We start from the raw sequence: 115,343 nt of genomic DNA on the forward strand, positions 1-115,343 counted from the left end.
GGTACATATGGTACTGCCAGCAACTGCAACACGCAGTTTGCCTATTCTCCCTACATAAACATGGCTACCTACGGTGGTGTTTTTGCTCCTTCGCAAGACCTGATAGGTGCTTTTGAAACAGGGGACTTAAGGAGAAAAGAAACAATTATGCTTCCGGGAGATGTATATCCTAACATCACAACTGCAGATGGGCCGGGGCTTGTGGTGCCGGATGATATTGACCCTCAAAATGCAGGTGCCGGGATTAAAAAATATGTAGTTGGCAAAGTGAGTGATATAGCAGGGCCTACAGATAACTGGGGCATGATGGAAAACAACACCTACTTTATGCGCTATGCAGAATTATTACTGATACACGCAGAATCTATACTTGGTAATGCAGGAAGCACATCTGATGCTGCTGCACTAAATTCTTACAATATGGTGCGCAACCGTGCCGGGCTTCCTTCAGTAGCATCATTCACCTTTGAGGACCTGCTGCATGAACGAAGGGTTGAACTTGCATTTGAAGGTGACTACTGGTATGACTTGGGCAGGATTCCACTATCAATGGCAGTAAATATCATTTCGGCACAAAACAGGGGCGATGAGGAAAACGCACAGTATGTAACACCGCCTTCGGGAGATTTCTTTAAGCTGCCGTATCCTGCAACCGAAGTGAGTAAAAACCCATTGCTTACACAGCCACCTGTGCCTTATAATTTTAACTAATTAAAAAATTGTACTGATATGAAAATTTTAAAACTAAAACACATATGGGGTATGGTTGCCATAATGGCAATAACCATGTTTGCCTCATGCAGTGATGATGACGGCAGTTCAAAAAGCACATCAGCGCCCGTTATTGAAAGCGTGGCTCCGGCTGAGGATGAAGACCTTGTGCCTGTTGAAGTAGGCTTTGCTAATAATATGTATGTAATAAGGGGGCGTGGATTCAGCACACTTCAAAAAGTGTATTTTAATGAAACCGACACATATTTCAACCCTACTATGGTAACGGAAACTACCATTTTTGTTACCATTGATGAAGATACTCCTTATGCAGACAGCACCAATGAACTAAAGATTGTTACACAATATGGTACAGCAGTTGTTCCGTTTGTTGTTGCACCACCTGCCCCGCAGCTTCAAAGCTTCCAGCCGGTAAATGCAAACGCGGGCGAACAGATAACACTTTACGGTAAATTCTTTTTAGACCCAACGGTAACTATTGGCGGGGTTGAAGCAGAAATAGTATCAAACACGTTAACTGAAATTGTAGCTATAGTACCACCTGACTCACACAACAAGAGAGTTACGGTTACAACCATATCAGGAGAGTCAGAATGGAATACCGCTATTGGTACAGCTATTTATGATGATGCCTTTTACTCTCCCTGGACTATTGAGGAGTGGAATGAGCATGAATATATAACCAACCGTGCGCAGGCTTACCAAGGCACTACTTTTATTAAAAAAGAAATGGATGGATGGGGTAACATACAAGGCAACTGGGGATGGGATGAAAATATTTCACAATATACCGGAATCCGCTTTTCAGTACGTTCAGATGACCCTGGAAAACTTGAGCTGATTTTTAATGGTGACTGGACTGATAATGTAGCCCGCCAGTTTAACACTACTACCGAATGGAAAGAGCACCGCTTTACCTGGGCTCAGCTTGGAGGTATGCCGCAGGCTTTACAAAACATTACATTTAAAGAGTTTACAGGAGCTACTCATAACTATTATTTTGACAACATAGGCTATACAATAGACTAGCTATTTTTAATTACAAATATTCCCCGGCCATAACCGGGGAATGTTTTAAATAATCATCCTCGTATTAAAAATGAAAATTATTTCCTCCATATTCTTCCTTATAATAAGTATAACAGCCTATAGCCAGGGGAATGTTTACAAGCAACAGGCCACAAAATGGGAAGGCCTTGCCATGACTCCGCCCATGGGCTGGAACTCCTGGAACACTTTTGAAACCAAAATAGATGAAGAACTGGTAAAACAAACCGCAGATATTATGGTTTCAACAGGGATGAAGGATGCCGGCTATACCTATATAGTGCTGGACGACGGCTGGATGACAAAGGAAAGGGATGCCAATGGCAACCTTGTGCCTGACCCTGAAAAATTCCCCGGCGGTATGAAGGCTCTGGTTGATTATGTACATTCTAAAGGGCTTAAGTTCGGGCTGTATAACTGTGCCGGTACAAAAACCTGTGCCGGTTATCCCGGAACAAGGGGTTTTGAGTACCAGGATGCGCGGTTTTATGCATCTTTAGGTATCGACTTTTTAAAATATGACTGGTGTAATACTGAGGGAATAAATGCTAAAGAGGCCTATACCACAATGAGCAATGCCTTAAAAACAGCAGGAAAGCCAATACTTTTCAGCTTATGTGAGTGGGGCGACAATCAACCTTGGGAATGGGGCGAACCAGTGGGGAATATGTGGAGGATATCAGGAGATATTTATCCTTGTTTCGACTGCGAATATAAGCACCCTGAAAACTGGTCGTCATGGGGTTTCATGAAGATTATAGATATGCGCAAGGGTATTCGTAAATACTCAGGCCCTGACCATTGGAATGATTTTGATATGCTGGAAGTAGGAAATGGCATGACTTACAATGAGGACAAAGCCCATTTTTCCATGTGGTGCATGGTGGCTTCGCCCCTTATAGCAGGGAATGACTTCCGGAGCATGAGTAAAGAAACCCTTGCTATACTCACCAACAAAGAAATGATAGCCATTAACCAGGACAAATTAGGCATACAGGGATTTCGCCATAGTGATGAAAATAAACTTGAAGTATGGGCAAAACCTCTTGAAAATGGTGATTGGGTTATAACTTTTTTAAACCGCAGTGAAGAAAAAAAACAGATTGACTTCGACTGGCAAAAACATAATATAAAGGACGAAATAAATAATATTGAAACTAAATTTAATACTGTTACCTACGCTGTTAAAGATATATGGAACAAAAAGCAACTGGCGTCAACCAAAAAAGCATTTAAGGCAGCAATAGCACCTCATGAAGTTATAGTATTAAAGCTAACCAAAAACAAATAGAAATGCGCAAAAACATCCTATTGCTGGCAGCAATAATTTTAATGGCCAACATAGCTGTTGCACAGCCTGTAAAAGATTATGGGCAGCTAAGTGTAAAAGGCACACAGCTTGTTGATAAAAATGGTAACCATATTATATTACGGGGCATGAGCTTTGGCTGGCATAACTTTTGGTCCAGGTTTTATAACAAGGAAGCCGTTATGTGGCTAAAAAAGGACTGGAATGTAAATATAGTGCGTGCAGCAATGGGTGTTGATGCTGACAAAAACTGCTATATAGAAAGCCCTGAATATTCTAAACAGAAAATAAAAGCTGTTGTTGATGGTGCCATTGCTGCAGGAATTTATGTGATTATCGACTGGCACAGCCATAACATCCATTTAAAGGAAGCTAAAGAGTTTTTTAATGAAATGTCTGCTGCCTATGGCAAATACCCTAATGTAATTTATGAGGTATTTAATGAGCCTGATGATGAAAGCTGGGAGGAAGTTAAAGCCTATAGCGAAGAAGTTATAAAGGTAATACGTAAAAACGACCCGGATAATATTATATTGGTTGGCTGCCCGCACTGGGACCAGGATATTAACCTGCCCGCCGCCGACCCTATAAAAGGCTATAAAAATTTAATGTACACAGTACATTTTTATGCCGCTACACACAAGCAGGAACTGCGTGACCGCACTGATGCTGCCATTAAAAAAGGTTTACCGGTATTTATATCAGAATGTGCAGGTATGGAAGCTACAGGCGACGGACCGCTTGACCTGGCTGAATGGCAGAAATGGATTGACTGGATGGAAGCAAAAGGACTTAGCTGGATAACATGGTCTATAGCAGATAAGGATGAAACCTGCAGTGTATTAAAAAAGCAGGCAGCATCTACAGGAGGATGGCAAAAAGAAGATTTAAAAGAAAGCGGAATACGCACACGTGAATATTTAAGGCAATTAAATCCTTAAAGGACGAAGGATACATATACAGTTGAGTTAGTTTTGTGATTTAGGTTAAGCCTCCTGCCCTGCAGGGGGCTTATTTATTATAAAACACAAGCTGCCCCTGAAGGCAGCTAGCACATCTATAAAAAATAATATTATTTAGTTGGAGTTAAAAGAAGGCGGGATTGTTGTTGTAAGACTTTAACAAATTAACGAGGTTCTTAGGGGTAAAAATAGCTTGGGGACTAATAAACTCCTGAAAACACTAAATCCCGCCTATCTTTTCATTTTTAGAGGGCTCTTCTTTTTACTTAATTGGAGGTTGGTTTGTTTTTATGAAGAACGTAATAGCATTATTGTGATACAAAGATGAGCAATAATCCACTACGCATATAGGTAGAAATTACCTGTTTTTAAAAAACAGGTAATTATACGCTATAAATAAATTGTGCTTTTTTAATTGATAACAGGCAGTTCATCTACACGCATAATGCCATTTTGTATGGCATATATAACAAGCCCTGCTATATTTTTAGCCCCCGTTTTGGCAAACAGGCTGTTTTTGTGCCCTTCGGCAGTGCGTTGGGTAATAAAAAGCTCCTCTCCTATTTCTTTAGCGGTTTTTTGCTGGCATATCAGTTTTAAAACCTCTATTTCACGCTCGGATAAATCAGATTCCTCGTTTAAAGATGGTTTTGGTGACTTCCCCGAAATCTGTCCCCGTATTATATCAAGCTGGTCTTCCTTAAAATAAAATCCAAATTTATTTACGGCCTGTATTACATTTACCAGCTCTGACGGCATAACCCCTTTAGGCAGGAAAGCAGAAACCCCTGTTTTAAGCATAAAGCCTGTAAACATTTTCTGATAATGGGATGATACCACAATAACTTTAATTTCAGGATACTGTGCTTTCAGCTTTTGGGTAACTTCTATACCATCCATACCCTCCATTTTCAGGTCCAGCAATAAAACCTGCGGTTTTACGGCTGCTGTTTCAAGTTTTTTAAAAAGTTCATGTCCGCTTTGCGCTGTTATAACCACATTAATATCGCTCCTGGTTTGCAGGTAATCGTGTAAAAGGCCTACAATAAGTGCATCATCATCGGTTATTGCTACCTGTATAATTTCCATAAGCTTTAAATTGAAGTTCCTGAAAAAATTGCTGTTGTTCCTTTGCCTATCCCCGATTTTATTTTGTACCGGGCATTAATGTACTGTGCCCTTAACTCCAGGTTATGCATACCAAGCCCTTGTGCCAGCTTAGCTGTATCAAAACCACGGCCATTATCTTTAACACAAAGGGTAAAACTATTTTCGGTATGCCGTAAATATACTGTAACTACTGTAGCCTGTGCATGTTTAATTATATTATTTAATAATTCCTGTACAAGGCGTACTACCTGTATTTTAACATGTGGCTCCGGGTTAGATGCAGTACGCACATCGCTATGCAATATAATCTCCATTCTTGCCCTCCACGGATCCAGCAGATTATCAATCAACTCCTCAATAGAAGTAAACTCCAGCAGCGGTGGTGTAAGGTCATGCGATATACGCCTTGCTTCGGTAATGCTTTCCTCCAGCATTTTATCAAGGTCTTCCGTTTTCCCTACCTGGTTTTTCAGGCGCACAACCGTTAATTTGCCAATAAGCCCGTCATGCAGGTCGGCCGCTATGCGTGTCCGCTCCTTCTCTTGGGCCTGGAGGCTGGTTTCCAGTAGTTTTTTTTGATGTTCAATCTGCATTTGCGCCTCACGAAGGTTGGCCTCAGAAATCCGTTTATAACCCAGATGAATAATTTTTACCACAAAAAATACCAGCGTAAAAATAAGTAGTAAAATAATTGCAATCCATAATGCTATAATTTTGGGGTCCTGCCATTTCTCCATAAAACCTCATGCTGATTTATATACCAAAAGTAAAACTTTAATTAAAATATGCATAAAAAAACAGCCTGATTAAATCAGGCTGTATTACTTATTCTCTTACTATTCTGTATTATCAAAAAAGTTAAATAAATATAAAAGATAGATATCATTAAAATATTAGCACTCCAAAAATAGAATTTAACTCCTGTCGATTCATTTATAAGAAAATTAAATGGTAAAAAAATAATAGTATTTAAGGTAAAGAATATTAATATTACCGCATTTAATTTAAAATATTTCCAATGATTATTTTTTGTTTTATTTATACTTTCAAGGAAATATGAAAATGCTAAAAGGATTATTATAAAATTATCTACAACTTTTGAATACGGCTGAAAGGATTTTACATTTGTTTCGGAAACTATATAGTTAACAATCTCATAAAATATATAACAAGCTCCAACTAAACTTAAATTCGAAAGTAATTTGCTTTTATTAATTAGCATGTATTTATAATAAAAAAAAGTAATTAATAACAGTTCAACTAAACTATAAATTAAAAGAACTATGTGATTATTACCATATAATTTTAAAACCTTACTAATTATATCTATCAGTAGCATTACCATTAGATATAGTAATATCGCTTTATGAAGTTTGTCTAATCTTTTAATATTAAACAAACCAATAAATAAACTAATCAATAATATGATAAAAGGTATTTTAACTATTAAGTTTATAAAAGTCATTTACGCACTTGTAAGGCTTAATAAGAAAAATTTATCCACTGAAGAAGCTGCCGCGCCAAAAGGAGGAACTGGTTCTGAATAATCATTATAAGATGTTATTAACTCAAAATCTTTATTCACAACAATAAGGTCGGCACTGTATGGATTATACTGCTGGCCATTAGCACGTAAGCCTAATGTTACCTGTGCATCATGCGATTCAAAATCTCCTACATGAATTTTAAAAGCCACGAATATACCATCTTCGGTCTTTACCTGTCCATGTGTCCATTCCTGGTAATGTGTCCTCCACCTTTCAATTCTTTCAGTAGCTTCCTTATCATCAATCTTTCCCGAGCCTACTGTCCAGAAAACAGAACATTCTGTTACATGTAAATTATAATCTTCCGCATGTTCAGGTGTATCAAATTCTGCCGGAATCATAAAAAATTTAAATTCACCGTAGTTTGTAAGTGCAGGATAAGCATGGAGATTTTTCTTTGATAGCGGATGAATCTCATCTATATCATAAAAAAAACAGTTTCCCTGCTCAAAGCAGGCAATTAACTTAGAGGCATCGCCACGCATGTCTTCCCAGTTTTGAAGTCCAGTAATAATTTCTTCCTTTGTCATAATCTTTACGGTTAATTGGTTAATATTTGTATTTGTTATTTAACAAATTTAACAGATTTAGCAACGTAAATTCCGACAGTGGGAATAAAAAAATATTAACATTTTAAATATTCTCAGTAATGATATGGAATTTAAACCCTTACAGCAGCTATAATGAAAAAGTCAATATTTATTGGTAAAAGCTATTGTAGTTTTAAATAAAGGTTATATATTTGCAATCGAAACATCGCGGGATAGAGCAGTAGGTAGCTCGTCGGGCTCATAACCCGAAGGTCACTGGTTCGAGTCCAGTTCCCGCTACTAAGTAAAAGCCACTTTTAGGAGTGGCTTTTTTATTTATTCCTGTTTATCTTTACCCTAAACTCATACTTATGGCTTTTTATATTGCAGTTGGGGTATTTGCGATTGTAGGCATTTATATTTTTATAAGTACAAAACGCAGGCCAGTGGGCACTTTTCCAAAAGAATGGCAACCGCTGTTGACAAAAAATGTGGCCTACTACCGAAACCTGGCACCTGGCAGGCAGGCTGCTTTCAGGAAAAGGATGATGCAATTTTTAAGCGAAGTATATATTGACGGCGTTGGCACTACAGTTACAGACCTTGACAGGATACTTATTGCAGCAAGCGCAGTTATACCCGTTTTCGGATTTAAAGAGTGGCATTATTATAACCTAAGCGGTGTATTGTTATATCCTGACCACTTTAATGAAGAACTTGAATTTGCCGATAATTTTAATGACAGGAATATTGGCGGCCTTATTGGCACAGGGCGTTTTGAAAAACAAATGGTACTGTCGCGCAAAGCACTTTATTATGGCTTTAAAAATAAAACAGACAAAAGCAATACCGGAATTCATGAGTTTGTACACCTTATAGACAAGATGGACGATATAACGGACGGAATACCCGAACACATTATGCAACAGGAATATGTTGTGCCCTGGCTCGACCTTATTCACCGGGAAATGGAAGCTATAAATGAAGATGAATCAGACATACGCAAATATGGCGCAACCAACCGCGCCGAGTTTTTTGCAGTAGCTTCTGAATATTTTTTTGAACGACCAGCATTGCTAAAAAGAAAACATCCTGAATTATATGCCATGCTTACTACTTTTTTTAAACAAAAGCCGAAAGCGGTCAAGTAACCGTACCCGGTGCTTTAATCCCATATAATTTCCTCCGAAGTGTCATGGTACACTTTACCGTTGGATTTTTCAACTTCAATTGTAAATCTGTGCGTTTTATTAACCTGCGGCCTTGCCTTTAAATACATATAATGATAAACATCTGAAGGCTGAAATTCTGATAAATACCCTTTAACATATATGTATTCGCCTGTACCTGTGCTTTTAGTGTGAGCCGTTACAGATATAAGGTCATTTAATTCAGTTCCTGCAGGATGTGCCTCATCAAAATCCTTATTACTGGTAACAGATATTCTTTGTAATGGATACTTAGCGCCGTCATACCCTTTATCACAATCAAAAGCATACGCATTATTTGCAAAGTGTTTTAACGTGAATGTATCAGCAGTATAACGCATGCCTTCGTAAGTATAGCCAAATCCCAGGCTGTCTGACAGTGCCACTATAGGGTTATGTATTTTAACCTCAATACCGGTATAATCGTAATATCGGTACTGATCACAATTAAAGCAGCTTACAAACCCCATAAGGTTAAGGGAAAAAAAAGCAATCATTATTTTCTTTTTCATCTTTTTCATTTTTTGGTATAGTACATCATTAATATTTCATAGCGTAGGATATTGTATCATATCAATATTATAAAAAATAAACACAGGTATAACAAAATGCATATCTTATAATAAAGCCTTAACTTTGCGTTTTAATTCACATTAAATTTATGGCACATAAAGCAGGCTTTGTAAATATTATAGGTAACCCAAACGTAGGGAAAAGCACACTTATGAATGCTTTCGTGGGTGAACGCCTTTCTATTATTACAAGTAAGGCACAAACAACGCGCCACCGCATACTGGGCATAGTAAATGGTGAGGATTTTCAGGTAGTGCTATCTGATACGCCGGGTATTATTAAGCCCGCTTATGAGCTGCAATCCTCCATGATGGATTTTGTAAAATCAGCTTTTGAGGATGCCGATATACTTATTTACATGGTAGAAACCGGGGAAAAGGAATTAAAGGATGAAGCCTTTTTCAATAAAATAATACATGCAAAAACACCTGTACTTTTACTGCTCAATAAAATAGATAAAAGCACCCAGGAACAGCTTGAGGAACAAGTGGATTTATGGAAGGAAAAAGTGCCCAACGCTGAAATATATCCTATTTCTGCATTAGAAAATTTTAATGTTCAAACAGTTTTTGCGCGGATTCTGGAATTACTCCCGGAGTCGCCGCCATATTACCCAAAGGATGCCTTAACGGATAAACCTGAACGTTTTTTTGTTAATGAAACCATCCGTGAAAAAATACTGCTTAACTATGATAAGGAAATTCCATATGCGGTTGAAGTTGAAACCGAGGAGTTTCTGGAAGATGAAGATATCATCCGTATAAGGGCAGTAATAATGGTAGAACGCGATACGCAGAAAGGTATTATTATAGGCCACAAAGGTGCTGCCATAAAAAAAGTAGGCATACAGGCGCGAGAAGACCTTGAAAAATTCTTCGGAAAAAAAATACATATCGAAATGTTTGTAAAGGTGAATAAAAACTGGCGCAGCAATTCCTACCAGTTACGCAAATTTGGGTACAACCAAAAGTAAAAGCCGTGGTAAAGCATTAAAAATGCATATAGCAACTGCTTTATTACTATAAACTAATGGCTATTGCCTTATGGCTAATTATTTATAATGCTTACTTTTGCAAAAAATTAAAATTAAGAAATGAACAATATAGTAGCCATTGTAGGACGCCCGAATGTGGGAAAATCCACTTTTTTTAACAGGCTGATACAGCGGAGGGAAGCTATTGTAGATTCTGTAAGCGGGGTAACGCGCGACAGGAATTATGGCAAGAGCGAATGGAACGGGAAGCAGTTTTCGGTTATTGATACCGGCGGGTACATAAAAGGCTCTGATGATATTTTTGAGGCTGAAATACGCAGGCAGGTTGAGCTTGCTATTGATGAGGCCGATGTTATTGTATTTGTGGTAGATGTTGAGGAAGGCATTACCCCAATGGATGAAGAAGTGGCAAAATTGCTGCGCAAGGTTACCAAACCGGTTTTACTTGCCGTTAATAAGGTTGATAATGCCATGAGGGAAAAAGATGCCGTAGAGTTTTATAACCTCGGCCTTGGCGACTATTATACCTTTGCCGGCATGAGCGGCTCAGGCACAGGGGAATTGCTGGACGCTTTGGTAGAATTGCTTCCCAATGCGCAGGAAACACAAACCGAGGAGGAATTGCCACGCTTTGCAGTAGTAGGACGCCCCAATGCCGGAAAATCATCATTTATTAATGCACTTATAGGCGAAGACCGCTTTGTGGTAACTGATATAGCCGGAACCACACGGGATGCCATAGACACTACTTACAACAGGTTTGGTTTTGAATTTAAGCTGGTAGATACTGCGGGCATACGCCGCAAGGCAAAAGTAAAGGAAGACCTTGAATTTTACTCGGTTATGCGTTCGGTAAGGGCTATTGAACATAGCGATATATGCTTGCTTGTAATTGATGCCACGCGTGGGTTTGAAGGCCAGGATCAAAGTATTTTCTGGCTTGCCGAAAAAAACAGGAAAGGTATAGTAATACTTGTTAATAAATGGGACCTTGTAGAAAAAGATACCATGACTACCCGTGATTATGAGAGGAAGATAAGGGAAGAAATAGCCCCGTTTACCGATGTGCCCATCCTTTTCATTTCGGCACTAACAAAACAGCGTTTATTAAAAGCGCTTGAAACCGCAGTACAGGTTTTTGAAAACAGGAAGCAGCGTGTAGCCACATCAAAATTCAATGAGTTGATGCTGCCTATTATAGAGCATAACCCACCGCCTGCGTTAAAAGGAAAATATATAAAAATAAAATTCTGCATGCAGTTGCCTACACCTACCCCACAGTTTGTGTTTTTCTGCAACCTGCCCCAGTATGTAAAAGACCCTTATAAAAGATTTATAGAAAATAAACTTCGCGAAAACTATGATTTCAGCGGTGTACCTATAGATATCTATTTCAGGCAAAAATAAATTTAAAGGAAGCTTTTACAGCTTCCTTTTTTATTAAATTAAATAATTTTCAGTTAACGCCGTTGCCACACCTTTATAATTCATTTTTCACCCAATATTTTATAAAAAGTAATAATAATTAATTTTTGTTTGCCATTTAAATACTAAAATAGTTAATTCGCTGTTTTTATACCGAATAACCTTACTAACCAACTATTACATGCACAAACAATTTTTTTACCTGCTATTATTACTATGTTCTGCCCCTTTATTTAGCCAAACCTATAATCTTAAAGGGAAGATTACCGACACAGAGGATTTTGCACTGGAATCAGCTACAGTTTATCTTACTGCTGTAAAAGACTCAGCGGTTATAGATTACACCATTACTGATAAAAATGGTAACTGGGAATTGAAAACACGCAAAAATGACGATGCTGTTTTCCTTAAAATATCTTATGTGGGGCTTGCTAACTACAAACAAAAACTGGAAGCCATTAATGCCGACAGGGATTTTGGCACTATTAAATTACAGGATCGCTCTACAGAGTTGAATGAAGTAATTATTGAAGGAGAGGTACCTCCAATACGAATTAAATCAGACACATTGGAGTTTAATGCATCATCGTTTAAAGTGCGCCCGGACGCCAATGTTGAAAGCCTTTTAAAGCAACTTCCCGGGGTTGATATTGATGCTGACGGCAAAATTACTGTAAACGGAAAGGAAGTTAACCAGATACTGGTAAACGGGAAGCCGTTTTTTGATAAGGACGGTAAAATTGCCATACAAAACCTGCCTGCCGAATTGATTAATAAAGTCCAGGTAACCGATACCAAAACTAAAAAAGAAGAGCTTGCAGGCGATAAGGCAAGCGGCAACAATGCAAGTATAAACCTTACCATTGATGAAGACAAGAACAAAGGTTTTTTTGGGCGTGTTATGGGCGGATACGGAAGTGATGAACGCTATGAAAGCAGTGCTATGGTAAATTACTTTAATGGCAAGCGGAAAATAAGCCTCCTGGCGTCATCAAACAATATTAATTCTACCGGGTTTTCAATGAACGAAATTTTTGACAGTATGGGTGGCGGCCGCAATATGTCGGTTTGGACTAACGGAAATGGCAGTTTCGGTATTAACGGTATGCGTTTTGGCGGTGGAGATGGTATTACACAATCTAATATTGTTGGTTTAAACTATTCTGATGAGTGGGTTGAAAATCTTGAATCCAACTTCAGTTACTTTTATACATCTTCGGATACGGAAAATGAAAACCGCACACGCCGCAGGACATTTCTTCCTGCCCAGGCAGGGGATGCGCCGGAACTGGAACGCTCGCTCCTTACAGAATCAACTTCTACTACCAATGATGAAAAATATGCGCATAATATCAGCTCAGAATTTGAATTTGAGGTAGACTCAACCTCTAACATTTATTTTACCCCCAAGTTTACAAAAGCCAACTCTAAAGTGAGCCGCAGGGAAACCCAGTTTACCTGGAACCAGGATGATACCCTTTTAAATGAGAGTTCAGGATATGGCTATAATGAAAATGACAACAGCAGTTTTAGCTCTGATTTTAATTATTATAAATCATTTAAAAAGAAAGGAAGGGCTATAAGCCTTGACTTTGAAAATGAAAACAGGCTGGATGAAAGCCAAAACCTTAACAATTCCACCACTTTATTTTATGAGGATATAGATGATGACGGTGTAGTCGATGTTACGGAGGATACACGTAACCAAACCATATACAACAGGCAGACAAGTGACAGGTATGAAGCAAGGCTTGAATATACAGAACCAATATCGGACAGTTTGCGGGTTAAGGCAGGTGTTATATATACCTGGCAAAAAGAAATGGAAAACCGCCAGGGCTTTGACTTTAATGAAGTAACAGGCAGGTATTCCTCACCTGTTGATGAGCTTACCAATTACCTTACCTCAAATACCAATACGGTAATACCTATGGCCGGGTTTAACATACGTAAAAGCAAAATGAATATTAATTTGATGGCCGGTACGCTAATTTCAAAGTTCGATAACTTTTCCAGCTACCTTGGCGAGGATTACAAACTGGTTAAAAATTACACCCTGCCTTACGCCAACGGATATATGAGCTATAGCTTTACTAAAACCAGATCATTTTGGGGCAGCTATAATTATGAAACCAATTTCCCGCAGGCAAGGCAGATACTCCCTGTGCTGGATGTAAGCAACCAGTTGTACACTTATATTGGTAATCCTGACCTTTCACCCAACAAATCGCACTCCGTTTATTTAAGCTTCCGCGATTTTGATTTTGCTACACGCACCGGTTATAATTTTTATGCAGGAGGTAATATTTATGACAGCCGTATTACACAGGTATCTGAAATAAACAATAGCGGTAAATGGACAACTACATACCGCAATGTTTCAGGCACCTATTCAGGATGGGCCGGCTTTTCATGGAATAAATCAATTAAGCGTGAGGCACACTCATTCAGGTTGAACTTAGGCATGAGTACAGGTTTTGATTTTGAAAAAGGCTTTACCAATGGCCAGATGTATGAAGGACGCTCTTACAGGCTTTCACCAAGGGCCAGCCTAACTTATGATTATGGTGAACTGTTAAGCATTAACCCTTCCTACAACCTTACCTATAACCAAACCAATTACGACAACTTTACGGTTGACTCCCAAAGTAATGTAGTACACAGGGTTAACCTGCAAACCACAAGCTACTGGCCTAAGCACGTAGTATTTGGCAATGACTTTGGCTATACATACAATTCCAACCTTTCCAATGGTTTCAGGAAAGATTTCTTCCTGTGGAATACAAGTTTGGGTTATAACTTTTATAACGACAGGCTGTTGTTTAAAGTAAAGGTATATGATGTGCTGAACCAGAACATTGGTACATCAAGGACAATTTCAGCATCTTCCATAACAGATGAGCAGAATATAGTGCTTAAGCGTTATGTAATGTTTTCACTTACCTTTAAGCTTGACAAGTTTGGCGGTAAGAAAAAAGAAGGAGGATCCACTTTCTTTATATTTTAGCAATAAAAAAGGGCTGCAATTGCAGCCCTTTTTTATTTTCTTAATCTACTATTTACCATCCTCCTGATGCACCGCCTCCGCCAAAGCCGCCCCCACCGAAGCCGCCACTAAAACCGCCACCGCCAAAGCCACCGCCGGAACTGCTGCCAAAGCTACCGCCACTACGCCCAAGGCTGCCGAGTATCAGTACATCCGAAAGTGTAGAGCCGTATCTTCTGCCCCCGCCCCCGCCTCCCTTTCGGGAAATCATGGCGATAATGATTATAAAAATTATAATAAACAGGAATATAGCACCAAAGGCAATTTTATCACTTTTTTCATCGGCTATATATTCACCACTCATTACCTTAAATATGGCGTTAGTACCCTCATCTATACCTGCATAAAAATCACCGTTTTTAAACTCAGGCAGTATTACATCTTCAATAATGCGCTTGCTCATTGCATCAGTAAGCAGGTGTTCCGTCCCATAACCTGAAGCAATGGCAACCTTCCTGTCATCTTTAGCTATAAGCAATAATATACCGTTATCCTTGTCTTTTTGGCCTATTCCCCATTTATGGGCAAGGTCAACCTTATACCTGTCAATATATTCACCACCTGTAGTAGGCACCACCACCACTACAATCTGGGTTGAAGTGGTGTCGGCATAATTTATCAGCTTCTGTTCTATCTCGCGCTTTTGTGCTTCTTCCAGTAAGGTAGTACCTATCTCATAATAGCTGGTTTCCAGTGATGGTTTTTCAGGCACATCCTGCGCTGAAACCTTTACTACAAAAGCCAGCAAAAAAACTAGCAGGTAATATTTTATATATGTATTTAATTGTTTCATTTAACTTTTTGAAATTTCATTCGGCAGTTCGTTTGTATCATCATGAGTATAAGGAAAATATTGTTTAAGGCGTTCTCCTGCTCTCAAAATACCTTCTACCAAACCGTTTTTAAACTGCTGCTGTTTAAACCTTTCTATTACCACATCTTTGGTACAGTCCCAAAAATCATCTTCTACCACTTTGTCAATACCCTCATCCCCTATAATCGCAAAAGTATGGTCCTGTACGCCTACATAAAACAATACGCCATTTCGTGCGGCTGTTTCCTGCATGCCTAAAAGCTGAAAAACCTCCTGTGCCCTTTCAAGCGGAGGTTTTTCTGTATGGTTTTCAATATGCACCCTTATTTCACCCGAAGTATCCTTCTCGGCAGCAGCTATGGCATTCACTACTTCCTGTTCTTCGGCTGGCGTTAAAAATTCTTTAGCTGAATGCATAATTATTTAAAATCAAATTGTACATCCGGTGCATTTTCTGCACCCTCATCGGCTTTAAACCTTGCCATGTCCTCAAAACCGAACATACTGGCAAAAATTACTGTAGGAAACCTGTGTTTCTTAATATCATAAACATTTACTGCTTCATTATAACGATCCCTTGCCACATTAATCCTGTTCTCTGTTCCTTCAAGCTGCGATTGTAACTGCTGGAAGTTGGCATTAGCTTTTAGATCAGGATAACGCTCTACCGTTACCAATAGCCTTGATAGTGCACCTGAAACATTATTTTGTGCCTGCTGGAACTGGGCAAGCTGCTCCGGTGTTATGTTGGCTGGGTCTATGTTAACCGAAGTTGCTTTGGAGCGGGCCTCAATTACATCTGTAAGCGTACCCCTTTCAAAATCGGCGGCTCCCTGCACCGTTTTTACAAGGTTACCTATAAGGTCGTTCCTGCGCTGGTAGCTGCTCTCCACATTAGACCATGCTGTTTTTGCATCGGCCCTTACTGTCACCAGTCCGTTATAAGAAGAAATAGACCAGATAGCAAGTATCACAATAATAACTACGGGAATAATCCACTTTTTCATATTTGCTTGTTTTAAAGTTGGTTTTTAATATTATTCAAAGCTTCTTTTACAGCTTCTAATTTACGAATTATCTCAAATTTATCCAGTGTTTTTTTAGTGCCTTCCTTAAGGTGCACTTTTGCCCCCTCCAGTGTAAAACCACGCTCTTTCACCAGGTGGTATATAAGCTGCAGGTTTTTAACATCTTCGGGCGTAAACATACGGTTGCCCTTCGCATTTTTCTTTGGCTTAAGTATATCGAATTCCTTATCCCAAAAGCGGATGAGCGACGCATTTACATTAAATGCCCTGGCTAGCTCGCCAATACTGTAATATCTCTTTTCAGGCAGGTTTAGGTGCATTAGTCAAGCGATTGGTTTTCCTGGTTAGCTAATTTAGAAATTAAAATGTATTCCTTGGCAGAAATATTTCCGTAATAGAAGTTTATAGGGTTTATAACCTGCCCGCCTTTGTGCACTTCATAGTGAAGGTGCGGCGCCTCGCTCCTGCCGGTGCTGCCCACATAGCCTATAACATCACCACGTTTTACCCTTTGCCCTGCCCTTGCCTTATATTTGCTAAGGTGCGCATAAAGCGTTTCGTAGCCATAGCCGTGCTTTATAACAATATGGTTGCCGTAACCTGATGCCCTGTTATCGGCACGGGTAACAACGCCATCACCGGTGGCATAAACCGGTGTTCCTGTTTTTGCAGAAAAATCCATACCGGCATGAAATTTACGTATTTTGGTAAACGGGTCGCTACGATAGCCAAAGCCCGAAGCCATATGCCTTAAATCTTCATTTTTTACAGGCTGTATGGCAGGTATTGCACTAAGCAGTTTTTCCTTGTCCTTTGCCAGCTTTGCAATTTCATCAAGCGATTTTGACTGCACAACAAGCTCCTTTTGTATAACATCCAGCCTTTTAGTGGTATTAATTACAAGCTGCGAATTATTGAACCCTTCCAGGTCTTTATAGCGGTTTACACCCCCAAAGCCAGCCTTGCGCTGCTCCTCGGGTATGGGCGATGTATTAAAGTAAACACGGTACAGGTTGTTATCGCGCTCTGCAATATTTGCCAGCACCTCATCCACCTGGTCCATTTTGCGGTTTAATATCTCGTAACGTAGTTTAAGGTTTTCTATCTCCCTTGCCTGCAGCTTGTCTTTTGGTGTTTCAAAAAAAGGAACGTTAAGCAAAAGCACAAAACACAGGAAGCCAAAAAGGCCCGAAGAAGCCAAAAATAAAAGGACAACACCTAATTTCCTGCCTTTTTTTGGTTTTATCCGGCGGTATGCTAAGTTTTCTGAGTCGTAATAATATTTTACCTTCGACATGTTTCTAAATTATTCTATTTTTGCACCTTACATTAAAAGCCTGCAAAGCCTGAAAACTGATAACGCACAAATGTAATAAATGTTGCGGTTTTATTAACAGCAAGGCTTGCAGAGTTTAAAAATATTAATCCGAAAAACAATTTTCATACCATATGAAATCCCGTGATATAAGAAAGCAGTTTTTAGATTTCTTTGAAAGCAAAGGGCACCTTATTGTGCCTTCTGCCCCAATTGTAACAAAGGACGACCCTACGCTGATGTTCAATAATTCGGGTATGGCGCAGTTCAAGGAATTTTTCCTTGGCAACGCCACGCCAAAAAGCAGCCGTATAGCTGATACGCAAAAATGCCTTAGGGTTTCGGGAAAGCATAACGACCTGGAAGATGTGGGCTTTGACACTTACCACCACACCATGTTTGAAATGCTGGGCAACTGGAGCTTTGGCGATTACTTTAAAAAAGAAGCCATAAACTGGGCATGGGAACTACTTACCGAAGTATATAAAATACCGAAAGATATTTTATACGTTACTGTATTTGAAGGAAGCAAGGAAGAAAATGTACCTTTTGACCAGGAGGCTTATGATATATGGAAGGCGCTTGTACCTGAAGACCGGATTTTATTAGGGAACAAAAAGGATAACTTTTGGGAAATGGGCGACCAGGGGCCATGCGGGCCATGCTCTGAAATTCATGTGGATATCCGTTCGGCTGAAGAAAAACAGCAGGTAGCCGGCAGGGAACTGGTAAATAATGACCACCCGCAGGTAGTGGAGATATGGAACAACGTATTTATGGAGTTTAACCGTAAAGCAGATGGCTCCCTTGAAAAATTACCAGCGCGCCATGTTGATACAGGTATGGGCTTTGAACGGCTTTGCATGGTATTGCAGGGCACACAAAGTAATTATGACACTGATGTGTTTACCCCTTTGATTGAAAAGATAGAGAACCTTACGGGTAAAAAATATACTAAAAAAGCAGCAAACGAAGAAGAAGAAAAAACCAACATTGCCATTCGTGTAATTGCCGACCACGTTCGTGCGGTAGCCTTTGCCATAGCCGATGGCCAGTTGCCAGGCAATACCGGCGCCGGTTATGTTATCCGCAGGATATTAAGGCGCGCCATACGTTACGGGTTTACTTTCCTTGATAAAAAAGAGCCGTTTATTAACGACCTTGTTGCTATTTTAAGCGCACAAATGGGTGAATTTTTCCCAGAAATAAAATCTCAGGAAAATTTGGTTACCAACGTTATTAAGGAAGAAGAGGCTTCTTTCCTGCGCACTTTGGATCAGGGCTTGCAATTGCTGGAAAATGTGGTGACAGAAACAAAAGGAAAAGAAGTTTCAGGGGCTAAAGCATTTGAACTTTATGATACTTTTGGTTTCCCTAAAGACCTTACAGCCCTTATACTTAAGGAAAAAGGCATGTATTACAACGAGGCTGAATTTGATACTGAACTGCAAAAACAAAAAGACCGCAGCCGAGCTGCAGGTGAGGTTGCAACCGACGACTGGAACATATTGGTAGAAGGTAATACTGAAACTTTTGTTGGGTATGACCAGCTTGAAAGTGAAGTTAAAGTTACCCGTTACCGCAAAGTAAATTCTAAAAAAGATGGTACTTTATATCAAATTGTTTTAGATAAAACACCTTTTTATCCCGAAGGCGGCGGACAGGTTGGCGACAAGGGCAGCCTGGTTTCTGCAAATGAAACCATTGAAATTACAGATACCAAAAAGGAAAACAACCTCATCCTGCATATCGCAAAAAAACTGCCTGAAAACATAGCATCAACATTTACAGCAAAAGTAAATGCTACATTAAGGGCAGAATCTGAAAGCAACCACAGTGCTACCCACCTGCTTCACCAGGCGTTGCGCAGCATATTGGGGACGCACGTGGAGCAAAAAGGTTCATTGGTTAGCCCGGGTTACCTGCGGTTCGATTTTTCGCATTTTTCCAAAGTAACAGATGAGGATCTTAAACATGTAGAGAATTTTGTAAACGCAAGGATACAAGAGCATATTCCCCTTACGGAAAAGAGGGATATACCCTTTAAACAGGCTGTTGAAGAGGGTGCCATGGCATTATTCGGTGAAAAATATGGTGATAATGTAAGAGCTATAAAGTTTGGCGAAAGTATAGAGCTTTGCGGCGGTACACATGTAAAGAATACTGCCGATATATGGTATTTTAAAATTGTGAGTGAAAGCGCTGTTGCTGCCGGAATTCGCCGTATTGAAGCCATAACAGGGAATGCTGTTAAGGATTATTTCAATAATCAGGAAAAGGCTCTTGACGAAATAAAAGCAGCTCTTAAAAATCCGCAGGATACACTAAAGGCTGTTGCATCTTTACAGGATGAGAACACCAAACTTAAAAAGCAGCTGGAGGCACTGCTTAAAGACAAGGCAAAAAACCTTAAAGGTGAACTTGCCAATGAAATTGAGGAAATAAACGGTATAAAATTTATTGCTAAACAGGTTGACCTTGATGCAAACGGGGCTAAAGACCTTGCTTATGAATTAGGGACTATCGGCAACAACCTTTTTATATTACTTGCAACAGCAGCGGATGACAAGCCAATGCTAACCTGCTATATATCAAAAGAACTTGTAGCAGAAAAAGGGCTTAATGCCGGGCAGGTGGTGCGCGAGCTGGGTAAATACATACAGGGCGGCGGCGGCGGCCAGCCATTTTTTGCAACAGCAGGAGGTAAAAACCCAAATGGTATTACAGATGCCCTTAATGCTGCAAAAGATTTTATAAAATAATGCAATTCAGGACCCAAATACCTATACCCGTTAACAGTAATCTGATTGATTACAACAGCAGTATAGTGTCTTTGGGTTCTTGCTTTGCTGTCAATATAGGGCAAAAACTTGATTATTTTAAATTCAGGAATACTGTAAACCCTTTTGGGATACTGTTCCATCCGGCTGCTATTGAGAAGTTTATCTGTTTTGCTGTGGACAATAAACAGTTTACAGAAGCAGATATATTTTTCCATAATGAGCGCTGGCACAGTTTCGATGCACATTCTGACCTTAGCCATACGGAAAAAGGGGTATTACTTAAAAGGCTTAACGATGCTGTTAAAATATCCTCCACTAAACTTGCAGAAGCCACACACATAATAATAACATTAGGTACAGCCTGGGTGTACAGGAAAATTGAAAGCAACATGATTGTAGCCAATTGCCATAAAGTACCCCAAAAAAAATTTATAAAAGAGCTGTTACCTGCCAGCCTGATAAAAGAAAGCCTGCAAAACAGCATAGCATTGCTTAAAAGCCTCAATAAGAATAGTAATATAACCTTTACCGTTTCACCTGTTCGCCATATAAAAGATGGCTTCATTGAAAACCAATGGAGTAAATCAAACCTTATAACTGCACTACATGAAACTTTAAAGGAAAACAGCAACTGCAGTTATTTTCCTTCCTATGAAATAATGATGGATGAATTAAGGGATTACCGCTTTTATGCAGAAGACATGATACATCCCAACAAAACAGCTATTGACTATATATGGGAGCGTTTTACACAAGCTGCCATAGCACCTCAGGCTTACCAAACCATGAAACAGGCCGATACTATACAAAAAGGTTTGCAGCACCGCCCTTTTAACCCTGATTCGGCTGGCCATGCAGAATTTATGGCAAAAATCAATACCGAAATAGCTGCCATTAAGGATAAATATCCTCATATCACTTTTTAAAATAGGGCAAATGCCCTATTGTTTACACCTTTATTATGTTGCAGTTTTGACACGTAAACTTAAAACTCAACACTATGAAAACATTTACCAGACTTTCTTATTTACTGTTTTTATCTATCTCACTTTGTTTTGTATCATGCAGCGGTGATGATGACAATGGCTCTGCCGGTGGTGGCAGCGGCGAATATGTAAAGGCCAAAGTAGATGGGAAAAACTTCTCTTCTTCTACTTCTTATGACCTTGTGGCAGCTTCACGCCCCACATCCAATGCCATGGCTATACAGGGCAGTAATAATGAAGGGCATGCCATACAGATAACACTGTTTGCTTTTGACGGCGAAGGCACATATAATGTTGGCGACCAGCTTATAGGGCAGGCACTTTACACCAAAGCAAGTACAACTTCTTTAATCTCTTATTCTTCAGCCGCAGGCGGAGGCGCAAACGGCGAGGTTACTATAACCTACATTGACGATGAAAAAGTAGAGGGTACATTTAGCTTTAAAGGAAGAAAAGCTGAAGAAGGTGCTACAGAAATGGTGGAAGTAACGAACGGGAAATTCAGGGCTAAATTTCAATAACGGGAAATAGTCAGTTTTCTCAGTATTTTTTGGTTGTGCCCTGCCTTTATTATAAAGCGCAGGGCAATTTTATATTATTAAAATACTAAACATAGTACATACTATACTATTTAAAATAAGGGGTTTACTCAAAAACCAACCTATTATTGCAAAGATAATTTTTAAGAGAACCCCTTGGCAGTTATCATAGTGATTTCTCTTTTTCAAAAATAAGTTCAAGGCCGCCATCAATTAAATGGGCTATTTTAGGCCTTTTATCTTTCACTTTATCCAGATGCAGCAATACTTTTTGCAGGAAATCCTTTTTATTCAGGTTGTTCAGCAGTTCAGCTATTTCAATACTCAGCAGCCAGTCATTAGGATGTTTTTCTTCAAGTACTGAAAATATATCGGCCAGTGTTTCCGCAGCTTTTTTACCATTCCTTATATCACGCACGCTTTGATATAAATTTTCCAGTTCTTCCCTTTCAGGTGATTTCTTTGCCTTAATGGTTTTGCTGGAAGGCACATGGCTTATAAGGTTGAAACTGTTTACATCTGCCGGGCCGGAAAATGCTGAAATAATTTTCTTTCCCACTGCCATATCATAAATACCCCATTCCGGACGGAACAATTCCTGATTTTTATAAGTTACCGTACAGTCTTTAAAGCTAATAAGTATTATTTTTCCCTGCAGGTTCCTTGTACCCGTTATTATTTCACCCGATACCTTAACGCCGCCTTCAAATTCAAGTGTTACCCTTTTTCCTTCATAAATATCATAAGCCTTCAGGTCGCGGGGGCTCATATCCTCAATAGCAAGGTTAATACCTTTTAATTTACCCACAGGGCTTCCAAAACCTTCAGCATGATAAGCTGTCCCGTGGCCCACGAGTTCTTTTTCCCTGTACGCCAAAGCCGTTTTACCTGTAGCCTGGATATATACAGGCTTACCGTCTTCCTCAATAACATTGGTAAACACACCGGAAATTTGCAACCCCGTGCTTAACTCTATAGTTCCTAAAGCTTTAGACTCTATAAGCTTCTGAACTCCTGAAAGCCCTCCCGTGCGGAGTGCCATTTTATTGGCAAACTCCTCAAGCACAAGGCTTAAATGTGCAAAATTTGGTGTTACATATAATTGCGGCTGTGGCTTTGTTATGTCAAAACTCTGGTAGGCCGCATTAATATCATAAGGCAGTTTCTTTACATTATCCGTCATGCACCAGGCACTTTCACCAATAGAAGAAAGCAATCCTGCACCATATATTTTAGGGTTTTCAGGCGTGCCTATAAGTCCATATTCCACAGTCCACCAGTGCAGGTTACGTATAAGTGCCATTTCCGAAGGTTCCACTGCTTCATTCTGCAACTCCTCAACACGTTTTTCTGCGGCATCAATCTCATCCTGTGGTGTCCCTTCTGCTTCCTTAAGTATGGAAAGCAGCCTAATGGCTTCATATATTTCATAATCCCTTGCAGATGAAATAGCCTTGCAGCCTATTTCGCCAAACCTCCTTAAATATTCGGCATATTCCGGGTTGGCAATTATGGGGGCATGCCCTGCCCCTTCGTGTATAATATCGGGTGCAGGTGTATATTCTATATGCTCAAGCTGTCTTATATCTGAAGCTATAACCAGTACATTATACGCCTGGAACTCCATAAAGGCATTTGGCGGAATAAAGCCATCTACAGCTACCGCAGCCCAGCCGATTTCCTTCAGTATACGGTTCATGCCATACATACTGGGAATGCTGTCAACTTCTATACCTGTTTTCTTAAGCCCTTCGAGGTATGAACTGTGCGCTACCCTGCTAAGGTAGTCAACATTTTTCCGCATAACATAACGCCATACCGCCTGGTTTATAGGAGTATACTCCTCATAGTCCTGCGGTTTTATAAACTGTTTTAAATGCTCAGGGAGCCTGTCTATTAACGGGTTGCTTTCAAATGCTGCGTCCATAAATTAAAATATATTACAGAACTGTAAATTTAAGGATTTCTCATAAATTTATTGTATTAAATAAAAATTATGCCTTATTATTTATCAGGAAAAACTATAATTTAAAAAATAGTCAGTAATTGCCGAAACAGTTACTGACTGATAAGGAATAAGAAAATATATAAATGTTATTCTGAACAAAGGCTAAGAATACTTCGGTTTTAATCCAAGGCTCCCTACTTTATTCCGAATAACATTCAGGCTGAATTATTTTATTTTTTTTGCGGAGGGAATTGCGCAATTATTTTTTCTACAAATTCATTAATACGCTCTTGCTTTTCTTCACGGTCCATTGTAAGTACGCCCGTACCCACTCCCTGCCAAACCAGCTCTTTTTTATTGGCATCAACCATATCAATATACAAGGTACCTTCAGGATAGGAATTTACAGAAGTATAGTTACCTCCCCAAAATCCGGGGCCCCAACCCCAGCCCCAGCCATAACCCCAGCCGTTGTAAAACTGGTTTACATCAACCTGTTTGCTGGTGCGGGTAAAAATATTTATCAGTAAGTCGGGCTTTTCACTTTTCACAAAGCCCTTTTTCTGCATTTCAGCATCAACAGCCCTTAATATCCTTTTTTTATCAAGGTCAGATATTTCTGCCCTGTCCACCCCCTCTTTAAAGAAGGCATAAGTTTTATAGCCACTGAAATCAGCGGCATCATCATAGTCAGATGCAACCCTTATGGAGCTGCAAGAGGCTATAACGGATGTAATAAATAATAACGATAGCAATTTTATTGTTTTCATAATCCGAAAGGTTAATAGTTTACAGTAAGATACTGTACTGATAACCTTATGCAGACTATCAATCCAGTAATGCGTCGTCAACCATATTAGGAAGGGTAACTTTCAGTAACGGCTGGCTTTCCATAGCACGCTTAATGGCAAAAACAGCTTCATTGTTCCTTGCCCAGCTCCTTCTGGCAATACCATTATTTACATCCCAGAAAAGCATTGATTGTAAGCGCCTTGACGCATCTTCTGAACCATCAAGAACCATACCAAATCCGCCATTGATTACCTCTCCCCAGCCCACGCCGCCGCCGTTATGTATGCTAACCCATGTAGCACCCCTAAAGCTGTCGCCTATAACATTATGTATAGCCATATCGGCTGTAAAACGGGAACCGTCATATATATTTGATGTTTCCCTGTAAGGCGAATCAGTACCAGAAACATCGTGGTGGTCACGCCCTAAAATTACCGGGCCAATTTCTCCTTTGGCAATAGCATTGTTAAACGCCTGTGCTATGGCAATCCTGCCCTCGGCATCCGCATATAATATGCGTGCTTGCGAGCCTACAACCAGTTTATTTTCCTGCGCGCCTTTTATCCACTTTATATTATCCTCCATCTGCTGCTTAATTTCAGCAGGGGCACTTTTAGCCATATCCTCTAAAACGCCAGATGCAATCGCGTCTGTTTTTTCAAGGTCTTCAGGACTGCCCGAAGCACAAACCCAACGAAAAGGGCCAAAGCCATAATCAAAGCACATAGGGCCCATTATGTCCTGCACATAACTGGGATACCTGAAGTTAATACCGTCCGCTGCCATTATATCTGCCCCGGCCCTTGAAGCCTCCAGCAGGAACGCGTTGCCATAATCAAAAAAATAAGTCCCTTTTGCTGTATGGCTGTTTATAGCATCGGCCTGCCTGCGCAGTGATTCCTGCACTTTCTCCTTAAATCCTTCAGGGTTAGCAGCCATCATTTTGTTGGCTTCCTCAAAAGAAAGCCCTACAGGATAGTATCCTCCAGCCCAGGGGTTGTGCAGGGATGTCTGGTCGCTGCCCAAATCAACATAAATATCCTCGGTATTAAATTTTTCCCACACATCCACCACGTTACCCTGATAGGCAATGCTTACCACTTCTTTATTTTGCTTTGCCCTTTTAACACGCTGCACCAACTCATCAAGACTGGTAATAACTTCATCTACCCAGCCCTGCGAATGGCGTGTATTTACTGCTTTAGGGTTAACCTCTGCACATACCGTAATACAGCCTGCAATATTTCCTGCCTTGGGCTGAGCGCCGCTCATACCACCAAGCCCGGAGGTAACAAATAATTTTCCTTCAAGCCTTTCCCCATTTTTGGAAATTTTCCTGCCGCCGTTAAGCACAGTAATTGTTGTGCCATGCACTATGCCCTGAGGGCCTATATACATATAGCTTCCTGCCGTCATTTGCCCGTATTGTGTAACACCCAGGGCGTTAAATTTTTCCCAGTCATCAGGCTTTGAATAGTTAGGTATCATCATGCCGTTGGTTACCACTACCCTTGGCGCATCCTTATGCGAAGGGAACAGCCCCATAGGATGGCCGCTGTACATTACAAGCGTCTGCTCATCCGTCATTTCACTCAGGTATTTCATGGTAAGGCGGTATTGTGCCCAGTTTTGAAATACCGCGCCATTGCCGCCATAGGTTATCAATTCGTGCGGGTGCTGTGCCACAGCATAATCAAGGTTATTCTGTATCATGAGCATTATAGCCTTAGACTGCTCTGACTTTCCGGGATATTCTGATACCGGCCTGGCATACATTTTATAATCCGGTCTTAGCCTGTACATATAAATACGCCCATAGGTTTCCAGTTCGTGCTTAAACTCCTCAATAAGTTCTTTGTGGTGCTTTGGCTCAAAATAGCGCAAAGCATTACGAAGGGCTAACTTTTTTTCCTCGTCCGTTAATATTTCCTTTCGCTTTGGTGCGTGGTTTATCTCCGGTTCAAAGGGTTTTGGCTGTGGCAGAATTGCCGGTATCCCTTCCTGTATCTGCTCTTTAAATGTCATAGTTTAAATTGGTTTTAAGCCTACGCTGATAAACTTGTAAAGCAGCTTATCCATACGATGCTTCTATTTCTTAAATTCGCCTGTTTTTTTATCATAGCCATAAGGGCAGTGACGGCAGCCGCTCTTGCAGCAGTAACCGCGCTTTAAATGGTATTTTTCTGTAAACACCTTGTACCCTTCCGGCGAAAGGTAATAATCTTCGCCTTCGGTTAATTTATCAGGTTTTTGGCCATACATGCCAACAAATTTATGAACTTTACATTTAATGATAATAATTGCAAATAAATATTTAATCCCGAGAGGTTATACTGCCATTGCTATTTATCCTTTTATCATTTTACGTAAAAAGGAATATTTAGGTAATACGGTTCTTATTAACCATGAAAAAATACACCTGCACCAGCAGGCAGAGCTACTATGGCTTTTTTTCTTTATATGGTATGTACTGGAATTCCTTATACGCTTTATTGCCCTTTGCAACCGAAAGACTGCCTATAAAAATATTTGCTTTGAAAAAGAAGCTTATGCAATGGAGCAAAACTTAGAATATTTAAAAGCCAGAAAGATGTTCAGTTTTTTAAAATTTTTATAAGCTGCATGCAAGGCAAATCCTGTTTTAGTAAAGCCTGTTTCTGCATTAAATAATTTATTAATTTTACAATGTTTGCCCTTCACCATCCCGCTTTGAGTACAATTTACAATTACAAAATTTATACTTCCGCTTCACACTTACCTTTAGAGTGGGATATACTGGCAGAAAATAATATTTTCCTTTCAAAAAGTTACCTGGCAGTGCTGGAAGAGGCACCACCGGAAAACATGCAATGCCATTTTATCGGCCTGTACTGCAACGGCAAACTATGTGGTATTGCAGTTTCACAATATATCGACCTTAGCAGTATAGCAACTTTTAAAGACCGTAAAAAAAGGTTTTGCATTAAAGATTACTTTTTCAAAAAATTTTCTTCCCACACGCTTATTATTGGCAATAATACCCTTACGGGGCAAAACGCCTATTTATTTGGTGAAAATTTACCGGAAAGGCAAGGGCTTGCACTGCTGCTCAAAGCCATTCACAAATTAAAAGAGCAATATAAAGATAAAGGCATTGCCATTAACCTGCTGGCAATAAAAGATTTTAATGACAGTGAATGGCCCTGCTTTGAAAAAGCAGGATATAAAAGGTATTATAAATTCAGCACCCAGCCTAATATGATTTTCAACATCAGGAAGCATTGGAGCAGCCTGGAGGATTATATTACAGACCTGAATACCAAATACCGCACCCAATATAACCGGGCACGTAAAAAAGCAGCAGGTATAACAAAACGCAAGTTTACGGAAAATGATATTAATGAAAATGCACAACGCATTTCCGAACTTTATACTACAGTGGCAAACCGCGCTTCCTTTAATACCTTTTTCCTGCCGGCAAACCATTTTTATACCTTAAAGCAAAAGCTGGGAGATAATTTCAGGTTTTATGGTTATTTTTTGGATGACAGGCTGGTAGGCTTCAGCACACTTATAAAAAACGGTCACAATATGGACACCTATTTTTTAGGCTATGATGAAAAAATACAAAAGGAAAACCTGTTATACCTTAATATGCTTTATGATATGGCAGCCTATGCCATAAAAAAAGATTACAGGCACATAATATTTGCCCGCTCTGCAATGGAAATAAAAAGCTCTGTTGGTGCTGAGGCCGAAAAAGTTTATGGGCTGATAAAGCATACCAACCCTCTGATAAATTTATTTATTGGTAAACTTTTCAGGTATTTTGACCCTGAAATACAGTGGAAGCCACGCAGCCCTTTTAAATAGTTACGGTACTGCCACCTTCATCTGCCTGTGCAGTATTTTAATATCAAGCCTGCTTTCTTCCCCGCAAAATTCTCCATCTACCTGAAAACTTACGGGTACATTGGTGGTAATAACAGCCTCTTTAGCCGATATTATCTCTACATCGTCATTTTTATCTACCGGTATATTGCCTGAAAGTATTTTACCCAATATTATAATATCAAGATTTTTAAGTATCACTATTTCAAACTTGCCATCATCCATTTTACCTATAGGGTTTATGGTTACACCGGTGCCATATTTATTAGTATTGGCAATAACCACCATCCTGGCCTTACATTCTGATACAATATCACCTGCATCTACTTTAACCTGAAAAGGCTCATCAAGGTCGGTCAGGGTATTGATTATCTGTAGGGCATAGCCCAGTTTACCGCGCACGCTGCCACTTTCATAATTCCTTATCAGTTCTGCATTAAGGCCAATATCACTAAGGTGCAGGCTACGTTTGCCGTTTATGCTTATCATGTCCATTTCCATGGCTTTGCCGTGAAAAGCTATAGCAATGTTTTCCTCAAGGCTTTTAGGCAGATTAAGGTCAACCGAAAGCCCGTTTGCAGAGCCGGCAGGGAGTACACCTATTATTACATCATGGTCTTCTACCGCTTCTGCAACCATTTTAATAGTACCGTCGCCACCTGCCACCAGTATGCGTGATGGTTTATGTTCTTTATATGCCGATTTTATTTTTTCCTGGTCATCTTTTCCTGTAGTTTCATATTCCACGAGCTCCACCCCGGCTTCAGTGGCAAAATCCTTTACTTCACCCACCATATCCGATTTATCATTACCCCCTGAAATTGGGTTTATTACAAGCAGGAATTTTTCCTTTACATCCATATTTAATTTTTTGATTAAAAATAATTAAATTGTAGTGATAAACTTTACGGCAAAAACAAAATTAATGAAGCCAATATTAAAATTATACCGCGGTTATGCAAACGAACAGGAATTAATAGTTTTTGGACACGTTTTCCGCCCCAATACTGCCAACAGTTATGAGTTTGAAAAGAAGCGGTTTAAAAATGCCCGTTCGATTATAAAAATGTTCCGGGTAAAAACAATTGCCAATGCAGATGTTTACCTTGAACATAACGGAAAGAAAATACATACCAAAGCCCTTAATGACGGTTATTTTAAATTTTGCATACCGTTAAAGGAAGAATTAGGCTATGGCTGGACAGATTATTATGTAAGCACTTATTACCAGGGAGAGGAAATAAGGGAGAAAGGCACATATATAAAACCCTATGAGGGAAACCTGGGCTTTATATCGGATATTGACGACACATTCCTTATATCGCACACCCGAAATGCTTTTAAAAAGCTTTACATTCTTTTATGGAAAAATATAAACGACCGCAAAATATTTGAAGGTGTTGTGCCGCATTATCAGGCACTAAGCACGGCAGGGCGGAACAATAAAGATGAAAAGAATGCTTTTTTTTATGTTTCCAGCAGTGAATGGAACCTGTACAGTTTTATTGTAAAGTTCACCAAAATACATGAGCTGCCGCGTGCAGTAATGCTGTTAAAGGACATAAAAACAAGCCTCATGGATTTTTTTGTAACCGGCAGGGGCAACCATAACCATAAGTTTGATAAAATAAAACACATACTGGAGTTTTACCCACATTTAAAATATACGCTTTTGGGGGATGACTCCCAGCACGACCCCTTTTTATACGAAAGTGTGTGCAAAATATTTCCACTAACGGTTAAGGCTGTGTATATAAGGCAAACAGGAAGCAGTAAAAAACCTAAAGCGGCTGCGGTACTAAAAAATATTGAAAGTATGGGAGTAGCAGTATGCTACTTTAAAGACAGTAATGAAGCTATTGAGCACTCCAAAAAAATAGGGCTTATTTCTTAAAGTTTAGTTATTTATGTAAGAGTTTGCTGTTTAAATAATTAATTTTAAGATAACAACCTAAAACACAGAAATATGAAAAAGATTGTAATGATGGCGTGCGTGGCAGCTTTAGCCTGCTTTGCATCGTGCAGGGATAAACAGGAACCGGTTCCACCAACGCCGCCACCGGCTGAAAATCCGTCAGCTGACCCGGCCCCGGCACCTAAAGTTAAAACAACCACTACCACAACTACTGTTGAAGAAGAAAAGGATGGCACATCAATAAGCATAGGCAATGACGGTGTTGATGTAAATAGTAAAAATGGGGATGATGAGAAAAAGTTCAGGATTTCCAAAAAGAAATCAGAAGTTGAGATAAAGACTACTGAATAAAAAAATACCGCAGAAGCGGTATTTTTTTATTGTGCATTTTCCATTTCTTCCTGTACCTGCTCCCACTCTTCCATCAGCCCATCCAGTTCTTTCTTCTTATTTTCGTAGGCCGAAAAAAATGCGGCATCTGCCATAAGTTTTTCATAGTCTGTAGCCAGCCGTTTATCATCATGCTGAATATCATTTTCAAGCTGCTGTATTTGCCCTTCAATTTTATTAAGCCTGTTTTGCAGGGTTTTATTTTTTTTCTGGTCCTGGTAAGAAACCTGTTTTGTTTCTTTGGGCGTTTCCTTAACCACATCCCTCTTTTCTACCTCGCGCATATTCTGCAGGTTTCGCTGTTCAAGGTAAAAGTTGATGTCTCCAAGGTATTCCCTTATCTTGTGGTCTTTAAATTCATAAATTATGTTAGCCATCCCCTGCAGGAAGTCCCTGTCGTGAGATACAAGCAATAATGTGCCTTCAAACTTCTGAAGGGCTGCTTTCAGCACGTTTTTAGATTTTATATCCAGGTGGTTGGTAGGCTCGTCCATAACAAGCACATTTATTGGCTGTAAAAGAAGTTTACAGAGTGCAAGCCTGTTCCTTTCACCTCCCGAAAGCACTTTTACTTTTTTCTCCACATCATCGCCCCGAAAAAGAAAGGCACCCAGCATATCCCGCACTTTTGAGCGGTTAGTATCATTGGCTGCATTTTCCATTGTTTCCAGTGATGTTATCTCGCCATCAAGATATTCTGCCTGGTTTTGGGCAAAATAGCCCAGTTGCACATTATGCCCCAGCTTTATGGTACCCTCATAATTTATATCCTTAGTAATAGCTTTTATAAGTGTAGATTTACCCTGCCCGTTTTGCCCCACAAATGCAATTTTACTACCTCTCTCAATTAAAAGGCTGATGTCTTTTAAAACGGTTTTCTCACCATATTTTTTGGTTACATGCTCAGCTTCCACAACCACACGCCCCGGCGTTACCGAAACAGGAAAAGCTATACTCATTACCGAATTGTCGTCTTCATCAACTTCAATACGTTCTATTTTGTCCAGCTTTTTTATCAGCGATTGTGCCATAGAGGCTTTTGAGGCTTTAGCCCTGAACTTTTCTATCAGCTTTTCAGTCTGCTCTATCTTTTTCTCCTGGTTCTTCTGGGTGGCAAGCTGCTTTTCCCTTATTTCATGCCTTAAATCCAGGTACTGAGTATAAGGCTTATTAAAATCATAAATCTTACCCAGGGATATTTCTATTGTCCTGTTGGTTACATTATCAAGAAACATTTTATCGTGCGATACTATAACCACAACTCCCGGATAATTTCTTAAAAACTGTTCCAGCCAAATAATACTTTCAATATCAAGGTGATTGGTAGGCTCATCCAGCAGCAGTACATCGTTTGACTGTAAAAGTAACTTGGCAAGCTCGATACGCATGCGCCAGCCACCCGAAAATGTATCGGTAAGCTTATCAAAATCTTCCCGCTTAAAACCAAGCCCCAGAAGGATTTTCTCAGTTTCGCCAACATAATTATATCCACCCAAAATTTCATAATGGTGTGTTATATCACTCAGATCTTCAATCAGTTTACTATAGGCTTCGCTTTCATAATCGGTTCGGGTAGAAAGCTGGTGGTTTATTTCTTCAATTTTGCCTTCCGCTTTCTTTATTTCACTAAATGCCTGATAGGCTTCTTCTAATACAGTCCTTCCCTTTATAAAATCGATATCCTGTTTAAGGAAACCGATTTTCACCTCTTTTTCTGTAGCGATAACACCCGAATCGGGCGACAGCTCTCCCGAAAGTATTTTGAGCATGGTAGATTTACCTGCACCATTTTTTCCTACAAGCCCTACCCTGTCGCCGGCTCCCAAACGAAAGGTTACTTCCTCAAACAGATAAGTACCTCCAAAGGAAACGGATAAATTATGAATATTAAGCATTATTTTATTTCTTTAATAAGTCGTAAATTTGATGTGCACCAAATTTTTATGCAAATGTTAAAAAAAGGATCCAAACTATATAGTATTTTAACAGGAACCTGCCCCCGTTGCAATCAGGAGAGCATGTATATTGACAAAAACCCTTATCACCTTAGCAAGGTTTATAAAATGCATGAAAATTGCAGCCACTGCGGACTGCATTATAAAATTGAGCCTTCCTTTTTTTATGGTGCCATGTATGTTAGCTATGCACTTGGTGTGGCATTTAGTGTGGCAGCGTTTATAATATCATATGTTTTTATAAAAACAGATTTAAAAACATCTTTCTTTGCCATTATTGGCACCCTTGTTGTTTTTATGCCGATAATCATGAGGCTTTCCCGAAATATCTGGATTAACTTTTTTATCAGCTACCGTAAAGACTGGGATAAACTGCCTAAACCTTAAAGCGCGTAAAGTTAACTGCCTTAGGTATTTCTTTGCCTTCTACAACCGATTCATATAATAGTTTAGCCATATATGGGCCGAGCATAACTCCGCGCGTACCTAAACCGTTTAGCAGGTGAAGCCTTTTATGCTTTACATGAGTTCCTATAAGCGGCTTCCTGTCCTTAACCGTTGGCCGAACCTCTGCAAGGTGGCCGATAATTTCATAACTGCAAGTTATAATTTCCTCCAGCTTTTCCTTTAATTCCTTTTTACCCTGTTCGGTAGGAAAAACTGTTTTATCATCCCACTCATAAGTTGCACCAACCTTATAAATATTATTGCCTACAGGCAGTATAAAAATACCTGCATTAACCGCAACATCCAGTTTAAGTTCAGGAGCTTTAATTATTAGCAGCTCTCCTTTGGTACCATCTAAAGGAAGGTTGGCAAAATAGGGGTTTGCATGCAGGCCAAAACCCTCGGCAAAAATTATGTGGGAAGCTTTTATGCCTTTATAAGACACAAAATCATCTCCAAACTGTAGTGCTTTATAGTCAAAAGTTTCATTTTTAAGGCAGCCATTAGCATCAAGATGGTTTTGATAGGCATTGATAAAAGCCATAGTATCCATATATCCTGTACCGGCAACCCTGCCAAAACCAAAAGGGGATGTAAGCCCTGTATATTTTGTATGAATGACTTCTGTTATCAAAAAAGGGCTAAGCGCCGGTTTATCAGCAGCTTCAAACCAGGTGTTCTGCTCCTCAATTGTAGCGAAACGCCTGTAAATTGGTAACTGATGCATAAAAACAGTGTCCAGCCTTTTTTCAATAGCATCATAAAAAGGCAGCATATATTCCCGGTGCAAAGCAGCATCGGCTGGAAGGCTGAAACGCTTTAAAATTACAGGATTGTAAAGCCCGGCTGCAACTCCTGTAGCGTTGTGCGATGTATCGCTGATAAGCGTAAATGTTTTTCCATGCAAAAAGGCAGTTTCGGCAAAACATAAACCTGCAAGCCCGCCACCAACAATAATAAAATCTTTCATGCGGCAAAAATAAAAAACTCTTACCGTAAGGGTAAGAGTTTTTATAATTTATAAGGTTACATAACTAGTAATTCCACATGTCCTGCTCAAAATTACGTATTTTGTCTTTAATACGTTCAGCCTCTAAAAGCTGCATTTGTGCATTTTCTTTCATGTAGTCTTCAATAAGCCTGTCACCATAAACGTTATCTTCTTTTACAATAACAGCACTAAAACGCCTTGAATTCAGCAAATGGTCAAATGATATTGGTGCAGAAGAATTTCTTTCATTGAAAGCCTTTGCATTATGCAAAACATCCCTTGCTGCCGGGAAATATACCCAGAACAACTCGATAGGCTCTGCATCGGCACCCATCCTCATTTTAGTAAGCGCATCTACAGCCATAGGGCAAATTCCCTGTATCCTGTATTTAAGCTCACCCTGCCTTTTATCAAAATACCATGTTCCCACAATTTTATATTTGGAAACATCGGCAGCTGTTACTTCCGAAGTAGTATAATGCTCATCGGTTAATACACCGCTGGCTTTTAATTCACTCTCGGTTTTACCAGGATTTTGGTTCATAACGGTTGTACCGTAATCATTAAGTTCCCTGTAATTAAATGTTTGGGAAATATCCTCAGAACCAATTTTGGTAGTAAAATAAGAGTCACTGTAAACTTCGGTTATCTCGCCGTTTTTAATTGCGTTAGTTAAAACGCTGAATAGCGATCTTCTTCCATCACCAAGGTTATCTTCAATAGGGAAGTACATAGGAAAGTTTATCCTTTGGTCAAGGTCAATAACCTCCCATATCCTTTTTGAAAATAATATATCCCTGTCACCCACATAACCATATGGCAGCGGATTGTCGTTATCAGACATTTCCTGCTCAAGGGTTTTTTTACCTATTTCATCCGGTGTTTTGGCATTAAGCAGGTTAGACTGTGCAAAAGATGGAACCATCCCTGCCATAATTAAAGCCGCAACTAATAAATTTCTGCTATTCATATTTACTTTTTAACTATAAAAGAAAAACGCTCTTTTAATTTGATTATTGTACCTCCCAGCTAAATGAAGATGAAGGCTTAACAATATAATTTACACCAGTGATGTTAGATTTAATGTTTGTTATAACAATCATATCACCCCTTGAAGCTTTAGATATAGCCTGACGGGCTTTTTCATTAAACCTGTTACCTTCACATATTATACCAGGGTTACCAGGAACATAAACCTCAAATGATTTTACTGTTGTACTGATATCGAATACGAAATCAGGGAATTCAATATTTACAGTAGAAGACATAAGGTCGTTTTTGTTACCTTTTCCAGAACCTGACATACCCCTAAGTGTAGGTGAAGGCCTTGGAATTTCCCTGATGTTAAATGTTTTCTTGTCAACAACAGTTTTACCATCAGGTAATTTACCTGTTACAGTAACTACTGCAGAAGTACCCGGAACAGATGTAACATTCCAGTTATACTGACCTTGTTTAGAACCTTTACGCAGTCCTGGTGCAGAAGCTGTAACATCGCTGTCAGCAATACCAGCAAATGAAATAGTCATAGGGTTTTCAACACCACGATAAACTGAGTTCATTTTATCAGCAGAGATTGTAGCTGACTGAGGCCTTGGAACTACTACATAAGTACCTTCAAAATCCAACGGAACTTTTTTACCGTCCTCAAGGAAGTTAAATTTACCTTTAATTGTCTGTTCACCTACAGAACCAGCATTAAGCTCAATAATAGCCTGTCCTGTAGCAGGATCAATTTTACCAGGCCCTTCAAAAGAAACTGGTTTTGTATTCTCGTCATACCTACCTAGTACAACTTTACCTGTAACTTTTTCACCCTGGAAATAAGCATTTTTATCAAGTACAACAATGGCTTTATATTTATTCATTGAAGTAGCTTCAATAGCCGCTTTACCAAGAGCAAGGTTATATACGTTAGCCTCAATTACCTTAACGTTGTTCTGCATGGCAGTTAATTTTGTTAAAGAAGCAATTGAAGGGAAACCTTTAAAATGATAATCAAGGTATTGTTTCTTTACACCTTCACTATCAACAACATCTGAAGTATTGAATTTATTATCAAGCTCTTTAATGATAGCAATGTATTTCACATCTTTACCTATCGCAGCTTTCATGTCACTTTTATACTTCTCAATGGTAGCGATAATTTCTTTTCCTTTTGGAGAATATCCATCACCTTCAAACCACTTTTCATCAATCATATCACCTTTATCCATTTCTTCATAAGGAAGTTTTCCTTCCTCTCTTTCAATGTCTTTGGTAATATCATTTTTTAAAGTACCAAGGTATGCATAAAACTGATCTGAAATACCTTTGATTTGTTGAGAAAGATTTTTTGCTGCCTCAAAAGATTGATTCTCTGAAGCCTTTGCTACAAGTGCTTCATATAAAGCATTATTATTTTTTATTGCTTCTGTATTAGCAGATTCAAACTGCTCGTTCATCAGTCCAAAAGCGGATAGTACCTCCTTGGACATGTTAAGGGCCAACATGGCGATGAAAACCAGATACATCAGGTTAATCATCTTTTGCCTTGGGGTTAATTTTCCTCCTGCCATTTTCTAATTAGTTCTTTCTTTGTTTTTTAAATTCGGATTATACACTAATTAGGCTCTGTTTCCCATTGCAGAAAGCATACCGCCGTAAACGTTGTTTAGTGAAGCTATATTTTTAGTCATTGCAGCCATTTCAGTCTGTAGCTTAGCAGCATTTTCAGCTATTTCCCTGTTAGCTTCAGCATTGCGTGAAGCACTTTCAAGCTGTACTTTGTATAAGCTGTTTAAAGACTCCATTTGTGCAGCAGCCATAGACATTTCCTCGCTGTACTTTTTCTGAGAAGCTATAGAATCAACTGTTGGAGAAATACCTTTAGCGGCAGATTCAAAGTTCCTGATGCTGTTACCAAGGCTTGACATAAGCTCTCCGTCTATCTTAGCCTCTTTTAAAAGGTTATCAAGTTTTTGGGAAAGAAGGCCTTGTGCTTCAGCAGGATTTTCTTTTTTATCTTTTCTTTTAGCCTCTCCACCTGCTAATTCAGGATATACAAGAGACCAGTCTAATTCTTTCTCCACCGGGTCAAAAGCTGAAAGTCCGAAAATAAGGGCTTCTGTGCTCAAACCAACAATCAACATCAAACTTGCACCTGGCCAGTGCATAAGTTTAAACAACGCTCCGATGATTACAACCGCTGCCCCCATACCATAGGCAAAATTCATAACTTTTTTAGGTAGTGCCATAATAAAAATAATTTTTAGTTTTTAGTTAAGTTAATTTAAATATTCAAAAATTGGTTTTGTTTTTTATTGGTTAGTACCTGTGTTTTGGGTACCCATATAGTTTTGTACTGTCCTGAAGCCTATATAACTCCTTGCAGAATCTGCATACTCCCAATCCCTTGTACTTGTCTGGATTAAGTAAGCAACATCTTTCCATGAACCGCCACGCGTAACTTTCCTTTTATTAGACTGGTCAGGCACGTTAGGATTCATTGTTGAAACGTATTCATAAGCTGCGGCATCATAAGAAGAGTCTGTCCACTCAGCAACGTTGCCCGCCATGTTATAAAGATTGTACCCGTTAGGCTCGAAAGATTTGGCCTCTACAGTATAAAGTGCACCATCGGCAGCATAATCTCCCCTGTTAGGCTTAAAGTTAGCAAGGAAACAACCCCTGTCATTCTTGGTAAAGAAGTTACCCCAAGGATAAGTTGCAGATTGTACTCCTCCCCTTGCAGCATATTCCCATTCAGCTTCGGTAGGAAGGCGGAAAGAGTTTACCTGCAGCCTGCCTTTTCTTTTTTGGTAAGCATTTTTATACAATGTCCTCCATGCGCAAAACGCCTTAGCCTGTTGCCATGTAACACCCACTACAGGATATTCGCCATAAGCATCATGCCAAAAATAATCGTTATGCATTGGCTCATTGTAAGAATAATTAAAGTCTTTAATCCACACAGTACTGTCTGGATAAACAGGCACATTTTCTTTTTTCAGGTATTTACTCCTTTTAGACCTTGTGTCTTTAGATTTATCTTTAGCAGCAGCCTGGATATCCATCCATGAATAACGGAAAACAAGTTTTGAAACGTCAATAGTCCTTAACCCGTTATATGACTCAGAAGCCGGCAAATACATAGAATCCATAACTTCCACATAGTACTCATCCGGGTATTCCTGCGGATCTTTTATAAGTTTAGCCTTTTTATTAAGCTTTCTTCCTGCATAAATATCGTCATCATCAATACCAAGGCTGTAATAGTTATCATACATATATTTATCATACGGAGACTGCTCTTCGCCTTCACCCGCCTGGTCTAAAAACGCATACTCACCTATACCGCCACTTCCCGGTTTTTGCCCCTGTTCATCAGCAAATATAGCAAGCCTTGTCCTGATTGTTGAATCCTGAACCCACTGCACGAACTGTCGGTACTCACTATTAGTAATTTCTGTTTCATCCATATAAAATGAAGTAACAGTTACTGTTTTGGTAGGAGCATCCTGAACGTTTGCCAAATCATCATCAGACTTACCCATGATGAAAGCTCCTCCGGGAACTAAAGTCATCCCGTAAGGCTTTTCAGGCCTCCATTTCTTTCCTCTGACACCTACCAGTTCCCCCCGGTCACTGGATCCACAGCTGATTAAAAATGATAAAGTTGCTGTTAATGCTATGAACTTCTTCATATAAATTTGGGTTATTAGTGTAATTCTATTTTTTAAGGGCGTAAACCTATTTATTTATTTTTAAAAAAACAATTTTTTTAATAAAAAAACCTGAACAAAAAGAAAGTGCTTAAAAACACTGTTAGTAATGCACATTTATCTAACAAATACTTTACATTATGTTTTTTCTTTGTGCTTTCCACCATCTTTCAGGATGTTCATTATTACATGCGCCAAGATAATCTTCATAAGTACATGGTAATAACGTGTTTCTTTTAAGTTTATTATTACCTCCTGATATAAAAGGTATTTCTATCCACCATCTTTCTGTGCGGTCGCTTTTGTAAAACACCATTTCCTCTTCATCTTCCATCGGCACTATATACCGTAGGTATTGTTCTTTGCTGCCAAAAGGGTATTCATTGGAACGGTAATGCACACCTTCAATAAAATACCATATTATCTGGGCAATCAAAACAGACTCCTGCCTTGAATTATTGTGGTTAAAAATGCCGAAAGACGTAACTTTATCACTTATACCGGCATAGCGCGCTAAAGTACAAATTTCTTTGCCATTAAAACCATTCGGTATAAAATTAACAAAGTTGCCTGAATCGCTTGATTTAACCGATGTCATATCTATACTGACAAGGTCGGCATCCCTGAAAACGGGCTCTGCAATGGCTGGGTTATTACACACCTCTCCTAACCTGTAGGCATCAAAATATAATTTTTCAATAAGGTCAATCTCCTCCTGCGCATTATAATAGGTATGGTAACCTATATTACTATAATTAAAAAGGTTATTAGGCTCATCCACAATTATTTTTGTGAGGTATGACTGGGCAGAAATATTTTCATTTTCCTTTCCAAAATCAAATTTACTGTCAACAGAAACGAGGTTTACCATTTGTTCAAGCTGGTCATACCCTCTGTAAGCAGCATAGGTTAAATCCTGAGAGCCACCTATTATTATAGGTATTACTTTATTTTTTACCAGCTCTCCCACAATAGACTTTACAGCATAGTAAGTATCACTGGTATCATTCCCGGGTGCTATGTTGCCCAAATCAGCAATCATTCTTTCCCAGTTGCCGGGATAGAGGCTGTACAACTGTTTTCTTATATGATTAAGGTTAACATGCTCTTTTCTTTCATCCAACCCCCTGTTCTCTAAAACGCCGATTATTGCAACGGATATTTGCTCTATATCCGGAAAATGCCCTTGGGTATAAAACGTAACTTTCCTGCCTAAGGCCTGGCCTGAAAGCCCATCAATAAATTCCTGCATTTCAGCATCAAGAGGTTCTAAAAAATCAAAGCCCATATATTATTTCTTTTTTGCTGTTGCTTTTTTCGGGGCAGCCTTTTTTGCTGTTTTCTTTGCGGGCGCTTTTTCAGCTATCATTTCTTTTACCCTGTCAAGTGTAAGTTTCGCAGCATCCACTTCTTTGCCTAGTTCTATTTTTATTTTTCCTTTCAGTATAACCGAACGGCCCCAGCGGGCTTTTTCTACCTTTATACCTTCTTCCTCCCAGTTATGTATAACCTTTTCACTTTCTTTTTTAAGTTTATCTTCTATAAGCTCAGCTATATCAGCCTGTGAAAGTGCATCAAAATTATATTTTTTGTTCACATTTATAAACATGCCGTTCCATTTTATAAATGGCCCGAAACGCCCTACGCCTTTTTGCACAGGCTCATTTTTATAGGTACCGATTGGTGCGTCTGCCTGCAGCTTTTCCTCAACAAGCTGTTTAGCCCTCTCCGGTGTAACATCAAGCGGGTCTTCGCCCTTGGGCAGTGATATAAATGTTTTGCCGAAACGTACATAAGGCCCAAAGCGGCCATTATTTACCTCCAGTTCTTCTCCTTTATATACACCAAGGCTTTTAGGAAGCTGAAATAAAACCAAAGCTTCATCCAGAGTTATAGTACCTATATTCTGTTCCGGCAGCAGGCTTGCAAATTGTTTTTCATCATCTTCTGCATCACCTATTTGTGCCATAGGCCCAAACTTGCCTAAACGCACGCTCACCGGCTTGCCTGTTTTCGGGTCGGTTCCTAAAATCCTTTCACCTGATTCCCTGTCCGCATTCTTTTCAACATCTTTAACCGTAGGGTGAAAATGACTGTAAAAGTCCTCCATCATTTTAGTCCAGTCCTCATTACCGGAAGCGATTTCATCAAAATCCTGCTCTACTTTGGCAGTAAAGTTATAGTCCAGTATTGTTTCAAAATGATTTACTAAAAAATCATTTACTATCATTCCTATATCTGTTGGCACCAGTTTGCCTTTATCCGAACCTGTTACTTCTGTAAGCTCCTGCGCGGTGATATTACTTGCCTTTAAAGTAAGCTGGTGATACTTTCTTTCCTGCCCTTCAAAGCTGCCTTTCTCCACATAATTCCTGCTTATAATGGTAGAAATGGTAGGCGCATAGGTGGAGGGGCGGCCTATACCCAGCTCTTCAAGTTTTTTAACAAGTGACGCTTCCGTATATCTTGCCGGCGGCCTTGAAAAGCGTTCGGTAGCGGTAATATAGTTATTAATCAATTTTTCATTCACCCTTAAGGCAGGCAGCATACCTTCCTGCTCTACATCCTCCTCGTCATTCCCTTCAAGGTACACTTTTAAAAAGCCTTCAAATTTTAAAACCTCGCCCGAAGCTGTAAATGTTTCTTTATGGCTGTTGGCCTCAATCTTAACATTAGTGCGCTCCAACTCAGCATCGCTCATTTGCGAGGCCAGTGTCCTTTTCCATATCAGGTCATACAGCCTTGCCTGGTCACGGTCAATATTTACGCTGTGGCGTGTCATGTCGGTGGGGCGTATTGCCTCGTGTGCTTCCTGCGCACCTTTGCTTTTTGTAGCATAGTTGCGCGGCTTGCTGTATTCTTTACCGTATGAATTTATAATTTCAGCTTCGGCTGCCAGCATGGCCTCCTGCGAAAGGTTAACACTGTCAGTCCTCATATAGGTAATAAGCCCTGCCTCATAAAGGCGCTGGGCAAGCATCATGGTAACGCCTACAGGAAAATAAAGTTTCCTGGCGGCTTCCTGCTGTAATGTTGAAGTGGTGAAGGGTGCCGCTGCCGATTTTTTGGCAGGCTTTGTTTCCAAATCCGACACCTTATATATAGTACCTATATTTTGGTTTAAAAAATCCTGTGCCTGCTCCTTTGTAGAAAAGTTTTTGGGCAGCTTAGCTTTAAATGTCTTTCCTGCCTCGTTGGCAAATTCAGCACTTACAGAATAAGTAGCCTCCGATTTGAAATTTTGTATTTCGCGCTCGCGTTCTACTATAAGCCTCACAGAAACCGACTGTACACGTCCTGCTGAAAGGCCGCTTTTAACTTTTTTCCATAACACCGGAGAAAGTTCATACCCAACAAGCCTGTCTAAAACCCGGCGGGCCTGTTGTGCATTAACAAGGTTATAATTTATGCTTCTGGGGTTTTCAATGGCTTTTTGAATAGCCGTTTTTGTAATTTCATGAAAAACAATACGTTTGGTTTTTGCATTATCCAGTTTAAGTTCTTCCGCCAGGTGCCAGGCTATGGCTTCTCCCTCGCGGTCTTCATCACTTGCCAGCCAAACTGTATCGGCAGATTTAGAAAGATCCCTGAGTTTTTTAACCAAAGTCCTTTTATCGGCAGAGACTTCATATTTTGGCCTGAAACCATTTTCCACATCCACCCCTATTTCTTTAGAAGGAAGGTCGGCTATATGCCCGTAACTGGATTCAACCTGAAAGTCTTTTCCTAAAAATTTCTCTATGGTTTTTGCCTTGGCAGGCGACTCAACAATCACTAAATTCTTTGCCATCATACGTTTCTTTGGTCGCAAAAGTATAGGATTTTTTTAATATTTGGTTTTGCAGCATTTAAAAATCAGGTTTTTTTGCACAACATTAACCTTTAAAACACACTGTTGCTTGCAGGGATTTTATTATATTTAGAATTCTAAATCTTTATAAGTACTAAACATATGAGAAATTTAGAAATAAAATTACTGTTGCCATACAACTGGTACCATGCCCGCCGCATAAAAATATATGACAGTAACAAAAAATTGCTTGCAAAAATTGCGCACTGCGAACATCTGTCAGTACAACTGGATGACGAATGTGACAGCGTTATTATCCGTATTGATTTTATTAAATCTGTGATACAGGTACCCAAAGGTGAAAATGACTTATTTTTGGCTGTGTTTATGGATTTTCGTGATAAATTTCCTCATAAATATTTTGACATATTAAAAAGAAACTGTGTAACAGGACGTTTTATGGGTGCAGAACAGTTCGACAATTTCAATATTTCATTCTACACTAACAATATTGAGTACCTGCCCGTTTCAAAAGTTGACAATCCATCAGTATTTTTAGGATTGCTTATATCTGCCTCCCTAGTCATAACTTCAATAATACAGCAAAGCAACCCGCACCAGCACCTTATATTTTTCATTGGTGCTGTCAGCATTATATCTTTATCTATGCTACAAGCAGAAAGAAACAAGATACGGTTATACGATTATAAAAGCCGTATTATTGCTACAGCCCTTTTATTTGTGCTTGCCTTCCTATTTCTATCCCCGTCATTTGCAATAAATATGTTTTTCTTTATCATAATCACACTATATATATTACGTGTAATTGCGAATTTAAAGACATTAAAAACCGCATAAACAAATATGCCAACTTGTCATATTTCTCAAATTAAATAGTATCTTTGCCAATTCAAAAAAGCACTACAGCTGTTGAATTATGAAAAAGGTAATTGAAGAAAACAAGCAGGGCCAAAGCCTTGTTTTAGAGCAGAAAGAAGGAAATACAAAAAAACTTTTTATAGAAAGCTATGGCTGCCAGATGAATTTTTCTGACAGCGAAATTGTAGCTTCCATACTTGCCAACCAGGGCTTTAATACTACCCAGAATATTGAGGAAGCCGACCTTGTACTGGTTAACACATGCTCTATACGTGATAAAGCCGAGCAAACTGTACGCAAAAGGCTCGAGCAATATAATAGCATTAAAAAAATTAACCCCGGCATGAAGGTGGGGGTACTTGGCTGTATGGCCGAACGCCTGAAAAGCAAATTTCTTGAAGAGGAAAAAATTGTGGATATGGTTGTAGGCCCTGATGCCTATAAAGATATACCCAACCTGTTGAAAGAAGTTGATGAAGGCCGGGATGCGGTTAATGTTATCCTATCCAAAGACGAAACGTATGGCGATGTAGCACCTGTGCGTTTAAACAGTAATGGTGTTACCGCTTTTGTATCTATAACACGCGGCTGCGACAATATGTGTACTTTTTGCGTGGTACCTTTTACCCGTGGGCGGGAAAGAAGCCGCGAGCCACAAAGTATAATGGAAGAAATTAAGCAGCTTTGGGATAATGGCTATAAAGAAGTTACCCTTTTAGGCCAAAATGTTGACAGCTACCTTTGGTATGGCGGCGGGCTTAAAAAGGATTATGAAAAAGCATCGGAAATGCAGAAAGCCACTGCGGTAGATTTTGCACAGCTACTGGATATGGCAGCTACGGCATTCCCAAAAATGCGTTTTCGTTTCAGCACTTCCAATCCGCAGGATATGCACCTTTCGGTTATAGAAGTTATGGCCAAACACCATAATATATGTAAATATATACACCTGCCGGTACAATCGGGCAGCACCCGCATATTAAAAGAAATGAACCGCCAGCACACCCGTGAGGAATATATGGAGCTGGTTGATAACATATACCGCATAATACCTGAAATATCATTATCGCAGGATATGATAACAGGCTTTCCTTCGGAAACTGAAGAAGACCATAAAGACACGCTTTCACTTATGGAATATGTAAAATATGATTTCGGTTATATGTTCGCCTATTCCGAAAGGCCGGGCACGCTTGCCGCTCGCAAAATGGAAGATGATGTGCCGGAGGAGGTTAAAAAACGCAGGCTGCAGGAGGTGGTTGACCTTCAGCAGAAAATGGCATGGGAGCGCACACGCCGCTTTTTAGGCCAGGTAGTGGAAGTATTGATAGAAAAAGAATCCAAACGCAGCAATGCACACTGGAGCGGGCGCAACTCCCAAAACACTACAGTGGTTTTCCCTAAAGGTGATTATAAAAAAGGGGAATTTGTAAACGTAAAAATAACTGACTGTACATCGGCAACACTTATTGGTGAAGCTGTGGGGTATAGTGATATGAACTAACTTTTAATAGTATGGCACGTAAAAGGCGTTTCCCAGGAGTACCTACATTTGATAAATTAATTATTCCAACTTTACAAGCTCTTCAGAATTTAGGTGGTTCAGGAACTATTGAAGAAATAAATTCAGAAGTATACGAAATAACGAAATTACCAGAAGAGATATTACAAATACCTCATAAAGAAAATGGCAATATTAGTAAAATTGATTATCGATTAGCATGGAGTAGAACATACCTAAAAAAATATGGTCTTTTAGAAAATTCTTCTCGGGGTGTTTGGGCACTTTTAAAACCTGATATTAATATATTAGATATTAACCCAGAAGAAATAAAAAATTCAGTTCGCAAACAAGCAATCCCAAACGAAGTTAAAAATTTATTAAAATCTAAAAACCATGTTGAAGATGAAGTTGAAGATGAAGTTGAAGAGACTGAAGAGTGGAAAGAAAAATTATTAAACATATTATATAATATCTCTCCATCTGCATTTGAGAGACTATCCCAAAGGATACTACGAGAAAGTGGATTTTTCCAGGTAGAAGTAACTGGAAAATCCGGCGATGGTGGTATTGACGGAAAAGGTATTGTAAGAGTAAGTGGTCTTTTAAGTTTTCATGTTATTTTTCAATGCAAAAGATATAAGGGCTCAATTAATCCAAGTCAAATAAGAGACTTTAGAGGAGCAATGCAAGGAAGAGCCGATAAAGGTTTATTTATCACAACTGGAAATTTCACACGTGAAGCGCTTAAAGAAGCTACCAGAGATGGTGCTCCTCCAATAGATTTAGTTGAAGGAGACCTATTATGTGAAAAATTAAAGGAATTGAATTTAGGAGTTACAACAAAAATTGTAGAATCCATAGAAATTAATAAAGATTGGTTTTTAAATCTTTAAAGAAAAATGCATGGAAAGTGTACAAGCCATAAAACAACGTTTCGAAATTATAGGAAATGACCCTAAGCTGAACCGTGCCATTGAAAAGGCGATACAGGTGGCTCCTACCGATATTTCGGTTTTGGTTACAGGGGAAAGCGGTGTAGGTAAGGAAAGTATCCCTAAAATTATACATGCCCTTTCGCACCGCAAGCATGGCAAATACATAGCCGTAAACTGTGGTGCAATACCTGAAGGCACTATTGATAGTGAACTTTTCGGGCATGAAAAAGGAGCTTTTACAGGGGCTACATCTACCCGGGAGGGTTATTTTGAAGTAGCCGATGGCGGTACCATTTTCCTTGATGAAGTAGGTGAATTGCCTTTAACCACACAGGTAAGGCTTTTAAGGGTGCTTGAAAACGGCGAGTTTATAAAAGTGGGGTCCAGCCAGGTACAAAAAACAAATGTGCGCATAGTGGCTGCTACCAACGTAAATATGTTTGACGCAATTGAGAAGGGTAAATTTCGTGAAGACCTGTATTACAGGCTAAGCACTGTAGAAATTATGCTTCCGCCATTACGTGAAAGAAAAGATGATATACACCTGCTGTTCCGTAAATTCTCATCAGATTTTGCACATAAATATAAAATGCCGCCTATAAAACTTGATGACGATGCAGTACAGCTACTGCTTAAGTATCGGTGGAGTGGCAATATAAGGCAATTGCGTAATATTGCGGAGCAAATTTCGGTTTTGGAAACCAATCGCAATATATCATTTACCGCACTCCGCTCCTATTTACCGGAAGAAGGCAGCAACCTTCCGGCAGTTGTTAAGGACAAAAAGCCTGAAAGTGATTTCAGCAATGAAAGGGAAATACTGTATAAAATCCTTTTTGATATGCGCAGCGACCTTAACGACCTGAAAAAGCTGACAATGGAACTTATGCAGAACGGCAACACTAATAAGGTGCAGGAATCCAACAAAAGCCTTATCCAGCGCATTTACGGCAATCCTGATGAAGCCGGCAGAGGGTTTGAGGAAAGGCAGCATACTGAAATGCTTGCACCACCTCAGCCTGTGGTTCGGCAGGAACAACCGGTTCTAAGCCATGATGACGAAGATGAAGACGACGGGCATTACCTTTTTGCCGAAACGGTGGAGGAAGAGGAAAACCTCAGGCTGGACGAAAAGGAAATTGAGATGATTAAAAAAGCCCTGGAACGCAATAAAGGAAAACGCAAAGCCGCCGCTGATGAACTGGGAATATCAGAAAGGACTTTATATAGAAAAATTAAGCAATATGACCTTTAATAAAGGTATTACAATGAAGATATTTAAATTAGCATTGGTGGCAACTGTGGCTTTTATGCTCAACAGTTGCAGTATATATAATTTTACAGGCACAGGGAAAATAGATGCCGAAACTTTTCAGGTAAATTTTTTCCAGAACAATGCTGATATTGTTGAGCCCGGTATAGAAAGGACTTTTACCATAAGGCTGCAGGAACTTATACAGAACCAAACCAACCTGAGCCTTACCAATACTAACGGCGATTTGGTTTATGAAGGTGAAATTGTGGAATACAGGGTAACCCCTATGACAGCAACTGCCGACCAGAGGGCCGCACAAAACAGGTTTACCATAGCTGTAAATGTAAGGTTTACCAATAAAAATAAAGAAGCTGATAATTTTGAAAAGCGTTTTAGCTTTTACCATGATTTTGAAGGCAACGGACTTCCTACAGGGCAAATACTATCCACCGCACTTGAGGAAATATTTGAGCGTATAACACAGGATATATTTAATGAGTCGCTTGCTAAGTGGTAAACCATAAAATAAATAGTATTGAACACTAAAGATTATACATACCTGCTTAACAAGCCCTACTCGTTAACCGAAAGGCAGTCATTGGAACTGGAAGGCATACTTTCAGAATTTCCATACCTGCAAAGTGCACGTGCCATTCGTTTAAAAGGGCTTTATAACCAGGACAGCTTTCGTTATAACCTTGAATTAAAAAAAACTGCCGCTTATACTACCGACCGTACCATCCTGTTTGACTTTATAACGTCTGAACAGTTTATAAGTATCCAAAAAGACTTTTTTGAAGAAAAAGAAAAATCACTAAGCCTTATTAATGTTACTGACAGTGAAATTATAAAGCCTGAGCCACAGCCTGCCGCAAGCAAACTTGAAGAGTCTATAAAGCTTTCTATAAAAGAAGCTGACAGTAATGAAAAAGCAGTTACTGCTAAGGAAGAAGAAAGGGAGGCAAGCCTGGCAGAAGAAACGGCACAAAAGCTGGGAACCGGGAAGCCTTTACAGTTCAGTAAAAATGAAAAACATTCATTTGCCGAATGGCTACAGCTATCAAAGCTTACACCTGTTGAGCGTAACAGCGAGCCCGAAAAGCCTAATCCAATTGACAGGAAAATGGAACTGATTGACAGGTTTATAGAAATAAACCCTAAAATAGTACCCGATAAAAATACCCCGGTTACGCCGGTAAACATTAATAAAAATAATGAGGACACCTCATTCCTTATGACAGAAACACTGGCAAAGGTTTACCTGGAACAAAGAAAATATCAGAAAGCGATACAGGCTTATGAAATATTAATTTTGAAATATCCGGAAAAAAGTGTTTTCTTTGCAGACCGTATTTCAGATATAAAAATTTTACAACAAAATAATAATTAAACAAATGGGTCAATTTACAATATTTCTGGTACTTATAACAATAGTTAGCTTTTTACTGGTTGTGGTAATAATGGTACAAAACCCTAAAGGAGGCGGATTATCATCTACACTTGGCGGTTCCCAAATGATGGGCGGCGTGCAAAAAACAACCGACTTTCTTGATAAAAGTACCTGGACTCTTGCTGCTATATTAATGGCATTAATATTATTGTCAACCCTTAGCTTTTCAAATAAGCTTGGTACTGATGACCAAAAACTGATTGATGAGTCTGCCGCGCCTGCCGCTACAACACCGGCACCAAGCACACCTGCGCAGCCGGCTACACAAACGCCTGCTCCTGCACAGGAAGAACAGCCACAAAATTAATTTTTACAATAAATATATAAAATGCCAGCCTGTCAGTTGCTGGCATTTTTTATTGGTAAAAATTGTCAGTTTTTTTAATTGGCATAATTTCTGAAAAAAGTGAGGTGTCTAAATTTATAATTTATAACAATAAATAAAAAAGTACTATGGCTTTAAACATTAAACCGCTTTCAAACCGCGTTCTGGTAGAACCGGTTGCTGCAGAAACACAAACTGCTTCCGGAATTTTTATTCCTGATACTGCTAAGGAAAAACCACAAAAAGGTATAGTGGTAGCCGTGGGTAACGGTAGTAAAGATTATGAAATGACCGTTAAAGTGGGCGACACTGTTTTATATGGCAAGTATGCAGGAACAGAATTAAAATTTGAGGGTAAGGATTACCTGATAATGAAAGAAGACGAAATTTTCGCAGTACTGTAATTTGAGTTTAATTATTAAATCCTAAATTAAAATACAATGGCTAAAGAAATAAAATTTGATATTGAAGCACGCGATGGTTTAAAGCGCGGTGTAGATGCATTGGCAAATGCTGTAAAAGTAACCCTGGGGCCTAAAGGGCGTAATGTTATCATCAGCAAATCGTTTGGTGCGCCAACCGTAACTAAAGACGGTGTATCTGTTGCAAAAGAAGTAGAGCTTGAAGATGCACTTGAAAACATGGGTGCACAAATGGTGAAAGAAGTAGCCAGCAAAACCAACGACCTTGCAGGCGATGGTACAACTACTGCAACAGTGCTTGCACAGGCAATAGTGAAAGAAGGACTTAAAAACGTTGCTGCCGGAGCTAACCCAATGGATTTAAAAAGAGGTATAGATAAAGCTGTTGAAGCTATTATTAACGACCTTGCCAAACAAACTAAAGAAGTGGGTACTGCTACCGAAAAAATTAAGCAGGTTGCTTCTATCTCTGCCAATAATGATGATGCTATAGGAGAACTTATTGCAACCGCATTTGATAAAGTAGGCAAAGAAGGTGTTATAACTGTTGAAGAAGCCAAAGGAACAGATACCTATGTTGATGTTGTGGAAGGTATGCAGTTTGACAGAGGCTACCTATCGGCTTACTTTGTAACCAACTCAGAAAAAATGGAAGCTGAACTTGAAAGGCCCTACATTTTACTATATGACAAAAAAGTATCTTCAATGAAAGACCTGCTTCCGGTTCTTGAGCCGGTAGCGCAATCCGGCAAGCCATTATTAATAATTGCTGAAGATGTGGATGGTGAAGCACTTGCCACCCTTGTAGTTAATAAATTAAGGGGTGCACTTAAAATTGCTGCTGTTAAAGCTCCTGGCTTTGGCGACAGGAGAAAAGCGCTTCTTGAAGATATTGCTGTGCTTACAGGTGGTACTGTAATTGCCGAAGAGCAGGGATACACGCTTGAAAATGCTACGCTTGATATGCTGGGTACCTGCGAAAAAGTAACTATTGATAAAGATAATACTACAATAGTAAACGGTGCGGGCAGCGAAGAAAACATTAAAGCGCGTGTTAACCAGATTAAAGCGCAGATTGAGTCAACAACTTCTGACTATGACAGGGAAAAACTACAGGAGCGCCTTGCCAAGCTTGCAGGTGGTGTAGCCGTACTTTATGTGGGCGCAGCTTCTGAAGTTGAAATGAAAGAGAAAAAAGACCGCGTGGATGATGCACTACACGCTACAAGGGCGGCAGTTGAAGAAGGTATTGTTGCCGGTGGTGGTGTTGCATTACTAAGGTCGAAAAAAGCACTGGCCGACATTAAAACTGAAAATGCTGATGAAGCTACCGGTGTGGCTATAGTATCGCGCGCAATTGAATCTCCATTACGCACAATTGTTGAAAACGCAGGCCTTGAAGGCAGTGTGGTTGTAGCAAAGGTTGCCGATGGCAAAGACGATTTTGGTTACAATGCAAAAACAGATGAATATGTGGATATGCTTTCAGCAGGTATTATAGACCCTAAAAAAGTAACACGTGTAGCTCTTGAAAACGCTGCATCTGTTGCAGGTATGATACTTACTACAGAGTGTGCTTTGATTGATATTAAAGAAGACAGCCCTGCAGGCGGAATGCCAATGGGTGGCGGAATGCCTGGCATGATGTAATATCAAACTGATATAAAGAAAAGGAGCGTTATAAACGCTCCTTTTTTATGCTCGATTATCAAAGACCAAAAGCAAATAAAAAACCGCATATTAAATATGCGGTTTTTTTTATTAAGATTCGGTATTGCCTTTCGGCTCATTACCATCTTTTCTATTATCATGCCTTGGCGGCCTTTGTCCATCCCTTGGCGGACGGTTGCCCCTGTCCTCTCTCGGAGGGCGGTTCTCATCCCTCGGAGGTCGGTTTTCGTCCCTTGGCGGGCGTGGCAGCAAAGCTTTCCTTGACACTTTCTCCTTGCGTGTTTTAGGATCTACACCAATATATTTTACATCAAATACATCTCCTAAATTCACTACATCCGAAACGTTTTCAGTACGCTCCCATGCAAGTTCAGAAACATGCAGCAATACTTCGTTGCCGGGTGCTTTTACATATTCAACAACAGCACCAAAGTCAAGCATTTTTATTACTTTAACGCTATAGGTTTCACCTACTACCGGCTTAAATATAATGGAGTCAATTTTATTAAGTACAGCCTGCATTCCTTCAGGGCTTGTACCCAATATCTCAACTTCACCCATATTATCAACCTCGTTAATAACTATTGTGGTACCTGTAGCTTTTTGCAGTTCCTGTATAACTTTACCACCGGGGCCAATAAGTGCACCAATATAATCACCCGGTATGGTAACTTTAACCATTTTAGGCGCATGGCGTTTTACTTCTTGCCTTGGCTGTGCAATTACCTCGGTAAGTTTGCCCAGTATATGAAGGCGGCCTTCGCGTGCCTGCTCAAGCGCCTTTTCCATTATCTCATAGTTAAGGCCCTCAATTTTAATATCCATCTGGCAGGCAGTAATACCATCTTCAGTACCTGTAACTTTAAAGTCCATATCACCCAGGTGGTCTTCATCACCTAAAATATCAGATAATACAGCCCATCTGCCTGTCTTATCATCAGATATAAGCCCCATGGCTATACCTGAAACCGGCTTAATCATTTGTATACCCGCATCCATAAGTGCAAGTGTACCTGCACAAACAGTAGCCATAGATGATGAACCGTTAGATTCCAGTACTTCTGAAACAATACGCACTGTATATGGCGTTTCGGCTGGTATCATGTTTTTAAGTGCACGTTGTGCAAGATTACCATGCCCTACTTCGCGCCTTGAAGTTCCCCTTAACGGTTTTGCTTCACCGGTAGAGAACGGTGGGAAATTGTAGTGAAGGTAAAACTTCTCTTCTCCCTGTTCAGATGGAAGGTCGATTACATTGGCCTCGCGGGAAGTACCTAAAGTAACCGTAGCCAAAGCCTGGGTTTCACCCCTTGTAAATAGTGCCGACCCATGTGTTGAAGGAAGGTAATCAACCTCACACCAAATCGGGCGTATCTCATTTGTTTTCCTGCCGTCAAGGCGGATGCCCAAATCAAGTATTACATTCCTTACCGCCTCTTTTTGCGATTTGTAAAGGTATTTATTGATTAAGTCGCCGTTTTCAAGCAGTTCTTCCTCGGTAAAAGCAGCAAGTACTTCTTCTTTTACCAAAGAGAATTTTTCTGAACGCTCATGTTTTGCAGAGCTTTCTTTTGCAATGGCAAAATACTTGTCATAAGAAAGTTCATAAACTTTTGCGCTTATGGCTTCATCCTGCCTTTCTTCTTCATAAGTCCTTATTTCCTTGCCTATGGCAGACCTAAGTTTTTCCTGTGCAGCTATCTGGGCTTTAATGGCATCGTGGGCAAATTTAATAGCCTCAACCATTTCCTTTTCAGATATCTCCTTCATTTCACCCTCTACCATTGCAATAGAGTCGCTGGAAGCTCCAATCATCATATCTATATCCGATTCTGCTAATTGCTCCCTGCTTGGGTTGATGATAAGCTGCCCGTTTACCCTGCCCACACGCACTTCAGATATCAGTGTATGGAAAGGCACGTCAGACACTGCAAGCGCAGCCGAAGCGGCAAGACCTGCAAGTGCATCAGGCATAATACTTTCATCATGCGACATTAACTGTATCATTACCTGTGTTTCGGCATGGTAGTCGTCCGGGAAAAGCGGGCGAAGCACGCGGTCAACCAAACGCATGGTTAATATCTCGCTGTCGCTTGGCCTTGCCTCACGCTTAAAAAAGCCTCCGGGAAAACGGCCTGCTGCTGCAAACTTTTCGCGGTAATCTACTGTTAATGGTAAAAAGTCAATGCCGGGAGCGGCAGTTTTGGCAGATACCACTGTAGCAAGCAGCATGGCATCGCCCATACGCACTACTACAGAGCCATCTGCCTGTTTTGCCAGTTTCCCGGTTTCAATTGAGATGGTTCGCCCATCTCCGAGATCAATGATCTCCCTTGTAACGTTAGGAATCATAAAATCCAATCTTTTGATTAAACAATGGGTTCATTAAGTTAGTTGTGTTGTTGTAGTTGTTGTTGTGTAGTCAATAAACCCAATGAAAAACCAAAACTTTTTTTAACTGCAATACTGCAAATCCTTAAAACAAAAAGAGGCGCGCGGGCACCTCTTTTCATCTCGATTATTTTCTGATGTTCAATTCTTTTATAATCTCACGATACCTGTTGATATCTTTTTTCTTCAAGTAGTCAAGAAGGCTCCTCCTTTTACCTACCAGCTTTACAAGTGAGCGCTCTGTGTTATAATCATGACGATTTTTTTTAAGGTGCCCTGTAAGGTGGTTAATCCTGAATGTGAATAAAGCAATCTGGCCTTCTGCAGAACCTGTGTTGTTTGCAGTACCGCCGTGCTTAGCGAAAATTTCCTGTTTAACTTCTTTAGTCAAGTACATGCCAATATTATTTAAATAATTTTTATGTATAATCAGGTCTTTCCTGATTGGGTGCAAAGGTAATTAAATTTTCTGTTCCTGCAAGCAGTAAAATTACAAAGTTAAAACAGCTTGGCCACTTCAGCATTCACAAACTCTAAAAAGCGTTCATCCTGCTCGGTAAAGGCATCAATTACATTAGAATCTATATCTATCTGCCCCACATTTTTACCCTCTACAAAAAGCGGCACAACAATTTCCGATTTAACGCTTATGCTGCATGCTATATAATTATCCTGGGCAGTTACATCGGGCACTACAAAATTTTGATTGGAAACTGCTACCTGTCCGCATATGCCTTTGCCAAACGGTATAACGGTATGGTCGGTAGGCTCACCTGCATAAGGGCCAAGCACCAGTTCCTCCTTATCGCCATTCCTGAAATAAAACCCTACCCAGTCATAATAATCTATATTATCCTTAAGCAGGTGGCATAATTGTAAAAGTTTCTCGTCCCTAAGAGTATTGTCGTGATGAAGTATATCGGTTACTTTAGGCTTTAATTCTTCAAATGTCATGGTTAACGAATTGTTTACGCAAAAGTATTTATAAAGGCTGTTTGATTTTACATATTTTTGTTAAAAATACATTACCCTATGAGTGTATTAAAAAACAATAAACCTTTTTTTTTATTTCTGCTGAAATTTGGCATAAGCTATTTTGTGCTCGGTGTTATATACTGGCTTTACCTTTCACAATATAATGCCAGTCAGTTTGAAACAGATGGCATAACTACTATAGTGACCAAACAAGCAAGAGATGTATTGTTATGGACAGGGCATGATGCTTCTATAGAACCACATACTTCCGAAGCCTCTTACCGCCTGTTACTGGATGGCGACAGTAAAGTGCGTATTGTAGAAGGCTGTAATGCCATAAGCGTAATGATATTGTTTACAGCATTCATTATTGCTTTTTCATCTGCTTTAAAAAGGACACTACTATATATAATAAGCGGCATTATAATATTATATGTACTTAATATAATACGAATAGCCCTGCTGGTGCTTGGTTTTAATTATTACCCCGAACAGAAGGAACTACTGCATGACATAGTTTTCCCCTTGTTTATATATGGTGTGGTATTTGTGCTTTGGGTGGCATGGGTAATGAAATTTTCAGCGAATGGCAAAAGGAATAAAAATTAGTGCAATAGGCGTTGCCGGCATATTACTGCTGTTTATACTGTTGGTATCAGTACGTTTTTTTGAAAGCAGGCTTTTTTATGACCCGCTGATTGAATTTTTTAAAAATGAAAACAAAGTTTTACCTGATTATGACACTATAAAGCTTTTACTAAACCTTGCAATGCGTTACTTGCTTAATACACTTATTTCTATAGGTATAATATACCTTATATTTAAGGACAGGGCAATAATAAAACTTACAACACTATTATATGCATTATTTTTTATACTGCTGATTTCTGCATTTTCTATCATCATAAGTTCCGAGAAGGTTAACCTTTTACTGTTGTTCTACATCAGGAGATTTATTATCCATCCTATATTCCTGTTACTTTTTATTCCGGCTTTTTACTATCAAAAAACTGCCCGTATAAAAGAAAATTAGTAATTTTACACCGCAAATGAAACCTAATAAGCACATAGGCATACTCTTAGCTTTCCTTATATTGTTCTGCAATACCGGGATGGCACTTAATGTGCATTATTGCCACGGCGAAGTATCGTCAGTTTCGTTTTCCTATAAGTTACAGGATCCCTGCAACACCATACACGAAAAGCAGGAGGAAAAAACATGCTGCGCCGCGGCAGGAGAAAGCCATAAAAAATGCTGTGATAACGACATAGTTAAACTTCAGGACAATACTGATAATATAATAGTAAAATCCCTGCAGCTTGACCTTAGTGCCTTTTGCGCCGCAACAGAATGGAATCCGGTAGCTTTTTATACGGAACATGCAATAGTAAAAAAGGACTTCCCTTCTTTTTACTGCGAATCAAATGCGCCGCCTTTATTTAAACTTTACTGCAAGTATATTTTTTACGCCTAAAAATTTTAATGAATTATTTATCCCTCACTCAGTGAGGATTAATTGATAATTAACATTAAAATATATTTATGCGTAATTTATTTTTTATAATGTTCCTGTTTGCTGTAACAGCAATACAGGCACAAACAACCATAAGCGGCAAAGTGCTGGATGAGCAAAACCTGCCGCTTCCGGGGGCAAACGTATGGTGGCTGAATACTACCGTTGCTACTGCCACTGATGCCGAAGGCACATTTACCCTGCCCCTTACAAACAAAAGCAACAAACTACTGATAAGTTATATTGGGTATGTTACCGACACCCTTACGGTTGACAGCCCAAAATATATAACCCGCACTTTAAAGCCCTCTTCAGGCAACGAGCTAAATGAAGTCGTGCTGGACAAAACCCGTAAAAGCCTTGAACGCTCAAGAGTGCAGGCCACGAACACTTCTACCATGAGCAGTAAAGAACTGCTTAAGGCTGCCTGCTGCAATATTGCGGAAAGCTTTGAAACCAATCCGTCTATAGACGTTAACTTTTCGGATGCACTAACCGGTAACCGCCAGATAAAAATGCTTGGGCTGACTAGCCCTTACCTGCTAATTGCCGAAGAAAATATCCCGGCAGTGAGGGGAGCTTCCCAGGCTTACGGACTTTCTTTTGTGCCCGGCACCTGGGTGGAAAGCATACAGATTACCAAAGGCGCAGGCCCGGTTATCAATGGTTATGAAAGTATTTCGGGCCAGATTAATTATGAACTTATAAAGCCTGTGGATGATATTCCCTTTTTCCTTAACCTTTACGGCTCTACGGGAAGCAGGTTTGAAGCAAATGCACATGTAAACAGGAAGTTTTCAGACAAATGGAGTTCAACACTTTTCCTGCATACCAACACCCGCGTCGCCAAGAATGATATGAATGATGACGGTTTTCTTGACAATCCGCTAGCAAAGCAGATAAATGTTATGAACCGCTGGCAATATAATGATGCCGAAAAAGGCTGGGTTAGTTTTTTAAATTTCCGCTATATGAGGGATGAAAAACAAACCGGCGAAATTGATTTTGACCCCGATACCGATAAGCTTACCACTAACCACTGGGGGTCAGAGATAAATACCGACAAAGCCGACATTTCAGGTAAACTGGGTTATGTATTTCCCGATATGCCTTTTCAAAGCATAGGTGTACAGGCGGCCTTCAACTGGCACAACCAGGAGTCTTATTTTGGGCTGACTACTTATGATATAGAGCAGAAAAGCTTTTATTCCAACATTATATTCAGTTCAATAATAAACAACACACTGAATAAGTTTTCTACCGGGCTGAATTTTACTTATGATAATTATGGCGAATTTATAAACACTGCCGATTACAGCAGGACAGATAACTCCGTTGGCGCTTTTTTTGAATATACTTATGACAATGCCGATGATTTTAGTGTAGTAGCCGGTGGGCGTTTTGATGTGCACAACCGTTTAGGTGCATTTTTTACACCGCGTGTCCATTTAAGGTATAACCCCTGGAGGGAGGCTACCTTTAGGGCATCGGCAGGCAGGGGAAAAAGGGCTGCAAATATTTTTGCTGAAAATCAGTCGTTATTTGGTAGCTCTCGTGTTATGAGCATTTTAAATTCAGGAGGCAAAATATATGGGCTTGACCCTGAGATTGCCTGGAACTACGGGGTGAGTTTTATACAAGGCTTCCCCCTTTTCGGAAAAAATGCTGAGTTTGTTGTTGATTATTACCGTACTGATTTCCAGAATCAGGCAGTGGTAGACTTATATGCATCGCCGCAGGAAGTATTATTTTATAACCTTGACGGTAAATCGTATGCCAACAGCCTGCAACTGGAACTTAACTATGAAATAACACATCACTTTAATATAAGGACGGCATATAAGTATTATGATATAAAAACAGATTACTTTTCCGGTACTATTGAAAGGCCGTTACAGGCAAAACACCGTTTTTTTACAAACCTTGCTTATGAAACCCATGTTAAGGAAGGAGGCAGGCAATGGAAGTTTGACTTTACTTACAACTGGATGGGCAAACAAAGGCTCCCATATACAGGCAGCAACCCGGCTGAAGAAAGGTTTGACAATTATTCACCTTCATTCTCGTTAATGAATGCACAGGTAACACATAGTTTTTCAAGTGTATTTGAGGTGTATATAGGTGGCGAAAACATAGGGAACTACCAGCAGAAAAAGGCTATTTTAGGCAGTAACGACCCTTTTGGCCCATATTTTGACACCTCTATTATATATGCCCCTGTTTTCGGGCAGATGTATTATGCAGGATTACGTTTTAAAATAAAATAATTTAAACCATGAAAAAATTTGTTTTAGTATTGCTTGTAATGCTTACAGGCATAGCCGTACAGGCACAGGAAAAAAAGAGTAAAAATGCCAAATATGATATTGAGGTAAAAGGTAACTGCGACCTATGCAAAAAACGTATAGAAAAAGCTGCCTATAGCGTAAAAGGGGTTAAATCAGCAGCATGGCATGAGGACCATCAGGATTTACATCTTATTATTGATGAAAATAAATGCAGTATTGATGATGTACATAAGGCTGTTGCCAAAACCGGTCATGATACCAATAAAATTAAGGCTGCAGATGGCGATTATGCCAACCTGCACCATTGCTGCCAGTATGAGCGCAATGAATAAAAAAAACGGCAGCCATAAAGCTGCCGTTTTTTAAACTAAATACATATATTTGCGCGATTTAAATCAAATTTCAATTAATCAATTTTTTACAACAAACATGAAAAAAATCGCAAAAATTTGTACAGTAGCTTTCGCGGCTTCTATGCTTTTAACATAATGCTATACTTACACTACTGTAGTAGGTAAAGGCGCACAGGGAAACAGTAAGGTTACAAAATGGAATCATTATGTAATTTACGGATTAGCTCCTGTGGGTGTATCTGATGCTAAACAAATGGCTGACGGAGCAACTGATTATACTGTAACAACCAAACACAGCTTTATTAACGGGCTTATTGCCGGCATAACATTTGGAATTTATACACCAACTGTTACAACTGTTACTAAATAGTTTTTAAAAAAGCGGGAAATTAAATTTCCCGCTTAAATATACCTTATCTTGAAAAAAATATTATTACTAATAATTTCTGTTATAACATTTGTTTTAATAATAGATATAATATCCAAACTTATTACTGACGCAGACAGATTAACAGAATACGGATGGGGCTATCTCATAGGAAAAATAATTCTGGCGGTTATTTTTATATTTCTTTCTTTTTTTCTTTTCAGGAACATTTATAAAGCCAGGGCACAAAAGAATAATCATTAATGTATTGCCTAGTAAAAACCCTGCCTATAAATACTTTAACCCCCTGAAAAATAATACTAAAAAAATTTACTTCCACTTGTGTAACTTTTTCCTCATTCATTACGTATAATAACCTGAATACTTAATTCAGTAAGGTTTTACATGAGACAATTAAAAATTACAAAGCAGGTAACCAACAGGGAAACTGCTTCACTGGACAAATACCTCCAGGAGATAGGAAAAGTAGATTTGATTACTGCGGATGAGGAGGTAGAGTTAGCACAACGTATAAAAGCCGGAGACCAAAGGGCACTTGAAAAACTTACAAAAGCCAATCTTCGTTTTGTGGTTTCTGTGGCAAAACAATACCAAAACCAGGGTTTAACATTACCTGACCTTATTAATGAAGGTAACCTTGGCCTTATTAAAGCAGCACAGCGTTTTGATGAAACGCGTGGTTTTAAATTTATATCTTATGCCGTATGGTGGATCCGCCAGTCTATATTACAGGCTTTGGCAGAGCAATCGCGTATAGTGCGCCTTCCGCTTAATAAAATCGGCTCTATAAACAAGATAAATAAAATGTATGCTTTGCTTGAGCAAAGCAATGAGCGTGCCCCTTCTGCGGAGGAAATAGCCAAAGAACTGGACATGACCGTTAATGATGTTAAGGAGAGCATGAAAAATTCAGGGCGCCACCTTTCTATGGATGCGCCGCTTGTGGAAGGTGAGGATTCTAACCTGTATGACGTATTACGTTCAGGCGAGTCCCCTAACCCTGACAGAGAGCTTATTCATGAATCGCTTCGCACTGAAATTGAAAGGGCACTGGAAACGCTTACGCCTCGTGAGGCCGATGTTGTGCGCCTTTATTTTGGTTTAGGAGACCAGCACCCAATGACGCTTGAGGAAATAGGCGAAACTTTTGACCTTACCCGCGAGCGTGTGCGCCAAATTAAAGAAAAGGCTATCAGGAGGTTAAAACATACTTCAAGAAGCAAGATTCTTAAAACATATCTTGGGTAATACTGTAAGGCAAAAAAATCCCGTCAAAATTTTATTTTTTAGCTAAAATTTGTATTTTGGCGGAATAATTCTGATTCTTACCGATAAAATATAAAGGCACTAACAGTTAATAACTGTTCGTTTTTTGATTGATGATTGAACTCCGGCTGATTACCGGAGTTTTTCATTTATATACCTTTCCATTTTATCATTTAACTCAACTAATTAATATGGGAAATCTTACAATATAACGCATATTTTATGCCAAAATTATATTTAACAGAAAAAATCCTGTAAAACCCTGATTCCATACCTTCTTATTTTTGCTTGTAACATAGGTGGTATAAAGCTATCTTTGCACAAATAACACACAACTACATGAAAAATACACTTATAGCACCATCGGTATTATCGGCAGATTTTGCCAACCTGCAACGCGACATTGAAATGATAAACAACAGTGAAGCCGATTGGTTTCATATTGATATTATGGATGGTGTTTTTGTACCTAATATTTCCTTTGGCATGCCTGTGCTTGAAGCCATTGCACGCCACGCAAAAAAAACACTTGATGTGCACCTGATGATTGTTGAGCCGGACAGGTATATTAAAACATTTGCTGATTTGGGAGCCGGTAACCTAAGTGTACATTTTGAAGCCTGCACACACCTGCACCGTACCCTACAGGCTATTAAGGCAGAAGGCATGAAAGCAGGGGTAGCTATCAACCCGCATACAAATGTAAGTTTGCTGGAAGATGTAATAAACGATATTGACCTGGTATGCATGATGAGCGTTAACCCCGGCTTTGGCGGTCAGTCCTTTATTAAAAACACCTACGCTAAGATTAAAAAATTAAAAGAAATTATAAACAGGAATAATGCCCATACCCTCATTGAGATTGACGGCGGTGTAAGTGATAAAAACGCAAAGCAACTGGTAGAAGCAGGAGCAGATGTACTTGTAGCCGGTAATTTTGTATTCCGTTCCGCCAATCCTGCTGAAACCATTTCCGGGCTTAAAAAACTTACCTCGTTTTAAGGTGTTATAGATGCAGGTTCCCTGCCAATTCCTTAAGCCTTACCTCAGATATTTTTGCCTGGAACTGGGCTGAACTGTTGCGTGCCATTGCATTTACATAATTTAGCTGCGCTGTTCTAACCTCCAGTGTGGTAATGGTACCTATACGGTATTTTTCCATGGTTATATCAAGGTTTTGCTTGGCTATATCTTCATTTTTGTCTTCCAGCTTTACCAGTTCCAGGTTGGTTAAGTAGGTTTGATAGGCTGCCATTAGCTGCGAATTAATAGCCTGCGTTTGCTGGCTGATAAGCAATTGTGAATTATCTATCTGCAGCCTGGCCACCTTTTCATTGCGGTTTTGCAGGAAACCATTAAATATATTGATTGATGCACCTATACCATAACTGAATCCCCTGCCTGAATTTTCACGTGCAAAGCCGAGGCTGTTTTCAGATTCTGTAACTACATAACCTGTATTTATACTTAACTGCGGATAACGTGCTGCCTTCACCTGCTTGAGGTTAAGTTCTGCAATACGTTTATTGATTAGTGCAATTTTTATCTGCGGGTTTTGCTGCTCCGCCAGCGTTATCAGGTCGCCAAGCTTTAACTCCTTATCAATTGCTACAGAGTCTGCCACAACAAAGTCAGTAGATAGGTCTCTCGCCATTAATTCATTCAGGTAGGTCTTAGTATTTTGGTACAGTTCTTTTTGCCGCAGCAGATTGGTTTGGTCGGTATTTAAATCAACCTGCGAATTTAATACCTCAAGCTTAGCTGCCTTACCAATTGTAAACCTGTTTTGGGCAGTAGTAACCCGTTGACGGGATATTACTATAGCAGTATCAAGTGCTTTTAACACCTGTTGCTGCTGCACAAGGTCATAATAGGTTTCCATTACATCGCCCACACGGGTTAAAACTGTGAGTTTTAATTCTGTTTCCCCCAGTTTTTCAAGCTCTTTAAGCTGGTCATAACGGGCAAACATCCTGAAACCGTCAAAAATAGTCCATCCCAGGTTTATACCATAATTCATGCTGTTATTACGGGCATTGTCCAGTTCCTGTAGCGTGCCGTCACTACGCACCTGCCTGGAGTTTTGTATGGTGTTATTCTGGTTAAATGTACCTGCAACATTGGGTAGTATCCCTGCGTTGGCAAGGCTTACATTTTGCTCGTCTATCTTAAGGTCGTTAGCTGCAAGCTTTATATCATAATTATTTTCAAGTGCAGTGGCAACAGCCTCTTCTACCGTAAGCAGGCTTTGTGCATAGGAAAAAAAAGAAGAGAATAACACAACTATATATAACCCTTTTCTCATAAATGAATAGCTACTCATTGGCAATTTTATCAAATTCCGGGCGGTGCTTTTTAGGCCTTGACCACATATAATATATTCCCGGTATAACAAATAATGTAAGCACCAGCGAAAATACCGTACCACCTACTATAACAACCCCCATGCCTATACGGCTGGTGGATGCTGCACCCAGCGATAAGGCAATGGGCAAAGCGCCCAGTGCTATGGCAAGGCTTGTCATTAATATAGGGCGCAGCCTTGATTCGGCAGCCTGTACTATGGCTTCATATTTAGACAAACCTTCTTCCCGCAACTGATTGGCAAACTCTACTATTAGTATACCATTTTTTGTTACCAGCCCTATAAGCATAATAGTACCTATCTGGCTAAAAATATTCCATGACTGCCCAAACAGCCATAGGGAGAATAATGCGCCTGCAACAGCCATAGGCACAGTAAGTATAATAATAAAAGGATCAATAAAACTTTCAAACTGTCCTGCAAGTATAAGGTAAATAAGCAATAAAGCGAGGCCGAAGGCAAACATTGTATTGGAGCTGCTTTCAACAAAATCGCGCGACTCTCCACCCAGGTCAGTAGTAAAACTGTCGTCCAGCACTTTCTCACGGATACGCTCCATGGCTTCGATGCCATCACCCAGGCTTTGCCCCGGCGCAAGACCAGCCGAAACGGTAGCCGACATGAACCTGTTATTGTGGAAAAGTTGCGGCGGGCTGCTTTGCTCCTCTATAGTAACAAGGTTGTCAAGCTGTATAAGTTCGCCGGTATTGCTTTTTACAAATATAGAGGTAAGGTCGATAGGTGCATCCCTGTCCTGCTCATCAAACTGGCCTATTACCTGGTATTGCTTACCATTCATCATAAAATAGCCAAAACGCTGCCCGCTTAATGAAAGCTGTAGTGTTTGCGCAACTTCCATTAACGAAACCCCAAGGCTTTGTGCCTTTTCCCTGTCTATAGTTACATTAATTTCCGGCTTATTGAATTTCAGGTTCACATCGGCCATAGAAAAAACAGGTTCATTATTAACCTCCTCCATAAACTGCGGTATCTTTTCACGCAATTCTTCAAAATTAGGTGCCTGTATAATATACTGTATTGGGAAACCACCCCTGCGGTTTACTGCTATGGTAGGCTGCTGCGATATGGAAACCCTGGCTTCGGGATATTGCTTGGTCCACATACTTAGTTTATCGGCAATTTCCTTTTGCGATCGCTCCCTTTCATCAGGCTCTGTAAGTGCTATCCTTACCCTGCCACTGTTAACAGAGGCTGAGCCAAAACGTGGAGAAGTTATTACAAGGCTTACTTTCTTTTCAGGAATTGAATCGTTAATCAGCCTTTCCATTTCCTGCATAAACCTGTCCATATAACCATATGATGCGCCTTCGGGGCCCGTTATATTCATTCCGATAAAACTCCTGTCATCATACGGTGCAGTTTCTTTTGGCAGAACCGTATAAAACAAGGCTATAAGGCCGATACAGATTATAAGTATTGGGAAACTAAGCCACTTTTTTTTCATGAAATTTTTAAGAGCCCCCGCATAACCTGAATTCATTTTTTCAAAATATCGTTCGGTAACTTCATAAAACCTTGACTTTTTATGAACACCGCCTTTTATAAGGTAGGCATTAAGCATGGGGGTTAAGGTTAACGACACAAAAGCGGACACGAGTACCGCCGCCCCTATTACCACACCAAATTCACGAAAAAGCCTTCCCACAAAGCCCTCAAGGAAAATTACCGGCAGGAATACCGCTGCAAGTGTTATGGATATTGATATTACCGCAAAAAATATCTCGTTTGACCCTTTTATGGCAGCTTCTATAGGCGACATGCCTTCTTCCACTTTCTTGAAAATATTTTCTGTTACCACTATACCATCGTCCACCACGAGCCCGGTAGCAAGTACAATGGCAAGAAGCGTGAGCACATTTATTGAAAAACCGCAAATGTACATTATAAAAAATGTGGCAATAAGCGAAACAGGAATATCCAGCAAAGGCCGCAATGCTATAGCCCAATCACGGAAAAAAACATAAATAATAAGCGTTACCAGGATTATGGCAATAAGCAGGGTTTCTGCCACTTCCAGTACCGAACGTTTTATAAAAACTGTATTGTCAATAGCTATGTTCAGCTTCAGGTCTTCGGGCAAATCATTTTTCATCTGTTCAAACTGCTCATAAAAGCTGTCTGCTATTTCAATATAATTAGTACCCGGCTGTGGTATAATGGCAAGCCCTACCAATATTTGCCCATCGTTGGTCATTTTGGTTTCAAGGTTTTCCGCCTCTAGTGATGCATTGCCAATATCGCTGAATTTTACCAGGCGTTCCCCTTCCGTTTTCACAATCATGTTGTTAAACTGCTCCTCGGTAGAAAGGTTGCCCAATGTTTTTACGGTAAGCTCGGTATTGGCTCCTGTAAGCTTGCCGGAAGGCAGTTCCACATTCTGGTTGTTAAGGGCAGCCCTTACTTCTGCTGCCGTAAGCCCGTATGCTGCCAGTTTAACAGGATCCATCCAAAGCCTCATGGCATACCGTTTTTCTCCCCACACCTGCACGGTACTTACACCGGGAATGGTTTGCAGCCTTTCCGCAATTACATTTTCTGCGTAATCTCCCAGTTCAAGCGGAGTCCTCTGCGCACTCTGCACCGTCATTACAATAATCGGTTCCGAATCGGCATCCGCTTTGGAAACCACAGGCGGGGCATCAATATCCTCCGGCAGGTTCCTTATGGCCTGCGATACTTTATCCCGCACATCATTTGCTGCTTCTTCCAGGTCTTTTTCCAGCTCAAACTCAATATTTATACTACTGGAACCCTGGTTACTGGATGATGTGATATTGCGGATACCATCTATAGTATTGATGGATTTTTCCAAAGGTTCAGTTATCTGCGATTCAATTATATCGGCATTGGCACCTGTATAATTGGTACGCACAGATATTTGGGCAGGGTCTATGGAAGGGAATTCCCTTACTCCTAAAAAGGTATAGCCTATAATACCAAAAAGGATTATAGCCACATTCATAACAATGGTGAGTACAGGCCGTTTTATGCTTAATGTAGATAAACTCATTACTGCACCTCCTGTTTTATTAACGATACTTTTACAGGCATTTCATTTTTAAGGCTTAACATTCCTGTAGTTAAAACAGTATCACCGGGCTTTAGCCCCTCCTCTATCAAAATTTCCTTTTCGGTGCGTGTGCCTGTTTTTACCATTACCTCCCTTGCTTTACCGTTGCTAAATATAAAAACCTTTTTACCGCCCTGCACCGGTACAATAGCCTGCGTGGGCACAAGTAGTGCGTTTTCGGTTTTTTCCAGCGGAAGTGTTACATTGGCAAATGTGCCCGGTAAAAGCCTGCCTTTATCGTTTTGCGCAATGGCCCTAACCCTTAGTGTGCGTGTAAATTCTTCAACGGCAGGTTCTATAGCATATACTTTTGCAGTAAATTTTTCCGTAGTGCCGGCTACAGTAAAAGTTATCGTAGAATTTTGCCTGACCTGTGCTGCATATTTTTCGGGAACGGAAAATGTTATTTTAACCTGGCTGCTGTTTACCAGCTTTGCAATAAGCGTTTCAGGCGTAACATAAGTACCGGGCGAAATATTACGCAATCCTATTGTACCCGAAAAAGGTGCCCTTATAGAAGTTTTGGCTATTTGGGCCTTAATGAGTTGCGTTTGCGCCTGTGCAGTTTTAAAATCGGCACTGGCGATGTCATACTCCTCCTGGCTTATGGCTTCCTTATCGAGCAAAAGCCTTGCACGTCTTTCATTTTCAGAAGCCAGTTTCTGCCTTGTGGCTGCCTCGCCCGATTGTGCCCTTAACTCAATATCATTTATTTTAACAAGCACCTGACCTTTGCTTACATGGGCACCTTCGTTAAAATAAATCTTTTCGGCTATGCCCAAAACTTCACTTCGGATATCTACCTCTTCATTGGCATCAATAGAACCGGAAAGTGACAGGTTATTCGCAAATTCACGGGGCTGTACAATAACACCGCTAACTGCCATAACCGCTTTTTTTTCGCCGCCCGCCTGTTGCTTTTGTGCTTTATTTTCTGATATCCTGTAAAAAATTAATGCTGCAAGCCCTGCTATAATCAGGGTGTATATTATATATTTAACCTTCATTTTATATAGTAAAGTAGTATGCAAACACAAAACTAACTGTTTATATTATTATTGCAGTTACTTTAACATAATAAAATGAGATGTTTACTTATAAGCAGATGAGGTGTATTAGTTTCTCGGCTGCCACCAGGATAAGGTTAATCATAATACAATGGCTTTACTTAATTGGTATCTTTTTTTGTTGAGGCAATTATGGCTAATGGTACAAGAGCTCCTATTATAAGCCAGCGGTAGATTTCGATGTCAAAAAAATACTGAACGGCAATCCCTATAATAGTGCAAACAATTAGTGATAAAATAGCTGCATAAATGTGTTTGCGTGTAAGTTTCATAATTAGTAGGTTTAAAGTTTTACACTACAAATATCATAAAGACCGAAAACAAAAAATTGTAAAATTGGGACAGGTAGTATTTAGTCCTCGAAATTCCAGTATAACTGCTGGTTGCCCAGCCGGGTAAGTTTGGAAAGCAGCATTTTAGGCGAATGTTCAGTTACGGTTTTAAAATGCTTTATAAAATGTGCCTGGTCATAATACAGGTTGAACAAAGCCACATCGGTAAGTGAAAAGTTTTCTTCAGTCTGGGCATAATTCAGCGCATTGCGAAACATAACCATTTTTTTATACTCCTCTACCGTGCAGCACAAATGCTTTTTAAAAAGCCTCAGTAATGTTTTCCTGCTTACTTCCAGCACATCGGAAAGCTCTTCAACCTTTATTGAGCCATTGGAATTTAAAATTTCCTGTACCGCCTTTTTTACTACCGGCTCATTAAAGCCAATATAATGCTGCTCAAAATAGTTATCCAGTAAATCAGCTTTGCGTTTTACATCGCCTTCTTTTAAAACAGCATCTGCAACCTCATCCAGGCCCTTAAATTTATTTAATTCATCAAATGCAGGTTTAAATATGTCGCCCAAAGGTTCATTAATAAAATGATTAATCCCCAAGGGATTAAAAACCACCCCTATTTTAAAAAAAGGCCCGGTAAGGTTAACCGTATAGTTTTTATCTGTGTTTACAGAATAAAGGCAGTAAAAATCATTTCCTGTGGAAGGTGTTATCTCCGAGCCATTGGGTGTAAAGGTAACTTTTGAGCCTTTATACAACGTTAATGCATGTTTATAGTTAGGATAAAAAAAGAACTTTTTTTGAAACTCAGGACTGCCTGACGAATGAAAATAATAATAGGAAATATATTTTCCTACTATATCACTTGCCGGCTGTGCAGTTAAAAATATTCCTTTTGAGTCCATACTTAATAGCTTAGAGTAAAAATAATAAACATTTCAGAAAACCGTAAAGCTTTTATAATTAAATGAAATAAAAAATATTTTTTAGGTCAATCTAAATTTATAATTTAGCAGTTCTAAATAAAATTTGAAATGAGGTTAATATTATTTTTACTGTTCATTAGTTTAACTGCTTATTCACAAACAACAATTAAAGGTACTGTTACAGGCAGTAATGAACCTATACCCGGTGTAAGTATTACAATTTCACCATCAGGAGAAACATTTGTAACGAATGAAAACGGTTATTTTGAAATAAAAAATAATACCCCCGGCAATTATAAAATGGTATTCAATTTTATAGGTTTTATAACTGAACGAAGGGAAATAAAAGTGGGCAGCGAAAAAGAAATATCCATAAACATTAACCTTAAAGAAGACAGCCAGGCACTGGAAGAAGTTGTGATTACAGGTACTATGAAGGAAATGCGCAAGAGTGAAAGCCCAATACCCGTTGATATAATTACACCCACCCTGTTCAGGAAAAACCCTACGGCAAGCCTTTTTGAATCGGTAGGCATGGTTAATGGCGTACAGCCACAGCTAAACTGTAATGTATGCAATACCGGCGATATACATATTAACGGCATGGAAGGGCCCTATACATTAATATTGATTGACGGCATGCCTATTGTAAGTGCATTGTCAACAGTGTATGGACTTAACGGAATACCCAACAGTATAGTGGAGCGCATTGAAGTTGTAAAAGGCCCCGGCTCCTCTTTATATGGCTCGGAGGCTATGGGCGGTATTATAAATGTTATAACCAAAAGTCTTTCACGGGCACCGCTTATAAGCGCCGATATGTTTACCACAAGCTGGGGAGAAGTTAACCTTGACGGTGCAGCAAAACTTAAGGCAGGGAACACAATGGGCTTACTGGGCATTAACTATTTTACTTTTAATAACCGGGTAGATAAGAATAACGACAATTTTACGGACATGACTTTGCAAAACCGTATCTCCATATTTAACAAATGGGATTTTGCACGTAAAAATAGTAAGTTAGCCAGTATAGCAGGGCGTTATGTATATGAAGACCGATGGGGCGGCGAGATGAACTGGGATAAAAAATCGCGCGGGAGCGACAGTATATATGGCGAAAGCATTTATACCCGCAGGGCCGAAATTATAGGTATTTACCAACTGCCTTTAAAGGAAAACATATTTACGCAATTTTCCTACAACTGGCACGACCAGAACTCCTGGTATGGCAACACGCCTTATATGGCTACACAGCAGGTAGCATTCCTTCAAACTTATTGGGACAGGGAGTTTGGCAACCATACCTTTTTATTGGGAGCTTCTATGCGTTATACGGTATATGATGATAATACTCCCGCAACTGCAGCAGCAGACGGCACAGGCAATAAACCTGCCGAAACCCCTTTACCCGGTATTTTTGTACAGGATGAGTGGAAGCTGAATGACAGGCATAAGGTTTTGGGTGGCTACAGGTTTGATTATGACGAAAATCATGGTGCTGTGCATTCGCCACGCCTGGCTTATAAATTTTCACCAGACGAAAATAATATACTGCGGGCAAGCTTTGGTACAGGTTTCAGGGTGGTAAATCTTTTTACGGAAGACCACGCAGCACTTACCGGCGCACGTGAGGTAGTAATAACAGAAGCCTTAAAGCCCGAACGCTCCTACAACAGCAACATTAACTACATTTTAAAACTACCCACTGAATCCGGATTTTTTAATTTTGACGTTACGGGCTTTTATTCCTATTTTACCAATAAGATTGTAGGGGATTTTGACAGCGACCCTAACAAAATTATATATGATAACCTTAATGGACATGCCATATCGCAGGGTGTTTCCTTAAATGTAGATGCCATGTTTACATTTCCTTTAAAGGTTATGGCAGGCGTTTCATACTTGGATGTGTACCAGGTGGAGGAAAATTCTGCCGGGAGGCTTGAAAGGATACAGCAACTGCATGCACCAAAATGGACAGGTAATTTTGCCGCTACCTACAGCTTTCCTGAAAATTTCAGTATAGACGTTACCGGTAACTGGTTTGGCCCGATGCGCCTGCCTATACTGCCATTGGATTACCGCCCTGAATATTCCCCCTGGTTTTGTATTGCCAATATACAGTTGACTAAAAAATTTAATTACGGGCTTGAATTTTACGGCGGGGTAAAAAATGTTTTCAACTTTGTACCTAAAGACCCTATAATACGGCCGTTTGACCCGTTTGATAAAAATGTGGATGACCCAGTAACCAATCCTAACGGCTATACTTTTGAACCAAGCTATAATTATGCTTCATTACAGGGCCGCCGTGTGTTTATAGGGGTTCGTTATAATTTGTTTGAAAATTTATAATATAAAATATGCTCATGCTGCCTTGTAATTGTTTACAGGGCAGGCAAACAGTATTAGTTAAGCCTTTGCTGCTCCTCGGTTTGGCGTTGTGCCTTGTTTTGCAGTTTTTGATTGCCAAAACGGTAACGAAATTGGATACGGAAACTTTGTGTATCGTTATAGCTTACCGTTGCATTATACTGGTTGCCATAGCTGGTGGTTATTTTCTGCCGGCTTCCCCTGTAAATATCAGATAATATAAGTGACAGTTCGGCATTACCTTTCAGCAATGTTTTCCTTACGCCTATATCAAGGCTTGAAACCTGACTGCATAAATATGTTCCCTGTACATAAGGCGACCTGTAATAAAAGTTTACATCTCCAATAAGGCTTTTGTCCCGGTTAAAGGTAAAACGCATATTGGTACTCCCTGTAAAATCGAGGCGCCCGTTAGTATATAAATTTCCACCAACTCCCTGAAAGGTATTTTCAGCGTAGGCAATATTTGCCTGTATCCCTGACTGCCACCATTCAAATATTTCCAGATTAGTATTAAAGTCAAGCCCGAATGAATTATTTTCCCTAATGTTGGTAATTTGCGTTACCAGTGTATTGGTTGCATAATCCTGATAAGAAACCTGCAGGGCAGGATCTTTTTCCAGCCTGTAATAAAAATCAAAATTATATTTATCCTTTAGTGTGTACATCAGGTTGATATTATGAGTAATAGCAGGCTGCAGTTTCGGGTCGCCGGAATTATACGCATAAGGGTCGGTATAAGACCTGAACGGATTCAGCCAGCCATACACAGGCCTTATTATCCTCTTACCATAAGACAGCCCTACCTGGTGGGCCGCAGATGGTTTGTATAATCCATATAGGGTGGGGAAAATTTTAAAATATTCCTGTGTGTTTACTTCTGCAGTTGTTACCGAGTTTCCTTCGAGGCTGGTATATTCTCCACGCAGCCCTGCTTTAATGCTCCATTTTTCATTAAGCTCTTTGTGGTAGCTTACATAACCGGCAAATATATCCTCATCATATAAAAAAGTATTGGTAAGGTTATCATCAGGTACCAGCACCCCTCCTTTATCTGTTATATATTCATATTCATTTTTAGCATCTACTTTGCCATACCGCAACCCAGCTTCAAAAGCAGCGTTTGCCAACTGGCCGGTATAATCTGCCTGTGCAGTAAAAAGGTTAATGCGGCGGCTGTCATCGGTTAAAAAACGGCTAAACCTGTAAGGCTCTTCCCCGGGCAAAGAAAAAACAGAATTTACATTTTGGCTTTCATTAAAGTAATGCTTGGTATAATCAGCAGAGAATACAATGTTTCCTTTGTCTTTAAACTTATGCTCATAAGTACCGTTTATAGTATTGTTTTTTTGTGGATAGTCCCTGTTATTCCTTGTATAGTAAAGCGAATCTAACTGTCCCTGCGCATTATATATATAAGCCGGTGTTTTAAAAACCGCATTGCTTTTAAGGCTGAAAAAGCCATTTGTGCCCACGGTAAATATGTTGAGGCTGTCAGCCATATATTCGGCATTCATGTTATAGCTGTTTTGGGACAAAGCCCTGTATTTTGTTTTCGCATCACTTTTCCATACCGAGGCAAGGTCTCCACTAACATCCCGGTAGCGTGCTTCGTTCTTGTTTTCAGAATAGTAGGTACCGGAACCAAACATATACCCGCCATACACCGAAAATTTATCTGCTTTATAATACTGATTGGTCGAAACAACCCCTTTAGGATACATGGACTGCACATAAGCTCCCGCTACCGAACCTTTATAACCCTGCGGCCCTGTTTTTTTCATCTTAATATTTAGCACAGCGCTTCCCTGCGCCTCATACCTGGCTGGCGGATTGGTTATAACTTCAATAGATTTAATGTTTTCGCCTTCAGTATTTTCAAGAAGGTTTTTAAGTTCAGTGCCGGTAAGGTAAACCTTTTTATCATTAATGGTAACCAGTATACCACTGCTTCCCCTTATAGCTATACCACCGGATGTTACATTCACACCAGGCGTTTTACGTAATATTTCCCAGGCATTTTCAGAGGAAAGCGTAGTATTTTCAACATTAAACTCAAGCCTGTCTATCTTGCGCTTTACAACCGGTTTTTTAGAATTGATAACCACGTCCTCCAGCACTGTAGCCGATTCTTTAAGGATAATATCTGGCAATACAGCGTTTTCTTCCACAGCTATGGGCTGGATGTAATCTGCAAAGCCCAGTGTACTTATTTTTAAAATATAGCTGCCTTTTGCAGTCCCGTTTAAAATAAAATACCCTTTATCATCAGTATAGGCAGTTTTATAAACTGCCGAATCCTGCTGCATTAAAATTACATCGGCAAAAGGTATAGGCCCGCCCTCCTTATCTTTTACATTTCCTGATACATCCTGCCCAAATGCCGTACAGGCAAAACAAAATAAAATAAATACTGCTAACTGTTTCATAATTTGATTGATGATTGATGATGCAAATGTGCTGAAACATAAGCATAGGGTGGGTTAATGACGGGTTAATGATAGGTTAATGCAAATAACCCTTTACTGTACAATTGTACTTTTAGGTTAATGCACGGTTAATAAGGCTGTTATTTTGCATACTGTAAAGGATTTACAATATTTTTGCTGATTATACCGTGGCAGATGAAACAAAAGATTTCTTTACTTATTGCAGGGTGCATACTTACCGTTATAGCACTTGCTTTTATACAGGGGTATTTTATTTATAATACCTACCTGTTGCGCGCAAGAAATGCCGACGGTGCTATTACACAAAAACTGCTTAAACTGGAAACAACAGGAAAGCTCGATTCCATAAATACGGTATGGATGAAAAATACCAGCCTTTTTATAGACCGTTACAAGAAAAATGAAGCAGGTAAAAAAGATTATGTAAAGCTCATAAATAAAATTTCTGATTCACTTTCGGCTATAGTTGAAAAGCATATCAGTAAAAAAGGTATTTATGGCAACTATGATGTAAGCTATGCCAATTATGTAACTTCTATTATAGTACATGACCCTAAAACAGCAAAAAACGATACGCTTTTTAACGGGAAGATGGCCTTATACAGTAATAATGCCCAAGCCGATGAGGAAACCCAGGCATCTCAGTCCACCTGGCGCAGTGATACATCCGAATTTATGCGCGACACAACAAACCAGAAAATATATAATTTTGAAGTAGTATCAAAAAGGTTTTACAGCATACCCAACTGGAAAAAAGAAGTACTGCTGAAAATGTCGGGGCTGCTTATTTTTTCGGTTTTGTTATTCATTTTTGTAGTCCTGCTGTTTTACCTTTCTATAAAAAGCCTTATTACGCAAAAGAAAAATGCCGATATAAAGGCAGACTTTATCAACAACATTACACATGAATTCCAAACGCCACTTGCCGCGCTGGATATTGCCGTAAAAACCTTAACCCGCAAAGAAGGGGAACTGGATGCCCAAAGCTACCGCAACACCCTTGCTATAATAGACAGGCAGAACCAGCGTATGCAAAAACTTTTCAGCCAGGTTACCCAGGCTTCGGTTGCAGCTACAGGAACAGAGGCAGGCAATATAAGGATAGTGGAACATAACGAAGTCGCAGGAACAGTAAACGACTTCAGCCTTTCACATCCGGGTGTGTCCATAAATTGTGTAATTAATGATGGTGCCGTTATAAAAATAGACCCGTTTCATCTCAATACCATATTGCTTAACCTGCTGGATAATGCGGTAAAGTATGGTGCTGACAGCATTATTGTTTCTATTGAAGGTAAAGGGCAGGGCTTTGAACTTTCGGTTAAAGATAATGGTAAGGGCATTGCCGCAAAAGAACAGGCGGCCATATTTGAAAAATTTTACCGGGCCGAAAAAGGAAATATACATAATACCAAAGGATTGGGCTTGGGGCTTTATTACATACAGCAGATAGTTAACGCTTATAAAGGAACGGTAAAAGTGGAAAGCTCAGAAGGTAAGGGTTCGGTATTTACAATTATAATCCCTGCATTATGAAACACATATTGCTGGCAGAAGATGACTTTGATTACGGCTCTATTTTAAAGCAGTACCTGGAAATGTCGGGCTTTAAAGTTACATGGGCAAAAGATGGTGAAGAAGCACTTGACATTTTTGCCGATACCGAAGCAGATATTTGTGTATTGGATGTAATGATGCCCAAAATGGACGGTTTTTCGCTTGCCGAAAAAATAATAGCCAAAAAGCCTGGCATGCCTTTTATATTCCTCACGGCAAAAGGTATGAAGGAAGACAGGATAAAAGGGTTAAAACTTGGTGCAGACGACTATGTTGTAAAACCTTTTGAAGCCGATGAGCTTATTTTAAGGATACAGAATATTATAAAACGCTCGCAGGGATTAAAGCACAATACTACTACTGAAGAAAGTATTATTATCGGCAGTTATACATTCCTGCCGGGCAATTATATATTGCAGCATCCTGTTGCTACACACAGGTTAACCGAAAAGGAATCACAGCTTGTTTATTACCTGTATGCCAACCGGAATAAAGTTATAAAACGCGAAGATATACTAATGGCAGTATGGGGCAGCGATGATTTTTTTTCAGGCCGCAGTATGGATGTATTTATAAGCCGGATACGTAAATATTTTGGTGAGGATACTTCTATTGCGTTAACGGCAATAAGAGGTATAGGTTTGGAGTTCAGTGTATCAGGAAAAGCGTAATTAAACCATCTGACCGCTAAATTTATCACGGTACATTTTGGGTGTCATACCCACAGTCCTTTTAAAAAGTGTCCTGAAGGTTTTAAGGTCATTATACCCCGATTCCAGCATTACCTCCATTATACTTTGCCTTGTATTTTCCAATAAATTTTTTGCAGCTTCAATACGGGTTTTCTGCAGGTATTCTATAGGTGTCATGCCAGTTACCTGCTTAAATCGCCTTGCAAGGTTGCGCCTGCTGGCAGGAATTTCAGTAATAATTTCTTCTATGGTATTTGCTTTACCATAATGTTTTTTAATCTGCTCCTGTGCCTGCCTTACCAACTCATCCCCATGGTTCTCTGCAGGTGCAAAAGTACCGAAATAGGACTGCCTGTTCCTGTCCATATCCACCGAAAATAATTTTGCGGCTTTAACCGCTGTTTTACGGTTGCAGTAAATTTCCAGCAGCAGCATCATTAAATGAAAACTATTGGTAGCGCCACCACTGGTATATATACGGTCTTTTTCGGTTACTACAGCTTCAGTCTGCACCTGCACTTCCGGGAACATTTGCGAAAAGGCAGCCTCTGCATTTATATGGGTGGTAGCCGGCCTGTTATTAAGCAGCCCTGTTGCTGCCAGCAAAAAAGCACCTGTACAATAACTGGCAACTGCTGCCCCGTTATTATATTGTTGTTGCAGCCATGGTATCCATACAAAGTTAAACTGTAAAGCAGCGGCAACGTCCTGCTTAAAGGCCGGGATAAATATCAGGTCGAAATAATCGTCTTTTTGAGGCACCAAAGGCGCATAGCCTGTATAAGAAGAAATATCATGCCCTTCATTATAAAGCAACTCTATTGTAAAAGGCGGCAGTTTACCTTCCTCTACATAAAAGCGGTTGGCAGTTTCAAAAACATCAAGCATGGCGGCCACGCTCAGCAGCCTGTGCTCATGCGTTAATAATATACCCAGTTTCATAAGCAGCCTGTTTTATGTAACCAAATATAATGTTTTTGTCTTAAACACCCCCTTATATTGACCTTTTAGCCAACCCTTATTAAAAACAGTTTGTATTAGCTTTGTTTTAAGCAAGTTAAATATGGAAAACACTATTACAAACAGCAGCAGGATTCAGGGTTTTATAACACTGTATGATTTGCATACCGATTATTTTGTAAATGCCCTTGAGGGCATTAGCGATACTGATGCGCATAAAAGGCATAACACAAAAGCAAACCATGTAGCGTGGCTGGCTGGCAGTGTGGTTCAGCAGCGGTTTGAGCTTGCCAACAGCCTTGATTTTTCAGGTAACAGTAATTATACGCAACCGGCCGATGATTTATTTAAAGATAACAGGGGAATTATAGATGGGGCGGTTTATCCAACTATTGCAGAATATATTGAACAATGGCAGCACATAACGCCTATACTGCGAAAATGTGTTACAGAAGCAGATGATGAAAAGCTGGATACCCTATATGAAATGCCGGGAATGCAATTCAGCTTTTATGATATTATTTCTTTTAATACATACCGCGAAGCCAATTGTATAGGACAAATTGCATTGTGGCGCAGGCTGTTAGGTTATTCTGCAATGAAATATGTGTAAATTTACCTAATAACCTAAAAACAAATTTATTATGAAATCTTTACTTACACCTGTATCATTGCACACTGATTTAGCCACTTTATTAATAAGGCTTTTGTTTGGCGGCATGTTTATTTTTCATGGCTGGCCAAAATTATCCAACTACAGCGGTATGCTGGAAATGTTTGGCGACCCTATTGGTTTAGGCACCAAACTATCACTTATCCTGGTAATATTTGCCGAAGTTTTCTGTGGCATTTTTATCCTAATAGGCTTTGCCACGCGTTTTGCTGTTGTACCTATTTTTATAACCATGCTGGTTGCATTTTTCGTGGCACACGCTAAAGACCCTTTTATGAATAAAATGATACCTTTTATTTACCTGTGGCTTTGCCTTGCCATATTCCTGTTAGGCAGTGGAAGGTATTCGGTAGATAATCTCATTTTTAATAACAGGAACAAACAACAATTATAAACTATAAAAACAAAAATCATGAAATCAATCAACCCTTACCTTAACTTTAATGGTAATACCGAAGAAGTGTTTAACTTTTATAAAAAAGTGCTGGGTGGCGACTTTGCCCATGTAATGCGGTATAAAGATGTTCCAGCCGATGTGCCCATGGATGGATGCATAGACCCGGAAGGTGCAAAGCCTAGAGAAGACCTTTCGGAGAAAATTATGCACATAGCCCTAAGTTATGGTAACAGTGTGCTTATGGGCAGTGATGTGCCACCGCATATGGAAAAGGTAAAAGCAGGCACTAATATTGCACTTAGCATAACTGTAGATAGCAAAGAGGAAGCCGATAGGGTATTTGCAGGCTTATCTGAAGGCGGAGTACAGATAATGCCAATGGCAGACGCTTTTTGGGGAGATTATTTCGGTATGCTGGTAGATAAATTTGGCATACAGTGGATGGTTAGCTTTAGTACACAGGAATATATAAAGTAAACAAGTCGGAAAATACAAGATATACCTGGAGACAACTTAATTACCCTTCCCTGTAATTAATCATTCTTGCTACAATGCTGTACAATTTAGGGAAACGCTGGCGGAATTCAGCAGGCGTTTCAAAAAAATGTTCCAGTATAACGGCAATAAACTCATACTGGTTGGTATAGGCATATTCCCTGAAATAGCCTGCATCAACCAGTTTTTCCCTGTTTAAAGGTTGTTGGAGATAACCCATTAACCTTGCAAACATATCATCATATATTACAGCCGACGAGCCCGGCCTGCGCAGTTTAGTGGAATCTATATGCAATACATGGGCAAATTCATGCAGTCCAAGGTTAAGGTTATCATTATCATACTGCAAACCTTCTGAAAAGTGCTTCCATGAAAACACCACTGCCCCAACACGGGGGTTAAATTCACCTTTGTGATAATCTTCACCATTTGCCGATAAAAATGCATCAGGGTATAAAATTATTACTGAAAAAAGCTTTGATAAAAAGCTTCGCATGCCAAAAGTAAGCATAACAGCCGTTGCTGCTATTTTCACTTTCATTTCTTCAGTTACTATCAAGCCATCCCGCCCTGCAAATTCATAGTGCTTTATAAAAACAGAAACCCGGTGCCTAAAATAATGCTTACGCTTTTCTGACAGTTTCCTATAAAACCGGAATTCATTTTCCAGTATAAAAATATGGCTGGGCTCCAACTGCCTTGATACAGGGTAAAAATGTACATATATCGGCCTGTTGAAAGCCATCATATACACAGGCTCTATCAGGTAATTGAAAATTAAAAAAAGTAGGATATACAAAATAAACATGCTCAGCAATAATGTAAGCACTGCTGTAACTATTTCCATAGGCTTATATCACGGGATGTATTAAAAAGATATTTTACCGCCTACATCCATTTTATTATTCTTTGCAAGAATACCGCACATGTGGAACAGCATCCTTGCGCCTACATTACCGTCCCAGTCATCATTTTCCCCAGGGGCAACTTCAACAAGGTCAAAGCCTATAATTTCTTTTCCGCTTTCGGCAAGCCTGCTGAATAAATAAGCTGCCTGCTCAAACGAAAAGCCTCCGGGCACAGGTGTTCCCGTATTTGGGCAGTACCATGGGTAAAGCCCGTCTATATCAAAACTGATGCAAACCTTTTGAGGCAGTGCCTCAATTATCGCATCACATTGCTGCTTCCATGTCCGTCCTTCAAAACTCTCTGCCTTAAGGTCAGTATCGGTAAAAACTTTTACACGGCTGCCCTGCTCCTTAACCACATCTACTTCCTGCTGGCAGAAATCGCGTATGCCCACCTGCACTATTTTTGATATTTGAGGCAGTTGCAATGCGTTGTACATTATAGAAGCATGAGAATAGGTAAACCCTTCGTAAGCTATACGCAAATCCATGTGTGCATCAAGGTGAAGCAGCCCGAAATTATCATGTTTTGAAGCAAGCGCTTCATAATAACCCAATGGTGTACTGTGGTCGCCACCCAAAAGCACAACCTTTTTACCCTGTTCCATCCAGTCCAGCACCCGCTTCCTTAGCTGATCTTTAAACTCCCCGCATGCAATATTTATAGCATCAAGGTCTGCTTGCAGGGCCGCATCACCTGCTATATCCTTTCCACTTTCCAAGGCTTTAATAACAGGCTGTGCCATAGCTTTAAATTTTGCGCTGTTGGCTGCCCATTCATCAATTTGTGCGTTGGAATCAAAATAAATACCCTGCTTCCATAATTCAGGAAATTCCTGGTGCTGCAAATCTACCTGAAAAGAGGCTTCAAGCACTGCTTCAGGCCCTTCCGAAGCTCCTGCACCATAACTCACAGTTACTTCCCAGGGGGCAGGTACTACAATTATTTCACTCTCCTCTGCCGTAAAAGGCAGCCCGAATATACTTGCATCAGCCAAACCGGGCTGGCTTGGGTCAAAACCTGCTATTTTTTGTTCTTTAGTCATTTTTATATTATTTGTAAACCTGCTGTATCATTACAGGCTTGTTAAAGGGCTACTTTTTATGGGATAAAATACCCTCTTTAAGTATCTGCCCAAATTCATACATATCTTCATAGGAACAGTAAAAAGGAACCGGCGCCAGCCTTATTACATTAGGCTCCCTCCAGTCTGTTATTACACCCTTTTTCATAAGGTAATCAAACAAAGCCCTGCCTTCACCATGCAGGTAAACCGAAAGCTGACAGGCACGTTCCTTCGGCTCGGCAGGTGTAATTACCTCAAATGTACTATCTACCTCTTTATCAATTTCATGTAATATAAACTCAAGGTATGATGTTATGCAGTCGCGCTTTTGTATTAAAGCAGGCATTCCCACTTCATCAAACATTTCAACCGAAGCAAGATACGGTGCCAGTGACAATACCGGAAGATTACTCACCTGCCAGCCGTCAGCACCGCGCACAGGGTCAAAATCAGGCTCCATTAAAAAACGGCGGTCTTTGTTGTGCCCCCACCATCCTGAAAAGCGCGGAAGGTCAAGGTCATTATGGTGCATTTCGTGTACAAAAGCACCCGATGCATTACCCGGCCCCGAATTCATGTACTTGTAACTGCACCATGCTGCAAAATCTACATTCCAGTTGTGCAGCTCCAAATGTATATTACCTGCAGCATGAGCCAAATCCCAACCCACATAGGCCCCGGCTGCCTGCCCTGCCTTTGTAATTTTTTCCATCTCGAAAACCTGGCCTGTATAGTAGTTTACACCACCCATAAGCACAAGGGCCAGCTCATCGCCCACTTCCTTAATTTTATCCAGTACATCTTCAGTACGGATGTTGTGCTCGCCGTCCCTGCGTTTTATTTCCACAATTGCTTCTTTCGGGTCATACCCATGAAAACAAACCTGGCTTTTAAGCATGTACTGGTCGCTTGGGAAAGCTTTTTCCTCACATAATATTTTAAACCTTTTAGGGGTAGGCCTATAAAATGAAACCATCAGCAGGTGAAGGTTTACGGTAAGCGTATTCATAACTGTAATTTCGCTGGGTAAAGCCCCTACTATTTTACTAAGCGGCCCTGCAAAGCGCTCGTGGTAATCCCACCAGGGTTTATCAGCATAAAAATGGCCTTCTACGGCAAGCCTGGCCCAATCGTCCATAACCTCATCAACATAGGCTTTAGTCCTCTTGGGTTGTAGCCCTAAAGAATTACCCGTAAAATAGATTACCTGCCTGCCATTGACATGCGGAAAAATAAATTCGTCCCTGTATTTTGCAAGTTTATCTTTGGCATCAAGCTGCCTGGCAAACTCACGTGTATTTTGAAATTCCATACTGCTCATTTTGTTGGGACGTAAAAATAAACAAATTAAAAAACATGATAAAATGAAAAAATCCTGCTAATAGCAGGATTTTTTTTATAAAAAGTGCATTTATATTATAATATCAGCATAGCATCGCCATAAGTATAAAAGCGGTACTGCTCTTTTACTGCTTCCTCATAAGCCTTTTTCATCAGGTCGTGGCCCATAAAGGCAGAAATCATCATCAGTAAAGTAGATTTTGGCGTATGGAAATTAGTTATCATACAGTCTGCCACGCTAAAGTCATACGGAGGGAAAATAAATTTATTTGTCCACCCCACATAAGGATTAAGTGTTTTTTGCGAAGAAACGGAACTTTCCATGGCACGCATTGTTGTAGTGCCTACTGCACAAACCTTTTTCTTGCCCAGTTTTGCCTTATTTACAATATCACATGCCTGTTGTGTTATAATAAGCTCCTCCGAATCCATTTTATGTTTTGAAAGGTCTTCTACCTCAACTGGATTAAAAGTGCCCAAGCCTACGTGTAATGTTATCTCGGCAAAATCAATACCTTTTATTTCCAGCCTCTTTAAAAGGTGTTTGGAAAAATGCAATCCGGCTGTAGGTGCGGCTACTGCCCCTTCTTCTTTGGCATAAATAGTCTGGTAACGTTCTGCATCTTCCGGTACTACTTCCCTATTAATATATTTAGGTATGGGTGTTTCGCCCAACTCTGTAAGCTTGCTCCTGAATTCCTCATAGGAACCATCATATAAAAAACGAAGCGTCCTTCCACGTGAAGTTGTATTATCAATAACCTCAGCCACTAACGAATCATCATCGCCAAAATACAGTTTATTCCCTATCCTTATCTTTCTGGCAGGATCTACAAGAACATCCCAAAGGCGCTGCTCAGAATTAAGTTCCCTTAAAAGGAAAACTTCAATCCTTGCCCCGGTTTTTTCCTTATTGCCATATAAACGAGCAGGAAAAACCTTGGTATTATTAAGCACCATTACATCTCCCTCATCAAAATAATCCAATACATCCTTAAACAGCTTGTGCTCTATAGTTTTAGTTTTCCTGTCAACTACCATAAGGCGTGCTTCGTCCCTGTTTTCGGCCGGGTATTCAGCAAGTAGTTCTTTTGGCAGGTTGAAGTTAAAATTTGATAATTTCATGTGTTTTTATCTTTAATTTTTAAGCGTAAAAGGTTACGCTAATTAATTGCGTGCAAATATACTATCGTTAAAGAGGCGTTGTCAAGTGTTTTACGATATATTTTGCAACAAGCTTTAAATAAGCACTAACTTACCTGACTAACGGTAAAACCAATTTTTTGCAGGTCATTCCAAAATGCAGGATATGACTTCGAAACTACTCCGGCATCTTTTATTATAACTGTAGTTTTCACAGCCAATGGTGCAAAGGCCATTGCCATACGGTGATCATTATAAGTATTTACCCCTACATTTTTCAAAAGCCCATTTGTACCCGTACTTAAAACAAGGCTGTTATCAGTTATGGTTACCTTAGCCCCAAATTTTTCCATTTCATTTTTTAGAGCCTGGAGCCTGTCGGTTTCTTTTATTCTTAAGGTATGAAGTCCGTTTAAATTGCAGTTGATACCTAAACCAAGACAGGTTACTGCAATTGTTTGTGCCAAATCGGGTGTAGTATTTAAATTAAGGTTAATATTTAAAGGCACATCATTTCTGATTTTCGAAATTGAAATACCCTCATTATCAAAAGTTGTTTCAACTCCAAAATTCTTATAAATATCTTTTAATGCACTATCGCCCTGAATGCTGTCCTCCCGAAAAGATGCAAGGTTTATTACAGTACCAACAGGTGATAATGCCACTATTGAATAATAATATGATGCGGAACTCCAATCACTTTCCACAGTCAGGGTTTGCTGTGGCAGTTGGTTTTGTGGCTTAACTCTAATTGTATTGCCGATAAAACTGTATGATATTCCTGCCCGTGCTAATAGGGAGAGTGTCATCTCAATATAAGGAAGGGATGTAATTTCTCCCTTTAAATTTATTTCAAGCCCGTTTTGCAGTGATGGGGCTATAAGCAGCAATGCTGTGATATACTGGCTGCTGGTATCTGCACTTATATTAACTTTATTTGCGTTAATATACTTGCCCGTAATTTTTAATGGCGGGTATCCTTCTCTTTCAGCATACTGAATGTCAGCACCTATACTTTTAAGGGCATCTACTAAAATACCGATAGGGCGCTCTTTCATTCGCGGTGAACCCGTTAAAAGTACCTTTGATCCTTGCTTAACAGCAAAGTAAGCCGTAAGAAACCGCATAGCTGTGCCTGCATGATGCACATCAATAATATCTTTGGCCCCATTCAATGCATTGCGCATTGCAATACTATCGTCAGAATATGAGGCGTTATTTATAGCTATTCCGGGAAAAAGAGCCTGAAGCAATAACAGCCTGTTAGTTTCACTTTTAGAGCCTGATACTTTTATAAAACTGTTAGCAATCTGCTTATCAAGTGAAACAATACAGTCCATTACTTTAATTTTTCATTATTATGGTGCCTGTCGTGGTCACGTTTAGATTTTAAATCCATCTTCCTGTCAAAAGCCTGCTGAAGGTCAACACCTGTTTGGTTGGCAAGGCAAAGCACCACAAATACCACATCGGCAAGTTCCTCGCCTAAGTCTTTATCTTTATCACTTTCTTTTTCACTCTGCTCCCCATACCGGCGTGCTATTATACGGGCCACTTCACCCACCTCCTCTGTCAGTTGGGCCATATTGGTAAGCTCGTTAAAATAACGTACTCCATGTTTTTTTATCCAGTTATCAACTTCCTGCTGCGCGTTTTTTATATCCATTTTTATACTCTTTTCAGGATAATTTTTTCGTTTTGCTTTTCTATCATTTTTTTCCAGAAATCCTTAATTGTAGCGTAGTATGCGGGAGAAACGTTAGGATAATTAATATTAAAAATTACACTTACCTGAACCTGCTTACCTTTAGCTGCAATATTATAGCTAAAATTACCAATATTTTCTTCCATAGCCAAAGCTATTGGAGTGGGTAAGTGTTCCACAACATAACCTTCGGGTACAGTAAGGTTAATCATATATTTATCCTGCTGCGGTATTGTAAAATCTACAGGGTATTCTCTTACTTCCTGCTTAAAAGGATTTTGTGTACGGGTTAAAAAAAGAAGCGGGTTAATGTATATTTTGTCTCCTATAACATCCGAAACATTATTATTTGTAAAAGAATATTCTTCAGTAATAGGTTTACCAAAATCTTTTACATTTGTGGAAGAGTAGTCCCCAATCTCAAGCCCTTTGTAAGTTTTCTCAAGCCCTTCAATATAACTGTCCTGGCTTGTCCCAGAATTGTTTTCCCTGAATATAAAAGCATTATAATCATAATACTGGTCTCTTAACTTGCCTGAAATTTTACCTTCAGCATCTATATTTGCAGCAATCTGTATAATTTCTTTAGAGTTGATTTTAGGCATAAGGTCAATCTCGGCAGAAGTATTATTTTCCCTTATCATACGTCCTATCCAGTTTAATGCCCGGATTGGTAATATTCCCGGACTGGTATTTTTACTTGTTGCATCAAGTAAAACTGTTTCGCCTGAACTTAATACCACACCAGCCACAACATAATTATAGGCCAATCTGTTAGGGAACAAGGCCACACCATTGGCACGGGTACTAATTAATACCGGATTGGCGTTAAAGCCATCTTTGCGTAACATAGCCGTTAGCATAAGGTTAATTTCGGCAACATTGCCTACCCTGTCATTATATGCTTTCTTTACCCCTTTATCGCAATAGTAGCCAAACTCTTCATTCCAGTTCATGCGCGTCTGTACATAATTAAAAATTGCATTCATACGCTCGGCCGGCGGCACTATACCCTTTAAAACAGCAGCCATGTCCTCTTCAAAGTAAGAGTTCATTCTTAATTCACGGCCAAAATCTTCATGCTCATATATTTTTTTTGAAACAGCTTCCCAGTCAGTTGAAAAATATTCCGGGCTTGAATTGGGAAAATGAGTAGAAGCCAGCTCGTGTTTTAAAATAGCCATGTAATTTTTAATATTATTTACATAGGCCTCATCCTTTAACGCCTTTACATTTTTAACCGAAAAGGTGGTTACAGTCTCATTAAACCTTGAACCTAAACCTGGCCTTGTATAAGGCTCAGACTGATTTATTGTAAGATAACCGCCCATATACCTGTTATAAGCTAGAAAATCAGGTACCGAAATTTCATATTCTATATGGTTAGCCGGTATATCATACTGGAAAGGCCAGTCCCTGAAATAAGAATAATAAGGAGTTTTTATAATATATTTATATTCTATAACACTACCCTCCTTTACATTTGGCATTGTCATTTTTTTCACAGTGTATTCCTCGTTCAACTGTTCCTCAAACTCGCCGTCAGATTTAAGTTTTGTCTTTTCTACTTTACCGCCAACAACATTGTAGGTATAGGCGTCTGTAAAATACACCCTTTGCGTTCTACCGCCCGAGTAATAAACAAGTTCCTCATTGGCATATGCGTACCCCTCTTTTTTATAGATTTTTATTCTTGTTTCTACAGAGGTTACCAATACAGGATAATTATCACTTATCTCAAAAAAGGTTTTGCCCCTTTTAAATAATATTGCCGCAGCTGCAGATGTATCTGCCGGGTGAACCTTTTCTTCCAGTTCTGCTATGCTTACCTTTCCTAACCTGAAATCCTGGGCGGATACTGATATTGTAATAATCAATAGTGCAAAGGCGATCGTAATTTTTTTCATTATTAATTTATTTTTTTACTAAAACAATTTTTGCATTATCATTCCGGGCTATTTTTTCCCTGAAATCCCTGTAACCGTCATACTCGGTATTAGCATATAGCCCTTCATTTATTACAAGCGATCTTTTATAAAGTATTTGGTTTCCTGTTACAACATATTCTGTTTTATATTCCCCAAATTTATCTGAAAGTACAATATTATCAGGCTTTGCTTCAATTTCATAGCCCTCAGGCAGGGTAATTGTTATTTCGTCTGTATCATAAAAGCCTCTTGATATTTCAAACGGGTTTTTCCGGTTGCGGTACCTGTGCGGTATACCGGTAATCTTATTAAATGCATTAAGGGCAAACATCATCCTGTTGCCATTTATATTACCGTAATTTTCAGCTTCAATACTAATACTTTCTGTAAACTCAGCTTTTTGTTTATTGTTTATAAGCTGGGTATTTTTAATTTTAAGGTTATTTATGTTGCTGAATCCGGATTTATAAAACTTATCCAAATCTTCGGCCGATTTGCTTTCCAAGTAGTATTTATTGTCATACTGTGTCCCTTTTGATACAATCTCAACAGAACCTGATATAGCACCATTTGCTGTTATTGCATAATTACCTTTAGATAGCTGGGTATTTCCTTTGGTGTTATATTTATGGGTCTTTACAATTTCCCCCTTTCCCGGCTTAACCAAAAGTGCAAGCCTGTTATCAGTAAAATCTCCCTGAAAGCCAAATGGCAATGTCTGGCTCGTACATTCCAGCCAAACATAATTATTTTCATTTGGTATAGCCAGTATTATATGGTTGCCCTGCATAGAAACAAAATCGTTTTGCAAATCACGCCTTGCCCTGTCGCCATAAATTACAGTGTAGTAAGCTTGAACACCAACAACATTAAGCAACGCACGGGTGTAATTGGTTAATGCCTTACAGTCGCCATAACCCAGCCTGTCCACATCTTTTGCCTTCATAGGCTTCCATCCGCCTATACCAAGCTGTATACTCACATACCTCGTTTTTTCCTGAACATAGTTATATACTATTCTTGCCTTGTCCATTGGGTTAGTAACCCCTTCGGTAAGGCTTTTTATTTTTGTAATGGTTTCATCCGAAAGCTCGTCTGTACCTGTCAGTAAATTATCATACATCCATGCCCCGAAATTTTCCCAACTCTCACCTTCGCCGTCAACACCTTCTAAGTGAAATTTATTAAGCCCGAAAAGCACATGCGGATAAATTTTACTAAATGCTGGCGAATAGTCTTCATTTTTAGCCGCCGGTATGTTTTCTACGCTTAAGGTTAATTTCCCGGCTTCTTCTGACTTGTTAAGTTTTATACCCTCAAAGTTATAGGCTTTATATTTAAAGCCGAGTTCAGCCTGTGCATTAATTGTATATATCGACTTTTCAACAGCAACATACAGTGCTTCCATAGGAGACCATGAGGGTATAAAAGCTGTATTACAAGATTCTGTCTCGCTATCATAAACCACTGTAAAAGGGTATTGGACTGGGGTATAGTCAAGATACAGCACTTTGTTATCAGTAATGATAGAGCCTGCTGAAACTGATTGCTCTTTAAAGTCTCTTTTTTTGATTTTTTTTATCTCGCCGCCCATAGCATTATATATAACGGCTTCAATAGATTTAATTTTTGTTGAATTGTCAAAATATTCAATAGCATTTATCCTGTTAAGACCTTCAGCATTTAATATTGTAATAATCCTATGGGTTTTTATGTTGATTGACCTGCGGGAAGGAATGGAAATATCAACTTGGTTTAACCGTATCACTGCATTGGCATCTTCTTTAAGGCTATCCGGTAGTGTAAACGCATTTAGTTTGCCCTGCGCATTAGTAAATTGAAAAAGTGATAAAATGGCAAGGAAAATGAAATTTCTTAAAAACATGTTAAAATTTATTTTCCCAAAATTAGATGTTTTTTCGAAAAATGAAAATTTTACTCTTTATTTTTAGTATCTATAATAATAGTTACAGGCCCATCATTTATAAGTGCCACCTTCATGTCTGCACCAAATTTTCCTGTTCCTATTTTTTTCCCGGTTTCATTTTCAAGCCGGGTAACAAAGTATTCATATAAAGGGATGGCGGTTTCGGGCCTGGCAGCTTTAATATATGATGGGCGGTTGCCTTTTTTGGTAGCTGCGTGCAGTGTAAACTGGCTTACCACAATAATATTACCTCCAATTTCCTGCACCGAAAGGTTCATAACACCGTTTTCATCTCCAAAAATGCGGAGCCTGGTAATCTTACCCGCAAGCCATTCTGCATCCTCATTTGTATCCGCATCCTCTACTCCAAGCAAAATTAAAAGGCCTGTTTGTATTTCAGCTTCCTTTCTGCCTTCTATTGTTACAGATGCCTCACTTACCCTTTGTATAACTGCCCGCATTATTCATTATCAGTATTACGCCCATCACCATAAATATCAGTCCGGTAATTATCATCTTCCCCCTCCAGCATCTGGAGGTAACTGCGGTAGCGCGACCATGCAATTTCATCATTTTCAAGCGCTTCTTTTACGGCGCAGTGTGGCTCGTCCTTATGCAGGCAGTTGTTGAATTTACATTGATCTTTAAGTGCAAAAAACTCAGGAAAATAATCTCCGAGCTCATCTTTTTCCATATCAACAATTCCGAACCCCCTAATGCCCGGAGTATCAATTATTTTAGCACCAAAATCAAGGTCAAACATTTCAGCAAAAGTAGTAGTGTGCTGTCCCTGGCTATGCTGTTCTGATATTTGCTGGGTTTTTAAATTGAGGGATGGCTGCAGGGTATTTATAAGGGTTGACTTACCTACTCCCGAATGGCCTGAGAACATGCTTACATTACCCTGCATTTCTTCTTTAAGCTCTGCTATGCCTTTACCCTGAACCGATGACACCCGCAGGCATTTATAACCAATGGTGCTGTACACATATTGCAGGTATAGCTGCTCGTCCAGCATTTCGTCGGTAAAAGTATCTGTTTTATTAAAAACAAGCACAGCCTCTATATCATATGCTTCGGCAGTAACAAGAAAACGGTCTATAAAACTGGTGGTTGTAGGAGGGTTGTTTATAGTAACCAAAAGAAAAACCTTATCAATATTTGATGCTATAATATGAACCTGCTTTGAGAGGTTTACCGATTTGCGGATAATATAATTCTTGCGCTCATGAATATTGGTTATAACACCATTACCGCTTTCCTCTGTTTCAAAATCAACTATATCGCCTACAGCAACAGGATTGGTACTTTTAATACCTTTTATACGGAATTTGCCTTTTATACGGCATTCATAAAAAGCGCCATCATGTGCTTTAACGGTGTACCAGCTTCCTGTAGATTTATAAACTAATCCTGTCATTGCAGCAAAGATAGGTTAAAACACATTATGGATTATTTATAATTTTTTCCTGATGCTCTATGCTTTCCTGGTGTATAGCCCTGAAAAGCTGAAGTAAAAATTCTTCACTCAGCTTTTGCTGCTTTCCTTCACACACTATTTTTTCCTGTACTTCTTTCCAGCGTTTCGTTTGCAGTATGGCTACATTGTTATGCTTTTTTAATTCACCTATTATATCTGCAATCCGCATACGGTCGCCCAGTATTTTAACAAGGCGGGTATCATACTCATCTATTTCCAGCCTCAGTTTTTCAATTTCGCTGTTAAATGCCGGCGTTTCATCCGTTTTTTTCCTTATAACAAGGTTTCCCAATATTTCTTTAAGCTTTTCCGGTGTCACCTGTTGTGCGGCATCGCTCCAAGCCTTATCAGGGTTGTTGTGGGTTTCAATCATCAAGCCGTCATAATTCAGGTCAAGTGCCTGCTGCGATACCTGCTGTATCATATCACGCCTTCCGGTAATGTGCGAGGGGTCGCAAAGTATAGGAAGGTCAGGATACTTTTCATGAAGTTCTATGGCAAGCTGCCATTCCGGTATATTCCTGTATTTTGTTTTCTGGTAGGTAGAAAAGCCCCTGTGTACCACACCCAGGTTTTTAATACCTGCATTATAAAGCCTTTCCACACCGCCCAGCCAGAGTGCCAAATCAGGGTTAACCGGATTTTTAACCAGTACAATTTTGTCAGTGCCTGTAAGCGCATCGGCTATTTCCTGTACAGCAAAAGGGTTCACTGTAGTGCGTGCTCCTATCCACAATACATCTATATCATTTTCCAGAGCCAGTTTAACATGATTGGCATTGGCAACCTCAACAGCCATAAGCAATCCTGTTTCTGCTTTAGCTTTACGCAGCCACTCCAGCCCTATGGCACCTACACCCTCAAAACCACCCGGGCGAGTGCGGGGCTTCCATATACCTGCACGATATATGCTTACCTGCGATTTTTTTAGCTGCCTGGCAATATCAAGCACCTGCTCCTCGGTCTCGGCACTGCAGGGCCCTGCAATAACTAATGGTTTTTGGTGGCCCAATTCATTAAGCCACCCCCTCATTTCAATACTGTTCTCCATCATATAAGTTATGTATACAAATTTAGTGCTTTTAGTAATAACATTATCCTTATAATAAAGCGGCTGCACAACCGTTTTCTTACTACTTTTGCTTAAAATAAAATGCCATGTCAATAGAAGTTAAGGATATTTCCAAAAATTACGGCAGCCAAAAAGCGCTCGATGCTGTTTCTTTTTCAGTAAATAAAGGAGAGATAGTAGGTTTTTTAGGGCCTAACGGGGCAGGAAAATCTACATTGATGAAAATACTTACCACTTACCTGAATGCTGATGAAGGTATTGCCCTGGTTAATGGAAATGATGTGGCTACACAGCAAAAAGCGGTACAAAAATCTGTTGGTTACCTGCCGGAGCATAACCCCCTGTACCTTGACCTGTATGTAAAGGAATATTTAGCCTTTAATGCAGATGTTTACAAAGTGGATAAATCAAGAATAGATGAGGTTATACAGCTTACAGGCCTAACGCCCGAATCGCACAAAAAAATAAGTCAGCTATCCAAAGGATACCGCCAGCGTGTGGGCCTTGCCGCTGCACTTCTGCATGACCCCGAAGTGCTTATACTTGACGAGCCTACAACCGGGCTTGACCCAAACCAGCTTATTGAAATACGTGAACTGATTAAAAATGTAGGCAAAAACAAAACCGTATTCCTTTCTACACATATTATGCAGGAAGTTGAGGCTATATGCGACCGGGTAATTATAATAAACCACGGGAAGATTATTACCGACAGGAAACTGGGCAGCCTGAATACTGACAGTAAAGGCCAGATTATTGAAGTTGAATTTGACCTGCGTGTTGAAGAACAGTTATTACAACTGATACCACATTTGGCCTCTTATAAAAATGTACATGATTTTACATGGGAGCTGACGTTTAAAACGGATAAGGATATGCGCCCTGCACTGTTTGACTTTGCCCATGACAATGGTTTAAAAACATTACAGCTTACGCACAAAAATAAAAACCTTGAAACCTTATTCAGGGAAGTAACAAAAAAGGAAGAGTAACTACTGGTATATAACTTTACCCGTATATAGCCTTTCAACCTCAACTATCAAAGGATTGTTTTTAAGCAAGAGGTTTCCTGTAGAGTACAATGTACCTTTTACCTCTTGTTCAGGATGTACTATGATATTATTGGAACTGCGATGAAAAACATACAGCTTTTGTATTGTAAGGTTGCTGCCTTCAAAACGGGCATCGCCGGAGTAAAAGGCTATTGATGCATTTTCTGCTGTTCCTGATATATTGAAGTATGCCGACTGGTTATCATTAACTGTAAGTTGGCTGCAATTGACAGTAAGCGTGAATGTACCCGAAGCTGTTTCATTATAAATACCGGATTCCAGCGTAAGTTCAGGAAAATTTAAAACCCCGTCAGACCGTACCTCAAACTGCGAGGCCGAGTATATTTTTTGAAGTGCCGGGGTTGTAACATAAACTATTGTACTGTTGTAATCCCTAACCCAGTTACAGTTATTGGAATTGGTAAGGACAAGCTGGTTATCTTTCACTTCTGCCCTTATGTATTTCTTTAAATTTACACCTGTTTTTATAGTAACCAAAGGCTGTTCCCCTTGTTTAACCACAAGCGCTATGCCTTCTGAAACAGTTATGGAGTTAAATTCACCAACAGGAATTTCATAAGTTATTTCACTGCCTGAATTTTTAAAACATTGGGGCGCAGTGCTGCAGGCCGAAAAAAGTACGGCTAAAAAAGCATAGTATATTGTTTTCTGTATCATCAAATTACAGCCTTACTCCAATTCCAAATTCCATAACCTCTGCCTTTGCACCATGCGTTTTTAAAGATAGGGCACTAAATATTGTATTGCCAAAATAGTATTTAAGCCCTATACGCTGGTACATACTCCCTGTTGAATTAAATGGCTCATACACATAAAAACCTGCCTGTGTTTCAACCGACAGCCTGTTTATAAACAGCTCATGCCCTATAAATATGCCCATCTTCCGGTAATCAGTATTTTCATCTACATTTTCTTCAGGATAGGCAACTGATTTATATTTTATATATTCCTTTAAATATTTTGGCCAGAAAAAATCTGCTCCCAACTGAAAGGCGCTTTTCCTGTTCCATCTTTTATCAGCATAAAAAGATAAGGCATAATAAGGATATTGCCCGCTGCCTATAACGTCGCTTTCATTTACACCGCCACGAAAAGCAATATTATATTTTATCTTTTCACTATACTTAATTACGGTATCATAAACACTTTCACGCCTTTGCAGCCTTTCTCCGAATGTGTAATTAATACCCATGTTTACAGCAAACGTATTAGTACTGGTATTAGGGGCTTTCATGCTGGCATTGGAATGGTGTATAAAAACAAGCCCCGACTGTACCCCAAGCCCCTGCCATATATCCTGCTTTGTAAAATTCAGCATAAAGTAGGTAGAAGGCATTACATGGGCTCCATAGGCATAATTGCGAAAATTAGTATCGCTGTCGTAAGGGTTAGTATTGTAGGCGATACCCTGCCCCACCCTTAACATAAGGTGCCTTTTTAAAAAGTAAAAACTGTAATGCGCATAAAGGCCATACATATCTCCAAGTATTTCATTTTTCAAATCCTGGTAATGAAAAGAAAAACCGTAATCAGGATAATTATAGGACGGCTGCCAGCTCTTCCTGCCGAAAGTTTTCCTGTTTAAACTTATTATTATCCCTTCCGGATGACCGGTGATAAGGTGTTTTATAGACTTTCGGTGGGGTATTATATTACCATAAAAATAACTGGCATCAATATTATATTTACCGCTTGCCTGTCCCTGTGCCTGCAGGAAAAATGGCAAAAGCAGTAATAAAAAATAGAAATACCTCATTTTATTGTTAATGAGGCAAATATATAAATTACAAACAGTTAATCAGAAAACTTCTGCGGCAACAGCCTTTATATTATCAGATTTCCCCATTGAATAATAATGCAATACCGGTATCCCTGAAGCAATAAGCTCTTTACTTTGGGCTATGCACCATTCTATACCTATTTGCTTTACAGCTTCGTTATCTTTAGCCTTAATTATTTCCATCACCAGCGCATCCGGGAGGTCAACCTTAAAACGGTGCGGTATCTGGTTAAGCTGCTTCTTAGTAGAAATAGGCTTTAATCCCGGTATAATGGGCACTGTTATCCCTTCCTTCCTACATTTATCTGTAAATGCAAAAAATTTCTTATTGTCAAAAAACATCTGGGTAACAATATATGCTGCCCCATTTTTTATTTTTTGCTTCAGGTGGTAAATATCGGTGTCAAGGCTGGGTGCTTCCATATGTTTTTCAGGATACCCGGCAACACCTATACAAAAATCGGTTGCCGAAGTATTTTGCAGGTCATCATCAAGGTAAACACCGCGGTTGAGGTTGCTTATCTGCGTAACCAATTCTGCTGCATATTCATTGCCTTCCTTTTCCGGCCGGAAATAAATTTCGCTTTTAACGGCATCCCCCCGCAGTGCAAGCACATTTTTAATTCCTAAAAAATCCAGGTCAATTAAAAAATTCTCTGTATCCTCCTTAGTAAAGCCTCCGCATAATATATGGGGTACGGCATCCACCTGGTATTTATTTTGTATGGCAGAGCATATCCCTACGGTTCCGGGTCGTTTTTTTACTATCTTTTTTTCAAGCAGCCCATTAGGAAGTTCCTTAAAAGCATATTCTTCCCTGTGGTATGTTACATCTATAAACGGAGGTTTAAACTCCATTAAAGGGTCAATACTGTCAAAAATAGATTGTATGTTCTGCCCTTTTAAAGGAGGGAGTATTTCAAAGGAAAACAAGGCTTTTCCATTTGCTTTTTCTATATGTTCGGTTACTTTCATGTCTACTTTTACTTAATTAATCCGCTATGTTAGGGTTAAGCCATTTAATAGCCTGCTCAACGGGTATGTTCCTTCTTTTTGCATAATCCTCCACCTGGTCCTGCTTTATTTTTCCCAACCCGAAATACTTGCTTTCAGGATTAGCAAAATAATACCCCGATACTGAGGCAGCAGGCCACATGGCAAGGCTTTCTGTTAGTTTTACCCCTATGCTCTCCTCTACTTTTAAAAGTTGCCATATTGTATTTTTCTCCAGGTGGTCGGGGCAGGCAGGGTATCCGGGTGCCGGGCGAATGCCTTTATATTGTTCTTTTATAAGAGCTTCATTATTCAGCTTTTCATCTTTTGCATAGCCCCATATTTCTTTACGGATTTTTGCATGCAGGTATTCTGCAAAAGCCTCGGCAAGCCTGTCAGCCAGGGCTTTTACCATAATGGCATTGTAATCGTCATGCATTTTTTCAAATTCAGCTGCTTTTGTATCAGCACCAAAACCTGCAGTAACGCAAAATGCGCCTATATAATCTGTGCTGCCTGAATCAGCAGGGGCAATAAAATCTGCTAAAGCAATATTGGGCGCACCCTTTGTTTTTTTGGATTGTTGCCGTAATGTGAGAAAAGTGCCCAGTATATTACCCTCATTATCCTTAACCTGAATATCATCATGGTTTATACTGTTGGCGGGAAAAATACCATAGACTCCTTTAGCCTGAAACCAGTTTTCATCAACTATCTGCTTAAGCATTTGCTGCGCATCATTAAACAAAACCTGAGCCTGTTCGCCCACTACTTCGTCCTTTAAAATATCGGGGTATTTGCCATGCAGGTCCCAGGCCTGGAAAAAAGGAGTCCAGTCTACATAACCTGTTAAGTCCTGTAATTTAGGAAGTATGGTAGCTACACCTGTAAACCCCGGCTGCGGAATTTGGTATTCATTCCAGTTTACCTGCAATTTATTAGCCCTTGCCTCATCAATAGTGAGAAAATCCTTTTCCCGTGAGCGGTTAAGATAACCTTCCCTCAGCCTTTCATATTCCTCTTTTATGTTTTTTACATATTTTTTTTTATTGCCGGGGTTAACAAGATTGCCTGCTACGGTAACAGCACGGCTCGCATCATTTACATGCACCACAGCTTCTTTATATTCGGGTGCTATTTTAACAGCAGTATGCGCCCGTGAGGTAGTGGCTCCGCCAATCATCAGCGGTATGCTTATATTAAGCTTTTCCATCTCGCGGGCAAGGTAAACCATTTCATCAAGCGACGGGGTTATAAGGCCGCTAAGCCCTATAATATCTACTTTTTCTTTAACGGCAGTTTCAATAATCTTTTCCGGGGGCACCATAACCCCCATATCTATAATTTCAAAATTATTGCAGCCCAATACTACCGAAACTATATTTTTCCCTATATCATGTACATCTCCCTTAACAGTAGCCATTAATATTTTTCCTGCGCTGCTACCAGCCCCCCCCGCCCCCAAAGGGGGAGCTTTCAACTCCTGCAAAATTTTATTTAATGTTAATTCTAAAGAATATAAAACATTATCATTTGTAAAACGGATAACCCTATAACCCTGCTCATTTAACCAGGCCGTTCTTTCCTCATCATTTATTTTATTCTCAGGCAATTGATGAATTAAACCATCTACTTCTATTATAAGATTTTCTTTAAGGCAGATAAAATCTGCTATATAATCACCAATTATATGCTGCCTCCTGAATTTGTAGCCTTCAAGGTTTTTATTATTGAGCGCATACCACAACAAACGTTCAGCTTCGGTAGGTTTGCTGCGCATGGTTTTGCAAAACTCCTTTAATAATTTATAATTGACAGGGTTTGCTGTCTTCCAATGATACTGTGTTTTAACTCCCCCTTTGGGGGTAGGGGGGCTTTTTTTTGCTTCCTCAATATATGGTAACAGGTAGGCTACAGCTTTTTTCATAACCCTTGCAGATTTAACCACCTGTGGCAAAAACATTTTACCTGAACCAAACAGGTCGCCTACCACATTCATGCCTGCCATCAGGTTTACTTCAATAACCTCTATTGGCTTTGCTGCATGCTTACGGGCTTCTTCTACATCCTGCTCTATATATTCATCAATCCCCTTTACCAATGCATGTGTTAACCGCTCCTGCAATGGCAGTGCCCTCCACTCCTGCTGTTGCTTAGCCGTTACCCTACTTTCTCCTTTAAGGTTTTCTGCATAAGCCAAAAGCCTTTCGGTGGCATCATCGCACCTGTCAAGCAATACATCTTCCACATGCTCCAGTAGTTCCTTATCTATTTCATCATATACTTCAAGCATTTCCGGGTTTACAATACCCATATCCATACCGTGGCTTATGGCATGGTATAAAAATGCCGAATGCATGGCTTCTCTCACTTTATCATTACCTCGAAAAGAAAATGAAACGTTGCTTACACCACCGCTTACATGTGCATGAGGCAGGTTTTGCCGAATCCATTTTGTAGCGAGGAAAAAATCGACTGCATTTTTACGGTGCTCCTCCATTCCCGTAGCTACCGGAAAAATATTGGGGTCGAAGATAATATCTTCAGGCGCAAAGCCTACTTTATTAACGAGTATATTATAACTCCGTTGGCAGATTTCAATACGCCTTTGGTAAGTATCGGCCTGGCCCTGCTCATCAAAAGCCATTACAATTACAGCTGCGCCATACCTTTTTATCTTTTTGGCATGTTCAATAAAAACATCTTCTCCTTCTTTAAGGCTTATTGAGTTTACAACACCTTTACCCTGCACTACCTTTAAGCCGGCTTCTATGATTTCCCATTTAGAGCTGTCTATCATTACTGGCACCCGGGCAATATCAGGCTCCGATGCTATAAGGTTAAGAAAAGTAGTCATGGCTTTTATCCCATCAAGCATACCCTCATCCATATTAACATCAATAATCTGGGCACCACCCTCTACCTGGGCACGGGCTATATTCAGTGCTTCCTCAAATTTCTCCTCTTTAATAAGCCTCAGGAATTTCCTTGAGCCTGTAACATTGGTACGCTCCCCAATATTTATAAAATTGCTTTCAGGGGTTATAATTAAAGGCTCAAGCCCTGCAAGTTTTAAATATCTTTTTTCTGTTACCATTATATTGCAATACGCTTTTTTTGTGGTTTATAATTTTTAACCGCTTCTGCAACAAGCTTTATGTGGCTGGGTGTAGTGCCACAGCACCCCCCTATAATATTAACCAGGCTTTCATCAAGATACTGTATTACAAGCTCCTGCATTTGTTCGGGTGTCTGGTCATATTGGCCAAATGCATTGGGCAATCCTGCATTGGGATGTGCAGAAATATTTAAAGTAGTGTTTTGTGCCAGCCTTTTAAGGTATGGGCGAAGTTGGTCAGCTCCCAAAGCACAGTTAAAACCTACACTTAATAACGGAATATGTGATATGGAGATAAGGAAAGCCTCTACTGTCTGCCCTGATAGTGTCCGCCCCGAGGCATCGGTAATTGTACCGCTAACCATAACAGGTATATCCACACCTTTTTCTTCCTTTACCTCATCAATAGCAAAAAGCGCAGCTTTGGCATTAAGTGTATCAAATATGGTTTCTACAAGCAAAATATCAACACCGCCATCCAACAGGGCGGTAACCTGCTCTTTATAGGCTGCCACAAGCTCGTCAAAAGTTATAGCCCTAAACCCGGGGTCGTTAACATCGGGGCTCATACTTGCGGTACGGTTGGTAGGCCCTATTGAGCCTGCCACAAAGCGTGGTTTGTCAGGCTGGACAGCAGTAAATTCATCGGCTGCCTGCCGTGCAATGCGCGCCGACTGGTAGTTCAGCTCATATACCAAATGCTCCATATGGTAATCGGCCATACCTATACTGGTGCTGCTAAAGGTATTGGTTTCAACAATATCGGCCCCGGCTTCAAAATACTTTTGGTGTATTTCCAGTATTGCCTGTGGCTGTGTAAGGGAAAGCAAATCGTTATTGCCTTTTAACAGATATTGAAAATCCTTAAAACGCGCTCCCCTGAAATCTTCTTCGGTAAAGGCATAACGCTGCAGCATAGTGCCCATTGCACCATCCAATACCAATATACGGTCATTTAAAATTTCCTGAATTTCTGACATTCTTTTTTAGTTATCATGTTACTAAAAATATGTCATCAAAAAGGCAGTGAGAATATTGCGACAAGCAATATTACATGTGTTATCTATCCGCATTACTGTGGTAGAATGTAGCACCTTCTTTAAAAGATAAAGGGTTGCTAAGGCTTCATCGGGTCTATTCCCTCTGCCTTTCGTGATAACATATCAATCTGTAAAGAACATTGCAAAGTAATACAATAAAATTTTATAAAGCAAGTGCGTTTTGTTTTCGTGCTACTTTAACTATGGCATCCAGCAATACACCTGCCGCCAACTGAGCGCTATTGCCATCTGCCTGTAAAAATGCATATCCAAGCCCATGCGAATCGGCCAGGAACTTTATACCTTTCTCAAAATTATCAGGTAAAAACTGCAGGGTTTCATTAATAGATACTATACTAAAACCACTTCTTATAAAGTCGAGGTACTCTGCCGGCAGCGATGGGCTGGCAGTGGCATCAACAATTATAAGGTTTTCCAGGTTGTTACCCATTACATAATTCAATACATCTTCCATTTTAAACGGAATGGCAAACTGTATAAAATTCGCTTCCCATGCAAATGCCGTACCCTCTTTTTCAAAAAAGGCAACGCTTGAGTTAGTGATTACAGGAAACCTTACATCCAGCCTTTTGCTTTCGGCAAGGCTGTCTTTTTCTTTTAAAACTTTTTTAATGAGCGCGCTCCCGGTATTACCAATACCAAAAAGCACTATATTTATCCTTACAGGCATATTTACTTTTTTTAAAACTGCCTTTAGCCAAAAAGCCGAAGGCAGTTTAACAAACAAACAAAAAACAACTTAAACAACTATATTTTTTAATTGTAACTGTACTGCTTGTGCAGCAATACATTTACAGGAGTATTATTTACCAAAGTATTATAAACCGGGCTCCTCAACTGTACCTCATTCAGCCATTTTTGCAGCACTTCCGGCTTTGCCGATGCGGCAGGCTTAAGAGTAATTTCTATTTTACTGAATCCCGGCCTTTGCTGCCCTAAACTGCCAATACTGCCTGTTATTTCAATCTGCAGCGATTTTAATTCAATTCCCTGTTCGGCAGCCACAAGCTGCCCCAGCGCATTGATGCATCCTGCAAAGCCTGCAAGCAGGTATTCGTAGGGATTTGGCCCTTCCAGTTCAGGAAATTTTGCATTCTGGCTTATCCTTAAATCGGTATTTAAAGTTTTAACCACAAACTGGCTGTTATTTCCGGTGTACCCAAGTACATTAATTGATTGTGTATTCATAATGTCCGTTTTTTTGATGATTTACTTAAATAAAAAAGGCCCTTTTGGTTTTTGCCAAAAGGACCCGTATCTGAATTATAAAACTAAAGATTAAGTCATGTCTTTTGGCAACAATAGCAATAGCGGTGCATCCATGTATAACATGTGCGCTGCATATATTGTGTATGTGTATAAATGTTCATAATATCCTTTATAGTTACTGTGAACAAAAAAGCCCCTGCTTTGTTTTGCAGGGGCTTTCTTATGCTTATATATTTACTTTTAAAATATGGCAATATCAGTCCCTGCAGATGGCTTCCACATGGTTGTATGACGATATTGGCAAATAATAAAATTCATTTCGTGTTATTTTGAGTAACAAACTTCAGAACTATTTTTGAAATACGCAACACATTTTTTCAATTTTAACACTCAATCGTTTTCCCTGCATTTAAACAGGAAATAAATTAGTATTAAACATTTTTTTTATTACTAAATGGTTTTATACATTTGCACAAGTAAAATCAAAAAGGAGGAAAGATTTGTACTGATTGCAACCTCATTAAAAAATGCTAAAGCAGGAATACTTCGCTTTGGTTGCATAACATTTACTACCTCCCTTAAATTTAAATAGTAGTACTATGGCATATTTATTTACGTCAGAGTCAGTAAGTGAGGGGCACCCTGATAAAATTGCTGACCAGATTTCAGATGCACTGATTGATAACTTCCTTGCTTTTGACCCCGATTCAAAAGTGGCCTGTGAAACCCTTGTAACTACAGGGCAGGTAATACTTGCAGGTGAGGTAAAATCTAAAACTTATCTTGATGTACAGCAAATTGCACGCGATGTAATAAAGAAAATAGGCTATACCAAGAGCGAATATATGTTTGACGCTAATTCCTGCGGTGTACTATCTGCCATACATGAGCAATCACAGGATATTAACCAGGGAGTTGACCGTAAAACAAAAGAGGAACAGGGAGCAGGCGACCAGGGAATGATGTTTGGCTATGCCACTAATGAAACCGAGGAATACATGCCTCTGGCACTAAACCTGTCGCACAAGCTTTTACAGGAACTGGCAGCACTTCGCCGCGAAAATAAAGAAATAACATACCTTCGCCCTGATGCCAAAAGCCAGGTTACGCTGGAATATGATGATAATAATAAGCCTGTGCGTATAGACGCTATTGTTATTTCTACCCAGCATGATGATTTTGCCGATGAAGCTGCCATGCTTGCCAAAATAGAAAAAGATATTAAAGAAATACTTGTGCCAAGGGTTATAAAAAACAATCCGCAGTATGCACATTTGTTTAATGACAAGATAAATTACCATATTAACCCTACAGGTAAATTTGTTATTGGCGGCCCACATGGCGATGCAGGCCTTACAGGCAGGAAAATTATTGTTGACACCTATGGTGGCAAGGGTGCACACGGTGGCGGTGCATTTTCGGGGAAAGACCCAAGCAAGGTTGACCGTAGTGCTGCATATGCTACCCGCCATATTGCCAAAAACCTTGTTGCTGCCGGCGTTGCCGATGAAATATTGGTGCAGGTATCATATGCTATTGGGGTAGCCAAACCAATGGGTATTTATATTAATACCTATGGTACTGCCAAAGTGAAACTTAATGATGGTGAAATAGCCAAAAAGGTAGAGCAGATTTTTGACATGCGCCCTTATTTTATAGAACAACGCTTAAAACTCCGCAACCCAATATATAGTGAAACAGCAGCCTATGGGCACATGGGCCGTAAGCCTGAAACTGTTACCAAAGTGTTTTCAGCACCAAATGGTGAAGAAAAAACACTTGAAGTGGAATTGTTTACATGGGAAAAGCTTGATTATGTTGATAAAGTAAAAGAAGCTTTCGGATTATAATAATAAAAAAGCCCCGCATCTGCGGGGCTTTTTATTATTATTTCTTCTGCATTTCTGCTTTAAGCTCTTCTATTTTTTTATCTACTTCGGCATCTGTTCCTTCAAAAACCTTTTCTTCGGTTTTTATTTCCTCTTTACTGGTTTTTGTGGAAATTGTTACGGTTGCCGTTACATTTCCATCTGCATCCACCTGCCTGTCTACAGATATTTCCTGGCTTTCCTCCTGCCCTACTACAACCGGCTGCTCAATAACTGTTGCCGACTGTACATTTACAGGCTCGCCGCCATCGGCATGCCCGCCCAGTATCGGCGCAATTACAAGCCCTATAAGGCAGGTAAGTTTAATAAGTATATTCATAGATGGCCCCGAAGTATCTTTAAAAGGGTCTCCCACAGTATCGCCCGTAACGGCAGCCTTATGTGCATCAGAACCTTTGTAAGTCATTTCCCCGTTAATCATGACACCTGCCTCAAAAGATTTTTTGGCATTATCCCACGCACCTCCTGCGTTATTCTGAAAAACAGCCCATAACACTCCTGATACTGTTACCCCAGCCATATAACCGCCAAGCATTTCGGCTACAAGCTGGTTGTCTTCAGGGTAAATCAACATTCCCAGTAAAACTATTGCAATAGGGAAACCTATGGTCAGCAGGCCGGGCAACATCATCTCCCTTAAAGCTGCCTTTGTAGATATAGCAACACATTTACCGTATTCCGGCTTTCCGGTTCCTTCCATAATACCAGGTATTTCCTTAAACTGCCTTCTTACCTCATATACCATATCCATAGCAGCACGCCCTACTGAATTCATTGCCAAAGCAGAAAATACAACAGGTATCATCCCGCCAATAAACAGCATGGCAAGCACTGGAGCCTTGAATATATTGATACCGTCTATGCCTGTAAATGTTACATAGGCCGCAAATAATGCAAGAGAGGTTAATGCCGCCGAAGCAATAGCAAAGCCTTTTCCTGTAGCCGCAGTAGTATTTCCAACTGAGTCTAATATATCGGTACGTGTACGCACTTCTTTGGGTAGTTCACTCATTTCTGCTATACCTCCTGCGTTATCTGATATAGGCCCGAAAGCATCAATGGCAAGCTGCATGGCTGTTGTTGCCATCATTGCCGAAGCTGCAAGTGCAACGCCATAAAAACCTGCAAGCGCATAAGAGCCCCAAATTGCACCTGCAAACAATAAAATAGTTGGAAAGGTAGAAACCATACCCGTAGCCAGGCCCGCAATAATATTAGTACCTGCCCCTGTACTGGATTTTTGAACAATGGCAAGTATTGGCTTTTTGCCCAGACCAGTATAATATTCGGTTACAGAGGATATAATGCCCCCTACAAACAATCCTACCAATGCAGCCCAAAATACATTTAACGATGAAACTTCTTTAGAGCCTTCACCATAAAACTCCATCTGCATTGTGTCAGGCAGCATATACTGCACAAGGAAATAACTTGAAACCGCCACTAAAATAATAGAAACCCAGTTGCCCACATTAAGCGCGCCCTGTACCTGTGCTTCTTTTGCATTGTTATCCTTAATCCTAACCAGCAATGTGCCTATTATAGAAAACAATATACCAAAACCTGCTATAGCCATCGGCAGTAATATTGGCCCTATACCTCCAAAAGCATCGGTAAAGCCAGGATTATCTGTTACAATATCGCGCAATACATAATTACCCAATACCATAGCCGCCAAAACTGTTGCCACATAAGACCCGAAAAGGTCGGCTCCCATTCCTGCCACATCACCCACGTTATCACCCACATTATCTGCAATAGTGGCTGGGTTACGCGGATCATCTTCCGGTATTCCTGCCTCAACCTTACCTACAAGGTCGGCTCCTACGTCAGCAGCCTTTGTGTATATACCCCCGCCTACACGGGCAAACAAGGCAATAGATTCGGCTCCTAATGAAAAGCCTGCAAGTGTTTCCAGCACTATTGTCATTAATTGCTGCGGGGTTTGCTGCACCCCTCCGTAAGCAGCGGCTGCCCACTGCCCTTCCATAAAGTAATGGTAAAACAGTATAAAAAATGCTGTTAAGCCTAGTACTGCAAGCCCGGCAACACCTAGCCCCATTACAGTACCACCGCCAAATGACACTTTTAATGCCTGCGGCAGGCTGCTTCGTGCTGCCTGTGTAGTCCTCACATTTGATTTGGTAGCTATTTTCATACCCATGTTGCCTGCAAGAGCCGAAAAGAAGGCCCCGAAAATAAATGCAACCACAATAAGGTAATCGGTAGTGGGCACTATGTAGGCTATTACTGCCAGTGCCGCACTGGCTATAAGTACAAAAAAGGTTAATAATCGGTATTCCGCTTTTAGGAAAGCCAGCGCGCCCTCATATATGTAATCTGAAATCTCTTTCATTTTACCATCCCCGGCATCCTGCTTTAACACCCATGATCTTTTAGCTGCCATGAAAAGCAACCCTAAAACGGCCATTATTAACGGCACATAAATCATTATAGAGTCCATATAAATTGTTTGGTTTGATTGTTAATATATTGTAAATATAACAAAAACCAAAACAGAAAAAGCAATACTCTGTAAAGAATATTGCTTTTTAGAATTATGTATTTCAAAGTTTTTTACCTGATACTGAACAGTTCTTCAGGTTTATTTTCTAAAGATTCAAAACGGTCAACACACTTGTCAATAATTTCACGTGCTTCAGTAACATCGCCCCAGCCTTCCACATCAACTTTTTTCTGCTCAAGGTCTTTATATACCTGGAAAAAGTGTTCTATTTCTTTTAAAAGATGTGGATTAAGGTCGCTAAGGTCGTTTAATTTATTCCAAACAGGGTCGCTAACAGGAACACAAACAATTTTTTCATCCGGGCCTTTTTCATCAGCCATGTGGAAAACCCCAATAGGCTTAACTTCCATAACACACCCGGGAAAAGTAGGCTCGGTTACTAAAACAAGCACATCAAGCGGATCACCATCCAGTGCAAGTGTTTCAGGAATAAAGCCATAATCAGCAGGATACATCATAGATGAGAAAAGCATCCTGTCATAGCGTATTTTTTTTAATTTAAAATCATATTCATACTTGTTCCTGCTTCCTTTAGGAATTTCAATAAGAACATCAAAAGTTTTTAATCTTGCTGCTGACATTTTTTTCTAAATAAAAATAAATTATTTTTTGTTTTTAAGCGGTTGCAAAAGTAGCACAAAAATACTGTATAGCAAGTGTAAAACCTATCAATGTAATATGTTATTGAACAGGTTTTACAGAAATTTAACCTGTATTGACCAACTTTATGCATTAAAATAAAAAGCCTCCAGTATATGGAGGCTCTTTAAACATACTATAGTAGCCAGCTTTAAAAAAATTCTGACTCTGTTTTTGTACAGTTATAATAGCAGCCATTTTCATTGCAATAGGCTATTCTCTGCCCGTCTATTAAAAGATATTCAAGGTTACAGCCGCTTGCACAACCCCTGCAGGATGTTGATATAGAGGCAGCACCTTTTATCAGTGAAAATTTACCCTGGCTTAAATGAAGCCATACGCCTATGGAAGTTTCATACTTGTCCGAAGCTATAAGCATATAACCATAATCAATTGCGTTTGTTGCCTTCTTCTTAACAATAGCCAAACTTGTAAGTGTGGTACTGTTACCCTCTTTGTCGAGAATGTCATTTAAATCATTTAAAAGTAATTCTGGAGATGCTGTAATTACATAATTCCCATTACCTTCATCCGTGCCTATATCTCCATCCCATACAGAGCCCCTGTATGCAATTTCAGATTCATTATTAACTGCACTCTCTTCGGCATTCATAGTTGTATCCGATTCATTGGTACAACCAGTAAAAAATGCAAAAAGCAGTAATGGTAAAATTTTTAGTAGTGTAGTGGCTTTTTTCATGGCAATTACTTTAGTGGATTACACCACTAAAGGTAAAGCAATCAACGCTTTTGATGCGCCAATGAAATGTTAATTATTTAATCATGAAAATGATTACCTTATTTCCTTTTCAATCTTGGTGCAGTCAGAGCATGCTGAGCAGTATAAATATTTTTTACCCGAAACTATTTTAACGGAAGGGAGGCATCCATCAGCGCAACCACCGGTACATATAATAAATCGTCCCAGTCCATTTTCTACGCTGTCAATTTTTTCAAAATAAAAAGTATTGCCCTTTAAGGTGAGTAGAGAGGCTATTTTTGATTTACTGCTTTTACTTTCTGCCAAAAGCATATAATAATCCGACACAGAATCTCCTTCAGTCTTTCCTTTTACTATACGGAAACTGTTTATATTATCTTCTGCATTCTCGTTGCGCAGTGCTTCTTCCCAAGCCGGCTTTATAACATCTATATTAGTGATAAGGTAAGAGCCATTATCATTTTTGCCCACAGCCTTTTCAAGATAGGAGTTTTCAGCAGGCAAACCTGCTTCACCCTCTGCTTCATTACCAGCCTTTCCGGCAGTATCTTTACATGCTATAAAGAGTAAGGAAAGGGTAAACAAGATAAACAGATACTTTTTCATATAGGCATAAGTAGATTGCAGCGTAAAGTTATTAAAAATAGAAACCAAAAGTACCTTTAACCGTAAACTTATTAGCATCGGGCAGATTGAGGTAATTACCACGCCATGAAAAATCTATCCTGAATACTTTAAATATATTACCTATACCGGCATGATATTCCCAGTAAACATCTTCGGGGGCGCGGTAGGTTATACTTGATGCATTCAGTTTAATATTATCTTCTGATACTGTGCCATAAACTCCTTTTATGCCAACAATTTCCCTTAAATTTAAATCCCGCAGCCAAGGAACCCTTGAAAACAGCCTCCCATTAAAATTATGCTCAAGGTGCAGCGAAACATATTCGTCGGCCACAAATTCATAATAGTTCATGTTGTTATACGTGTTTTCTATTATAAAATAGGACTGGTTGCCGGGTATTATACCCATAAGCCCCAATGGCACATCGCCAAAAATCTTTCCGGCTTCAAGTGTTGTAAATAAGCGCCCGAAACCACCTACCAAAACAGGCTGCCTGTAATAAAACTGCAGCTTCTGGTAATTAAAGTCGCTGTTGAATATATCTTTTATCCCCTGTGAAAAATTAAGGTATAACCTTGCATAATTATAATCAACATCGGTACGTTCCACCCCATAGCCTACCGTTTTCCTGAAGGGTGTATAATCAACCAAAAGCCCATACTCATACTGGTTTATTTCACCTTCAGTCCCCTTTGAGGGGTCGTTCGGGTCTATATAATAATCCATATTAAAAGTATTAGGCGACGCTGTCCTTAATGTGCGGTAGGATAGGCTGGTGCGGAATACCAGGTGTTTAACCGGCTCAATTTCTGCAGCAAAAGTGGAGAAATTTACATTTGTAAGCTTACTGTTATCGCCGCTGGCAAAAATAGCGGAAGAGGCAAAACTGCGCCCCAATACATCAGAGGTCGCTGTAAGGCTGACACCTATCTGCTCAACATCCCGGCGGTTTCCGGCAGAAAGTATTACACGTTTTTTCTCGTTAACCATCCACTTGCCCGATATGCCATACTTAAATTTATTATCCTTAAAACCATAAGCAGTATAACCCTCAATACGCCAGGGGTCATTCTGCCCAAAATAAGTACGCCCGCCGGTGCGCAGCCTAAGGCCCTCCACATCATTATATCCTACTGTGGAGAAAATAGGCCCATAATCAAAATTACCCATTTGGTAATAACCACTGCCCAGGGTGGCCACAAGCGTGTACATCCGTTTAAATTTAGGCACTGTTTTTAAGGTGTCCAGCATTTTGTAAATACCCTTTTCATCCTTATTCAGCGATTCAAACCTGTTCTCTTCCCAATATTCATCCGGCTTGTTATGTATGGACTCATCATAATTATTTACCTCCTGGGTATAAAATTCCGAAGGCTTCTTTTTATTGAACTCATAATCACGGTACAGCGTAGTACGCTTTCCATATACACCTTTTGATTCTTCCTTTTTCCGCAGCGCAAAATCCGACATCATATGGTCGCGCTTCAGTAGGAATACGGAATCATTGAGCACATCAAACTCCTGCTCAATATAAATATCCTTCACCCAGTTAATATTAGCACCTTTGCTTGCCGCCATACTAATTTTTTTGATGGCATAGGTAGTATCGTTTACCCAGAAATTCCCTTTAAAAGTCAGTTCATTCTTTCTACGGGGGTAAAAAACAATATTGTAGCACCACTTGTTATCTACATAGGCACTGTCATGAAGTACATAGTTATATACATTAATACCTGTGCGCGATAATGGGCTTACAAAATCCTTATCAAAAAACTTCAGGTAATTGTTATAAATATCATACTCGGCATACAGGTCTTTAATAAAAGCTATAATCTGCTGGTTATTGCTAAAGCCTGAGTTTTTATTGGCTTCAATAATTTCCTTTTTATCATTGGTGGTATTATCGCCATATACCTTACCTATGCTTTCATTTATAAATATTGGCAGGTAGGTTTTCCCTGTAACGCTTGATGTATCTACATGCTTAAATATAAACTCCATACCACGGAACAGCTTGCTTGCCATAAAGGCACTGTCAATGCTGTTCATATCAAACTCTACCTTTTCATATTTATCATATTTATACTGGTCAAACATATGGAGGCCGTTTTTACGCCTCCTTTCCCATATTTTTCGAAGTATATCAATAGCAGGATTGTTTTTTTTGGATGTTTTACCTGAATAAAGCACTATTTCTTTTAGTTCCTGTGCTTCGTTTAAGGTAATCTTAAGGTTATAATTAACCGCTTTATCCAGTTTTACCTCTTTAGGGGCAAAACCCACAAAAGAAATTATCAGTTCATTATATGTGTTATCCGATTCAAGATAAAATTTACCGTTTTCATCGGTAATCACACCTTCACTGGTGCCCTTAAAATAAACATTTGCATAAGGTATAGGCTGGTTTGTGTCATCCACTATTAGCCCCCCAACCTTGGTTTGCGAAAAAACGGCTCCCGAAAAAATCAGGAAAAACCAGTAAAATAGTATTTTGTGCTTCATATATGCATATAAACAAAAAACTTCACCATATATTATGATGAAGTTTCAAATATAGTCGATTATTCAATTACTTATACATAACTTTCTTAACCGCCTTAACCACATCACCTGCATTAGGAAGCCACTCTTTTAAAAGAGCCGGAGAGTATGGTGCAGGGGTATCGGCAGTAGTAATCCTTTGTATAGGTGCATCAAGGTAATCAAAAGCCCTTTCCTGCACTATATAGGTAATTTCCGAAGCAATGCTGCCAAATGGCCATGCCTCCTCAAGCACTACAAGCCTGTTGGTTTTTTTAATTGAGTTAAGTATCGTATCATGGTCCATAGGGCGTATAGTCCTTAAATCTATAATCTCGCAGCTTATGCCTTCTTTTTCAAGCTCATCAGCCGCAAGGAAAGCCTCTTTTAAAATTTTACCGAAAGAAACTATGGTAACATCTTTACCCTCGCGTTTAACATCGGCAACACCAAGAGGGATAGTATACTCACCTTCAGGCACTTCACCTTTATCACCATACATCTGTTCCGATTCCATAAAGATAACCGGGTCGTTATCGCGGATAGCTGATTTAAGCAATCCTTTTGCATCATAAGGGTTAGACGGTACAACCACTTTTAATCCGGGAGTATTTGCATACCAGTTTTCAAAAGCCTGGCTGTGTGTTGCCGCAAGCTGCCCTGCCGAAGCCGTAGGCCCGCGGAATACAATAGGGATATTGAATTGCCCAGCCGACATTTGGCGCATTTTGGCTGCATTATTTATAATCTGGTCAATACCTACAAGCGAGAAGTTAAATGTCATGAACTCCACAATAGGCCTGTTACCATTCATGGCAGAACCTACTGCTATACCTGCAAATCCAAGCTCCGCAATAGGTGTATCAATTACCCTTTTAGGCCCAAATTCGTCAAGCATGCCTTTAGAGGCCTTATAAGCACCGTTATATTCGGCAACCTCTTCACCCATTAAGTATATAGATTCATCGCGGCGCATTTCCTCGCTCATCGCTTCGCAAACAGCTTCCCTGAATTGTATTGTTCTCATTTTAATTTTAATTCCTTTAAAAGTGAATGGCAAAAATAAAACATTTAATTATAATTTGACATCTTAAAAATACAATTATACGGCTCTTTATTTGATATTTTCTGTCTTTTAGAAAAGTAGTTGTACAAAAAACTGTTTTTCTTGAACAATTTATATCCAAAAAGTTAGCATTGCACATAAATTGTAACTGACATTTATTTATATTTAGCACAACAAGAATTTAACTAAGCTTGTAAGTAATCCATGAAAAAAATTATTATCCTTTTGTTCCTTTTTGCAGCAGTTATTGCAAGTGCAAATGAATATTACAGCGCAAAAATAAAATTCCTTGATGGTGATGTAAAAGAAGGCTATGCCGAGTTACCTTCAAACCAGTTACTTGATAATGCTATTAAATTTAAAGAATCAGAAAAAGGAAAATTAATTCGATATGATTTCGATATAATTCAATATATAATTTATCACACCGACTCGGGTAAAGAGTATTTATTTGAATGGAAAAATATAAAGTCAATATATGGTTCGAAAAAGAATCCAAAGGAGAGTAATCCTACAATAAAATACTGGTCGCTAGTGGCTTTTGCCAACCCTGCCATAAAATGTTATCGAACAGCAGACGTTTATTATATTGATGAGGAAGAGGAAATCCAATTCATTATAAAAAATAATATTGGATTGGCTTCAGTCAGTATTTCTTTTCTGCGCCCCAATGAAGAGGTACCTACAATGATAACCTCCAGCAACATGGAATCGCAAAACATGCTGGGGCGGGAAAGTAAATTCAGAAAAAGTGCCGCTTACTATTTTAAAGACATTCCTGAACTCGTAAAACGCATAGATAATAAAGAATTAAAAGCCGAAAACATTGGCGAATTGCTAAAAGCATATCTTGTGTACATGGAAAATCAAAATTCCAAAAAATAAATATTTAACTGGAATATGGAAGATTGCGCCAAAATGCACATTAAGCAATAATAAGCCATTATTCAAACATTTTTTTAGTACACACACATTTTTTCTGGTTCTTTTTTAAAAATATATTATTTAATATGCATGCATAGTTTTTTATTCCGATAAATTTAGTATTTTCGTAACGCAGAATAAACAATTTACAATCTATTAAGTATGAAAATATTAGTTTGCATCAGCCACGTGCCTGATACTACTTCCAAAATTAACTTTACCAATGGCGATAGTGAGTTTGACACCAATGGTATTCAGTTTGTAATAAATCCTAATGATGAATTTGGCCTAACAAGGGCAATATGGTTTAAGGAACAGCAGGGAGCCAATGTAACTGTTGTTAATGTGGGTGGGGCCGATGCCGAAGCCACATTGAGAAAAGCTCTTGCCATAGGTGCAGATGAGGCAATTCGTGTAAACGCAAACCCTACCGACGGCTTTTTTGTAGCAAAACAGCTTGCCGAAGTAGTTAAAAATGGAGGATATGACCTTGTTATAGCAGGAAAAGAATCTTTAGACTATAATGGCGGTATGGTGCCCGGCATGCTTGCGGCTCTTTTAAATTATGATTTTGTAAACTCATGCATTAAGCTTGATGTTAATGGCAGTGAAGCAAAAGCTGTAAGGGAAATTGACGGAGGCAAAGAAACCCTAAGCACAAACCTGCCTTTGGTTATAGGAGGGCAAAAAGGGCTTGTTGAGGAGAAAGACCTTAGGATACCTAACATGAGAGGTATTATGATGGCAAGGCAAAAGCAGCTTACCGTACTTGAGCCTGTAGATGCATCAGTAAATACTAAAGCAGTTAAATTTGAAAAACCTGCGCCTAAATCAGCAGTGAAACTGATAAGCCCGGATAACCTTGATGAACTTGTAAACCTACTTCATAACGAAGCAAAGGTTATTTAATTCATTTATTGACTAAATCCGGTTTAACCTATTTTCAAACTTCAGAATTAAAAATTTTCAAATTAAAAAGATATGTCAATCTTAATATACGCTGAATCAGCAGAAGGAAAATTTAAGAAAACAGCTTTTGAGCTTGCTTCTTACGCTAAAAAAATAGCCGCAGAAACCGGTACAACCGTTACTGCATTAACCATTAATGCCGCAGATGCATCAGCACTTTCAAAATATGGTGTTGACAAGGCTCTTAATGTTAAATCCGACAAATTAAATTCATTCAATGCAAAGGCTTATGCCGATGTAATAAAACAGGCTGCTGAAAAGGAAAATTCAAAAATTGTCCTTTTCTCTGCAACTACAGACAGCCTGTATGCCGCACCGCTTGTTGCCGTGGCACTTAATGCAGGCTATGCCTCTAATGTGGTTGCACTGCCGGAAAGCACTTCGCCATTCCGTGTAAAAAGAAATGCTTTTTCAAACAAGGCGTTTAATATTACTGAGATAAACACCGATATAAAAGTACTTGCTATAGGCAAGAACTCTTTTGGGCTTGTAGAGTCACAGTCAAACCTACAGCAGGAAGACTTCAACCCGTCTTTAAATGATGGTGATTTTACTGTAAAAGTAGAATCGGCTGAAAAAGTAACAGGAAAAGTAACCATCGCCGATGCCGAAATAGTAGTATCCGGCGGGCGCGGGTTAAAAGGCCCGGAAAACTGGGGAATGCTTGAAGACCTTGCTTCGGTGCTTGGTGCAGCTACAGCCTGCTCAAAACCTGTATCAGACCTGGGCTGGAGGCCGCACTCTGAACACGTAGGGCAAACCGGTAAACCGGTAGCAGCGAACCTTTATATAGCCATAGGCATATCAGGAGCTATACAGCATATTGCAGGTATAAACTCATCAAAAGTAAAAGTGGTTATCAACTCTGATGCCGATGCGCCTTTCTTTAAGGTAGCCGACTACGGTGTTGTGGGCGATGCGTTTGAAATTGTTCCTAAACTGACTGAAAAAATAAAAGAGTTTAAAGCTCAAAACTCATAATTTTATTATAAATTGTGCCCATATAAAGGGCTATCCGGCAAAGGATAGTATATCTTTGCCGGATAGCCCTTTTTTTGTATTCAGAGGAAAGATATATGAGCTTAGTAAAACTTAACATTAAAGGAATTTCGTACAGCCAGACGCAAAACGGGGCATACGCACTTATCCTTAATGAAGTGGACGGTGAACGTAAATTACCCATTGTAATAGGAGCTTTCGAGGCACAATCAATAGCAATAGCACTGGAAAAGGAAATAAAGCCGCCAAGGCCGCTAACCCATGACCTGTTTAAAAATTTTGCAGATAGGTTTGACATTGTTGTAAAGCAGGTTATCATCCACAAATTGGTAGATGGTGTTTTCTTTTCGAGCATAATTTGCGAACGCGACAGGATTGAGGAAATTATAGACGCACGCACTTCAGATGCCATTGCGCTTGCTCTGCGCTTTAGCGCCCCTATATTCACTTATAAAAACATACTTGACAAAGCAGGTATTTACCTTAAAATAAATCCCGACCCCGAAAAAGAACAGGATGAAAATGATGATGTACTGTCACAGCCGGAAACTTTTGGCGCAGAACCTGTAGCCACAGAAGGCTACTCGCAGTACAGCCTGCAGGAACTGCATGATATGCTGGAGGGTGCCGTACAAAATGAAGATTATGAAAAGGCAGCAAAAATCAGGGATGAAATATCAAAAAGGGAAAGTTAGCCCATAACAATACTTATACAAACTGCTTTTTATTAAAGCAGTTTTTTTTGTGGAAAAATTGGTGATAAACAAATTGCCACACTTAATTTTATTTACAGTTATTTTATATTTTGCAATTGCCAATTTACATTGCGCATAATTACGGTAAACCTTAATTTTTAACCATATAACCTTTAAACAATGAAGCAGTATCATGATTTGGTAAAGCACGTTATGGAAAACGGCCACCAAAAGGGCGACAGGACAGGAACAGGCACAAAAAGTATTTTCGGCTACCAGATGCGTTTTGACCTTAGCGAAGGCTTCCCGTTGATTACTACAAAAAAACTGCACCTTAAGTCAATTATTTATGAGTTGCTTTGGTTTTTAAAAGGTGATACCAATATAAAATACCTCAACGAGAACGGTGTGCGCATATGGGATGAATGGGCCGATGAAAATGGTAACCTGGGGCCAGTATACGGCCACCAGTGGCGCAACTGGAACAGCAGGGAAATAGACCAGATTACCGAGTTGATTGAAACCCTTAAAACCAACCCTAACAGCCGCAGGATGCTGGTATCGGCATGGAACCCCGGTGTGTTGCCTGACACTTCAAAATCTTTTGCGGAAAATGTGGCTGATGGAAAAGTAGCCTTACCCCCATGCCATGCTTTTTTCCAGTTTTATGTTGCTGGTGGAAAACTGTCCTGCCAGCTATACCAAAGGAGTGCCGATATATTTTTAGGAGTGCCGTTTAACATTGCTTCCTATGCCCTGCTTACCATGATGATTGCCCAGGTGTGCGGCTTTGAACCGGGAGATTTCATACATACTTTTGGCGATGCACACATATACAATAACCATGTGGAGCAACTGGAACTGCAATTAACCCGGGAGCCGAGGCCATTGCCTAAAATGGTTCTTAATCCTGATGTTAAGGATATATTCGATTTTAAATTTGAAGATTTTACACTTGAAAATTATGACCCGCACCCACATATAAAAGGAGTGGTTGCTGTATAATTTTTTATTATCTTTAGTTGTTAAACTAACCGGATATGGAAAGAAACCAACAGGAATTGTATGAATATGCCCGAAAAAGGGTAAAGCAAAAAAAGCGCGTTTACTTTCATTTTATACTGTTTTTTGTGGGCAGTATTTTCCTTTACATTATAAACAAGCTGCTAAAGGTTGACCCTGAGCAGGACTGGTACCTGTGGGCTATAACAGGCTGGGGCTTTTTATTTGTACTGCATTTTATAAAAGTATTTGTTACCGAAAGCTTTATTAATAAAAAGTGGGAACAGGAACAGATAGAAAAACTGGTAGCGCGGCAGGAGCGAAAAATAGCCCAGCTTGAAAAAAAAATTGAAACTACTGAAAACGGACAATGACAATAACCCTGATAGCTGCCGCAGCAGAAAACAATGCATTAGGCAAAGACAACCGCATGCTTTGGCACCTGCCGGACGATTTTAAGCATTTTAAAAAACTTACTACAGGACACCATATTATTATGGGGCGCAAAACGCTGCAAAGCATGAACGGTTCGCTGCCTAACCGCACCCATATTGTTGTTACCCGCCAAAAAGATTTTACTTATCAGGGCTGTATGATAGTACACAGCCTTGACGAAGCACTAACAGCCTGCCCACAGGACGAGGAAATATTTATAATAGGTGGCGGTGAAATATACAAACAGGCTATTGGCCGGGCAGATAAAATAGAACTTACAAGGGTACATACCAATATAGATGCTGCCGATGCATATTTTCCTGAATTTGATACAGAAAAATGGCATAAAGTTTCAGAGGAATATCATCCAAAGGACGAAAAGCATACGATTGATTTTACATTTGAAACGTGGATAAAAGAAGATAACCCTTAAATACTTTAAAACTTCCTTTATCTTTGTGCTCAAATATTTATAATGCAAAAAAACGTAACTCCATATAAAGATTCCTCACTGGGTAAAAAAGAGCAGGTAGCCCAAATGTTTGATACCATAAGCGGTAATTATGACGGGCTTAACCGTGTAATTTCCTTTGGTATTGATGTTAAGTGGCGTAAAAAAGTGCTTAAAATGGTAGCTGCCAAAAATCCGCAGACTATATTGGATATTGCAACCGGAACCGGCGACCTTGCTATTTTAATGGCACAAACGCAGGCAAAGGAAATTATAGGGGCTGATATTTCAGCAGGAATGCTGGATGTGGGCCGAAAAAAAATTACGGAACAAAAACTGGACAGCAGGATAAAAATGGTATTGGGAGATAGT

General features: G+C 39.6%; 104 protein-coding genes, 1 tRNA gene, 1 pseudogene and 1 riboswitch (2 of these 107 cut by a window edge). Of the genes and pseudogenes, 50 read left to right on the forward strand and 56 right to left on the reverse strand.

Translation table 11 applies throughout. The annotated features are described in order from the left end of the window. The 4 genes from GSF09_RS06290 to GSF09_RS06305 form a co-directional block, all read left to right on the forward strand. Positions 1-711: the 3' portion of a RagB/SusD family nutrient uptake outer membrane protein gene (locus GSF09_RS06290; RefSeq protein WP_159800096.1), read on the forward strand. It extends 852 nt beyond the left edge of the window; 711 of the gene's 1,563 nt are visible here — the last part of the coding sequence; the start codon falls outside the window, past its left edge; its stop codon occupies positions 709-711. Between the two features lie 18 nt (positions 712-729). After that, positions 730-1,761: an IPT/TIG domain-containing protein gene (locus tag GSF09_RS06295; protein WP_159800097.1), complete on the forward strand. Its 1,032-nt coding sequence runs from the start codon at positions 730-732 to the stop codon at positions 1,759-1,761. A 70-nt stretch (positions 1,762-1,831) separates the two neighbouring features. Further along, positions 1,832-3,070 carry a glycoside hydrolase family 27 protein gene (locus tag GSF09_RS06300; protein ID WP_159800098.1) on the forward strand — a complete coding sequence of 413 codons (1,239 nt, stop codon included), beginning with the start codon at positions 1,832-1,834 and terminating at the stop codon, positions 3,068-3,070. Positions 3,071-3,072: 2 nt separating this feature from the next. Next, on the forward strand, positions 3,073-4,029 hold the full coding sequence (locus tag GSF09_RS06305) for a glycoside hydrolase family 5 protein (RefSeq protein WP_159800099.1): 957 nt from the start codon (positions 3,073-3,075) through the stop codon (positions 4,027-4,029). Positions 4,030-4,461: 432 nt separating this feature from the next. On the opposite strand, the gene GSF09_RS06310 is transcribed toward GSF09_RS06305, so the two are convergent. The 3 genes from GSF09_RS06310 to GSF09_RS06320 all read right to left on the reverse strand — a co-directional run bounded on the left by GSF09_RS06310 (position 4,462) and on the right by GSF09_RS06320 (position 7,237). Beyond that, positions 4,462-5,139: a response regulator transcription factor gene (locus GSF09_RS06310; RefSeq protein ID WP_159800100.1), complete on the reverse strand. Its 678-nt coding sequence runs from the start codon at positions 5,137-5,139 to the stop codon at positions 4,462-4,464. A gap of 5 nt (positions 5,140-5,144) precedes the next feature. Next, positions 5,145-5,897, reverse strand: a complete 753-nt coding sequence (locus GSF09_RS06315; protein WP_159800101.1) for a sensor histidine kinase — start codon at positions 5,895-5,897, stop codon at positions 5,145-5,147. A 728-nt stretch (positions 5,898-6,625) separates the two neighbouring features. Beyond that, on the reverse strand, positions 6,626-7,237 hold the full coding sequence (locus tag GSF09_RS06320) for a hypothetical protein (RefSeq protein WP_159800102.1): 612 nt from the start codon (positions 7,235-7,237) through the stop codon (positions 6,626-6,628). A 227-nt stretch (positions 7,238-7,464) separates the two neighbouring features. Here GSF09_RS06320 and GSF09_RS06325 point away from each other — a divergent pair. Together GSF09_RS06325 and GSF09_RS06330 are read left to right on the forward strand one after the other, a co-directional pair. Further along, positions 7,465-7,537 (forward strand) — tRNA-Met (locus GSF09_RS06325). 71 nt (positions 7,538-7,608) lie between these two features. Further along, entirely contained in the window at positions 7,609-8,388 is a 780-nt protein-coding gene (locus tag GSF09_RS06330) for a zinc-dependent peptidase (protein ID WP_159800103.1), read from the forward strand. A gap of 14 nt (positions 8,389-8,402) precedes the next feature. Here the strand turns inward: GSF09_RS06330 and GSF09_RS06335 are convergent, their stop codons facing one another. Then, a complete protein-coding gene (locus tag GSF09_RS06335) occupies positions 8,403-8,957 on the reverse strand; it encodes a hypothetical protein (protein ID WP_159800104.1) in 555 nt (184 codons plus the stop codon). A gap of 149 nt (positions 8,958-9,106) precedes the next feature. Between GSF09_RS06335 and era the strand changes: the two genes are divergently transcribed. The 3 genes from era to GSF09_RS06350 all read left to right on the forward strand — a co-directional run bounded on the left by era (position 9,107) and on the right by GSF09_RS06350 (position 14,444). Then, on the forward strand, positions 9,107-9,991 hold the full coding sequence (gene era / locus GSF09_RS06340) for a GTPase Era (protein WP_159800105.1): 885 nt from the start codon (positions 9,107-9,109) through the stop codon (positions 9,989-9,991). A gap of 120 nt (positions 9,992-10,111) precedes the next feature. Next, positions 10,112-11,419 (forward strand): ribosome biogenesis GTPase Der, encoded by a 1,308-nt coding sequence (gene der, locus GSF09_RS06345; protein WP_159800106.1) that lies wholly within the window; start codon positions 10,112-10,114, stop codon positions 11,417-11,419. Positions 11,420-11,618: 199 nt separating this feature from the next. Beyond that, positions 11,619-14,444, forward strand: a complete 2,826-nt coding sequence (locus tag GSF09_RS06350) for an outer membrane beta-barrel protein (RefSeq protein ID WP_159800107.1) — start codon at positions 11,619-11,621, stop codon at positions 14,442-14,444. A 52-nt stretch (positions 14,445-14,496) separates the two neighbouring features. Here GSF09_RS06350 and GSF09_RS06355 read toward each other — a convergent pair whose 3' ends face one another. The 5 genes from GSF09_RS06355 to GSF09_RS06375 are packed head-to-tail and all read right to left on the reverse strand — an operon-like array spanning position 14,497 to position 17,622. Further along, positions 14,497-15,276, reverse strand: coding sequence for a YgcG family protein (locus GSF09_RS06355; protein ID WP_159800108.1), 780 nt, complete (start codon positions 15,274-15,276; stop codon positions 14,497-14,499). After that, the gene (locus GSF09_RS06360; protein WP_159800109.1) at positions 15,277-15,714 is read right to left on the reverse strand and encodes a TPM domain-containing protein; all 438 of its coding nucleotides are present in this window, start codon (positions 15,712-15,714) and stop codon (positions 15,277-15,279) included. Positions 15,715-15,716: 2 nt separating this feature from the next. Beyond that, on the reverse strand, positions 15,717-16,304 hold the full coding sequence (locus GSF09_RS06365) for a LemA family protein (RefSeq protein WP_159800110.1): 588 nt from the start codon (positions 16,302-16,304) through the stop codon (positions 15,717-15,719). 11 nt (positions 16,305-16,315) lie between these two features. After that, positions 16,316-16,645 carry a MerR family transcriptional regulator gene (locus tag GSF09_RS06370; RefSeq protein WP_159800111.1) on the reverse strand — a complete coding sequence of 110 codons (330 nt, stop codon included), beginning with the start codon at positions 16,643-16,645 and terminating at the stop codon, positions 16,316-16,318. After that, on the reverse strand, positions 16,645-17,622 hold the full coding sequence (locus GSF09_RS06375) for a M23 family metallopeptidase (RefSeq protein ID WP_159800112.1): 978 nt from the start codon (positions 17,620-17,622) through the stop codon (positions 16,645-16,647). Before GSF09_RS06375 ends, GSF09_RS06370 begins: the two co-directional genes overlap by 1 nt. Positions 17,623-17,774: 152 nt before the next feature. Here GSF09_RS06375 and alaS point away from each other — a divergent pair, with 152 nt between their 5' ends. From alaS to GSF09_RS06390, 3 genes are all read left to right on the forward strand, one after another. After that, positions 17,775-20,402: an alanine--tRNA ligase gene (gene alaS / locus GSF09_RS06380; RefSeq protein WP_159800113.1), complete on the forward strand. Its 2,628-nt coding sequence runs from the start codon at positions 17,775-17,777 to the stop codon at positions 20,400-20,402. Beyond that, entirely contained in the window at positions 20,402-21,349 is a 948-nt protein-coding gene (locus tag GSF09_RS06385) for a GSCFA domain-containing protein (RefSeq protein WP_159800114.1), read from the forward strand. Before alaS ends, GSF09_RS06385 begins: the two co-directional genes overlap by 1 nt. Before the next feature lie 74 nt (positions 21,350-21,423). Then, positions 21,424-21,930 carry a DUF6252 family protein gene (locus tag GSF09_RS06390; RefSeq protein ID WP_159800115.1) on the forward strand — a complete coding sequence of 169 codons (507 nt, stop codon included), beginning with the start codon at positions 21,424-21,426 and terminating at the stop codon, positions 21,928-21,930. A 184-nt stretch (positions 21,931-22,114) separates the two neighbouring features. Here GSF09_RS06390 and GSF09_RS06395 read toward each other — a convergent pair whose 3' ends face one another. From GSF09_RS06395 to GSF09_RS06410, 4 genes are all read right to left on the reverse strand, one after another. Continuing rightward, a complete protein-coding gene (locus GSF09_RS06395; RefSeq protein ID WP_159800116.1) occupies positions 22,115-23,875 on the reverse strand; it encodes an aromatic amino acid hydroxylase in 1,761 nt (586 codons plus the stop codon). A 251-nt stretch (positions 23,876-24,126) separates the two neighbouring features. After that, positions 24,127-24,666: a DUF4136 domain-containing protein gene (locus GSF09_RS06400; RefSeq protein WP_159800117.1), complete on the reverse strand. Its 540-nt coding sequence runs from the start codon at positions 24,664-24,666 to the stop codon at positions 24,127-24,129. A gap of 58 nt (positions 24,667-24,724) precedes the next feature. Further along, a complete protein-coding gene (locus GSF09_RS06405; RefSeq protein WP_159800118.1) occupies positions 24,725-26,713 on the reverse strand; it encodes a urocanate hydratase in 1,989 nt (662 codons plus the stop codon). Positions 26,714-26,776: 63 nt separating this feature from the next. After that, positions 26,777-26,950, reverse strand: coding sequence for a DUF5522 domain-containing protein (locus GSF09_RS06410; protein WP_159800119.1), 174 nt, complete (start codon positions 26,948-26,950; stop codon positions 26,777-26,779). A gap of 31 nt (positions 26,951-26,981) precedes the next feature. Here GSF09_RS06410 and GSF09_RS06415 point away from each other — a divergent pair, with 31 nt between their 5' ends. Both GSF09_RS06415 and GSF09_RS06420 read left to right on the forward strand, forming a co-directional pair. Next, positions 26,982-27,305: a hypothetical protein gene (locus tag GSF09_RS06415; protein WP_159800208.1), complete on the forward strand. Its 324-nt coding sequence runs from the start codon at positions 26,982-26,984 to the stop codon at positions 27,303-27,305. 92 nt (positions 27,306-27,397) lie between these two features. Then, positions 27,398-28,540: a GNAT family N-acetyltransferase gene (locus GSF09_RS06420; RefSeq protein WP_159800120.1), complete on the forward strand. Its 1,143-nt coding sequence runs from the start codon at positions 27,398-27,400 to the stop codon at positions 28,538-28,540. On the opposite strand, the gene GSF09_RS06425 is transcribed toward GSF09_RS06420, so the two are convergent. After that, positions 28,541-29,419: a diacylglycerol kinase family protein gene (locus GSF09_RS06425; RefSeq protein WP_159800121.1), complete on the reverse strand. Its 879-nt coding sequence runs from the start codon at positions 29,417-29,419 to the stop codon at positions 28,541-28,543. Positions 29,420-29,483: 64 nt separating this feature from the next. On the opposite strand from GSF09_RS06425, the gene GSF09_RS06430 reads away from it, so the two are divergent. Beyond that, complete coding sequence (locus GSF09_RS06430) at positions 29,484-30,452, forward strand: App1 family protein (RefSeq protein ID WP_159800122.1); 969 nt, start codon at positions 29,484-29,486, stop codon at positions 30,450-30,452. Between the two features lie 72 nt (positions 30,453-30,524). Beyond that, positions 30,525-30,824, forward strand: coding sequence for a hypothetical protein (locus GSF09_RS06435; RefSeq protein WP_159800123.1), 300 nt, complete (start codon positions 30,525-30,527; stop codon positions 30,822-30,824). A 26-nt stretch (positions 30,825-30,850) separates the two neighbouring features. Here the strand turns inward: GSF09_RS06435 and abc-f are convergent, their stop codons facing one another. Continuing rightward, on the reverse strand, positions 30,851-32,758 hold the full coding sequence (abc-f, locus tag GSF09_RS06440; RefSeq protein WP_159800124.1) for a ribosomal protection-like ABC-F family protein: 1,908 nt from the start codon (positions 32,756-32,758) through the stop codon (positions 30,851-30,853). A gap of 54 nt (positions 32,759-32,812) precedes the next feature. Between abc-f and GSF09_RS06445 the strand changes: the two genes are divergently transcribed. Then, entirely contained in the window at positions 32,813-33,205 is a 393-nt protein-coding gene (locus GSF09_RS06445) for a DUF983 domain-containing protein (RefSeq protein WP_159800125.1), read from the forward strand. On the opposite strand, the gene GSF09_RS06450 is transcribed toward GSF09_RS06445, so the two are convergent. From GSF09_RS06450 to topA, 7 genes are all read right to left on the reverse strand, one after another. Continuing rightward, positions 33,195-34,235 (reverse strand): FAD-binding oxidoreductase, encoded by a 1,041-nt coding sequence (locus tag GSF09_RS06450; RefSeq protein ID WP_159800126.1) that lies wholly within the window; start codon positions 34,233-34,235, stop codon positions 33,195-33,197. The two genes, GSF09_RS06445 and GSF09_RS06450, sit on opposite strands and share 11 nt — an antisense overlap. Before the next feature lie 64 nt (positions 34,236-34,299). Next, entirely contained in the window at positions 34,300-35,226 is a 927-nt protein-coding gene (gldN, locus tag GSF09_RS06455) for a gliding motility protein GldN (protein ID WP_159800127.1), read from the reverse strand. Between the two features lie 43 nt (positions 35,227-35,269). Next, on the reverse strand, positions 35,270-36,814 hold the full coding sequence (gldM, locus tag GSF09_RS06460; protein ID WP_159800128.1) for a gliding motility protein GldM: 1,545 nt from the start codon (positions 36,812-36,814) through the stop codon (positions 35,270-35,272). Between the two features lie 48 nt (positions 36,815-36,862). Continuing rightward, positions 36,863-37,495, reverse strand: coding sequence for a gliding motility protein GldL (gldL, locus tag GSF09_RS06465; protein WP_159800209.1), 633 nt, complete (start codon positions 37,493-37,495; stop codon positions 36,863-36,865). 60 nt (positions 37,496-37,555) lie between these two features. Beyond that, positions 37,556-38,941 (reverse strand): gliding motility lipoprotein GldK, encoded by a 1,386-nt coding sequence (gene gldK, locus GSF09_RS06470; RefSeq protein WP_159800129.1) that lies wholly within the window; start codon positions 38,939-38,941, stop codon positions 37,556-37,558. 151 nt (positions 38,942-39,092) lie between these two features. Further along, entirely contained in the window at positions 39,093-40,247 is a 1,155-nt protein-coding gene (locus GSF09_RS06475; protein ID WP_159800130.1) for a formimidoylglutamase, read from the reverse strand. A gap of 3 nt (positions 40,248-40,250) precedes the next feature. After that, positions 40,251-42,749, reverse strand: coding sequence for a type I DNA topoisomerase (topA, locus tag GSF09_RS06480; RefSeq protein ID WP_159800131.1), 2,499 nt, complete (start codon positions 42,747-42,749; stop codon positions 40,251-40,253). Positions 42,750-42,911: 162 nt separating this feature from the next. On the opposite strand from topA, the gene GSF09_RS06485 reads away from it, so the two are divergent. The 9 genes from GSF09_RS06485 (at position 42,912) to groL (ending at position 51,169) form a co-directional block, all read left to right on the forward strand. Next, positions 42,912-43,607 carry a hypothetical protein gene (locus GSF09_RS06485; RefSeq protein ID WP_159800132.1) on the forward strand — a complete coding sequence of 232 codons (696 nt, stop codon included), beginning with the start codon at positions 42,912-42,914 and terminating at the stop codon, positions 43,605-43,607. A 79-nt stretch (positions 43,608-43,686) separates the two neighbouring features. Further along, complete coding sequence (gene miaB / locus GSF09_RS06490; protein ID WP_159800133.1) at positions 43,687-45,132, forward strand: tRNA (N6-isopentenyl adenosine(37)-C2)-methylthiotransferase MiaB; 1,446 nt, start codon at positions 43,687-43,689, stop codon at positions 45,130-45,132. An 11-nt stretch (positions 45,133-45,143) separates the two neighbouring features. Continuing rightward, the gene (locus tag GSF09_RS06495; protein WP_159800134.1) at positions 45,144-46,025 is read left to right on the forward strand and encodes a restriction endonuclease; all 882 of its coding nucleotides are present in this window, start codon (positions 45,144-45,146) and stop codon (positions 46,023-46,025) included. Positions 46,026-46,035: 10 nt separating this feature from the next. Further along, entirely contained in the window at positions 46,036-47,322 is a 1,287-nt protein-coding gene (locus GSF09_RS06500; protein WP_159800135.1) for a sigma-54-dependent Fis family transcriptional regulator, read from the forward strand. A gap of 13 nt (positions 47,323-47,335) precedes the next feature. Then, complete coding sequence (gene lptE, locus GSF09_RS06505; RefSeq protein WP_159800210.1) at positions 47,336-47,839, forward strand: LPS assembly lipoprotein LptE; 504 nt, start codon at positions 47,336-47,338, stop codon at positions 47,837-47,839. A gap of 18 nt (positions 47,840-47,857) precedes the next feature. Next, complete coding sequence (locus GSF09_RS06510; protein WP_159800136.1) at positions 47,858-48,712, forward strand: tetratricopeptide repeat protein; 855 nt, start codon at positions 47,858-47,860, stop codon at positions 48,710-48,712. A 4-nt stretch (positions 48,713-48,716) separates the two neighbouring features. Beyond that, entirely contained in the window at positions 48,717-49,079 is a 363-nt protein-coding gene (gene secG, locus GSF09_RS06515; RefSeq protein WP_159800137.1) for a preprotein translocase subunit SecG, read from the forward strand. Positions 49,080-49,225: 146 nt separating this feature from the next. Further along, positions 49,226-49,501 carry a co-chaperone GroES gene (gene groES / locus GSF09_RS06520; protein WP_159800138.1) on the forward strand — a complete coding sequence of 92 codons (276 nt, stop codon included), beginning with the start codon at positions 49,226-49,228 and terminating at the stop codon, positions 49,499-49,501. A 36-nt stretch (positions 49,502-49,537) separates the two neighbouring features. Further along, positions 49,538-51,169, forward strand: coding sequence for a chaperonin GroEL (gene groL / locus GSF09_RS06525; RefSeq protein WP_159800139.1), 1,632 nt, complete (start codon positions 49,538-49,540; stop codon positions 51,167-51,169). Between the two features lie 111 nt (positions 51,170-51,280). Here the strand turns inward: groL and GSF09_RS06530 are convergent, their stop codons facing one another. From GSF09_RS06530 to GSF09_RS06540, 3 genes are all read right to left on the reverse strand, one after another. Continuing rightward, complete coding sequence (locus tag GSF09_RS06530; RefSeq protein ID WP_159800140.1) at positions 51,281-53,542, reverse strand: polyribonucleotide nucleotidyltransferase; 2,262 nt, start codon at positions 53,540-53,542, stop codon at positions 51,281-51,283. Positions 53,543-53,708: 166 nt separating this feature from the next. Next, complete coding sequence (rpsO, locus tag GSF09_RS06535; RefSeq protein ID WP_159800141.1) at positions 53,709-53,978, reverse strand: 30S ribosomal protein S15; 270 nt, start codon at positions 53,976-53,978, stop codon at positions 53,709-53,711. A 101-nt stretch (positions 53,979-54,079) separates the two neighbouring features. Next, on the reverse strand, positions 54,080-54,535 hold the full coding sequence (locus GSF09_RS06540) for a GAF domain-containing protein (RefSeq protein WP_159800142.1): 456 nt from the start codon (positions 54,533-54,535) through the stop codon (positions 54,080-54,082). A gap of 78 nt (positions 54,536-54,613) precedes the next feature. On the opposite strand from GSF09_RS06540, the gene xrtF reads away from it, so the two are divergent. The 8 genes and pseudogenes from xrtF to rpe all read left to right on the forward strand — a co-directional run bounded on the left by xrtF (position 54,614) and on the right by rpe (position 61,367). Further along, positions 54,614-55,165: an exosortase family protein XrtF gene (gene xrtF / locus GSF09_RS06545; protein ID WP_159800143.1), complete on the forward strand. Its 552-nt coding sequence runs from the start codon at positions 54,614-54,616 to the stop codon at positions 55,163-55,165. Then, positions 55,143-55,589, forward strand: coding sequence for an exosortase F system-associated protein (locus GSF09_RS06550; RefSeq protein ID WP_159800144.1), 447 nt, complete (start codon positions 55,143-55,145; stop codon positions 55,587-55,589). The genes xrtF and GSF09_RS06550 overlap by 23 nt, the downstream gene beginning before the upstream one ends. A gap of 16 nt (positions 55,590-55,605) precedes the next feature. After that, positions 55,606-56,031, forward strand: a complete 426-nt coding sequence (locus GSF09_RS06555; RefSeq protein ID WP_159800145.1) for a hypothetical protein — start codon at positions 55,606-55,608, stop codon at positions 56,029-56,031. A 68-nt stretch (positions 56,032-56,099) separates the two neighbouring features. Next, positions 56,100-58,337: a TonB-dependent receptor gene (locus tag GSF09_RS06560; protein ID WP_159800146.1), complete on the forward strand. Its 2,238-nt coding sequence runs from the start codon at positions 56,100-56,102 to the stop codon at positions 58,335-58,337. 8 nt (positions 58,338-58,345) lie between these two features. Then, a complete protein-coding gene (locus tag GSF09_RS06565) occupies positions 58,346-58,690 on the forward strand; it encodes a heavy-metal-associated domain-containing protein (RefSeq protein ID WP_159800147.1) in 345 nt (114 codons plus the stop codon). A 175-nt stretch (positions 58,691-58,865) separates the two neighbouring features. Beyond that, positions 58,866-59,081: pseudogene (locus GSF09_RS06570) on the forward strand (Bor family protein); the annotation flags it as partial. 402 nt (positions 59,082-59,483) lie between these two features. Then, positions 59,484-60,347: an RNA polymerase sigma factor RpoD/SigA gene (locus GSF09_RS06575; RefSeq protein ID WP_020212501.1), complete on the forward strand. Its 864-nt coding sequence runs from the start codon at positions 59,484-59,486 to the stop codon at positions 60,345-60,347. A gap of 357 nt (positions 60,348-60,704) precedes the next feature. Continuing rightward, positions 60,705-61,367: a ribulose-phosphate 3-epimerase gene (rpe, locus tag GSF09_RS06580; protein WP_159800148.1), complete on the forward strand. Its 663-nt coding sequence runs from the start codon at positions 60,705-60,707 to the stop codon at positions 61,365-61,367. A 4-nt stretch (positions 61,368-61,371) separates the two neighbouring features. Here the strand turns inward: rpe and GSF09_RS06585 are convergent, their stop codons facing one another. The 5 genes from GSF09_RS06585 to GSF09_RS06605 form a co-directional block, all read right to left on the reverse strand. Continuing rightward, entirely contained in the window at positions 61,372-62,688 is a 1,317-nt protein-coding gene (locus GSF09_RS06585) for a TolC family protein (RefSeq protein ID WP_201309333.1), read from the reverse strand. Continuing rightward, positions 62,681-65,761 carry an efflux RND transporter permease subunit gene (locus tag GSF09_RS06590; RefSeq protein WP_159800149.1) on the reverse strand — a complete coding sequence of 1,027 codons (3,081 nt, stop codon included), beginning with the start codon at positions 65,759-65,761 and terminating at the stop codon, positions 62,681-62,683. The genes GSF09_RS06585 and GSF09_RS06590 overlap by 8 nt, the downstream gene beginning before the upstream one ends. After that, complete coding sequence (locus GSF09_RS06595; RefSeq protein WP_159800150.1) at positions 65,761-66,828, reverse strand: efflux RND transporter periplasmic adaptor subunit; 1,068 nt, start codon at positions 66,826-66,828, stop codon at positions 65,761-65,763. Before GSF09_RS06595 ends, GSF09_RS06590 begins: the two co-directional genes overlap by 1 nt. Positions 66,829-66,989: 161 nt before the next feature. Beyond that, entirely contained in the window at positions 66,990-67,160 is a 171-nt protein-coding gene (locus GSF09_RS06600) for a hypothetical protein (RefSeq protein WP_159800151.1), read from the reverse strand. A gap of 80 nt (positions 67,161-67,240) precedes the next feature. Further along, a complete protein-coding gene (locus tag GSF09_RS06605; protein ID WP_159800152.1) occupies positions 67,241-68,083 on the reverse strand; it encodes a helix-turn-helix domain-containing protein in 843 nt (280 codons plus the stop codon). 129 nt (positions 68,084-68,212) lie between these two features. Between GSF09_RS06605 and GSF09_RS06610 the strand changes: the two genes are divergently transcribed. Further along, entirely contained in the window at positions 68,213-70,459 is a 2,247-nt protein-coding gene (locus GSF09_RS06610) for a TonB-dependent receptor (RefSeq protein ID WP_159800153.1), read from the forward strand. Between the two features lie 53 nt (positions 70,460-70,512). Here GSF09_RS06610 and GSF09_RS06615 read toward each other — a convergent pair whose 3' ends face one another. Beyond that, positions 70,513-72,906 carry an outer membrane beta-barrel family protein gene (locus GSF09_RS06615; RefSeq protein WP_159800154.1) on the reverse strand — a complete coding sequence of 798 codons (2,394 nt, stop codon included), beginning with the start codon at positions 72,904-72,906 and terminating at the stop codon, positions 70,513-70,515. A 195-nt stretch (positions 72,907-73,101) separates the two neighbouring features. Between GSF09_RS06615 and GSF09_RS06620 the strand changes: the two genes are divergently transcribed. After that, positions 73,102-74,463, forward strand: coding sequence for a sensor histidine kinase KdpD (locus GSF09_RS06620; protein WP_159800155.1), 1,362 nt, complete (start codon positions 73,102-73,104; stop codon positions 74,461-74,463). Next, entirely contained in the window at positions 74,460-75,155 is a 696-nt protein-coding gene (locus GSF09_RS06625) for a response regulator transcription factor (RefSeq protein WP_159800156.1), read from the forward strand. Before GSF09_RS06620 ends, GSF09_RS06625 begins: the two co-directional genes overlap by 4 nt. On the opposite strand, the gene GSF09_RS06630 is transcribed toward GSF09_RS06625, so the two are convergent. Next, complete coding sequence (locus tag GSF09_RS06630; RefSeq protein WP_159800157.1) at positions 75,156-76,118, reverse strand: GlxA family transcriptional regulator; 963 nt, start codon at positions 76,116-76,118, stop codon at positions 75,156-75,158. Between the two features lie 121 nt (positions 76,119-76,239). Here GSF09_RS06630 and GSF09_RS06635 point away from each other — a divergent pair, with 121 nt between their 5' ends. The 3 genes from GSF09_RS06635 to GSF09_RS06645 are packed head-to-tail and all read left to right on the forward strand — an operon-like array spanning position 76,240 to position 77,683. After that, the gene (locus GSF09_RS06635) at positions 76,240-76,749 is read left to right on the forward strand and encodes a DinB family protein (RefSeq protein WP_159800158.1); all 510 of its coding nucleotides are present in this window, start codon (positions 76,240-76,242) and stop codon (positions 76,747-76,749) included. Positions 76,750-76,780: 31 nt separating this feature from the next. Beyond that, complete coding sequence (locus GSF09_RS06640) at positions 76,781-77,203, forward strand: DoxX family protein (RefSeq protein ID WP_159800159.1); 423 nt, start codon at positions 76,781-76,783, stop codon at positions 77,201-77,203. 18 nt (positions 77,204-77,221) lie between these two features. Continuing rightward, positions 77,222-77,683, forward strand: a complete 462-nt coding sequence (locus GSF09_RS06645) for a VOC family protein (protein ID WP_159800160.1) — start codon at positions 77,222-77,224, stop codon at positions 77,681-77,683. 40 nt (positions 77,684-77,723) lie between these two features. On the opposite strand, the gene GSF09_RS06650 is transcribed toward GSF09_RS06645, so the two are convergent. The 11 genes from GSF09_RS06650 to GSF09_RS06700 all read right to left on the reverse strand — a co-directional run bounded on the left by GSF09_RS06650 (position 77,724) and on the right by GSF09_RS06700 (position 90,251). Then, positions 77,724-78,548, reverse strand: a complete 825-nt coding sequence (locus GSF09_RS06650) for a zinc-dependent peptidase (RefSeq protein WP_159800161.1) — start codon at positions 78,546-78,548, stop codon at positions 77,724-77,726. 21 nt (positions 78,549-78,569) lie between these two features. Next, positions 78,570-79,655, reverse strand: coding sequence for an agmatinase family protein (locus GSF09_RS06655; RefSeq protein WP_159800162.1), 1,086 nt, complete (start codon positions 79,653-79,655; stop codon positions 78,570-78,572). Positions 79,656-79,704: 49 nt separating this feature from the next. Then, the gene (kynU, locus tag GSF09_RS06660) at positions 79,705-80,988 is read right to left on the reverse strand and encodes a kynureninase (protein ID WP_159800163.1); all 1,284 of its coding nucleotides are present in this window, start codon (positions 80,986-80,988) and stop codon (positions 79,705-79,707) included. Positions 80,989-81,092: 104 nt separating this feature from the next. Further along, positions 81,093-82,142, reverse strand: coding sequence for a tRNA preQ1(34) S-adenosylmethionine ribosyltransferase-isomerase QueA (queA, locus tag GSF09_RS06665; RefSeq protein ID WP_159800164.1), 1,050 nt, complete (start codon positions 82,140-82,142; stop codon positions 81,093-81,095). A gap of 125 nt (positions 82,143-82,267) precedes the next feature. Then, positions 82,268-83,500: a 3-phosphoshikimate 1-carboxyvinyltransferase gene (locus GSF09_RS06670; RefSeq protein WP_159800165.1), complete on the reverse strand. Its 1,233-nt coding sequence runs from the start codon at positions 83,498-83,500 to the stop codon at positions 82,268-82,270. Continuing rightward, positions 83,500-83,826: a nucleotide pyrophosphohydrolase gene (locus GSF09_RS06675; RefSeq protein ID WP_159800166.1), complete on the reverse strand. Its 327-nt coding sequence runs from the start codon at positions 83,824-83,826 to the stop codon at positions 83,500-83,502. Before GSF09_RS06675 ends, GSF09_RS06670 begins: the two co-directional genes overlap by 1 nt. A gap of 2 nt (positions 83,827-83,828) precedes the next feature. After that, on the reverse strand, positions 83,829-85,772 hold the full coding sequence (locus tag GSF09_RS06680) for a DUF3857 domain-containing protein (RefSeq protein WP_159800167.1): 1,944 nt from the start codon (positions 85,770-85,772) through the stop codon (positions 83,829-83,831). Positions 85,773-85,779: 7 nt separating this feature from the next. After that, positions 85,780-87,678: a DUF3857 domain-containing protein gene (locus tag GSF09_RS06685; protein ID WP_159800168.1), complete on the reverse strand. Its 1,899-nt coding sequence runs from the start codon at positions 87,676-87,678 to the stop codon at positions 85,780-85,782. 50 nt (positions 87,679-87,728) lie between these two features. Next, positions 87,729-88,181, reverse strand: a complete 453-nt coding sequence (dtd, locus tag GSF09_RS06690) for a D-aminoacyl-tRNA deacylase (protein ID WP_159800169.1) — start codon at positions 88,179-88,181, stop codon at positions 87,729-87,731. After that, a complete protein-coding gene (rsgA, locus tag GSF09_RS06695) occupies positions 88,181-89,140 on the reverse strand; it encodes a ribosome small subunit-dependent GTPase A (protein ID WP_159800170.1) in 960 nt (319 codons plus the stop codon). The genes dtd and rsgA overlap by 1 nt, the downstream gene beginning before the upstream one ends. Before the next feature lie 25 nt (positions 89,141-89,165). Continuing rightward, on the reverse strand, positions 89,166-90,251 hold the full coding sequence (locus tag GSF09_RS06700; protein ID WP_159800212.1) for a bifunctional 3-deoxy-7-phosphoheptulonate synthase/chorismate mutase type II: 1,086 nt from the start codon (positions 90,249-90,251) through the stop codon (positions 89,166-89,168). A gap of 107 nt (positions 90,252-90,358) precedes the next feature. On the opposite strand from GSF09_RS06700, the gene gldA reads away from it, so the two are divergent. Next, complete coding sequence (gene gldA, locus GSF09_RS06705) at positions 90,359-91,264, forward strand: gliding motility-associated ABC transporter ATP-binding subunit GldA (protein WP_159800171.1); 906 nt, start codon at positions 90,359-90,361, stop codon at positions 91,262-91,264. Here the strand turns inward: gldA and GSF09_RS06710 are convergent, their stop codons facing one another. The 7 genes from GSF09_RS06710 to GSF09_RS06740 all read right to left on the reverse strand — a co-directional run bounded on the left by GSF09_RS06710 (position 91,265) and on the right by GSF09_RS06740 (position 99,485). Then, positions 91,265-92,002: a head GIN domain-containing protein gene (locus GSF09_RS06710; RefSeq protein WP_159800172.1), complete on the reverse strand. Its 738-nt coding sequence runs from the start codon at positions 92,000-92,002 to the stop codon at positions 91,265-91,267. Between the two features lie 4 nt (positions 92,003-92,006). Next, positions 92,007-93,101 carry an acyloxyacyl hydrolase gene (locus tag GSF09_RS06715; RefSeq protein WP_159800173.1) on the reverse strand — a complete coding sequence of 365 codons (1,095 nt, stop codon included), beginning with the start codon at positions 93,099-93,101 and terminating at the stop codon, positions 92,007-92,009. A 42-nt stretch (positions 93,102-93,143) separates the two neighbouring features. Then, complete coding sequence (metF, locus tag GSF09_RS06720) at positions 93,144-94,100, reverse strand: methylenetetrahydrofolate reductase [NAD(P)H] (protein WP_159800174.1); 957 nt, start codon at positions 94,098-94,100, stop codon at positions 93,144-93,146. Positions 94,101-94,116: 16 nt separating this feature from the next. Further along, on the reverse strand, positions 94,117-97,215 hold the full coding sequence (locus tag GSF09_RS06725) for a vitamin B12 dependent-methionine synthase activation domain-containing protein (protein ID WP_159800175.1): 3,099 nt from the start codon (positions 97,213-97,215) through the stop codon (positions 94,117-94,119). Continuing rightward, the gene (locus GSF09_RS06730) at positions 97,215-98,216 is read right to left on the reverse strand and encodes a homocysteine S-methyltransferase family protein (protein ID WP_159800176.1); all 1,002 of its coding nucleotides are present in this window, start codon (positions 98,214-98,216) and stop codon (positions 97,215-97,217) included. Before GSF09_RS06730 ends, GSF09_RS06725 begins: the two co-directional genes overlap by 1 nt. Positions 98,217-98,292: 76 nt before the next feature. Then, a riboswitch (SAM riboswitch) is annotated at positions 98,293-98,398 on the reverse strand. Positions 98,399-98,439: 41 nt separating this feature from the next. Beyond that, positions 98,440-98,967, reverse strand: coding sequence for a hypothetical protein (locus tag GSF09_RS06735; RefSeq protein WP_159800177.1), 528 nt, complete (start codon positions 98,965-98,967; stop codon positions 98,440-98,442). Between the two features lie 86 nt (positions 98,968-99,053). Beyond that, positions 99,054-99,485 (reverse strand): OsmC family protein, encoded by a 432-nt coding sequence (locus tag GSF09_RS06740; protein WP_159800178.1) that lies wholly within the window; start codon positions 99,483-99,485, stop codon positions 99,054-99,056. 620 nt (positions 99,486-100,105) lie between these two features. On the opposite strand from GSF09_RS06740, the gene metK reads away from it, so the two are divergent. Then, on the forward strand, positions 100,106-101,356 hold the full coding sequence (gene metK / locus GSF09_RS06745; protein WP_159800179.1) for a methionine adenosyltransferase: 1,251 nt from the start codon (positions 100,106-100,108) through the stop codon (positions 101,354-101,356). 37 nt (positions 101,357-101,393) lie between these two features. On the opposite strand, the gene GSF09_RS06750 is transcribed toward metK, so the two are convergent. From GSF09_RS06750 to GSF09_RS06775, 6 genes are all read right to left on the reverse strand, one after another. Continuing rightward, positions 101,394-103,859 carry a sodium-translocating pyrophosphatase gene (locus tag GSF09_RS06750; protein ID WP_159800180.1) on the reverse strand — a complete coding sequence of 822 codons (2,466 nt, stop codon included), beginning with the start codon at positions 103,857-103,859 and terminating at the stop codon, positions 101,394-101,396. 113 nt (positions 103,860-103,972) lie between these two features. Further along, positions 103,973-104,503, reverse strand: a complete 531-nt coding sequence (locus tag GSF09_RS06755) for an inorganic diphosphatase (RefSeq protein WP_159800181.1) — start codon at positions 104,501-104,503, stop codon at positions 103,973-103,975. A 209-nt stretch (positions 104,504-104,712) separates the two neighbouring features. Beyond that, positions 104,713-105,261, reverse strand: coding sequence for a hypothetical protein (locus GSF09_RS06760; RefSeq protein WP_159800182.1), 549 nt, complete (start codon positions 105,259-105,261; stop codon positions 104,713-104,715). Positions 105,262-105,354: 93 nt separating this feature from the next. After that, a complete protein-coding gene (locus GSF09_RS06765; protein WP_159800183.1) occupies positions 105,355-105,888 on the reverse strand; it encodes a hypothetical protein in 534 nt (177 codons plus the stop codon). 31 nt (positions 105,889-105,919) lie between these two features. Beyond that, complete coding sequence (locus GSF09_RS06770; RefSeq protein ID WP_159800184.1) at positions 105,920-108,412, reverse strand: DUF5686 and carboxypeptidase-like regulatory domain-containing protein; 2,493 nt, start codon at positions 108,410-108,412, stop codon at positions 105,920-105,922. Positions 108,413-108,479: 67 nt separating this feature from the next. Then, positions 108,480-109,457 (reverse strand): pyruvate dehydrogenase complex E1 component subunit beta, encoded by a 978-nt coding sequence (locus GSF09_RS06775; RefSeq protein WP_159800185.1) that lies wholly within the window; start codon positions 109,455-109,457, stop codon positions 108,480-108,482. 243 nt (positions 109,458-109,700) lie between these two features. Here GSF09_RS06775 and GSF09_RS06780 point away from each other — a divergent pair, with 243 nt between their 5' ends. The 8 genes from GSF09_RS06780 to ubiE all read left to right on the forward strand — a co-directional run. Beyond that, positions 109,701-110,381, forward strand: coding sequence for a hypothetical protein (locus tag GSF09_RS06780; RefSeq protein WP_159800186.1), 681 nt, complete (start codon positions 109,701-109,703; stop codon positions 110,379-110,381). A gap of 201 nt (positions 110,382-110,582) precedes the next feature. Beyond that, entirely contained in the window at positions 110,583-111,329 is a 747-nt protein-coding gene (locus tag GSF09_RS06785) for an electron transfer flavoprotein subunit beta/FixA family protein (RefSeq protein ID WP_159800187.1), read from the forward strand. 72 nt (positions 111,330-111,401) lie between these two features. Next, complete coding sequence (locus GSF09_RS06790) at positions 111,402-112,370, forward strand: electron transfer flavoprotein subunit alpha/FixB family protein (RefSeq protein ID WP_159800188.1); 969 nt, start codon at positions 111,402-111,404, stop codon at positions 112,368-112,370. A gap of 95 nt (positions 112,371-112,465) precedes the next feature. Beyond that, positions 112,466-113,083 (forward strand): bifunctional nuclease family protein, encoded by a 618-nt coding sequence (locus tag GSF09_RS06795; RefSeq protein ID WP_159800189.1) that lies wholly within the window; start codon positions 112,466-112,468, stop codon positions 113,081-113,083. Positions 113,084-113,263: 180 nt separating this feature from the next. Continuing rightward, on the forward strand, positions 113,264-114,088 hold the full coding sequence (locus GSF09_RS06800; RefSeq protein ID WP_159800190.1) for a thymidylate synthase: 825 nt from the start codon (positions 113,264-113,266) through the stop codon (positions 114,086-114,088). Positions 114,089-114,123: 35 nt separating this feature from the next. Then, positions 114,124-114,459 (forward strand): 2TM domain-containing protein, encoded by a 336-nt coding sequence (locus GSF09_RS06805; protein WP_159800191.1) that lies wholly within the window; start codon positions 114,124-114,126, stop codon positions 114,457-114,459. Continuing rightward, positions 114,456-114,953 (forward strand): dihydrofolate reductase, encoded by a 498-nt coding sequence (locus tag GSF09_RS06810; RefSeq protein WP_159800192.1) that lies wholly within the window; start codon positions 114,456-114,458, stop codon positions 114,951-114,953. The genes GSF09_RS06805 and GSF09_RS06810 overlap by 4 nt, the downstream gene beginning before the upstream one ends. A gap of 42 nt (positions 114,954-114,995) precedes the next feature. Further along, positions 114,996-115,343: the beginning of a bifunctional demethylmenaquinone methyltransferase/2-methoxy-6-polyprenyl-1,4-benzoquinol methylase UbiE gene (gene ubiE / locus GSF09_RS06815; protein ID WP_159800193.1), read on the forward strand. 384 nt of this gene lie beyond the right edge of the window; the window shows 348 of its 732 coding nt (coding positions 1-348); it begins with the start codon at positions 114,996-114,998; its stop codon lies off the right edge, out of view.

It is taken from the genome of Flavobacterium sp. MK4S-17 (assembly GCF_009848495.1).
GTDB lineage: Bacteria > Bacteroidota > Bacteroidia > Flavobacteriales > Flavobacteriaceae > Flavobacterium.

Bases quoted from the DNA above. Each gene is read 5' to 3' on its own strand.
- metF (WP_159800174.1), bottom strand. From the start codon at position 94,100: ATGAAAGTAACCGAACATATAGAAAAAGCAAATGGAAAAGCCTTGTTT.
- gldA (WP_159800171.1), top strand. From the start codon at position 90,359: ATGTCAATAGAAGTTAAGGATATTTCCAAAAATTACGGCAGCCAAAAA.
- GSF09_RS06315 (WP_159800101.1), bottom strand. From the start codon at position 5,897: ATGGAGAAATGGCAGGACCCCAAAATTATAGCATTATGGATTGCAATT.
- kynU (WP_159800163.1), bottom strand. From the start codon at position 80,988: ATGGAATTTCAAAATACACGTGAGTTTGCCAGGCAGCTTGATGCCAAA.
- xrtF (WP_159800143.1), top strand. From the start codon at position 54,614: ATGAGTGTATTAAAAAACAATAAACCTTTTTTTTTATTTCTGCTGAAA.
- miaB (WP_159800133.1), top strand. From the start codon at position 43,687: ATGAAAAAGGTAATTGAAGAAAACAAGCAGGGCCAAAGCCTTGTTTTA.
- groL (WP_159800139.1), top strand. From the start codon at position 49,538: ATGGCTAAAGAAATAAAATTTGATATTGAAGCACGCGATGGTTTAAAG.
- GSF09_RS06410 (WP_159800119.1), bottom strand. From the start codon at position 26,950: ATGTATGGCCAAAAACCTGATAAATTAACCGAAGGCGAAGATTATTAC.
- dtd (WP_159800169.1), bottom strand. From the start codon at position 88,181: ATGCGGGCAGTTATACAAAGGGTAAGTGAGGCATCTGTAACAATAGAA.
- lptE (WP_159800210.1), top strand. From the start codon at position 47,336: ATGAAGATATTTAAATTAGCATTGGTGGCAACTGTGGCTTTTATGCTC.
- queA (WP_159800164.1), bottom strand. From the start codon at position 82,142: ATGAAATTATCAAATTTTAACTTCAACCTGCCAAAAGAACTACTTGCT.
- GSF09_RS06330 (WP_159800103.1), top strand. From the start codon at position 7,609: ATGGCTTTTTATATTGCAGTTGGGGTATTTGCGATTGTAGGCATTTAT.
- GSF09_RS06375 (WP_159800112.1), bottom strand. From the start codon at position 17,622: ATGTCGAAGGTAAAATATTATTACGACTCAGAAAACTTAGCATACCGC.
- GSF09_RS06385 (WP_159800114.1), top strand. From the start codon at position 20,402: ATGCAATTCAGGACCCAAATACCTATACCCGTTAACAGTAATCTGATT.
- GSF09_RS06640 (WP_159800159.1), top strand. From the start codon at position 76,781: ATGAAATCTTTACTTACACCTGTATCATTGCACACTGATTTAGCCACT.
- GSF09_RS06615 (WP_159800154.1), bottom strand. From the start codon at position 72,906: ATGAAACAGTTAGCAGTATTTATTTTATTTTGTTTTGCCTGTACGGCA.
- GSF09_RS06760 (WP_159800182.1), bottom strand. From the start codon at position 105,261: ATGAAAAAAGCCACTACACTACTAAAAATTTTACCATTACTGCTTTTT.
- gldN (WP_159800127.1), bottom strand. From the start codon at position 35,226: ATGAATAGCAGAAATTTATTAGTTGCGGCTTTAATTATGGCAGGGATG.
- der (WP_159800106.1), top strand. From the start codon at position 10,112: ATGAACAATATAGTAGCCATTGTAGGACGCCCGAATGTGGGAAAATCC.
- GSF09_RS06540 (WP_159800142.1), bottom strand. From the start codon at position 54,535: ATGACATTTGAAGAATTAAAGCCTAAAGTAACCGATATACTTCATCAC.
- GSF09_RS06725 (WP_159800175.1), bottom strand. From the start codon at position 97,215: ATGGTAACAGAAAAAAGATATTTAAAACTTGCAGGGCTTGAGCCTTTA.
- GSF09_RS06625 (WP_159800156.1), top strand. From the start codon at position 74,460: ATGAAACACATATTGCTGGCAGAAGATGACTTTGATTACGGCTCTATT.
- GSF09_RS06350 (WP_159800107.1), top strand. From the start codon at position 11,619: ATGCACAAACAATTTTTTTACCTGCTATTATTACTATGTTCTGCCCCT.
- GSF09_RS06495 (WP_159800134.1), top strand. From the start codon at position 45,144: ATGGCACGTAAAAGGCGTTTCCCAGGAGTACCTACATTTGATAAATTA.
- GSF09_RS06590 (WP_159800149.1), bottom strand. From the start codon at position 65,761: ATGAGTTTATCTACATTAAGCATAAAACGGCCTGTACTCACCATTGTT.
- abc-f (WP_159800124.1), bottom strand. From the start codon at position 32,758: ATGCTTAATATTCATAATTTATCCGTTTCCTTTGGAGGTACTTATCTG.
- alaS (WP_159800113.1), top strand. From the start codon at position 17,775: ATGAAATCCCGTGATATAAGAAAGCAGTTTTTAGATTTCTTTGAAAGC.
- metK (WP_159800179.1), top strand. From the start codon at position 100,106: ATGGCATATTTATTTACGTCAGAGTCAGTAAGTGAGGGGCACCCTGAT.
- GSF09_RS06595 (WP_159800150.1), bottom strand. From the start codon at position 66,828: ATGAAGGTTAAATATATAATATACACCCTGATTATAGCAGGGCTTGCA.
- era (WP_159800105.1), top strand. From the start codon at position 9,107: ATGGCACATAAAGCAGGCTTTGTAAATATTATAGGTAACCCAAACGTA.
- topA (WP_159800131.1), bottom strand. From the start codon at position 42,749: ATGGCAAAGAATTTAGTGATTGTTGAGTCGCCTGCCAAGGCAAAAACC.
- GSF09_RS06560 (WP_159800146.1), top strand. From the start codon at position 56,100: ATGCGTAATTTATTTTTTATAATGTTCCTGTTTGCTGTAACAGCAATA.
- GSF09_RS06810 (WP_159800192.1), top strand. From the start codon at position 114,456: ATGACAATAACCCTGATAGCTGCCGCAGCAGAAAACAATGCATTAGGC.
- GSF09_RS06365 (WP_159800110.1), bottom strand. From the start codon at position 16,304: ATGAAAAAGTGGATTATTCCCGTAGTTATTATTGTGATACTTGCTATC.
- GSF09_RS06750 (WP_159800180.1), bottom strand. From the start codon at position 103,859: ATGGACTCTATAATGATTTATGTGCCGTTAATAATGGCCGTTTTAGGG.
- GSF09_RS06775 (WP_159800185.1), bottom strand. From the start codon at position 109,457: ATGAGAACAATACAATTCAGGGAAGCTGTTTGCGAAGCGATGAGCGAG.
- GSF09_RS06780 (WP_159800186.1), top strand. From the start codon at position 109,701: ATGAAAAAAATTATTATCCTTTTGTTCCTTTTTGCAGCAGTTATTGCA.
- GSF09_RS06320 (WP_159800102.1), bottom strand. From the start codon at position 7,237: ATGACAAAGGAAGAAATTATTACTGGACTTCAAAACTGGGAAGACATG.
- gldK (WP_159800129.1), bottom strand. From the start codon at position 38,941: ATGAAGAAGTTCATAGCATTAACAGCAACTTTATCATTTTTAATCAGC.
- GSF09_RS06805 (WP_159800191.1), top strand. From the start codon at position 114,124: ATGGAAAGAAACCAACAGGAATTGTATGAATATGCCCGAAAAAGGGTA.
- GSF09_RS06655 (WP_159800162.1), bottom strand. From the start codon at position 79,655: ATGACTAAAGAACAAAAAATAGCAGGTTTTGACCCAAGCCAGCCCGGT.
- GSF09_RS06360 (WP_159800109.1), bottom strand. From the start codon at position 15,714: ATGCATTCAGCTAAAGAATTTTTAACGCCAGCCGAAGAACAGGAAGTA.
- GSF09_RS06795 (WP_159800189.1), top strand. From the start codon at position 112,466: ATGAGCTTAGTAAAACTTAACATTAAAGGAATTTCGTACAGCCAGACG.
- GSF09_RS06310 (WP_159800100.1), bottom strand. From the start codon at position 5,139: ATGGAAATTATACAGGTAGCAATAACCGATGATGATGCACTTATTGTA.
- GSF09_RS06475 (WP_159800130.1), bottom strand. From the start codon at position 40,247: ATGGGCTTTGATTTTTTAGAACCTCTTGATGCTGAAATGCAGGAATTT.
- GSF09_RS06710 (WP_159800172.1), bottom strand. From the start codon at position 92,002: ATGATACAGAAAACAATATACTATGCTTTTTTAGCCGTACTTTTTTCG.
- GSF09_RS06785 (WP_159800187.1), top strand. From the start codon at position 110,583: ATGAAAATATTAGTTTGCATCAGCCACGTGCCTGATACTACTTCCAAA.
- GSF09_RS06485 (WP_159800132.1), top strand. From the start codon at position 42,912: ATGAGAAATTTAGAAATAAAATTACTGTTGCCATACAACTGGTACCAT.
- GSF09_RS06675 (WP_159800166.1), bottom strand. From the start codon at position 83,826: ATGGATATAAAAAACGCGCAGCAGGAAGTTGATAACTGGATAAAAAAA.
- GSF09_RS06700 (WP_159800212.1), bottom strand. From the start codon at position 90,251: ATGGAGAACAGTATTGAAATGAGGGGGTGGCTTAATGAATTGGGCCAC.
- GSF09_RS06300 (WP_159800098.1), top strand. From the start codon at position 1,832: ATGAAAATTATTTCCTCCATATTCTTCCTTATAATAAGTATAACAGCC.
- GSF09_RS06600 (WP_159800151.1), bottom strand. From the start codon at position 67,160: ATGAAACTTACACGCAAACACATTTATGCAGCTATTTTATCACTAATT.
- GSF09_RS06755 (WP_159800181.1), bottom strand. From the start codon at position 104,503: ATGTCAGCAGCAAGATTAAAAACTTTTGATGTTCTTATTGAAATTCCT.
- GSF09_RS06630 (WP_159800157.1), bottom strand. From the start codon at position 76,118: ATGAAACTGGGTATATTATTAACGCATGAGCACAGGCTGCTGAGCGTG.
- gldM (WP_159800128.1), bottom strand. From the start codon at position 36,814: ATGGCAGGAGGAAAATTAACCCCAAGGCAAAAGATGATTAACCTGATG.
- rpsO (WP_159800141.1), bottom strand. From the start codon at position 53,978: ATGTACTTGACTAAAGAAGTTAAACAGGAAATTTTCGCTAAGCACGGC.
- GSF09_RS06565 (WP_159800147.1), top strand. From the start codon at position 58,346: ATGAAAAAATTTGTTTTAGTATTGCTTGTAATGCTTACAGGCATAGCC.
- GSF09_RS06370 (WP_159800111.1), bottom strand. From the start codon at position 16,645: ATGCACCTAAACCTGCCTGAAAAGAGATATTACAGTATTGGCGAGCTA.
- GSF09_RS06685 (WP_159800168.1), bottom strand. From the start codon at position 87,678: ATGTTTTTAAGAAATTTCATTTTCCTTGCCATTTTATCACTTTTTCAA.
- GSF09_RS06735 (WP_159800177.1), bottom strand. From the start codon at position 98,967: ATGCCTGTAAGGATAAATATAGTGCTTTTTGGTATTGGTAATACCGGG.
- GSF09_RS06605 (WP_159800152.1), bottom strand. From the start codon at position 68,083: ATGGACTCAAAAGGAATATTTTTAACTGCACAGCCGGCAAGTGATATA.
- GSF09_RS06430 (WP_159800122.1), top strand. From the start codon at position 29,484: ATGAAGCCAATATTAAAATTATACCGCGGTTATGCAAACGAACAGGAA.
- GSF09_RS06550 (WP_159800144.1), top strand. From the start codon at position 55,143: ATGGCAAAAGGAATAAAAATTAGTGCAATAGGCGTTGCCGGCATATTA.
- GSF09_RS06395 (WP_159800116.1), bottom strand. From the start codon at position 23,875: ATGGACGCAGCATTTGAAAGCAACCCGTTAATAGACAGGCTCCCTGAG.
- GSF09_RS06295 (WP_159800097.1), top strand. From the start codon at position 730: ATGAAAATTTTAAAACTAAAACACATATGGGGTATGGTTGCCATAATG.
- GSF09_RS06555 (WP_159800145.1), top strand. From the start codon at position 55,606: ATGAAACCTAATAAGCACATAGGCATACTCTTAGCTTTCCTTATATTG.
- GSF09_RS06585 (WP_201309333.1), bottom strand. From the start codon at position 62,688: ATGAGTAGCTATTCATTTATGAGAAAAGGGTTATATATAGTTGTGTTA.
- GSF09_RS06715 (WP_159800173.1), bottom strand. From the start codon at position 93,101: ATGAGGTATTTCTATTTTTTATTACTGCTTTTGCCATTTTTCCTGCAG.
- rsgA (WP_159800170.1), bottom strand. From the start codon at position 89,140: ATGACAGGATTAGTTTATAAATCTACAGGAAGCTGGTACACCGTTAAA.
- GSF09_RS06645 (WP_159800160.1), top strand. From the start codon at position 77,222: ATGAAATCAATCAACCCTTACCTTAACTTTAATGGTAATACCGAAGAA.
- GSF09_RS06305 (WP_159800099.1), top strand. From the start codon at position 3,073: ATGCGCAAAAACATCCTATTGCTGGCAGCAATAATTTTAATGGCCAAC.
- GSF09_RS06390 (WP_159800115.1), top strand. From the start codon at position 21,424: ATGAAAACATTTACCAGACTTTCTTATTTACTGTTTTTATCTATCTCA.
- GSF09_RS06740 (WP_159800178.1), bottom strand. From the start codon at position 99,485: ATGAATACACAATCAATTAATGTACTTGGGTACACCGGAAATAACAGC.
- GSF09_RS06635 (WP_159800158.1), top strand. From the start codon at position 76,240: ATGGAAAACACTATTACAAACAGCAGCAGGATTCAGGGTTTTATAACA.
- GSF09_RS06790 (WP_159800188.1), top strand. From the start codon at position 111,402: ATGTCAATCTTAATATACGCTGAATCAGCAGAAGGAAAATTTAAGAAA.
- groES (WP_159800138.1), top strand. From the start codon at position 49,226: ATGGCTTTAAACATTAAACCGCTTTCAAACCGCGTTCTGGTAGAACCG.
- GSF09_RS06670 (WP_159800165.1), bottom strand. From the start codon at position 83,500: ATGGACTGTATTGTTTCACTTGATAAGCAGATTGCTAACAGTTTTATA.
- GSF09_RS06620 (WP_159800155.1), top strand. From the start codon at position 73,102: ATGAAACAAAAGATTTCTTTACTTATTGCAGGGTGCATACTTACCGTT.
- GSF09_RS06400 (WP_159800117.1), bottom strand. From the start codon at position 24,666: ATGAAAACAATAAAATTGCTATCGTTATTATTTATTACATCCGTTATA.
- GSF09_RS06650 (WP_159800161.1), bottom strand. From the start codon at position 78,548: ATGGAAATAGTTACAGCAGTGCTTACATTATTGCTGAGCATGTTTATT.
- GSF09_RS06800 (WP_159800190.1), top strand. From the start codon at position 113,264: ATGAAGCAGTATCATGATTTGGTAAAGCACGTTATGGAAAACGGCCAC.
- GSF09_RS06575 (WP_020212501.1), top strand. From the start codon at position 59,484: ATGAGACAATTAAAAATTACAAAGCAGGTAACCAACAGGGAAACTGCT.
- GSF09_RS06770 (WP_159800184.1), bottom strand. From the start codon at position 108,412: ATGAAGCACAAAATACTATTTTACTGGTTTTTCCTGATTTTTTCGGGA.
- GSF09_RS06610 (WP_159800153.1), top strand. From the start codon at position 68,213: ATGAGGTTAATATTATTTTTACTGTTCATTAGTTTAACTGCTTATTCA.
- GSF09_RS06435 (WP_159800123.1), top strand. From the start codon at position 30,525: ATGAAAAAGATTGTAATGATGGCGTGCGTGGCAGCTTTAGCCTGCTTT.
- GSF09_RS06355 (WP_159800108.1), bottom strand. From the start codon at position 15,276: ATGAAACAATTAAATACATATATAAAATATTACCTGCTAGTTTTTTTG.
- GSF09_RS06405 (WP_159800118.1), bottom strand. From the start codon at position 26,713: ATGACATTTAAAGAGCAGATACAGGAAGGGATACCGGCAATTCTGCCA.
- GSF09_RS06730 (WP_159800176.1), bottom strand. From the start codon at position 98,216: ATGTCAGAAATTCAGGAAATTTTAAATGACCGTATATTGGTATTGGAT.
- GSF09_RS06500 (WP_159800135.1), top strand. From the start codon at position 46,036: ATGGAAAGTGTACAAGCCATAAAACAACGTTTCGAAATTATAGGAAAT.
- GSF09_RS06425 (WP_159800121.1), bottom strand. From the start codon at position 29,419: ATGGATGTAAAGGAAAAATTCCTGCTTGTAATAAACCCAATTTCAGGG.
- GSF09_RS06335 (WP_159800104.1), bottom strand. From the start codon at position 8,957: ATGAAAAAGAAAATAATGATTGCTTTTTTTTCCCTTAACCTTATGGGG.
- rpe (WP_159800148.1), top strand. From the start codon at position 60,705: ATGAAAAATACACTTATAGCACCATCGGTATTATCGGCAGATTTTGCC.
- GSF09_RS06450 (WP_159800126.1), bottom strand. From the start codon at position 34,235: ATGAAAGATTTTATTATTGTTGGTGGCGGGCTTGCAGGTTTATGTTTT.
- GSF09_RS06530 (WP_159800140.1), bottom strand. From the start codon at position 53,542: ATGATTCCTAACGTTACAAGGGAGATCATTGATCTCGGAGATGGGCGA.
- GSF09_RS06765 (WP_159800183.1), bottom strand. From the start codon at position 105,888: ATGAAAAAGTATCTGTTTATCTTGTTTACCCTTTCCTTACTCTTTATA.
- secG (WP_159800137.1), top strand. From the start codon at position 48,717: ATGGGTCAATTTACAATATTTCTGGTACTTATAACAATAGTTAGCTTT.
- GSF09_RS06445 (WP_159800125.1), top strand. From the start codon at position 32,813: ATGTTAAAAAAAGGATCCAAACTATATAGTATTTTAACAGGAACCTGC.
- GSF09_RS06680 (WP_159800167.1), bottom strand. From the start codon at position 85,772: ATGAAAAAAATTACGATCGCCTTTGCACTATTGATTATTACAATATCA.